This window comes from Mycobacterium sp. M26 (assembly GCF_001494595.1).
Classification (GTDB): domain Bacteria; phylum Actinomycetota; class Actinomycetes; order Mycobacteriales; family Mycobacteriaceae; genus Mycobacterium.
Window position 1 is genome coordinate 1,153,215 of the sequence record NZ_LN929908.1, and the last position, 111,620, is coordinate 1,264,834.

General features: G+C 67.4%; 116 protein-coding genes, 1 tRNA gene and 5 pseudogenes (2 of these 122 cut by a window edge). 69 read left to right on the top strand and 53 right to left on the bottom strand.

Annotated features, from left to right (window positions below):
* From BN3385_RS14800 to BN3385_RS14845, 10 genes are all read left to right on the top strand, one after another.
* Positions 1-503 carry the final stretch of a P1 family peptidase gene (locus tag BN3385_RS14800; protein ID WP_059017601.1) on the top strand. 538 nt of this gene lie to the left of the window's left edge, so 503 of the gene's 1,041 nt are visible here — the last part of the coding sequence; its start codon lies off the left edge, out of view; it ends in the stop codon at positions 501-503.
* Positions 504-528: 25 nt separating this feature from the next.
* A complete protein-coding gene (locus BN3385_RS14805; RefSeq protein WP_059017602.1) occupies positions 529-942 on the top strand; it encodes a M67 family metallopeptidase in 414 nt (137 codons plus the stop codon).
* A gap of 18 nt (positions 943-960) precedes the next feature.
* Entirely contained in the window at positions 961-1,248 is a 288-nt protein-coding gene (locus BN3385_RS14810; RefSeq protein WP_059017605.1) for a MoaD/ThiS family protein, read from the top strand.
* Complete coding sequence (locus tag BN3385_RS14815) at positions 1,245-2,216, top strand: PLP-dependent cysteine synthase family protein (protein ID WP_059017606.1); 972 nt, start codon at positions 1,245-1,247, stop codon at positions 2,214-2,216. The genes BN3385_RS14810 and BN3385_RS14815 overlap by 4 nt, the downstream gene beginning before the upstream one ends.
* Before the next feature lie 30 nt (positions 2,217-2,246).
* Positions 2,247-2,930 carry a rhomboid family intramembrane serine protease gene (locus BN3385_RS14820; protein WP_059017608.1) on the top strand — a complete coding sequence of 228 codons (684 nt, stop codon included), beginning with the start codon at positions 2,247-2,249 and terminating at the stop codon, positions 2,928-2,930.
* The gene (gene murI, locus BN3385_RS14825) at positions 2,927-3,748 is read left to right on the top strand and encodes a glutamate racemase (RefSeq protein WP_059017610.1); all 822 of its coding nucleotides are present in this window, start codon (positions 2,927-2,929) and stop codon (positions 3,746-3,748) included. The genes BN3385_RS14820 and murI overlap by 4 nt, the downstream gene beginning before the upstream one ends.
* Before the next feature lie 58 nt (positions 3,749-3,806).
* The gene (locus BN3385_RS14830) at positions 3,807-4,577 is read left to right on the top strand and encodes a cyclic nucleotide-degrading phosphodiesterase (RefSeq protein WP_059017612.1); all 771 of its coding nucleotides are present in this window, start codon (positions 3,807-3,809) and stop codon (positions 4,575-4,577) included.
* A 113-nt stretch (positions 4,578-4,690) separates the two neighbouring features.
* Positions 4,691-5,470: a ribonuclease PH gene (gene rph, locus BN3385_RS14835; protein WP_059017614.1), complete on the top strand. Its 780-nt coding sequence runs from the start codon at positions 4,691-4,693 to the stop codon at positions 5,468-5,470.
* Entirely contained in the window at positions 5,464-6,081 is a 618-nt protein-coding gene (gene rdgB / locus BN3385_RS14840; protein WP_231748859.1) for an RdgB/HAM1 family non-canonical purine NTP pyrophosphatase, read from the top strand. The genes rph and rdgB overlap by 7 nt, the downstream gene beginning before the upstream one ends.
* Before the next feature lie 51 nt (positions 6,082-6,132).
* Positions 6,133-7,575 carry an MFS transporter gene (locus tag BN3385_RS14845; RefSeq protein WP_231748739.1) on the top strand — a complete coding sequence of 481 codons (1,443 nt, stop codon included), beginning with the start codon at positions 6,133-6,135 and terminating at the stop codon, positions 7,573-7,575.
* Here BN3385_RS14845 and BN3385_RS14850 read toward each other — a convergent pair.
* Both BN3385_RS14850 and BN3385_RS14855 read right to left on the bottom strand, forming a co-directional pair.
* Entirely contained in the window at positions 7,539-7,886 is a 348-nt protein-coding gene (locus tag BN3385_RS14850; protein ID WP_059017621.1) for a DUF3817 domain-containing protein, read from the bottom strand. The two genes, BN3385_RS14845 and BN3385_RS14850, sit on opposite strands and share 37 nt — an antisense overlap.
* A complete protein-coding gene (locus BN3385_RS14855; RefSeq protein ID WP_059017623.1) occupies positions 7,883-8,269 on the bottom strand; it encodes a hypothetical protein in 387 nt (128 codons plus the stop codon). The genes BN3385_RS14850 and BN3385_RS14855 overlap by 4 nt, the downstream gene beginning before the upstream one ends.
* A 76-nt stretch (positions 8,270-8,345) precedes the next feature.
* On the opposite strand from BN3385_RS14855, the gene BN3385_RS14860 reads away from it, so the two are divergent.
* The 3 genes from BN3385_RS14860 to BN3385_RS14870 all read left to right on the top strand — a co-directional run bounded on the left by BN3385_RS14860 (position 8,346) and on the right by BN3385_RS14870 (position 9,154).
* Positions 8,346-8,777, top strand: a complete 432-nt coding sequence (locus BN3385_RS14860; protein ID WP_059021980.1) for a DUF4189 domain-containing protein — start codon at positions 8,346-8,348, stop codon at positions 8,775-8,777.
* A 15-nt stretch (positions 8,778-8,792) separates the two neighbouring features.
* Positions 8,793-9,026, top strand: coding sequence for a hypothetical protein (locus tag BN3385_RS14865; RefSeq protein WP_059017625.1), 234 nt, complete (start codon positions 8,793-8,795; stop codon positions 9,024-9,026).
* 45 nt (positions 9,027-9,071) lie between these two features.
* A tRNA-Leu gene (locus BN3385_RS14870) sits at positions 9,072-9,154 on the top strand.
* Position 9,155: 1 nt separating this feature from the next.
* Here the strand turns inward: BN3385_RS14870 and BN3385_RS14875 are convergent.
* A complete protein-coding gene (locus BN3385_RS14875) occupies positions 9,156-10,445 on the bottom strand; it encodes a PucR family transcriptional regulator (protein ID WP_059017626.1) in 1,290 nt (429 codons plus the stop codon).
* 152 nt (positions 10,446-10,597) lie between these two features.
* Between BN3385_RS14875 and BN3385_RS27695 the strand changes: the two genes are divergently transcribed.
* Positions 10,598-10,843, top strand: coding sequence for a helix-turn-helix domain-containing protein (locus BN3385_RS27695; RefSeq protein ID WP_197415219.1), 246 nt, complete (start codon positions 10,598-10,600; stop codon positions 10,841-10,843).
* 4 nt (positions 10,844-10,847) lie between these two features.
* Here BN3385_RS27695 and BN3385_RS14880 read toward each other — a convergent pair whose 3' ends face one another.
* From BN3385_RS14880 to BN3385_RS14920, 9 genes are all read right to left on the bottom strand, one after another.
* A complete protein-coding gene (locus BN3385_RS14880; RefSeq protein ID WP_059017628.1) occupies positions 10,848-11,612 on the bottom strand; it encodes an SDR family NAD(P)-dependent oxidoreductase in 765 nt (254 codons plus the stop codon).
* Between the two features lie 70 nt (positions 11,613-11,682).
* The gene (locus tag BN3385_RS14885; RefSeq protein WP_059017630.1) at positions 11,683-14,055 is read right to left on the bottom strand and encodes a lysylphosphatidylglycerol synthase transmembrane domain-containing protein; all 2,373 of its coding nucleotides are present in this window, start codon (positions 14,053-14,055) and stop codon (positions 11,683-11,685) included.
* Between the two features lie 70 nt (positions 14,056-14,125).
* A complete protein-coding gene (locus BN3385_RS14890) occupies positions 14,126-14,671 on the bottom strand; it encodes a chromate transporter (RefSeq protein ID WP_197415220.1) in 546 nt (181 codons plus the stop codon).
* Positions 14,668-15,243, bottom strand: a complete 576-nt coding sequence (locus BN3385_RS14895; protein ID WP_059017632.1) for a chromate transporter — start codon at positions 15,241-15,243, stop codon at positions 14,668-14,670. The genes BN3385_RS14890 and BN3385_RS14895 overlap by 4 nt, the downstream gene beginning before the upstream one ends.
* A complete protein-coding gene (locus tag BN3385_RS14900) occupies positions 15,236-16,225 on the bottom strand; it encodes a phospholipase D-like domain-containing protein (protein WP_059017634.1) in 990 nt (329 codons plus the stop codon). The genes BN3385_RS14895 and BN3385_RS14900 overlap by 8 nt, the downstream gene beginning before the upstream one ends.
* Before the next feature lie 62 nt (positions 16,226-16,287).
* Positions 16,288-16,887, bottom strand: a complete 600-nt coding sequence (locus BN3385_RS14905) for a hypothetical protein (RefSeq protein WP_059017636.1) — start codon at positions 16,885-16,887, stop codon at positions 16,288-16,290.
* Between the two features lie 46 nt (positions 16,888-16,933).
* Positions 16,934-17,425: a hypothetical protein gene (locus BN3385_RS14910; RefSeq protein ID WP_059017638.1), complete on the bottom strand. Its 492-nt coding sequence runs from the start codon at positions 17,423-17,425 to the stop codon at positions 16,934-16,936.
* Between the two features lie 48 nt (positions 17,426-17,473).
* A complete protein-coding gene (locus BN3385_RS14915) occupies positions 17,474-18,157 on the bottom strand; it encodes an MspA family porin (protein ID WP_059017640.1) in 684 nt (227 codons plus the stop codon).
* A 50-nt stretch (positions 18,158-18,207) separates the two neighbouring features.
* Entirely contained in the window at positions 18,208-18,915 is a 708-nt protein-coding gene (locus BN3385_RS14920; RefSeq protein ID WP_059017642.1) for an MspA family porin, read from the bottom strand.
* A 211-nt stretch (positions 18,916-19,126) separates the two neighbouring features.
* Between BN3385_RS14920 and BN3385_RS14925 the strand changes: the two genes are divergently transcribed.
* Positions 19,127-19,690, top strand: coding sequence for an Rv2240c family protein (locus BN3385_RS14925; protein WP_082690485.1), 564 nt, complete (start codon positions 19,127-19,129; stop codon positions 19,688-19,690).
* Between the two features lie 67 nt (positions 19,691-19,757).
* Here BN3385_RS14925 and BN3385_RS29430 read toward each other — a convergent pair.
* Both BN3385_RS29430 and BN3385_RS14935 read right to left on the bottom strand, forming a co-directional pair.
* Positions 19,758-20,944 (bottom strand): annotated as a pseudogene (locus tag BN3385_RS29430) (hypothetical protein).
* 582 nt (positions 20,945-21,526) lie between these two features.
* Entirely contained in the window at positions 21,527-22,048 is a 522-nt protein-coding gene (locus tag BN3385_RS14935; protein WP_059017646.1) for a hypothetical protein, read from the bottom strand.
* A gap of 74 nt (positions 22,049-22,122) precedes the next feature.
* Here BN3385_RS14935 and BN3385_RS14940 point away from each other — a divergent pair, with 74 nt between their 5' ends.
* Positions 22,123-22,383: a hypothetical protein gene (locus BN3385_RS14940; protein WP_156432766.1), complete on the top strand. Its 261-nt coding sequence runs from the start codon at positions 22,123-22,125 to the stop codon at positions 22,381-22,383.
* Here the strand turns inward: BN3385_RS14940 and BN3385_RS14945 are convergent.
* On the bottom strand, positions 22,380-23,165 hold the full coding sequence (locus BN3385_RS14945) for an SDR family oxidoreductase (protein ID WP_059017649.1): 786 nt from the start codon (positions 23,163-23,165) through the stop codon (positions 22,380-22,382). The genes BN3385_RS14940 and BN3385_RS14945 overlap by 4 nt on opposite strands.
* A gap of 1 nt (position 23,166) precedes the next feature.
* Positions 23,167-23,427: a hypothetical protein gene (locus BN3385_RS14950; RefSeq protein ID WP_082690486.1), complete on the bottom strand. Its 261-nt coding sequence runs from the start codon at positions 23,425-23,427 to the stop codon at positions 23,167-23,169.
* Between the two features lie 150 nt (positions 23,428-23,577).
* On the opposite strand from BN3385_RS14950, the gene BN3385_RS14955 reads away from it, so the two are divergent.
* Positions 23,578-23,862: a DUF1330 domain-containing protein gene (locus BN3385_RS14955; protein WP_059017651.1), complete on the top strand. Its 285-nt coding sequence runs from the start codon at positions 23,578-23,580 to the stop codon at positions 23,860-23,862.
* Positions 23,863-23,866: 4 nt separating this feature from the next.
* On the opposite strand, the gene BN3385_RS14960 is transcribed toward BN3385_RS14955, so the two are convergent.
* Positions 23,867-25,813, bottom strand: a complete 1,947-nt coding sequence (locus BN3385_RS14960) for an acetoacetate--CoA ligase (protein ID WP_231748740.1) — start codon at positions 25,811-25,813, stop codon at positions 23,867-23,869.
* A gap of 106 nt (positions 25,814-25,919) precedes the next feature.
* Between BN3385_RS14960 and BN3385_RS14965 the strand changes: the two genes are divergently transcribed.
* From BN3385_RS14965 to BN3385_RS14980, 4 genes are all read left to right on the top strand, one after another.
* Positions 25,920-27,497 (top strand): methylmalonyl-CoA mutase family protein, encoded by a 1,578-nt coding sequence (locus BN3385_RS14965; protein ID WP_059017653.1) that lies wholly within the window; start codon positions 25,920-25,922, stop codon positions 27,495-27,497.
* The gene (locus tag BN3385_RS14970) at positions 27,498-27,902 is read left to right on the top strand and encodes a cobalamin B12-binding domain-containing protein (RefSeq protein WP_059017655.1); all 405 of its coding nucleotides are present in this window, start codon (positions 27,498-27,500) and stop codon (positions 27,900-27,902) included.
* 107 nt (positions 27,903-28,009) lie between these two features.
* A complete protein-coding gene (locus BN3385_RS14975) occupies positions 28,010-28,966 on the top strand; it encodes an LLM class F420-dependent oxidoreductase (protein WP_059017657.1) in 957 nt (318 codons plus the stop codon).
* The gene (locus tag BN3385_RS14980; RefSeq protein WP_059017659.1) at positions 28,963-30,009 is read left to right on the top strand and encodes a CaiB/BaiF CoA transferase family protein; all 1,047 of its coding nucleotides are present in this window, start codon (positions 28,963-28,965) and stop codon (positions 30,007-30,009) included. The genes BN3385_RS14975 and BN3385_RS14980 overlap by 4 nt, the downstream gene beginning before the upstream one ends.
* Here BN3385_RS14980 and BN3385_RS14985 read toward each other — a convergent pair.
* Complete coding sequence (locus tag BN3385_RS14985) at positions 29,997-30,278, bottom strand: 2Fe-2S iron-sulfur cluster-binding protein (RefSeq protein ID WP_231748741.1); 282 nt, start codon at positions 30,276-30,278, stop codon at positions 29,997-29,999. The two genes, BN3385_RS14980 and BN3385_RS14985, sit on opposite strands and share 13 nt — an antisense overlap.
* 122 nt (positions 30,279-30,400) lie before the next feature.
* Here BN3385_RS14985 and BN3385_RS14990 point away from each other — a divergent pair, with 122 nt between their 5' ends.
* Genes BN3385_RS14990 through BN3385_RS15005 form a run of 4 tightly spaced genes read left to right on the top strand, consistent with a single transcriptional unit; the run spans position 30,401 to position 34,405 of the window.
* Positions 30,401-31,768, top strand: coding sequence for a class I adenylate-forming enzyme family protein (locus tag BN3385_RS14990; protein ID WP_059021990.1), 1,368 nt, complete (start codon positions 30,401-30,403; stop codon positions 31,766-31,768).
* Entirely contained in the window at positions 31,746-32,561 is an 816-nt protein-coding gene (locus BN3385_RS14995; protein ID WP_059017663.1) for an acyl-CoA dehydrogenase family protein, read from the top strand. The genes BN3385_RS14990 and BN3385_RS14995 overlap by 23 nt, the downstream gene beginning before the upstream one ends.
* Entirely contained in the window at positions 32,548-33,636 is a 1,089-nt protein-coding gene (locus tag BN3385_RS15000) for an acyl-CoA dehydrogenase family protein (protein WP_059017665.1), read from the top strand. Before BN3385_RS14995 ends, BN3385_RS15000 begins: the two co-directional genes overlap by 14 nt.
* A 4-nt stretch (positions 33,637-33,640) precedes the next feature.
* Positions 33,641-34,405, top strand: coding sequence for an enoyl-CoA hydratase/isomerase family protein (locus BN3385_RS15005; RefSeq protein WP_059017667.1), 765 nt, complete (start codon positions 33,641-33,643; stop codon positions 34,403-34,405).
* A 66-nt stretch (positions 34,406-34,471) separates the two neighbouring features.
* On the opposite strand, the gene BN3385_RS15010 is transcribed toward BN3385_RS15005, so the two are convergent.
* Entirely contained in the window at positions 34,472-35,236 is a 765-nt protein-coding gene (locus BN3385_RS15010) for an SDR family NAD(P)-dependent oxidoreductase (RefSeq protein WP_059021992.1), read from the bottom strand.
* Positions 35,237-35,325: 89 nt separating this feature from the next.
* On the opposite strand from BN3385_RS15010, the gene BN3385_RS15015 reads away from it, so the two are divergent.
* Complete coding sequence (locus BN3385_RS15015) at positions 35,326-36,585, top strand: thiolase family protein (RefSeq protein WP_059017668.1); 1,260 nt, start codon at positions 35,326-35,328, stop codon at positions 36,583-36,585.
* 16 nt (positions 36,586-36,601) lie between these two features.
* A complete protein-coding gene (meaB, locus tag BN3385_RS15020) occupies positions 36,602-37,462 on the top strand; it encodes a methylmalonyl Co-A mutase-associated GTPase MeaB (protein ID WP_059017670.1) in 861 nt (286 codons plus the stop codon).
* 42 nt (positions 37,463-37,504) lie between these two features.
* On the opposite strand, the gene BN3385_RS15025 is transcribed toward meaB, so the two are convergent.
* The 8 genes from BN3385_RS15025 to BN3385_RS15060 form a co-directional block, all read right to left on the bottom strand.
* Positions 37,505-38,161: a TetR/AcrR family transcriptional regulator gene (locus BN3385_RS15025; RefSeq protein WP_059017672.1), complete on the bottom strand. Its 657-nt coding sequence runs from the start codon at positions 38,159-38,161 to the stop codon at positions 37,505-37,507.
* 118 nt (positions 38,162-38,279) lie between these two features.
* Entirely contained in the window at positions 38,280-39,050 is a 771-nt protein-coding gene (locus BN3385_RS15030) for an acyl-CoA dehydrogenase family protein (protein WP_059021994.1), read from the bottom strand.
* A 24-nt stretch (positions 39,051-39,074) separates the two neighbouring features.
* Complete coding sequence (locus BN3385_RS15035; RefSeq protein ID WP_059017674.1) at positions 39,075-40,175, bottom strand: acyl-CoA dehydrogenase family protein; 1,101 nt, start codon at positions 40,173-40,175, stop codon at positions 39,075-39,077.
* Positions 40,172-40,606, bottom strand: a complete 435-nt coding sequence (locus BN3385_RS15040) for a nuclear transport factor 2 family protein (protein WP_059017676.1) — start codon at positions 40,604-40,606, stop codon at positions 40,172-40,174. Before BN3385_RS15040 ends, BN3385_RS15035 begins: the two co-directional genes overlap by 4 nt.
* Complete coding sequence (locus BN3385_RS15045) at positions 40,587-41,822, bottom strand: metal-dependent hydrolase family protein (RefSeq protein WP_059017679.1); 1,236 nt, start codon at positions 41,820-41,822, stop codon at positions 40,587-40,589. The genes BN3385_RS15040 and BN3385_RS15045 overlap by 20 nt, the downstream gene beginning before the upstream one ends.
* 2 nt (positions 41,823-41,824) lie before the next feature.
* Entirely contained in the window at positions 41,825-42,172 is a 348-nt protein-coding gene (locus BN3385_RS15050) for a hypothetical protein (RefSeq protein WP_059017681.1), read from the bottom strand.
* A complete protein-coding gene (locus BN3385_RS15055) occupies positions 42,165-43,481 on the bottom strand; it encodes an aromatic ring-hydroxylating oxygenase subunit alpha (protein ID WP_059017683.1) in 1,317 nt (438 codons plus the stop codon). Before BN3385_RS15055 ends, BN3385_RS15050 begins: the two co-directional genes overlap by 8 nt.
* A 5-nt stretch (positions 43,482-43,486) precedes the next feature.
* Positions 43,487-44,017 (bottom strand): carboxymuconolactone decarboxylase family protein, encoded by a 531-nt coding sequence (locus BN3385_RS15060; protein ID WP_059017685.1) that lies wholly within the window; start codon positions 44,015-44,017, stop codon positions 43,487-43,489.
* A gap of 236 nt (positions 44,018-44,253) precedes the next feature.
* On the opposite strand from BN3385_RS15060, the gene BN3385_RS15065 reads away from it, so the two are divergent.
* The 7 genes from BN3385_RS15065 (at position 44,254) to BN3385_RS15095 (ending at position 51,620) form a co-directional block, all read left to right on the top strand.
* The gene (locus BN3385_RS15065) at positions 44,254-45,543 is read left to right on the top strand and encodes an amidohydrolase family protein (RefSeq protein ID WP_059017687.1); all 1,290 of its coding nucleotides are present in this window, start codon (positions 44,254-44,256) and stop codon (positions 45,541-45,543) included.
* A 59-nt stretch (positions 45,544-45,602) separates the two neighbouring features.
* Positions 45,603-46,781, top strand: a complete 1,179-nt coding sequence (locus BN3385_RS15070; RefSeq protein WP_156432767.1) for an acyl-CoA dehydrogenase family protein — start codon at positions 45,603-45,605, stop codon at positions 46,779-46,781.
* 34 nt (positions 46,782-46,815) lie between these two features.
* The gene (locus BN3385_RS15075) at positions 46,816-48,021 is read left to right on the top strand and encodes a CaiB/BaiF CoA transferase family protein (RefSeq protein ID WP_059017689.1); all 1,206 of its coding nucleotides are present in this window, start codon (positions 46,816-46,818) and stop codon (positions 48,019-48,021) included.
* Between the two features lie 30 nt (positions 48,022-48,051).
* Positions 48,052-49,197, top strand: a complete 1,146-nt coding sequence (locus BN3385_RS15080) for a thiolase family protein (RefSeq protein ID WP_059017691.1) — start codon at positions 48,052-48,054, stop codon at positions 49,195-49,197.
* Between the two features lie 12 nt (positions 49,198-49,209).
* Entirely contained in the window at positions 49,210-50,358 is a 1,149-nt protein-coding gene (locus tag BN3385_RS15085; protein ID WP_059017693.1) for an acyl-CoA dehydrogenase family protein, read from the top strand.
* A gap of 150 nt (positions 50,359-50,508) precedes the next feature.
* Positions 50,509-51,117, top strand: coding sequence for a TetR/AcrR family transcriptional regulator (locus BN3385_RS15090; RefSeq protein ID WP_156432768.1), 609 nt, complete (start codon positions 50,509-50,511; stop codon positions 51,115-51,117).
* Positions 51,114-51,620 (top strand): hypothetical protein, encoded by a 507-nt coding sequence (locus BN3385_RS15095; protein WP_059017696.1) that lies wholly within the window; start codon positions 51,114-51,116, stop codon positions 51,618-51,620. The genes BN3385_RS15090 and BN3385_RS15095 overlap by 4 nt, the downstream gene beginning before the upstream one ends.
* A 3-nt stretch (positions 51,621-51,623) precedes the next feature.
* Here the strand turns inward: BN3385_RS15095 and BN3385_RS15100 are convergent, their stop codons facing one another.
* From BN3385_RS15100 to BN3385_RS15135, 8 genes are all read right to left on the bottom strand, one after another.
* Positions 51,624-51,815, bottom strand: coding sequence for a ferredoxin (locus BN3385_RS15100; RefSeq protein ID WP_059017698.1), 192 nt, complete (start codon positions 51,813-51,815; stop codon positions 51,624-51,626).
* Positions 51,812-53,014 carry a cytochrome P450 gene (locus BN3385_RS15105; RefSeq protein WP_059017700.1) on the bottom strand — a complete coding sequence of 401 codons (1,203 nt, stop codon included), beginning with the start codon at positions 53,012-53,014 and terminating at the stop codon, positions 51,812-51,814. Before BN3385_RS15105 ends, BN3385_RS15100 begins: the two co-directional genes overlap by 4 nt.
* Before the next feature lie 95 nt (positions 53,015-53,109).
* Positions 53,110-53,919 carry an NAD(P)-dependent oxidoreductase gene (locus BN3385_RS15110; protein WP_059017701.1) on the bottom strand — a complete coding sequence of 270 codons (810 nt, stop codon included), beginning with the start codon at positions 53,917-53,919 and terminating at the stop codon, positions 53,110-53,112.
* A complete protein-coding gene (locus tag BN3385_RS15115) occupies positions 53,916-54,734 on the bottom strand; it encodes an NAD(P)-dependent oxidoreductase (RefSeq protein WP_059017703.1) in 819 nt (272 codons plus the stop codon). The genes BN3385_RS15110 and BN3385_RS15115 overlap by 4 nt, the downstream gene beginning before the upstream one ends.
* Positions 54,734-55,612, bottom strand: a complete 879-nt coding sequence (locus BN3385_RS15120; protein WP_059017705.1) for an alpha/beta fold hydrolase — start codon at positions 55,610-55,612, stop codon at positions 54,734-54,736. The genes BN3385_RS15115 and BN3385_RS15120 overlap by 1 nt, the downstream gene beginning before the upstream one ends.
* Positions 55,609-57,267 (bottom strand): thiolase C-terminal domain-containing protein, encoded by a 1,659-nt coding sequence (locus BN3385_RS15125; protein ID WP_059017707.1) that lies wholly within the window; start codon positions 57,265-57,267, stop codon positions 55,609-55,611. The genes BN3385_RS15120 and BN3385_RS15125 overlap by 4 nt, the downstream gene beginning before the upstream one ends.
* Positions 57,264-57,548, bottom strand: a complete 285-nt coding sequence (locus tag BN3385_RS15130) for a ferredoxin (RefSeq protein WP_059021998.1) — start codon at positions 57,546-57,548, stop codon at positions 57,264-57,266. Before BN3385_RS15130 ends, BN3385_RS15125 begins: the two co-directional genes overlap by 4 nt.
* A gap of 15 nt (positions 57,549-57,563) precedes the next feature.
* Complete coding sequence (locus BN3385_RS15135; RefSeq protein WP_059017709.1) at positions 57,564-58,865, bottom strand: NADH-ubiquinone oxidoreductase-F iron-sulfur binding region domain-containing protein; 1,302 nt, start codon at positions 58,863-58,865, stop codon at positions 57,564-57,566.
* 53 nt (positions 58,866-58,918) lie between these two features.
* On the opposite strand from BN3385_RS15135, the gene BN3385_RS15140 reads away from it, so the two are divergent.
* A complete protein-coding gene (locus BN3385_RS15140) occupies positions 58,919-59,392 on the top strand; it encodes a hypothetical protein (protein WP_059022000.1) in 474 nt (157 codons plus the stop codon).
* Between the two features lie 14 nt (positions 59,393-59,406).
* Here BN3385_RS15140 and BN3385_RS15145 read toward each other — a convergent pair whose 3' ends face one another.
* The 4 genes from BN3385_RS15145 to BN3385_RS15160 are packed head-to-tail and all read right to left on the bottom strand — an operon-like array spanning position 59,407 to position 62,959.
* Entirely contained in the window at positions 59,407-60,300 is an 894-nt protein-coding gene (locus BN3385_RS15145) for an alpha/beta fold hydrolase (RefSeq protein ID WP_059017711.1), read from the bottom strand.
* On the bottom strand, positions 60,297-60,689 hold the full coding sequence (locus tag BN3385_RS15150; protein WP_059017713.1) for a Rieske (2Fe-2S) protein: 393 nt from the start codon (positions 60,687-60,689) through the stop codon (positions 60,297-60,299). The genes BN3385_RS15145 and BN3385_RS15150 overlap by 4 nt, the downstream gene beginning before the upstream one ends.
* A 4-nt stretch (positions 60,690-60,693) precedes the next feature.
* A complete protein-coding gene (locus tag BN3385_RS15155; protein WP_059017715.1) occupies positions 60,694-61,839 on the bottom strand; it encodes an amidohydrolase family protein in 1,146 nt (381 codons plus the stop codon).
* Positions 61,840-61,867: 28 nt separating this feature from the next.
* A complete protein-coding gene (locus BN3385_RS15160) occupies positions 61,868-62,959 on the bottom strand; it encodes an amidohydrolase family protein (protein ID WP_059017717.1) in 1,092 nt (363 codons plus the stop codon).
* 243 nt (positions 62,960-63,202) lie between these two features.
* Here BN3385_RS15160 and BN3385_RS15165 point away from each other — a divergent pair, with 243 nt between their 5' ends.
* Positions 63,203-64,195, top strand: coding sequence for an acyl-CoA dehydrogenase family protein (locus BN3385_RS15165; RefSeq protein WP_059017719.1), 993 nt, complete (start codon positions 63,203-63,205; stop codon positions 64,193-64,195).
* Positions 64,195-65,373, top strand: coding sequence for an acyl-CoA dehydrogenase family protein (locus BN3385_RS15170; RefSeq protein ID WP_059017721.1), 1,179 nt, complete (start codon positions 64,195-64,197; stop codon positions 65,371-65,373). Before BN3385_RS15165 ends, BN3385_RS15170 begins: the two co-directional genes overlap by 1 nt.
* A 72-nt stretch (positions 65,374-65,445) precedes the next feature.
* Here the strand turns inward: BN3385_RS15170 and BN3385_RS29435 are convergent.
* The 5 genes and pseudogenes from BN3385_RS29435 to BN3385_RS15190 form a co-directional block, all read right to left on the bottom strand.
* A pseudogene (locus tag BN3385_RS29435) lies at positions 65,446-65,763 on the bottom strand (cytochrome P450); the annotation flags it as partial.
* Positions 65,762-66,955, bottom strand: a pseudogene (locus tag BN3385_RS15175) (cytochrome P450); the annotation flags it as partial. The pseudogenes BN3385_RS15175 and BN3385_RS29435, both read right to left, overlap by 2 nt.
* A 43-nt stretch (positions 66,956-66,998) precedes the next feature.
* Positions 66,999-67,196: a ferredoxin gene (locus tag BN3385_RS15180; protein WP_059017723.1), complete on the bottom strand. Its 198-nt coding sequence runs from the start codon at positions 67,194-67,196 to the stop codon at positions 66,999-67,001.
* A 36-nt stretch (positions 67,197-67,232) separates the two neighbouring features.
* Positions 67,233-68,093, bottom strand: coding sequence for a mycofactocin-coupled SDR family oxidoreductase (locus BN3385_RS15185; RefSeq protein ID WP_059017725.1), 861 nt, complete (start codon positions 68,091-68,093; stop codon positions 67,233-67,235).
* 46 nt (positions 68,094-68,139) lie between these two features.
* Complete coding sequence (locus tag BN3385_RS15190; RefSeq protein WP_059017728.1) at positions 68,140-68,841, bottom strand: SDR family NAD(P)-dependent oxidoreductase; 702 nt, start codon at positions 68,839-68,841, stop codon at positions 68,140-68,142.
* 338 nt (positions 68,842-69,179) lie between these two features.
* On the opposite strand from BN3385_RS15190, the gene BN3385_RS15195 reads away from it, so the two are divergent.
* The 12 genes and pseudogenes from BN3385_RS15195 (at position 69,180) to BN3385_RS15250 (ending at position 82,328) form a co-directional block, all read left to right on the top strand.
* Complete coding sequence (locus BN3385_RS15195) at positions 69,180-70,607, top strand: aldehyde dehydrogenase family protein (RefSeq protein WP_082690717.1); 1,428 nt, start codon at positions 69,180-69,182, stop codon at positions 70,605-70,607.
* A complete protein-coding gene (locus BN3385_RS15200) occupies positions 70,604-71,812 on the top strand; it encodes a CaiB/BaiF CoA transferase family protein (protein ID WP_059017731.1) in 1,209 nt (402 codons plus the stop codon). Before BN3385_RS15195 ends, BN3385_RS15200 begins: the two co-directional genes overlap by 4 nt.
* Before the next feature lie 395 nt (positions 71,813-72,207).
* Positions 72,208-72,396 carry a thiolase C-terminal domain-containing protein gene (locus BN3385_RS28645; RefSeq protein WP_059017733.1) on the top strand — a complete coding sequence of 63 codons (189 nt, stop codon included), beginning with the start codon at positions 72,208-72,210 and terminating at the stop codon, positions 72,394-72,396.
* Positions 72,386-73,195 (top strand): MlaE family ABC transporter permease, encoded by an 810-nt coding sequence (locus tag BN3385_RS15210; protein WP_059017735.1) that lies wholly within the window; start codon positions 72,386-72,388, stop codon positions 73,193-73,195. The genes BN3385_RS28645 and BN3385_RS15210 overlap by 11 nt, the downstream gene beginning before the upstream one ends.
* 12 nt (positions 73,196-73,207) lie before the next feature.
* Positions 73,208-74,053 carry an MlaE family ABC transporter permease gene (locus BN3385_RS15215; RefSeq protein ID WP_059017737.1) on the top strand — a complete coding sequence of 282 codons (846 nt, stop codon included), beginning with the start codon at positions 73,208-73,210 and terminating at the stop codon, positions 74,051-74,053.
* 9 nt (positions 74,054-74,062) lie between these two features.
* Complete coding sequence (locus tag BN3385_RS15220; RefSeq protein WP_059017739.1) at positions 74,063-75,349, top strand: MCE family protein; 1,287 nt, start codon at positions 74,063-74,065, stop codon at positions 75,347-75,349.
* Positions 75,346-76,377: an MCE family protein gene (locus BN3385_RS15225; RefSeq protein ID WP_059017741.1), complete on the top strand. Its 1,032-nt coding sequence runs from the start codon at positions 75,346-75,348 to the stop codon at positions 76,375-76,377. The genes BN3385_RS15220 and BN3385_RS15225 overlap by 4 nt, the downstream gene beginning before the upstream one ends.
* Positions 76,370-77,467, top strand: a complete 1,098-nt coding sequence (locus tag BN3385_RS15230; protein ID WP_059017743.1) for an MCE family protein — start codon at positions 76,370-76,372, stop codon at positions 77,465-77,467. The genes BN3385_RS15225 and BN3385_RS15230 overlap by 8 nt, the downstream gene beginning before the upstream one ends.
* Positions 77,464-78,957, top strand: a complete 1,494-nt coding sequence (locus tag BN3385_RS15235; RefSeq protein ID WP_059017745.1) for an MCE family protein — start codon at positions 77,464-77,466, stop codon at positions 78,955-78,957. Before BN3385_RS15230 ends, BN3385_RS15235 begins: the two co-directional genes overlap by 4 nt.
* Before the next feature lie 21 nt (positions 78,958-78,978).
* Positions 78,979-80,133: pseudogene (locus BN3385_RS15240) on the top strand (MCE family protein); the annotation flags it as partial.
* A complete protein-coding gene (locus BN3385_RS15245; RefSeq protein WP_059017747.1) occupies positions 80,133-81,782 on the top strand; it encodes an MCE family protein in 1,650 nt (549 codons plus the stop codon). The pseudogene BN3385_RS15240 and the gene BN3385_RS15245, both read left to right, overlap by 1 nt.
* 27 nt (positions 81,783-81,809) lie before the next feature.
* Complete coding sequence (locus BN3385_RS15250; RefSeq protein ID WP_059017750.1) at positions 81,810-82,328, top strand: Rv2253/PknI dimerization domain-containing protein; 519 nt, start codon at positions 81,810-81,812, stop codon at positions 82,326-82,328.
* 12 nt (positions 82,329-82,340) lie between these two features.
* On the opposite strand, the gene BN3385_RS15255 is transcribed toward BN3385_RS15250, so the two are convergent.
* Positions 82,341-83,132 carry an Rv1363c family protein gene (locus BN3385_RS15255; protein WP_059017752.1) on the bottom strand — a complete coding sequence of 264 codons (792 nt, stop codon included), beginning with the start codon at positions 83,130-83,132 and terminating at the stop codon, positions 82,341-82,343.
* Between the two features lie 125 nt (positions 83,133-83,257).
* Between BN3385_RS15255 and BN3385_RS15260 the strand changes: the two genes are divergently transcribed.
* The gene (locus BN3385_RS15260) at positions 83,258-83,665 is read left to right on the top strand and encodes a hypothetical protein (RefSeq protein WP_059017754.1); all 408 of its coding nucleotides are present in this window, start codon (positions 83,258-83,260) and stop codon (positions 83,663-83,665) included.
* Here the strand turns inward: BN3385_RS15260 and BN3385_RS15265 are convergent, their stop codons facing one another.
* Positions 83,666-84,943 (bottom strand): cytochrome P450, encoded by a 1,278-nt coding sequence (locus BN3385_RS15265; RefSeq protein WP_059017756.1) that lies wholly within the window; start codon positions 84,941-84,943, stop codon positions 83,666-83,668.
* A 126-nt stretch (positions 84,944-85,069) separates the two neighbouring features.
* Between BN3385_RS15265 and BN3385_RS15270 the strand changes: the two genes are divergently transcribed.
* Positions 85,070-85,759 (top strand): TetR/AcrR family transcriptional regulator, encoded by a 690-nt coding sequence (locus BN3385_RS15270; RefSeq protein WP_059017758.1) that lies wholly within the window; start codon positions 85,070-85,072, stop codon positions 85,757-85,759.
* On the opposite strand, the gene BN3385_RS15275 is transcribed toward BN3385_RS15270, so the two are convergent.
* Positions 85,675-86,091, bottom strand: coding sequence for an Rv2576c family protein (locus BN3385_RS15275; RefSeq protein ID WP_059017759.1), 417 nt, complete (start codon positions 86,089-86,091; stop codon positions 85,675-85,677). The two genes, BN3385_RS15270 and BN3385_RS15275, sit on opposite strands and share 85 nt — an antisense overlap.
* A gap of 100 nt (positions 86,092-86,191) precedes the next feature.
* On the bottom strand, positions 86,192-86,908 hold the full coding sequence (locus BN3385_RS15280) for an enoyl-CoA hydratase/isomerase family protein (protein WP_059022004.1): 717 nt from the start codon (positions 86,906-86,908) through the stop codon (positions 86,192-86,194).
* 81 nt (positions 86,909-86,989) lie between these two features.
* Here BN3385_RS15280 and BN3385_RS15285 point away from each other — a divergent pair, with 81 nt between their 5' ends.
* Positions 86,990-88,531 carry an AMP-binding protein gene (locus BN3385_RS15285; protein WP_059017761.1) on the top strand — a complete coding sequence of 514 codons (1,542 nt, stop codon included), beginning with the start codon at positions 86,990-86,992 and terminating at the stop codon, positions 88,529-88,531.
* On the opposite strand, the gene BN3385_RS15290 is transcribed toward BN3385_RS15285, so the two are convergent.
* Together BN3385_RS15290 and BN3385_RS15295 are read right to left on the bottom strand one after the other, a co-directional pair.
* On the bottom strand, positions 88,522-90,159 hold the full coding sequence (locus tag BN3385_RS15290; RefSeq protein WP_059017763.1) for an FAD-dependent oxidoreductase: 1,638 nt from the start codon (positions 90,157-90,159) through the stop codon (positions 88,522-88,524). The two genes, BN3385_RS15285 and BN3385_RS15290, sit on opposite strands and share 10 nt — an antisense overlap.
* Positions 90,160-90,306: 147 nt before the next feature.
* Positions 90,307-91,008, bottom strand: a complete 702-nt coding sequence (locus BN3385_RS15295; RefSeq protein WP_059017765.1) for an IclR family transcriptional regulator — start codon at positions 91,006-91,008, stop codon at positions 90,307-90,309.
* 171 nt (positions 91,009-91,179) lie between these two features.
* Between BN3385_RS15295 and BN3385_RS15300 the strand changes: the two genes are divergently transcribed.
* From BN3385_RS15300 to BN3385_RS15340, 9 genes and pseudogenes are all read left to right on the top strand, one after another.
* The gene (locus BN3385_RS15300; protein ID WP_059017767.1) at positions 91,180-92,043 is read left to right on the top strand and encodes an alpha/beta fold hydrolase; all 864 of its coding nucleotides are present in this window, start codon (positions 91,180-91,182) and stop codon (positions 92,041-92,043) included.
* 2 nt (positions 92,044-92,045) lie between these two features.
* Positions 92,046-93,746 carry a bifunctional 3-(3-hydroxy-phenyl)propionate/3-hydroxycinnamic acid hydroxylase gene (locus BN3385_RS15305; RefSeq protein WP_059017769.1) on the top strand — a complete coding sequence of 567 codons (1,701 nt, stop codon included), beginning with the start codon at positions 92,046-92,048 and terminating at the stop codon, positions 93,744-93,746.
* Positions 93,673-94,623 carry a 3-carboxyethylcatechol 2,3-dioxygenase gene (locus tag BN3385_RS15310; RefSeq protein ID WP_082690490.1) on the top strand — a complete coding sequence of 317 codons (951 nt, stop codon included), beginning with the start codon at positions 93,673-93,675 and terminating at the stop codon, positions 94,621-94,623. The genes BN3385_RS15305 and BN3385_RS15310 overlap by 74 nt, the downstream gene beginning before the upstream one ends.
* Positions 94,620-96,374, top strand: a complete 1,755-nt coding sequence (locus tag BN3385_RS15315) for an FAD-binding protein (protein WP_059017773.1) — start codon at positions 94,620-94,622, stop codon at positions 96,372-96,374. The genes BN3385_RS15310 and BN3385_RS15315 overlap by 4 nt, the downstream gene beginning before the upstream one ends.
* Before the next feature lie 2 nt (positions 96,375-96,376).
* The gene (locus BN3385_RS15320) at positions 96,377-97,684 is read left to right on the top strand and encodes an LLM class flavin-dependent oxidoreductase (protein WP_059017775.1); all 1,308 of its coding nucleotides are present in this window, start codon (positions 96,377-96,379) and stop codon (positions 97,682-97,684) included.
* Between the two features lie 3 nt (positions 97,685-97,687).
* Positions 97,688-98,523, top strand: a pseudogene (locus BN3385_RS15325) (coniferyl-alcohol dehydrogenase).
* Complete coding sequence (locus tag BN3385_RS15330) at positions 98,520-99,500, top strand: cyclase family protein (protein WP_502688069.1); 981 nt, start codon at positions 98,520-98,522, stop codon at positions 99,498-99,500. Before BN3385_RS15325 ends, BN3385_RS15330 begins: the two are co-directional and overlap by 4 nt.
* A gap of 15 nt (positions 99,501-99,515) precedes the next feature.
* Positions 99,516-100,088 (top strand): NADPH-dependent FMN reductase, encoded by a 573-nt coding sequence (locus BN3385_RS15335; protein ID WP_059017779.1) that lies wholly within the window; start codon positions 99,516-99,518, stop codon positions 100,086-100,088.
* Entirely contained in the window at positions 100,085-100,912 is an 828-nt protein-coding gene (locus tag BN3385_RS15340) for an alpha/beta fold hydrolase (protein ID WP_059017781.1), read from the top strand. The genes BN3385_RS15335 and BN3385_RS15340 overlap by 4 nt, the downstream gene beginning before the upstream one ends.
* Here the strand turns inward: BN3385_RS15340 and BN3385_RS15345 are convergent.
* The 3 genes from BN3385_RS15345 to BN3385_RS15355 form a co-directional block, all read right to left on the bottom strand.
* Positions 100,895-102,286, bottom strand: coding sequence for a wax ester/triacylglycerol synthase family O-acyltransferase (locus BN3385_RS15345; RefSeq protein WP_059017783.1), 1,392 nt, complete (start codon positions 102,284-102,286; stop codon positions 100,895-100,897). The genes BN3385_RS15340 and BN3385_RS15345 overlap by 18 nt on opposite strands.
* A 107-nt stretch (positions 102,287-102,393) precedes the next feature.
* Positions 102,394-103,233: a mycofactocin-coupled SDR family oxidoreductase gene (locus BN3385_RS15350; protein WP_059017785.1), complete on the bottom strand. Its 840-nt coding sequence runs from the start codon at positions 103,231-103,233 to the stop codon at positions 102,394-102,396.
* A gap of 22 nt (positions 103,234-103,255) precedes the next feature.
* Positions 103,256-104,437: a cytochrome P450 gene (locus BN3385_RS15355; RefSeq protein ID WP_059017787.1), complete on the bottom strand. Its 1,182-nt coding sequence runs from the start codon at positions 104,435-104,437 to the stop codon at positions 103,256-103,258.
* A 213-nt stretch (positions 104,438-104,650) separates the two neighbouring features.
* Between BN3385_RS15355 and BN3385_RS15360 the strand changes: the two genes are divergently transcribed.
* The 8 genes in view from BN3385_RS15360 to BN3385_RS15395 are tightly spaced (at most 56 nt apart) and all read left to right on the top strand, a layout consistent with a single transcriptional unit that may run on beyond the window.
* Positions 104,651-105,460 (top strand): SDR family NAD(P)-dependent oxidoreductase, encoded by an 810-nt coding sequence (locus BN3385_RS15360; RefSeq protein WP_059017789.1) that lies wholly within the window; start codon positions 104,651-104,653, stop codon positions 105,458-105,460.
* Between the two features lie 56 nt (positions 105,461-105,516).
* A complete protein-coding gene (locus BN3385_RS15365) occupies positions 105,517-106,182 on the top strand; it encodes a TetR/AcrR family transcriptional regulator (RefSeq protein ID WP_059017792.1) in 666 nt (221 codons plus the stop codon).
* Between the two features lie 5 nt (positions 106,183-106,187).
* Positions 106,188-106,382: a ferredoxin gene (locus BN3385_RS15370; RefSeq protein WP_059017793.1), complete on the top strand. Its 195-nt coding sequence runs from the start codon at positions 106,188-106,190 to the stop codon at positions 106,380-106,382.
* A gap of 2 nt (positions 106,383-106,384) precedes the next feature.
* Positions 106,385-107,626: a cytochrome P450 gene (locus BN3385_RS15375; RefSeq protein WP_059017795.1), complete on the top strand. Its 1,242-nt coding sequence runs from the start codon at positions 106,385-106,387 to the stop codon at positions 107,624-107,626.
* A 36-nt stretch (positions 107,627-107,662) separates the two neighbouring features.
* Positions 107,663-108,829: an amidohydrolase family protein gene (locus tag BN3385_RS15380; protein WP_059017797.1), complete on the top strand. Its 1,167-nt coding sequence runs from the start codon at positions 107,663-107,665 to the stop codon at positions 108,827-108,829.
* The gene (locus BN3385_RS15385; RefSeq protein ID WP_059017799.1) at positions 108,829-110,067 is read left to right on the top strand and encodes a M24 family metallopeptidase; all 1,239 of its coding nucleotides are present in this window, start codon (positions 108,829-108,831) and stop codon (positions 110,065-110,067) included. Before BN3385_RS15380 ends, BN3385_RS15385 begins: the two co-directional genes overlap by 1 nt.
* Entirely contained in the window at positions 110,057-111,184 is a 1,128-nt protein-coding gene (locus BN3385_RS15390) for a M24 family metallopeptidase (protein WP_059017800.1), read from the top strand. Before BN3385_RS15385 ends, BN3385_RS15390 begins: the two co-directional genes overlap by 11 nt.
* Positions 111,177-111,620, top strand: partial view of an enoyl-CoA hydratase/isomerase family protein gene (locus BN3385_RS15395; protein ID WP_059017802.1) — the beginning only. Its footprint extends 531 nt past the window's final position; only the first 444 of its 975 coding nucleotides appear in the window; its start codon is at positions 111,177-111,179; its stop codon lies off the right edge, out of view. Before BN3385_RS15390 ends, BN3385_RS15395 begins: the two co-directional genes overlap by 8 nt.

Here is a 111,620-nt window from a genome sequence, read left to right on the forward strand (position 1 = left end):
TCGTCGCCGTCAACTGCGCCGGCAATGTCGTCGACCCCACCACCGGGCTGCCCTGGATGGCGCGCCTGATCGAGGAGTTCGGGCTGGTCGCGCCGCCCGCCGAGCAGATTGCCGCGTTCGCCGCCCTCGATCGCGAATCCAGCCCGCTCAACACCACCATCGCAGTGGTGGCCACCGACGCGGCGCTGACCCCGATGGCCTGCAACCGGTTCGCGGTCGCCGCCCACGACGGCCTGGCGCACTCCATCCACCCCGCGCACACCCCGCTGGACGGTGACACCGTGTTCGCGTTGGCCACCGGTGCGATCGAGGTGGAACCCGACCCCGACATCCCGGTGGCGATGTCCCCGGAGACCAAGCTGGTCGCGGCGTTGGGTGCCGCCGGGGCACACTGTTTGGCGCGCGCGGTGCTGGTCGGCGTACTGGCCGCTGAGACGGCGGCAGGAATACCGACCTACCGTGACATGTTGCCCGGTGCGTTCGGTGCGCCGAACGCTCGCTGACCGACTGCCGTAGGAGGAGCCCGCCGTGCTGGTGATCCGTGCCGACCTGGTCGACGCCATGGTCGCCCACGCCCGCGCCGATCACCCCGACGAGGCGTGCGGTGTGGTGGCCGGGCCGGAGGGTTCGGACCGCCCGGAGCGGCACATCGCGATGCTCAATGCGGAGCGGTCGCCGACGTTCTACCGCTTCGACTCCGGCGAGCAGCTCACGGTCTGGCGGGAGATGGACGACAACGACGAGGTCCCCGTCGTCATCTACCACTCCCACACCGCGACCGAGGCCTATCCGAGCCGCACCGACATCTCGTTCGCCTCCGAGCCCGACGCCCACTACGTTCTGGTCTCGACCCGCGACCCCGAACAGCACGAGCTGCGCAGCTACCGAATCCTCGACGGCGTCGTCACTGAAGAGCCCGTCACCATCGTCGAGCAGTACTAGCCCCCAGAAAGGCGCCCCATGAGTGTCACCGTGTCCATCCCGACGATCCTGCGCACCCACACCGGTGGTGAGAAGCGTGTCAGCGCCTCCGGTGACACGCTGCAGGCGGTGATCGCCGACCTGGAGGCCAACTACTCGGGCATTTCGGAGCGTCTTGTCGATGGCGGCAAGCTCAACCGCTTCGTCAACATCTACGTCAACGACGAGGACGTCCGGTTCTCCGGCGGGCTGGCCACCGAGATCGCCGACGGCGACTCGGTGACGATCCTGCCCGCCGTCGCCGGCGGCGCCGTGGGGATGCGTTGACCCGCTACGACTCCCTGCTGCAGGCGGTCGGGCACACGCCGCTGGTCGGCCTGCCGCGGCTGTCGCCGCGCTGGGACGACACCGACGAGGGCCCGCACGTGCGGTTGTGGGCCAAGCTCGAGGACCGCAACCCCACCGGCTCCATCAAGGATCGCCCCGCGCTGCGGATGATCGAGCAGGCCGAGCGGGACGGCCTGGTGAAACCGGGCACCACGATCCTGGAGCCCACCAGCGGCAACACCGGCATCTCGCTGGCGATGGCGGCCCGGCTCAAGGGCTACCAGTTGATCTGCGTGATGCCGGAGAACACCTCGATCGAGCGCCGCCAGATCCTCGAGCTCTACGGCGCGGAGATCATCTTCTCCCCGGCCGAGGGCGGCTCCAACACCGCGGTGGCCACCGCCAAGAAGCTGGCCGCCGAACACCCCGACTGGGTGATGCTCTACCAGTACGGCAACCAGGCCAACGCTGACGCGCACTACTACGGCACCGGGCCTGAGCTGCTCGCCGACTTGCCCGAGATCACCCACTTCGTGGCCGGGCTGGGTACTACCGGCACGCTGATGGGCACCGGCCGGTTCCTGCGCGAGCATGTGCCCGGCGTCCAGATCGTGGCTGCCGAGCCCCGCTACGGCGAGGGTGTCTACGCGCTGCGCAACATCGACGAGGGCTTCATCCCCGAGCTGTACGACCCCGATGTGCTGACCACCCGCTACTCGGTCGGCTCACACGACGCCCTGCGGCGCACCCGGGAACTGGTCCAGGTCGAGGGAATCTTCGCCGGTATCTCGACGGGGGCGATCCTGCACGCCGCGCTGGGCATGGCGGCCAAGGCGATCAAGGCCGGTGAGCGCGCCGACATCGCCTTCACCGTCTGCGACGCCGGATGGAAGTATCTGTCGACCGGTGCCTACGCCGGTAGCCTGGATGAAGCTGAGGACGCCCTCGAGGGCCAGCTCTGGGCATGACATCGGAGGCGTGATGGGATCGGGCAACGGATGAACCAGCCGCTGGGTTATCCGCTCACCCCGGCCCCCGAACCCAAGAAGCGGCCGGCCTGGGTGGTCGGCGGGGTCACCATCGTCACCTTCGTGGCACTGCTCTACCTCATCGAGGTGTGGGACTCGGTGTCCGGGCATTCGCTGGATCGCAACGGCATCAGGCCGCTGGAAGCCGACGGTCTGTGGGGCATCCTGTTCGCCCCGTTGCTGCACGCCGACTGGCAGCACCTGATCGCCAACACCGGTCCGGCCCTGGTCCTCGGATTCCTGATGACGCTGGCGGGCATGTCACGGTTCGTCGTGGCCACCGCCATCATCTGGATCCTCGGCGGGTTGGGCACCTGGCTCATCGGCAACATCGGCGCCCACTGCCCCTACGTCGGGATCCGCTGCGAGACCAACCACATCGGCGCCTCCGGTTTGATCTTCGGCTGGCTGGCATTCCTGATCGTGTTTGGGTTCTTCACCCGCAAGGTGTGGGAGATCGTCGTCGGCATCATCGTGCTGTTCGTCTACGGCGGTGTGCTGCTCGGCGTGCTCCCCGGCACGTTCGGGGTGTCCTGGCAGGGCCACCTGTGCGGGGCCATCGCCGGGGTGATCGCGGCCTATCTGCTGTCCGGACCGGAACGCAAAGCGCGGGAACGCAAGAAGGCCGGCCAGTTCCCCGGCCTGCCCTCATGAGTGACCGGTTCGCCCCGGTCGGCATCTTCGACTCCGGGGTGGGCGGGCTGACCGTGGCCCGCTCGATCATCGACCAGCTGCCCGACGAGGACATCCTCTATGTCGGGGATACCGCCAACGGGCCTTACGGTCCGCTGAGCATTCCCGAGGTCCGAGCGCATGCCCTGGCCGTCGCCGACGACCTGGTGGAGCGTGGCGTCAAGGCCCTCGTCATCGCCTGCAACACCGCGTCCTCGGCCTGCCTGCGTGATGCGCGCGAACGCTACGACGTCCCCGTCGTCGAGGTGATCCTGCCCGCGGTGCGGCGTGCAGTTGCGACCACTCGCAGCGGGCGCATCGGCGTCATCGGCACCCAGGCCACCATCGCCTCGGCCGCCTACCAGGACGCGTTCGCCGCCGCCCGCGACGTCGACGTTACCGCGGTGGCCTGCCCGCGCTTCGTCGACTTCGTCGAGCGGGGTGTCACCAGCGGCCGCCAGGTGCTCAACCTGGCCGAGGGCTACCTCGAGCCGCTGCAGCGCGCCCAGGTCGACACCCTGGTGCTCGGCTGCACGCACTACCCCCTGCTGTCCGGGCTGATCCAGCTGGCGATGGGTGATGAGGTGACGCTGGTGTCCAGCGCCGAGGAGACCGCCAAGGATCTGCTGCGGGTGCTCACCGAGGGTGATCTGCTGCGACCGCATGACGCGCCGGCCGCCACCCGGGTGTTCGAGGCCACCGGAGATCCGGAGTCGTTCCTGACGCTGGCGTCCCGGTTCCTGGGACCGGCGATCACGGGTGTGGGGTCTGCGGTGCGTCACGTCGGCGCCGAGAAGTGATTCTCGATATTCAAAGCGGTGATGTTTTCCTCCGCGGCCATCCGGGCATGGCAAGCTTGTGACTGTGCGAATCACCGTGCTCGGTTGCTCCGGCAGTGTTGTCGGACCTGATTCGCCGGCGTCTGGCTACCTGGTAACCGCGCCGGACACACCGCCGTTGGTGTTGGACTTCGGCGGCGGTGTGCTGGGCGCGCTGCAGCGCTACGCCGACCCCAACGATGTCCACGTGTTGCTGTCGCATCTGCACGCCGACCACTGCCTGGATCTGCCGGGTCTGTTCGTCTGGCGGCGCTATCACCCGACACCGGCCAAAGGCCGCGGCATCATGTACGGCCCGAGTGACACCTGGACGCGGCTGGCGGCCGCGTCGTCCCCGCTGGGCGGAGAGCTCGACGACTTCTCCGACATCTTCGAGATCCGGCACTGGGAGGACGGCAACCCGGTGAAGTTCGGGGCGTTGACGGTGCTGCCGCGGTTGGTCACCCATCCCACCGAGTCGTTCGGGATGCGCATCACCGACCCGTCCGGGGCGACGCTGGTCTACAGCGGCGATACCGGGGTGTGCGAGTCGTTGGTGGAGCTGGCCTCCGGTGCCGACGTGTTCCTGTGCGAGGCGTCCTGGACGCACGCCCCAGAGCGTCCGCCGCACCTGCATCTGTCCGGCACCGAGGCGGGCCGGATGGCCAAACGGGCCGGGGTCGGCGAACTGCTGTTGACCCACATCCCGCCGTGGACCTCGCGGGAGGACGTCATCAGCGAGGCCAAGGCCGAGTTCGACGGCCCGGTGCACGCCGTGGTGTGCGGCGAGACCATCGAGGTAACCCACTAGCTCATGGTCGGCGAGCGTGCGTGTCGGTACACCGACACGCCGACGGAGTGTGCAGTTCGTGCACGCTCGGCCTCCGACAGGGGTTGCCGACCTGCCCGCGCTAGGGTTGCCACGTGTCACGACGACAAGACGGCAGGCTTGACGACGAGCTGCGCCCGGTCACCATTACCCGCGGTTTCACTTCCCATCCCGCCGGATCGGTGCTCATCACGTTCGGCGAGACCCGGGTAATGTGCACCGCCAGCGTCACCGAAGGTGTGCCGCGCTGGCGCAAGGGCTCGGGGGAGGGCTGGCTGACCGCCGAGTACGCGATGTTGCCCGGTGCCACGCACACCCGCTCGGACCGGGAGTCGGTCAAGGGTCGCCTGGGCGGGCGCACCCAGGAGATCAGCCGGCTGATCGGTCGCTCGCTGCGCGCGTGCATCGACCTGAAAGCGTTGGGGGAGAACACCATCGCCATTGACTGCGATGTGCTGCAGGCTGACGGCGGCACCCGCACCGCGGCGATCACCGGTGCCTATGTCGCGCTGTCGGATGCCGTCACCTATCTGGCGGCCGCGGGCAAGCTGTCCGATCCGAAGCCGCTGTCGTGTGCGATCTCGGCGATCAGCGTCGGTGTGGTTGACGGCCGGGTGCGCGTCGACCTGCCCTACGAGGAGGACTCCCGGGCCGAGGTCGACATGAACGTCGTCGCCACCGACACCGGCACGCTCGTGGAAATCCAGGGCACCGGCGAGGGGGCGACGTTCCCGCGTTCGACGCTGGACAAGATGCTCGACGCCGCGCTGGCCGCCTGCGAGACGCTCTTCGCCGTGCAGCGCGAAGCCCTGGAGTTGCCTTACCCGGGGGTGCTGCCGGAAGGGCCGGCGCCGAAGAAGGCGTTCGGATCCTGACCACTCGTCTGCTGGTGGCCAGCCGCAACCGCAAGAAGCTGGCCGAACTGCACCGGGTGCTCGACGCCGCCGGCGTCTCGGGTCTGGAGCTGGTCTCCCTCGAGGATGTGCCCGCCTTCGACGAGGCCCCCGAGACCGGGGCGACGTTCGAGGAGAACGCGCTGGCGAAGGCGCGCGACGCCTTCGCCGCCACCGGGCTACCAACCGTCGCCGACGACTCGGGCCTGGAAGTGGCCGCCCTCAACGGGATGCCTGGCGTGCTCTCGGCGCGCTGGGCCGGGCGGCACGGTGCGGACGTCGCTAATTACGAACTGCTGTTGGCCCAGTTGCGCGACGTTCCCGACGAGCGGCGCGCGGCGGCGTTCGTCTCGGCCTGCGCCCTGGTCCACGGACCGGGTCCGGACGAGCAGACCGTGGTGCGCGGGCAGTGGCCCGGTGTCATCGCCCGCGAGCCGCGGGGCGAGGGTGGCTTCGGCTACGACCCGGTGTTCCTCCCGGAGGGCGGAGCCCGCAGTGCAGCCGAGCTCAGTCCCGCTGAGAAGGACGCGGTCTCCCATCGCGGCCGCGCGCTGACGTTGCTGTTGCCGGCGCTGCGGGCGCTGGCCGGCTGACGTCACCGTTCAGCAATTTGTGTAGCGCATCTAATGTGTCATGATGCTGCCGTGGGTCGTCACTCGGTCCGGGCGGCGCACCCCGGCGTTCTGATCGCCGTGCTGGCGGCCGCCGGTATCAGTGTCTCGCTGACCCAGACTCTGATGATCCCGCTCATCCCGGAGCTGCCTGCGCTGCTGAACACCAGCCCCGCCAACGCGTCGTGGACGATCACGGTGACTCTGCTGACCGCGGCGGTGGCGACGCCGGTGTTCGGGCGTCTCGGCGATATGCATGGCCCCAAGCCGATGCTGATGATCTGCGCGGGCATCATGGCGTTCGGCTCATTCCTGGCCGCGGTGAGCAGCTCACTGGTGCCGTTCATCATCGGCCGCGGCCTGCAGGGTATGAGCCTGCCGATCATTCCGCTGGCCATCAGCGTGCTGCGGTCAGCGCTGCCCGCCGACCGGGTCGGCCCCGCCATGGGATTGATCAGCTCGTCGCTGGGGGTCGGCGGTGCACTCGGGTTGCCGCTGTCGGCGGTGATCGCCCAGAAGGCGGACTGGCACGTGCTGTTCTGGAGTGCGGCGGTACTGGGCGTCGGGGCCCTGCTGCTGTTCCACTTTCTGGTGCCCGACGTCCCGCCGAGTTCGGCGGACCGGTTCGACCCGCTGGGGACCGTGCTGCTGGCGGTCGGATTGATCGCGCTGCTGTTGCCGATCACCAAGGGCTCGACATGGGGGTGGACGAGCGCGACCACGCTGTCGTTGTTCGCCGTGTCGATCGTGGTGTTCGCGGTGTTCGCCCGCTGGCAGTTCCGCACGCCTGCACCGATCGTCGACCTGCGGACCACGCTGCGCCGGCCGGTGCTGACCACGAACATCGCCGCGGTGCTGGTGTGCTTCTCGATGTTCGCGCTCTCGCTGGTCGCCCCGCAGATTCTCGAACTGCCCAAGGGCACCGGCTACGGGTTGGGCCAGTCCATGCTGCAGGCGGGGCTGTGGATGGCGCCGGGCGGTCTGGCGATGATGGCCGCGTCGCCGCTGGCGGCGCGGATGGCCGGACGTCGCGGGCCGAAGTTCACGTTGGTCTGCGGTTCGGCGATCATCGGTGTCGCCTACCTCGGGGCGGTGTGGCTGATCGGGAGTCCCGCCGCGGTGATGGTGGCCAACATCGCCATCAGCCTGGGGGTGGGGTTCGCGTACTCATCACTGCCCGCGCTCATCAACGCCGCGGTGCCGATGTCGGAGACGGCGGCCGCCAACGGGATCAACGCGCTGGCCCGGTCGCTCGGCACGTCGATATCCAGCGCCGTGATCGGTGCCGTGCTGGCGTCGATGACGATCACCTACGCCGGCCATACCATGCCGTCACTGGCCGGTCTGCGGACCGCGCTGTTGATCGCTGCGGGTGTCGCGGGGCTGGCCGCCCTGGTCGCGATGACGATCCCGACGGTCACCGACCCCGACGACGAGGCTCAGAGGTTGAAGCGGGACTTGATGTCGCGGGTCTGAACCTGCTCGACGATGATCCCGAGCAGCGGCACCGTGCCGGCCAGCAAAACCCCGATGGTCTTGGCGATCGGCCAGCGCACCTTGACCGCCAGATTCGCGGTGAACAGCAGGTAGACGAAGTACACCCAGCCGTGCACCACGCCGATCCAGGTCGGCGGGTTGTCCACCTTCACGATGTACTTCATCACCATCTCGTAGCAGAGCGCGATCAGCCAGATACCCGTGGTCCAGGCCATCACCTGGTAGCCCCGCAGCGCGCTGCGGATCTTCTCGGCCGGCACGACCGGCTGGGTGTGAGGGGCGTCGCTCATCGGGTGGTCCTGTTCTGGTCGGTGGCCTTGTCGGCTTCGGCGAGCTCGGCGAGATAAGCGTTGTATTCACGCATCACCGGATCATCGGATTCCGTTGTGGCCCTGGGACGTTCGGGCAACAGGCCGGCCGGGATCTCGGTGCGAGCGTCGGGTGACGACGGCTGCGCGGTGGGCGGGTCGTCTTCATACCGCACGAATTTGCGGTAGGCGTAGACGCAGAACCCCGCGAACATCGGCCACTGCAGCGCGTAGCCCAGGTTCTGGAAGGACCCCGACGTCGACTCATAGCGGGTCCACTGCCACCAGCCCAGCGCCAGGCAGCCGCACGCGGCGAGGATCACCAAAGCGATCAGCGCAAACCGGCGGCGACGGGTCGTGGACACACCACGACCGTACCGTGCCAGCGGTTATGGGACGTTGGCCGATACCATCGCGGGTGCCGTGACCGAGGAGGGCACAATGCCGCGAAAGTATCTGATGGCGCCACTTCTGGCCCTGACCGCGACTGCCCTGGGGCTCGCCGCGGGCCCGGCCTGGGCGGGTGGACCGGACGGCACCGTCGAGGATGCCGGCGACATCTCCGTGGCCGTCGGCACCGGCGCTTTCCTGGACCGGCTGGTGGGGTTCCGGGCCACCGGCGCCACCAACGAGGAAGCCTCGGCCCGGGTGATCGCGCAGTGTCAGAGCGCTGGTGGTCAGGACTGCACCAGCGACGAGGTGACCAACGACCGGCTGTGCATCGTCTCGGTGGCCGACGCCGGGAACGGCGTGGTGGCCGGCGGTGCCGGCGCGACGATCGACGCGGCCCGCGCCGACGCATTCGGGCGTGCGGCCGCCAACGGCACGCCCATCGGCCCGAGCGCCGAGACCGTCATATCGGACTGTCACTGACAGGGTGGAGGACAGATGACCACACGACGCGCGGCGGCGCTCCTGACGGTGATGCTGGCGACGTCGGCCGGCTTCTTCGCACCATCCGCCTCCGCACTACCGAGCTGCCAGGACTCCGGTACCACCTCGACATGCCAGACCAACGGCAGTGTGTCGATCAAGGCTCGCCCGGGGACGGTGGCGCCACCGGCGAATCAGGTCGGCATTCGATGGGGCGGCTCGGGGGTGTCGCTCAACTTCGGCCGGTGACTAAACCCGGGGCCGCTGGCGGCACGCGATAGGGTAGGAGCGCTTGCGGGCGTGGCGAAATGGCAGACGCGCCGGCTTTAGGTGCCGGTGCTCGAAAGAGCGTGTGGGTTCGAGTCCCTCCGCCCGCACTCACAACTCGGCGGTCAACCCCGGTAGCAGCGGCAGTAATGCCAGCGCCACCGAGACCTCGAGAGCATCAGCGTCGATATCGCGGCCCAGTATCGTCTCGGCCTGGTTGACCCGGTAGCTGACCGTGTTGGGGTGCACCGTCAGGCGCTGCGCAGCCCGCGCGGGGCTGCGGTTCTCCTGCAGGTAGACCGCCAGCGTCATCGCCACCCGGTAGGTCGCCTCGTCATCCTCGGCCAGCGGTCCCAGCACCCGGTGCGCGAACGCCACCGCCTGCTCGGCGTCGACACTGGCCAGCGCGGCCAGCGCAACATCGCGGTAGCGGGTTACTGCGGCGGCCCGCGATCGGCTCAGGGTCGCCACCCGACGGGCCTGGCTGGCTTCGCTGTGACTGCCGCGGAATCCCTTGAGCCCGAACCTGGGATCGCCTACCGCGACCCGCACCCCGGACGGCAGAGCAGCGGACCGCGCGATGGCGACCGGGTCGAGCAGGGCGGGGTCGAACGCCTCCCGGCGGCTCAGCCACGCCGAGATGGATAACGGCCCCACCGGCTGGGTGAGCGTGCTCTCCGCGGACACGGCCCGGCTCAGCGCGGTGCAGACCTCGGCGAGGATCTGCTGGGCATCGCTGTCTTCGGGTGTGGCGTCCAGCCACACCGCAACGCCGACGTGCTGGCGGTTGAGGTCGTAGCGCAGCTTCTTGGCGGCCCGCTGCGCATCGCGTTCCCGCTCGCTGAGCACGTCGTCGATCGCCGTGGTGCGCGCCGCGGCGGCGCTGCGCAGCCAGGCTTCTCGCTGGGTTTCGTAGATCTCCTCGGTGAGCGCCAGCGAGCTGTCGATGTAGGCGAACAGCCAGCTGGTGGTCAGTTGGAGTGCCGCGGCCTGCTGGCCGGCATCGGATGCCGAGGCGATGATCCGGCCGAACAACCACTCCCACAGGGTGTCCTGGCCCAGCCGGTAGGAGCGGATCAGGAAGGCGAGCGGTACCCGCTGCTGCACGCGGGCCCGGCCCAGCGCGATCGCCTCGGCAGGCAAGTCCAGCTCGCGTGGGTCGGCGCCGTCGGCCACAATCTGCGCGAATTGGCGAATACTCGACTCGATGCCAGCCGGTTGACCTTCGATGAACAGGCTGTCGGGCATCAGCTGCGGCTGCTCGGCCCGAATCCGGTCCAGCACGTCCTCGGCAAGCTGTTCGGACTGCTCGAGCAGGTCGGCGGCTATCGGTCTGAGCACCGTCTGCCATACCCGTTGAGCTGCGACGTCGTCGCGAATCGGGGCCCACTCGGGATCCATGACCGACCACGCTAAACGCGTTGTGCCCGCACCACAACGGAACGCCGATGTTTGGCGTTGACGCACGAGTGCCAGGGGTGCCCGCGGACCTACTTTTCGTGACGTGGCAAACAGCCACACCAACCGCGAGAGTCGAGAGGTGCGAGCCCAGCATGACCACGGTAGTGACAGCCGACCGAGGGGGATACAACTTTCTGGAGCGCGCTCAGCAGCGCAGTCCGGGTTCGATCCTGGGGCAGATGCTGACCGTGAAACAGGCCGCGCAGTACCTGGGGATCACCACCACCACATTGCAGCGGCGGATCAAGACCGGTAGCGGGCCGACCCACTACAAGTTCGGCAACCGCATGCTGTTCAAGCGCGACGATGTCGTCAGCTACAAGATGGCGGGGCAGTAGCTGCTCAGAAGACGGTGTAGCCGCCGTCGATGACCAGGGTCTGCCCGGTGAAATACGCCGAGCCGCGCCCGGCCAGCCACACCGCCACCGCTTCGTAGTCCTCCGGAGTGCCCCAGCGCCGCAACGGAACTCGCGGCAGGATCTTGGCCTGGGCTGTCGGCGATTCCAGCAGACCCTCGGTCATCGAGGCCAAGGTCCAGCCCGGCACCAGGGCGTTGACCCGGATGTCGTCGCGGGCCAGTTCGACGGCCAGCGCCCTGGCCATCGCCACCAGGGCGCTCTTGGCCGCCGCGTAGTGCGTCGAATACGCCATGCCGTCACTGATCGAGACGCTGCTGGTGACCACGATCGAACCGCCCGCCCCCAGGGTCTTCATGTGACCCGCGGCCGCCCGCACGGTGAAGAACACCCCGTCGAGGTTGACCGCCATCACCCGGCGCCACTCGTCGGTGGTCATCGTGTCGATGCTCGTCGGGTGCGGACCCACCCCGGCGTTGGCGAAACAGGAATCGAGTCGCCCGAACTGGTCGACGACAGCGTGCACGCCCGCCGTCACCGCCTCCTCGTCGCTGACGTCGACGACGAACGAGGCGACCGGTGCGCCACCGGACAGCTCGGCGACGGCAGCGTCGTTCTTGGCGGCGTTGGTTCCCCAGATGACGACGGTGGCCCCAGCGTCGTGCAGGCCACGGGCCATCCCGAGCCCGATCCCGCCGTTACCACCGGTCACCAGCGCGACGTGTCCGGTGAGGTCGTGCCAAGCAGCCACTGCGACAGTCCTTTCCGAGTCATGAGTCGACGCCGAGGGTAACCCGACGGATCGCCAGGTTCGTACCGAGCTAGATCATGTCCTTGGCGGTCAGCCAGCGCATGATCGGCCAGCCCGCGAACACCGGCAGCCAACACGTCAGCACCCGGTAGAGCAGCACCGAGGGCACGCCGACCGCGGCGGGCACCCCGAAGGCGGCCAGGCCACCGATCAGGGCGGCCTCGACCGCGCCGACACCACCGGGGGTGGGGGCGGCCGACGCCAGGGTGCCGCCCACCATCGTGACGATCGTGACGGTCACGAAGTTGGTGTCGCCGCCGAAGGCCTCGATGCTGGACCACAGCACCAGAGCCATCCCCAAAGTCGTTGTCGCACAGCCCAGGACGATGATCGCCAGTCTCTTCGGCTCGCGCATCAGGTCCAGCAGCTCGCCACTGACCTCCTGCAGCCTGGGCCGGATCGCGGTGTCCAGCCAGCGCCGGGCCTTGGGCACGAACAGGAATGTGCCCAGTACGCCGAGTGCGATGCCGCCGATCAGGTACAGCAGCGTGCTGCTCGGCACGAAGTGCGACAGGTCGGCGGTCGCACCGGCGGCCACGCTGAAGAAGACCAGCAGTGTCACGTGGGTGATCACCTGCACGGCCTGCTGCAGGGCCACCGCCGCGGTGGCACGCAGCGCGCCCAGGCCGGCCTTCTGCAAAAACCTTGTGCTCAAAGCCAATCCACCCACGCCAGCCGGAGTGGTGGTGGCAGCGAAAGTATTGGCGAACTGCATGATGACGAGATTGCGGAAGCTGACCACCCCGGATGCGCACGCCCACAACGCCGCTGCGGCCCCCACATAGGTCGAGGCCGACACCGCTAGGCCCAGCAGCGCCCACCACCAGTTCGCGTTGCGCAGCTCACTGAAGAAGGTCGGCACCGTGCTGATGAAGGGGTAGGCCACGTAGACCAGGGCCACCAACAGCACCAGCTGGATGACCTGTTTGCGGGTGAAGCGGGTGATCGTCTCGGTCTTGATCTCGTTCGCCCCGGTCTGCCGCTTCACCTCCTCGCGCGCCGCAGCCATCACGGCCTTGGGCTCGGTGACGGTCTTGCGCAGCCGGGCGGGCACCGCGGATTTGGTGAGCCGCCGCGACGCGTTGAGCACGGTGTCCTTACCCAGCGCCTCGACGGCAGCGCGCACCGCCGTCTCCGCGCCGAACCGGTCGCTGGTTGTCACCAGAAGCTGGGCGATATCGGACTGCAGCTGCTCGTCGGAGGCGCCGTACTCGGAGGCCCCGAAACCGCCGAACAGCGCCTTACCCCCGTCCACGGTGATCTCGCTGAACCGCAGATCGCCGTGCGAGATCTGATGGCGCTGAAGCACTCCCAGCGACCCCCAGACCGTGGTGGCCAGTCCCTCGTCGGGCGCGTCGGCCACCTGGGTGCCCCGCGGCGGGGTGTGCGCGTATAGCGTCCAGCCCCGGTCAAGGGCGGCGACGGCCATCGTGGTGGTATTGGCCACGCCGAGGTCACCGACCGCGATCGTCATCAGCGCCCGGTGCTCGACGGCCCGCCGCATGGAGGCCTGCAGCGGGGCGGTCTCGGCGTCGCGCAGGATCAGCCAGCGCCAGAACTGGCGCAGCGCACCGGCGCCGCGCTGGTTGGGGCCGTACATCTCGATGACGGCTTCGGTTCCGGCGTCGGTGCGCGCCGAGAGCTCCAGCGGGCCGTGCCCGGCCGGGCGGACGACGGTCAGCGCGTTGACCAGGAAGCCGCGTTTGGACAGCGTTCGCACCGCACCGTCCAGCGGCACTTCCAGGGCGGGGGTGCCCACCACCCAGACGACCAGGGCGCCGACGAACCAGCCGACTGCCAGACCGAGCAGTGAGCGGGCCGGGATGATCGCACTGACCACCAGGTGGATCGGCACGAAGGCCAGCAGCAGCGTCCACCACCACCGGCGCCACCGGGCGGGCAGCCACGGACCGGACACGGTCAGCACGGCGGCCAGCATGGCGATCCAGCGTGGGTCGTCGAGGAACTGGGACAGCGTGGTCGACAGCCGCTCGGTGAGGTCGAAATGCCAGCGGGGCGCGGCGATACCGTTGCCGGTGATCGACAGTGCCAGCACGGCGATGGTGCCGGCGGCGGCGTAGGCGCCGAGCAGCTTCCACTGCCGCGCGGCGATCAACCCCACCAGGATCATGAACGGCAGCGCCAGGATCGCGATGCCGTAGGCCAGGTAGACCAGGTTGGACTGGGTGGGGGTGAGCACCCCGACGATGCCCGAGACGGACTTCTCCAGCCCGACCCAGTCGTTGCGGGTGATCAGCGAGCTGGTGATGACGATCGCCAGGAACAGGGCGGCCAAAGCCAGCCGGACGATGTCGTTGGTGCGGCGGGTCAGCGGTTGCAGCAGCTCACCGGTAACGGTGATGTCGCGTCCGTCCACTCGCATCGCTGGTGACTTTCCTGCCCGGCTCGGCGCCGCCTCGTCGCGGCTGCGGCCAAACCTATCTGACTTCGCCTCAGACGAAGCCGATGTAGCCCAGCAGCGCGGCGGCCCCGACCACGACCAACGGGTTGGTGTTGGTGCGGACGAAGATCAGAGTCGCCACCCCGGTGATGAGGTAGGCCCGCCAGTCGTGGTCGGCGGCCTTGCTCATGACCAGCGACGTCGCCAGGATCAGGCCGACGGTCAGCGGGGCGAAACCCTTCTCCACCGCGATGCGCAGCTTCGACTTCTCGGCCTTCTGCCAGGACACGGTGATCAGGTACATCAGGGTGGCCGCCGGCACCACCATCGCCACGGTGGCCAGCACCCCGCCGACAATCCCGCCCACCACACCGGCCACCCCGAGCCCGGCGGCGTACCCGACCAGCGCGACGATCAGGATGCTCGGTCCCGGCGCGGCCTGCGAGATCGAGAAGATGTCGGCGAACTGCGAGTTCGTCAGCCAGTGGTGGCCGCTGACCGCACGCAGGTGCATTTCGGGTAGCACGGTGTTGCCGCCGCCGATCGACAGCAGCGACAGCGATCCGAACATGCCCATGAGGGCCAGGTAGGTTTTCACGCCTCGGCCGCCGCTGGCTGCTTGCGCGGCCAGGCCCAGATCAGGCTCAGCGGAGCCAGGATGGCCAGGGTTTCGAGCAGCGGCCAGCGCAGCACGCCATTGAGGATGAAGGCAGCCAGGAACAATGCCACCGGCATGACTGACGTGAGGCACTTCTTGCCGGTCTTGATCACCATCGCCAGGGTGAGTGCGACGGCGGCGGCCGACGCGCCGTGCAGGGCACCCTTGACCGCCGGCACTTCCTTGAAGGTGAAGTAGACGAAACCCAGCGTCAAGATGATCGCGACCGGGACCAGGCACAGGCCGATCAGGGCGGCCGCCGCCCCGGCGATGCCCTTGAGTTTGGTGCCCACGAACACCGCCAGGTTCACCTGGTTGGCGCCCGGGACGATGCGGCACATCGTCATCGCGGACAGGAATTCCTCTTCGCTCATCCACTGCTTCTGGACCACGACCACCTCGCGCGACCAGGCCGACAGCCCGCCGCCGAAAGAGGCCAGCGCGATATGGTTGAACGACAACGCGATTTCCCACAACGAGGTCTTGGGCAGGGCGGCGCCGGGTTCACTCATGGACTAGGTCCTCGTCGTGCGGGAAGTCCTCTTCGGTATGCGTGGTGGTGTCCAGCGGGTCGGGCGGCTCGTACTGGTGGGCGGCCTTCCAGTCGCTGGTGAACACCTCGCCGAGGCGGTCTACCACCGCCGGGTCGTCGATGATGACGCCGAGTTCGCGGCGCAAGTCGAATGCGCTGCGGTCGATGTTCATCGAACCGACCAGCACCCGTTCGTCATCCACGAGCAGCAGCTTGGCGTGCACGCGGAGGTTCTTCTGCTTGCGCACCTTCACCCCGAACCGGCGCAGCGTGCGCAGTGAGGCGAAGGTGTCGAGGATGTCCCAGTCGCTGATGCCGTGTTTGCCGCCGCACAGCACCTTGACTTTCACGCCACGGTCGGCAGCGGCGGCGATGTGGTCGAGGATCACGGCGTCGACGTATTTGGGGTGCTGGATGTAGAGCGACCGCTGGGCGGTGTCGATGAATCGGGCCATGTGGTAACGCGAATTCGAGTTGCTCCACAGCAGGCCCTCGTACCGGGGCGGGGTGAAATCGCGATGCTCCCAGTCGGCGTCGAACACCTCGACGATCTGCGCCACATGTTGCGGGTCGTGGGTGATGATCCCGTAGTCGCGGGTCAGCGTGAAGTACTTGACCATCAGGTTGTAGGTGGCGACCATCGCAGCCGTCTTGTCGACGACAATCGATTTCTCGTGTGTCACATAGAATTTCGGGTTCGACCACTGCACCTCGACGCCGGCGTCCTTGAGCTGGTCGTAGGTTTCGTCGTTCGCCCGGTCGCCGCCGGAGCGCTGGGGGTTGAGCATCACCCGCACATCCACGCCGGCGCTGCGCCGGCCGATCACCGCGTCGATCAGGCTGGGCTCGGTGAAAGTGAATTGCTTTATCAACAAGGAGGTTTGCGCGGTCTCGATGAACTCGCGGACCGGCTCGAGGCCGTCGTCTGGCTCGACGATCAAGCGGGGCGGGTTGGCAGGCATAGGTTTCGGATGCTAGCACCAGAACTTTGCTGGTTGATGAACCTTCTGCTACCCGCGCGGCCTCAGGCCGGCGGCGTGGGCGCGGCCGGTTCGGGCGTTGTCAGACCCAGCCCGGGCGGGAGGTAGATGCCGGCGGCGGGGGCGGTGCCCGGCAGGGGTTGGCCGAGTTGCTCGTCGGGCATTTGGCCGAGCAGTGCCCCATCCAGATCACCGTCGGAGTACATGGCGTGCAGGCGGCGCAGAAACGCCAGCCGTCCCGTACTCGGGTCCTCGGGCGTGGGGCCGATGCCCGCGGCGGGCACGCCCTCGCCCGGCGCGGCGGGGGCGACGTTCTGGGGGAGCAGATACTCACTGTTGAATGCGCGCAGGTCGGGTGCTGCGACGGGGGCCGCAGCGCCCGGTGCCGAGGGCACCGCGTTCTGGCCGAGGATCAGCCCCGGGGCGTAGGCCGACAGATCAGGCAGGCCCAGCGGCCCGGCCGGTGCGGCATCGCTTTGTGCCAGCACGCTGCCGATGCCGGCGCGGGGTGGGACGTAGGCCGGCGGTGCGGCGGCCGGGTCGACGACGGCCGGATCCGGTGCCGGGGGATCGGCCGACGCCGGGACCGACGAAATCAGTGCCGCCACGCCAAGTCCCAGACCGGCAAGCAGTGCACCCTTCATCGCTCACACGGTAACGGATGAGGTGAGGTCGATCAGCAGATCCTGGTCAGCCGGCCGGCGGCACCGGAGTCACCGGCGGCGCGACGTCGGGCGGTGGCGGCAAGAACTGCTCCGGTCCGGCGGGCAGCGCCACCCCAGGAGCAGGCGCGGTGCCGGGCAGCGCATCACCGAGCTGGTCGGCGGGCATCCGGCCCAGCGCGCCGTGCAGCAGCGCATGCACGCCCTTGAAGGCGTCGACCCGGGCGAACGGACCCGGGGGTGCGTTCTCGGTCAGCAGATACGGCGAGTTCATGTCCGGTGTCGGCATCCGGTAGTACTGCGGGAACAGCGTGGCCGCCGGTGCCAGCGGATCGGCACCTGAGGGTGAGGGAGCCAGATTCATCACCGTTGACGTCGGTGCCCCGAGCAGATCGGCCATCGCGTTCACCGGGTTCTGCCGGGTTTCGGTGGCCGCGGTGTACAGCGGATCCGGCGGTGGCGGCGGGGCCGCCTCGCCACCGGGGACCGGAATCGGCAACGCCGGATCGGGTGCCGGCACGGAGCCCAGCCGCCACCGTGATGGCGATCAGCAACCGGGCCATACCGATCAGAACACCTGGGTGATGCCGTAGTACGCGACGATGTCGTCGTTGTCGGTGCTGGAGCTGGTCAGCACCGCGTAGGAACGCAGCGACGATGCACCGACGCAGTTGTCCACCTTGATGTGGACGTCACGGATCGTCACACGCGCCGAGGTGCCCTTGAACGACTTCTTGTCGACCACCACGTTGGTGATAGTGCCGGGGCGGGGCTCGACCTCGATCTGGCCCTGGATGGGGAACGAGATGGTGCCCGGGGCGGTGAAACCGCCGGTGCCCAGGCTGGCGTTGCCGAGGCTGGCACCGACCGAGCCGTTCAGCTTGACCTTGTCCATTTCGACGCTGCAGCCGATCTGGTAACCCACTTCGAGCGTTCCGCCGGCGGTGTCACCGGTGGTGTTACCGGTGAAGGTGGCGCCGACCACCCAGTCGCGCGAGGACAGGGAGGTGGTCAGCGGGGCGACCGGCAGCTGCGTCTCATCCTTGGCCACGACAGTCAGAGTCCGACCGTCGGCGGTCTTGGCGATGCCCGGCACCGACGACGCCACGACGCCGGTGTTGACCGGGGGCGGCGCGGCAGCGGCGGCCGGGTCAGCGGGAGGTGACGCCGGGTCGGGATCGGCGTAGGCCGGCGCGGCCGTGCCGACGGCGACAAGGACGCTTGCCGTCACTGTGGCGAATCGAAGCAGCATGTCGTCGTGGCGCCTTCCTCGAGATGTCCTGGTGGTTTCGGGTCGATGCATCAGACGGCCCTCGTGACGCCCAGGTAGGTCACGACGTCGTCGGTGTTGTCGGTGGAGCTGGTGAAGGTCGCGTACGAGCGGATGAAGGACTGACCGGCGCACCCGTCGACCTTGATCCGGAATCCGGTGATCGAGACCCGGGATTTGGTGCCCTTGAACGACTTCTTGCCGACCGGCACGATGTTGACGGTGCCCGGCTTGAGGTCGATCTTGATCTGCTCCGATGCCGACAGGCCGAGGGTGATCGGCAGCAGATTGCCCGAGACGAACGGGATTCCGACGCCCGGCGTGATACCGCCCGTCGTGATCGACTCGATGTCGTCCTGGATGATGCCGCAACCGATCTGGTAGCCGGCTTCCAGGGTGCCACCGGCGAGCTTGGTCTTACCCGAACCGGTGACCGCACCCTCGAACACACCGTCGACGAGGTACTCCCGTGACCACGGTGAGTTCGTCAGCGACGCAACGGGTTCCAGCGACTCGTTCTTGGCGCCGATCGAGAGCACCCAGCCGTCCGGGGTGGTCAGGGTGCCCGGTGCACCCGAGGCGATCGGGGCAGCGCCCGGGCCGCCGGGGGCCGGCGGCGTAGATCCCGCGGCAACGGGAGCCACGTTCGGGTCGGCCGGCGGATCGGCCAGCCCATGGGGTGCCGTCGCAATGGCGGTGACAAGGCAGGCGCTGAGCAGCGCGGTGAATCGGTGCAACATGTCGCGATGGGGCCTCTCGATTGAGATCTGATCGTGTCGCTCGCGCGATATGTTTCGGCCCGAAAGTGTCTGATTGGGAAACGGATAGCGAAGCTTGGGTTCCCTGTTGCGGTCCAACACGCTTCGTCTCCTGACGGCCGTGATCGGGGCGATTTTCCCGCGGTAGTCTCTGCCGCGTCGGTTGGGAATCAACTGATTTCGAGAGGAACCCATGACATCAGCACACCGGGTGCCGCGAGCCATCGGCGCGACTGCGCTCGTGCTCCTTCCCGCCCTTATCGCTGCGCCGGTCGCGTTCGCCGATCCGGCGCCCGTCGATCCCGCGCCGGGTGACGTCACCCCGCCGCCCGTCCAGCAGGTGGTCTCGCAGACCGCACCGATCTCGCCGGATGCCATGGATGCCGTGTCCTCGGCGTGCCGCCAATTCGGCGGCGCTCTGGACCTGGCGGCGTCCAACTATGAGGACTTCGCCTACAACTCGGCCGGGGGCGGAAACAGCGTGGACTACCAGGATCCGAATGTGGCCAATGCGAACGTCGTCGGGCGTACCGCGTTGCGCGCGGCCGCGTCGGAGGCCATGTCTGCGGCGTCGACTCCGGGACTACCCAACGACGTCGCCGCGCCGATGCGGTCATGGTCACTGCGCGCCGCAAAGCTCCTGCTGATCATGGGACTTCGGGGCGGCGGCGACACGCTGAACTCGACTGCGAACGACATGAACACCGATGCCGGCAACGCCCAGATGGCGTGCGCGATCAACGGGGCGCGCGCCTAGCCCCACGAACCCAAACGCATCGGCCCCCCTTCCGCGGAAGGGGGGCCGATGTCGTGATGTGGTGCTATCAGGGGGCCGGAGTTCCGGCAGCGCCGCCGGTGCCGCCCTTGCCCGGCTGCGGGCCGAGGCCCGAGGTGCCCTGCGTGCCGGCCTTGCCGGTGGTCACACCGCTCTTGCCGCCGGTGCCGCCGTTGCCGCCCTTGCCGCCGCCGATCGCGCTGGCTCCGCCGTCGGCGCCGTCGCCACCCTTGCCGCCGGTGGTGGTGCCGTTGCCGCCGCTTCCGCCGCTGCCACCTGCACCGCCGCTGATCAGGCCGAATCCACCGGTCGCACCGTTGCCGCCGGTGCCGCCGGTGACCCCTGTGGCGCCCTTGCCGCCGGCGCCACCCGCGCCGCCGTTGTTGCCACCAAGACCACCGGTACCGCCCGTGCCGCCGTTGCCGCCGGTCGTCGATCCGGCTGCGCCGTCGCCGCCGGCACCGCCTGCGCCACCGTTGGCGGTCAGGCCGCCGGTGCCGCCGTTGCCGCCGCTGCCGCCGCTGCCACCGGTGCCGCCGGAGCTCGCGCCGCCTGCGCCTCCGGCGCCACCGGCGCCGCCGTTACCCGCGGCGAGTGCACCCTGGCCGCCGTCGCCGCCGTCGCCGCCGCCGCCCCCTGCCCCGGTCCCCCGCCGCCGTTCCCCGCGGCGAGTGCACCCTGGCCGCCGTCGCCGCCGTCGCCGCCGCTGCCGCCTGCCGCGGTGCCCGCTCCACCGGTTCCGCCGGCTCCGCCCGCGCCACCTGCGGCGCCGCCCCAGGTGCCACCGTTACCGCCGGCGCCACCGGCACCGCCGGCTGTACCTGTGGCCCCGCCGCCGTAGCCGGCGCCGCCGGTTCCACCCGCGCCGCCGGTGCCGCCGCCGACGATCGGCAGGCTCGCGGCGTTGCCGCCGTTGCCGCCGTTACCGCCCGCGGTCTCGCTGTCGGTGCTGGCGCCGCCATCGCCGCCCTTACCACCGCTGCCGGAGAAGGCGCCGGCGTTGCCGCCGTTGCCGCCGTTGCCGCCGGCGATACCCTTGCCGCCGTTGCCGCCACCGCCGCCGAACAGCGCGCCGGAGCTGGAGCTGCCGGCGAACAATCCGCCGTTGCCGCCGTCGCCCCCGTTACCGCCGTTGATCTCGGCGCTCAGTGCGTCGCCGCCGTTGCCGCCGTTGCCGTACAGCCCAGCGCTGCCGCCGTTTCCGCCGTTGTAGCCGTTGCCGCCGTTGCCGAACAGGAAGCCGCCCTTGCCGCCGGTGCAGGCCGCCGAGGCGCACTGGGTGTCCGAGCCGCTATAGCTATAGCCGTTGCCGATCAGCAGGCCGGCGTCCGGGTGTTCGGCCGTCCCGTTGCTGATGAAGATCGCAATGACATCACCGGCGGTGGCCGACGCCGTCGCGGAGGCCGTCAGACCGGCCGAGGTGGCCGAGCCGGACCCCGACACCAGGCCGAGGTCGGTGCAGAACGCCGAGCCCAGCGTGCACTGGCTGGTCGTGAGCGTGACGGCGGGTGCGGCCGCCACCGGGGTTGAGGTGTCGGTGGTGGCGAGCAGGAAGCCCGCGCCCACCATCGCCGCACCGGCTACGCCGGTGGTGACGAATGCGGGTGCAACCACGCCGCGATCCGACTTCTTACGGTGTTTGGCCAATTTCGTGATCCCCTTCGAGGAAGTACTGCCGGTAGGTGCGGCGAGTGCGCGAGGGAAATCCAAGAAGACCCGGCTTACCCGGGACTTGCTGCTTTCCGGCGCACCGCCGAACATCGGGCAAACGCGAAGCGAACTCGAGTTTTCGCCTAGGCGCGAAGGGGTGTCGGCGCGCTACTTGCAGAGAGCGGCGATCTTGGCGTTGGTGGCCTCGGCGTCGCGCAGCCTGGCGGCCTGCGCCGGGTTGTCGTTGGTCACCCCGGCCAGTGCGTTGATCGCGATGTCCTGCAGGCTGCCTGCGAACGATCGCATCGCGTCGGCCAGCTCGGGCGGTGTGCCCGGACCGGTCTTGGCGAGCAGGTAGGTGCCGCCGCCGGCCATCGCGAGCCGGGCATTGGCGGCGACGGCCTGGATGGCCGCCGGTTCGGTGCCCGCGTTGGCGTGGGTCTGCAACGCCACCGCGTTCGTGACCACCTGAAAAGCGCTGCAGGCGTTGGCTTTAGCCTCGGCCGACGGCGCTTCGGCGGCAGGCTTGTCCGCAGCAGGCGGTGGACGCAGAGCCGCCCAGCCGGCCGTGCCGGCGGCGATCAGTGCGATCACCAATGCGGCGGGGGCCACCCAGCGTGACGTGGACCGCGGCGCGGCGGGCTCGTTACGGGCGGCGGGGGCGTCGTCGTCGACGGTCGGCTCGGGCATGGCCGCGATCCTAGCCACACCTGCCAGCACAGTGTTGCAGCGTAGGATTTCCGCTGAGAGAAGGTGTGCTGACAGTGACGACCCGGTTCTGGCGACTGACCGCCCACGCTGCGGTGGGTGTGGCCCTGGCGAGCGGACTCATGGTGGTCGCACCGGCCACCGCCAGCGCCTGCCCGCCCGGACACGTCAACAACCAGCACACCAACCAGTGCTATCTGCAGGGCAGTGCCCCCACCATCAACGGGGTACCTTGTGTGGCAAGCAATCTCGGCCTGTGCAGCTCGTTCCGGCAGAACCAGCAGCCGCCGCGTAAGCCGTATACCTCGGTGGACTAGCTGCGGGTCAGCGTCTTGGTCATCAGGCGTTGCGTCCAGTTGGGCGACACCTGCGACATGGTCGCCAGGACCTTGGTCTGCCGGCCCACCGGATAGTGCACCTTCGGCAGCCACTTGCGCCGGCTGCGGGTCACTGAATACACCGCCTTGGCGACATCGGCGGGTTTGAGGTTGACGCCCAGCGACTTGGTGCTGCCGGTGTGGACTCCATCGGTCATCGCCGATTGCACGAACAACGGCCACAACGCCACCACCCGGATACCGTGTGGCCGCCATTCCAGTTCCAGGGCTTCGGTGAGCGCCCGCAGCGCGAACTTGGTGGCCGAGTAGGTCGCCAGTTCCGGCTGCCCGTACAGCGCCGAGGCCGAGCACATGTTGACGACCTGGGCGCCGGGGGTGTTGCGCAGATAGGGGAACGCTTGGTGCAACCCGGCCAGCGCGCCGTAGACATTGATGTCGATCATCCGCCGGTGGGTCGACAGCGGCACGTCGGCGAAGGCGCCGTCGGCCAGCACGCCGGCGTTGTTCACCAGGATGTCGAGCCGGCCCGACGGGCCGGTGAACGCTGCGAGTTGCTCGGACCACTGGTCGGCGTCGGTGACGTCGAGTCGTTCGGTGACCACCTCACCACCGGCCGCGGTGATCTCCTCACGCAGGCTCTCCAGCCCGGCCAGGTCGATGTCGTAGGCGCCGATCCGATAACCGTTGCGGGCGAAGAGCAGTGCGGTGGCGCGGCCGATCCCCGCGGCCGCCCCGGTGATGAACACCGATTGGTCGGCCACCTCAGACCACTTTCAGGGTGGGTGTCTCGGACGGGGTCTCGGGCGCGATCCTGTTGCTGGCCGCGGTCATCGCGGTATCGACGCGGGTAGCGGCGGTCTGGCAGGCCGCGCTGGCCCGCCGGCCCAGGCCGTCGGCCTCGTCGGCGGCGTTGCGGAGATAACCGGTCACGGCCAGCCGGAGCCGATCGCCGGCGCGGGCCATCCGGTTACGAACACGGTCGTCGACCATGATGGTGACGTAGGGCAGTTCGAGTTTGATCACGGTGCACCTCCCAAGCCGGTGTCTCGAATCTAGTCGAATCTTCCGGATGCCGAGTCCGCGATCTCCCGCCACCGCCGGCGCCGCCCGGAAACGACACACTCCCAAACTGAGAATATTATTCTCAGTCGACTGCGACAGAGAGGGAGTGTCATGCCGAAGGGCTACGTCATCTTGACCGAGGAGATCCGGGATCCGGAGGGGATGAAGGCCTACGGCCGGGCCGCCGGGGCGGCGATGGGCGAGGTGAAAGTCCTGGCCGTCGACGCCAGTCCGCAGCTGCTGGAGGGCACGTGGCACGGACATCAGACCGTGGTGCTGGAGTTCGAGTCGGTGCAGGCCGCCCAGGACTGGTACGACTCGGACGCCTATCGCGCGGCGCGGGAACTGCGGCATGCCGCTGCCTACACCAACGCGGTGATTCTCGCCGGCTTCTGACGTCTCACTCGGCGGCCCAGCGGTGCGCCCGGCCCTGTTCGGCGTACCAGTCGATCAGGTCGGGGTTGTCGACGGAGCGAGGGTCCAGCGACACCTCGCTGTGCCCGGCCATGATGGCGGTGACGGGCACCTCGAGCTTCTTGCCGGTACGGGTGTGCGGGATCCCCGGTGCCGCGATGACATCGTCGGGGACGTGACGCGGCGAGAGCTTGGTGCGGATCGCCGAGCGGATCGTCCCCACCAGGTCGTCGTCGAGTTCCCGGCCCTCGGCCACCGTGACGAACAGCGGCATCCAGTAGGCGCCGTCGGGGCCGTCGATGCCGAGCACGAAAGCCTCGGTGATCGCGTCGATGGCTTCGACCACCTCGTAGATGTCCGCCGAGCCCATCCGGATACCGTGCCGGTTCAGGGTGGCGTCGCTGCGGCCGTGGATGATCAGCGAGCCGCGCTCGGTGACAGTCACCCAGTCACCGTGCCGCCACACGTGCGGGGCCGGACCGTCAGCCCAGTGGTGGTCGAAATAGGCGGCGCGATAACGCGATTGGTCGTCGTCGTTCCAGAATCCGACGGGCATCGACGGCATCGGTGTGGTGATCACCATCTCGCCCACCTCGCCGATGAGGGGTTGGCGGGTGGGGGACCAGCTGTGCAGGCCGACGCCCAGGTAGCGGACCGTCAGTTCGCCGGCGATCACCGGCAGGCCCGCCGTGCCGCCGGCGAACGCGGTCACCACATCGGTTCCGCCGCTGATGGACGACACGGCGACGTGCGCACCGACTTCGTCATGAACCCACTCGAAAAGCTCTGCGGGCAGCGGTGATCCGGTGCTGCCGATGGTGGTGAGCCGGCTCAGGTCGTGGGTGACACCGGGGTGCAGGCCGGCTTTGCGGCAGGCCAGCAGATGGCCCGGGCTGGTACCGAAGTAGGTGACGGCCTCGTCCTCGACGATCTGCCACAGCCGGTCGGCGTCGGGGTAGAGCGGATGGCCGCTGTAGCAGACTATCGTCGACCCGCACAGCAGACCGGCGATGCGGAAATTCCACATCATCCAGCTCAGGGCCGTCTGCCAGAAGAAGACGTCACCGGGTCCCAGATCGGCATGCAGCGCCGCGGCTTTCAGGTGCTCGAGGATCACCCCGCCGTGGCCGTGGACGATACCTTTGGGCCGGCCGGTGGTCCCGGAGCTGAACAGTACCCACAGCGGGTGGTCGAACGGTACCGGTGTCACCACAGGCGCCACCGGGGTGGCGACCAGGTCTCGATAGGCCTGCCCGTCCAGTAGCACCAGCGCTACGCCATCGAGCAGTGTCACCAATTCGGCAGTGTCGGAACGCTTGTCGATCCAGCGGTCGTTGAGCCGGTATCCGTCGGCGCTGAACAGCACCTTCGGCTTCAACTGGGCCAGCCGCGCGGCGGCGCCCTGCGGCGCGTAGTCCTGGCCGCAGGCCGACCACACCGCGCCGATCGCCGCCGTCGCCAGGAACGCGATCATCGCCTCGGCGATATCGGGCAGGTAGCCCGCGACGGTGTCACCGCGGCCGACACCGAGGCGGCGCAATTCGGCGGTCACCGCGCCGACCCGTCCGGCGAGGGCTTCCCAGGTGATCTCGGTACGGGTGCCGTCCTCGTCGATACCGACGATCGCCGCTCCGGTGCGTTCGGTGGTGTGCCGCAGGATCTGGTCGACGTAGTTGAGGGTGACGCCGGGAAACCAGTGCGCGCCGGGCATGGTGGCATCGGCGAGCACGCCGGCCTCACCGGGTGCCGGCTGTTCGGTCGCGCGAACATCGAAGTGCTCCCAGACCGCGCGCCAGAACTGGGCCGGGTGATCGACCGACCACTGCCACAGCTCGGGGTAGTCCCCGGCGGGCGCGCCGTGGCGCTTGGCGGTGGTGGCGGCGAATCCTCTCCACTGCGGTTCGGTACCCGTGGTCCCGTCGGTACGCGACACTGTGCTCCTCTCTCGTGCCTCTACCAGCGGGGATCGCCGAAACTGCACACGGCTTGCCCAAAATGGTATTGGCATTCTCCTAATCTGCAAGTACGGTATCCAGACGATGGACTACCAATCTGAGACGTCGTCCGGGATCCCGCTGCGGCCGGTGTACGGACCGGCCGACCGCACCTGCGATCCTCCCGTGCCCGGCGAGTTCCCCTTCACCCGGGGCAACTTCTCGAGCGGCTATCGCGGTCGGCTGTGGACATTCCGCCAGTATTCCGGCTTCGGCACTGCCGAGGAGTCCAACCGGCGCTACCGCTATCTGCTCGACCAGGGCGGCACCGGCCTGTCGGTGGCACTGGATCTGCCGACCCAATGCGGCTATGACTCCGATGACCCGGAATACGGCGAAGAGGTGGGTCGGGTCGGTGTCGCGGTGGACACGCTGGCCGATGCCGAGATCCTGTTCGACGGTATTCCGCTGGACAAGATCAGCACGAGTTTCACCATCAACGGCACCGCGGCGATCCTGCTGGCCTTCTACGTCGCCGCGGCCGAGAAGAAGGGCGTGCCCCGGGAGAAGCTGACCGGCACGATCCAGAACGACATCCTCAAGGAGTACGCCTCCCGGGGCACCTGGATCTGGCCGCCGGAGCCGTCGCTTCGCCTGATCGCCGACACCATCGAGTTCTGCGCCGCCGAAGTGCCGCGGTTCAACGCGATTTCGGTGGCCGGCGCGCACTTCCGCGACGCCGGGGCCAACGCCGTGCAGGAGATGTCGTTCACCCTGGCCGACGGGGTGACCTACTGCGACACCGTGGTGCAGCGCGGCCGGATGACCATCGACCAGTTCGCCCCGCAGATCTCGTTCTTCTTCTACACCCATGGCGACTTCTTCGAAGAGATCGCCAAATACCGTGCGGGACGGCGCCGTTGGGCGACCATCGTGCGCGAGCGCTACGGCGCCAAGACCGACAAGGCGGCGATGTTCCGCTTCGGTTGTGTTTCCGGTGGTGCGTCGTTGTACGCCCCGCAGGCGCAGAACAATCTGGTCCGGGTTGCCTACGAGGCGCTGGCCTCGGTCCTCGGCGGGGTGCAGTCGATGTTCACCGCGGCCTGGGACGAGCCGTTCGCGCTGCCCAGCGAGGAGTCGGCCACGCTGGCGCTGCGGACGCAGCAGATTCTGGCCTACGAGACGGGCGTGACCCGGGTGGCCGACCCGCTCGGCGGTTCCTACTTCGTCGAGGCGCTCACCGACGCCACCGAGGAACGCATCATCGAGATCATGGCCGACCTCGAGCAGCACGGCGGCATGGTGCGGGCCATCGAAGACGGCTACCTGCAAGGTCTGATCGCCGACGAGGCCTACAAGATTCACCAGCAGGTCGAGTCCGGCGAACGTCCGGTGGTCGGGGTCAACAAGTTCGTCACCGACGAAGCGCCACCGGACATCGACACCTACGAACTCGACGCCGAGGGGCGTGACCTGCAACTCAAGCGGCTCTCGCAGGTCAAGGCCGAGCGTGACCCCGCTGCCGTGCAGGCCGCCCTGGCCGCGCTGTCCAGGGGCGCCGAGGGTGACGAGAACCTGATGCACCGGCTGATCGATTGTGCGAACGCGTATTGCACGGTGGGGGAGATGGTGTCGGCACTCAAGGCCGTATGGGGCGAATTCCAGCAACCGGTGGTGTTCTAAATGACTGCACGTATTCTCGTCGCCAAGCCCGGTCTTGACGGTCACGACCGTGGCGCCAAGATCGTCGCCCGTGCCCTGCGGGACGCCGGATTCGAGGTGATCTACACCGGGATCCGGCAGCGGATCGAGGACATCGTCTCGATCGCGCTGCAGGAGGACGTGGCCGTCGTCGGTTTGTCCATCCTGTCGGGTGCGCACGTCGCACTGACCAAGCGGACCGTCGATGCGCTGCGCGAGGCCGACGCCGGTGACATTTCCGTCATCGTCGGCGGGACGATTCCGCAGGGCGATGTGGCCAAGCTGACCGAAGTCGGTGCGGCTGCGGTCTTTCCGACCGGAACCTCGCTCGACGATCTGGTCCGCGACGTGCGGGCGCTCACCGAGAAGGCAGGCACGTCGGCATGACGTTCGCCCTGACTTTCGCGTCGAACGTGCAGTCACTGCGAACTTCGGGCCAGTTTTTAGCAGTGGACGCACGCTCGCCGCTGCATACCGCGACAGGAGGGTAGACGATGCGCCTTGGCGTGATGATCGGCGCCGAGCGTGGCGACATGGCCCGCAAGGTCAGCAAGTTCCTCGACGATATCGAGTGGGCCGAGTCGGCGGGCTTCGACACCGCGTGGATGCCCCAGGTGCCCAACGACTTCGACGCGCTGACCATGGTGTCGTTGATGGGCAACCGCACCAGTCGCATCGAACTGGGGACCGCGGTCGTCCCGCTTCAGGCTCAGCACCCGGTCGCGCTGGCCCGCCAGGCCCTGTCGGTGCACGCCGGCAGCGGCGGCCGGCTGGCGCTCGGTGTCGGGCCCTCGCACCACTGGATCGTGCGCGACATGCTGGGCATCCCCTACGAGAAGCCCGCCGCCTACACCCGGGACTATCTCGAGGTGCTCAACACCGCACTGGCCGGCCCGGGTGACGTCGACGTCGAGAACGACACCTTCACCGTGCATAATCCCACTGTGCTGGGCGCTGATTCACCGCTGCCGGTGCTGGTCGCCGCGCTCGGCCCGGTGATGTTGCAGATCGCCGGTGAGCTCACCGACGGCACTGTGCTCTGGATGGCCGACGAGCGGGCCATCGGGGACCACATCGCCCCGAAGATCACCAAGGCCGCCGAGAACGCCGGCCGCAAGGCTCCGCGCATCGTCGCCGGGATCCCGGTATGCCTGTGCGCCAACTCCGAGATCGACGCCGCCAAGGCGCGGGCCAACCGCATCCTGGCCGAGGCGGAGACCTCCCCGAACTACCAGCGGCTACTGGATCGTGGTGACGCCCGCGATGTCGGAGACCTCACCGCGGCCGGTGACGAGGACGCCATCCTGGCCCGGTTCCGGTCCTTCGCCGACGCCGGCGTCACCGACCTGTCGGTGCGGCTGCTGCCGATCGGGGAGACCCGCGACGAACTCATTGCCTCGAAATACCGCACCCGCGAGGTGATTTCGCAGCTGGCCGCCGAGATCCAATGAGGGGGCCCCTCGACGGCATCCGGATCATCGAAGTCGGCAGCATGCTGGCCGGGCCGTACGCCACCATGATGCTCGCCGACCTCGGCGCCGAGATCATCAAGGTCGAGGCACCCGGCGGGGAGATCTCCCGGCAGGTGGGGGACAGCTACTTCGCCAGCCTGAACCGCAACAAGCGCAGCATCAGGCTGGACCTCGGTTCCGAGGCGGGCCAGCAGACACTCGGTGAACTGGCCGCCGACTCCCATGCGCTGCTGGTCAACATGAAGCCCTCGGTCATCAAGAAGCTCGGCCTGACCTACGAGGCCCTGCGCCGGCACAACGAGCGCATCGTCTGCGTCGCGATCACCGGGTTCGGTCTCGACGGTGGCGACTATCCGGCGTTCGACTACGTCATCCAGGCCGCCACCGGGGTGGCCGCGATGACCGGTGATCCGGACGGCCCACCCGTGCTACCGGGATACTCGTCGGTCGACAACTCGACCGCGCTGACTGCGGCACTGGGGCTGCTGGCCATGATCGTCTCCGGTGCCGGCGGGCAGGTCGAGGTGTCGCTGCGCGACGTCATGCTCTCGCAGCTGAACTACAAGGCGTCGGCCTACCTCAACGACGGGGTTCATCCGCACCGGCATCCCTACGGCGCACACTCGTTCTACGTTCCGGCACAACTGTTTCCGACCGCCGAGGGCTATCTCGCGCTGTTCATCACCCATGACGGCTTCTGGCGAACCTTCGCCGCCGAGGCGGTCGTCGAGGGGTTCGCAACGATGGCCGAGCGTTCGGCGCGCCGCGACGAGGTGCTGGCTGCGGTCACCACGGCACTGGCGGCTGACACCGCCGCCGGCTGGGAGGCGCGGTTGCGCCCGCTGGGCATCCCGGCGGCCGCAGTGCGGTCGTTGCCCGAAGCATTGGAGGCCACCCCGGAGATGGTGGTCAGCGCCGGTGATTACCGGCTGGTGGCCAGCCCCGTGAAGGTCGCCGGCTATGAACCCGACTACCGGCCGCCACCCACGCTCGACGAATACCGCCGCGATCAGTCGTCGTAGTCGACGACCACCGACGTCTCGGGAATGCCCTGGCAGGTCAGCACCAACCCCTCGGCGATCTCACCGGCGTCGAGCACCTCGTTCACCCGCATCGTCACCGTTCCCTCGGTGACGGTGGCGATACAGGTGCCGCAGTTGCCGGCCTCGCAGCTGTACGGGGGGACCAGGCCGCCGCGGCGCGCGCACTCCAGCAGCGTCTCGCCCGCCGTCAACGGCAGCGTCACCGTGGTGCCGTTCAGCGTGATGGTCGCGGTGGTGCCGTTTTCCACGTGTCTCCCTCCAAGGCGCATTGTCATTCTACCCAGACGAGAATACAGTTCTCTACTGGCGATAGCATGTTCTCGTTTCCGATCGATGGAGTAGCGCTGACCATGTGCGAGTGGACCGCACCATGACCGATGCGACGGTTCTTGCGTTCGACGACCGCACGTACACACGATCCGAGCTTGATGCCGCGTCCGCCGGATTCGCCGAAACCCTGACCGGGCGTGGCGTGCGCGCCGGGCAGCGGGTGGCCGTGATGTCGTCGAACCGGCCCGAGTTCGTGGTCGCGGTGCTGGCGATCTGGCGGCTCGGGGCCGCCGCGGTGCTGATCAGCCCGGCCTGGAAGGCCGCCGAAGTCAGCCACGCGCTGGCTCTCACCGGTGCCCACCACGCCGTCGGCGACCACCCGGTCCTCGCGGACCTGATGCCGATGCTCGATCTCGACGAGCCGATCGTCCCCGCCGACGCCCCACCGGTGCCGCTCGATCCCGACGCCGATGCGGTGCTGGTGTTCAGTTCGGGCACCACGGGAATGCCCAAGGCGGTCCGCCACACCCACCGCTCGCTGGGAGCCGGTGTCCGGCACTGGCGCACCGCGCTCGGGATGACCGCGGCCGACCGCATGCAGATCGTCACTCCGCCCTCCCACATCCTCGGTCTGCTCAACATCCTCACGGTGCTCGATGCCGGTGCCTGGATGCGCCTGCACCGCCGCTTCGACATCGACGCGATGCTGCGCCACATCGCGCAGGACCGCATCACCATCGAGATGGCCGTCGCCCCGATCGCGCTGGCGATCGCCTCGCACCCCAATCTGGACACCTACGATCTGTCCTCGCTGCGCTACATCATGTGGTGCGCCACCCCCGTCACCCGGAGCGTGGCTGATGAGGTCACCGCCCGCACCGGCGTCGGCTGGATATCGGCCTACGGCACCAGCGAGGTGCCGGTCATCGCGTGCTGCCCGCTCGGCGAGTCCCGGTTGGACACCGTCGGCAGACCCGTCCCCGGCGTCGACGTGCGCATCGCGCCGAGCGGTGAGATCCAGGTCCGCTCGGAATCGGCGATGGCGGGCTATCTTCCCGACACCGAGACCGCGGCGGCACTGAGCGACGGGTGGTACCGCACCGGTGACATCGGCAACCTCGAGGACGGCTGGCTGCGGATCACCGACCGGCTCAAGGAGATGGTCAAGGTCCGCGGCTTCCAGGTGGCGCCCGCCGAGGTCGAAGCGGTCCTGCACGGTCATCGCGCGGTACGGGACTGTGCGGTGTTCGGCATCCCGGACGATCAGGACGGCGAAGCGGTAGTCGCCGCGGTGGCCACCACCGAGCCGGTGACTGCCGACGAACTCATCGAGCTGGTGGCCGATCGGCTGGCCTCCTACAAGCGCCCGCGCGACATCGTGTTCGTGCCCGACATCCCGCGCCTGCCCTCCGGTAAGGCGTTGCGGCGAATCCTGAAGGAGCAGTATGGACGTACGTCTCACCGATGAGCAGCAGCAGCTGCGCGATGCCGCGGCCAAGCTGGCCGACGACCTGGGACCCGGGTCGGTCGCCGACCTCGACGACCAGGCCCGCCGGACCCGGCTGGAGAAGACGATCGACGCCACGGGCTGGCGGTCGCTGCGCAGCGACGGGGCCTCCGGCGTCGAGGTGGCCATCGTGGCCGAGGAGTTCGCCCGCGGCCTGGTCGACGTCCCCTTCACCGGCCCGGTCCTGACCGACGACCTGCACCGGCTGCTCGGCCGCGCGCTACAACCGACCGAAACATCCTGTGGTCGTGTCGATCTGACCGCAAGTCTGGCCGGCGTCGTCGAATCACCGCCGGAGCTGGCCGAACTCAGCGACACCGACGCCGGCCGCTGGTACGCGCTGGCGCTGACGGTCACGGCCGCTGAACTGGTGGGCGCTTCGCGGGGTGCGCTCACCCTGGCCACCGAGTACGCCAAGGTGCGCGAGCAGTACGGCGCGACCATCGGGTCCTATCAGGCGGTCGCGCATCTGCTCGCCGAGGGGCTGGCCCTCATCGAAGGCTCGATCAGCGTGCTGCGCCACGCGGCCTGGGCCGTTGACGAGCTGCCCGCTGCCGAGGCCGTCGAGGCGGCCCGGGTCGCCAAGATCTATTGCGCGCGAGCCGCTCTCACGGTCTGCGAGACCTCGATCCAGGTGCATGGCGGCATCGGCAATACCTGGGAATGCCTGGCGCACATCTACTTGCGCCGGGCGCTGGCCGCCACCGAGACCTGGCCCGTCACGTTGAAGGAGCTGACCATTGGACTTTCGTGACTCACCCGACGAGGCCGCGTTCCGGGAACGGCTGCGCGGCTGGCTGCTTGAGCAGAAGGGGAAGTTCCCCACCTCAGGCGACGAGTACTGGGCGAAAGCGGGGGAGTGGCACCAGGCCCTCTATGCCGCCGGATTCTTCGGCACCTCATGGCCGGCGAAGTATGGCGGGCATGATCTTCCGCCGGTATTCGACGTGATCGTCGACGAGGAGATCGCCAAGGCCGGTGCGCCGGCCCGGCCCAGCCTGGGCTATCTGGTGGTCGGACTCAGCGCACACGGCAGCGAGGACCTGCGGCAGCGGTTCCTGCCCGGCATGATCAACGGCACGCAGCGGTGGTGTCAGGGCTTCTCCGAGCCGGGTGCCGGCTCGGATCTGGCATCGCTGACCACCACCGCGACAAGGGACGGCGATGAGTACGTCATCAACGGCCACAAGATCTGGACCAGCTACTCCGATTGCGCCGACTGGTGTCTGGTCCTGGCCCGCACCGACAAGGACGTCCCCAAACACAAGGGCATCTCGGCGTTCATCGTCTCGATGCACCAGCCGGGGATCGTGCAACGGCCGCTGAAGATGATCAGCGGTGTTACCAAGGAGTTCGGGCAGGTCGAGTTCGACGGCGCCCGGGTGCCGGCCGAGAACATGGTCGGCGCCCCCGGCGACGGCTGGAAGCTGGCGATGACCGTCGTCAGCCACGAGCGTGAGCCCTCGACCCTGGGATTCTCGGCGCGCTACGGAAAACTGGTGCGCCAGTTGGCCGCCCGCGTTGACGGCGATACCCCCGACGAGCTCGCCTGGGCCTGGGTGCAGACCGAGATGCTGCGCCTGCATGTGCGCAGGCGGCTCTCCGAACAGCTCGACGGGCTCAAGCACGGCCCGGACGGCTCGCTGGACAAGCTGCTGATGACATGGACCGAACAGGCCGTCGGCCATGCCGCACTGGCCACTGTCGGCACCGGGGACGAGGAACTCTTCGGTGCCTACCTGTACAGCCGCGCCCAGAGTGTCATGGGCGGCACCTCGCAGATTCAGAAGAACATCATCGCCGGACGCATCCTGGGATTGGGAGGCTAGACCTATGTACGACATGCCCGCCGAAATCGACGTGCAGGCCGACGGCCCGCTGCGCATCATCACCCTCAACCGGCCCGATGAACTCAACGCCGTCAACGACCCGTTGCATGTGGGCCTGGCCAAGGTGTGGGAGGCGCTCAACGAGGACGCTTCGGCGCGCGCGGCCGTCATCACCGGTGCGGGCCGGGCCTTCTCGGCCGGCGGTGATTTCACCTATCTCGACGAGCTGCGCCGCGATGAAGCGTTGCGGCGCAAGACCATCAAGCACGGCCGCGATCTGGTCATCGGCATGGTGCGCTGCCGCATTCCGGTGGTCGCGGCCGTCAACGGACCGGCCGTCGGACTGGGCTGCAGCCTGGCGGCGCTGTCCGACATCGTCTACATCGCCGAGAACGCGTTCTTCGCCGACCCGCACGTGTCGATCGGGTTGGTGGCTGCCGATGGCGGCCCGCTGGTGTGGGGATCGCAGATCAGCCTGCTGCAGGCCAAGGAGTTCGCCCTGACCGGTGTGCGCATCAAGGCGCAGCGGGCGGTGGAACTCGGCCTGGCCAATCATGTGGTGGCCGATCCGCTGGCCGAGGCGATCGCCTGCGCCAAGAAGCTGCTGGAGCTGCCGCAGCAGGCGGTCGAAGCCACCAAGCGCCTGATGAACATCCAGTTGGAGACGTCGGTGATGGCCTCGCTGGACTACGCCAACCTCGCCGAGTACGTCTCGTTCGGGACCGCCGACTTCAACCGGATCGTCGACGGGCTGACCGCCAACAAGTAGCTCGCGACAGTAACGCCACGGCGGCGAATCCCCCGGGATTCCGCCGTGGCGTTACTGTCGGCGGGCTTACTTCGGCGGGAAGCGCAGCGCGCCGTCGAGACGGATCGTCTCGCCGTTGAGGTAGTCGTTCTCGGCGATGGACAACGCCAGTCGGCCGTACTCGTCGGAGCGGCCCATCCGCTTGGGGAACGGCACCTGCGGACCCCAGTAGGCCTCCAGCTGGTCGGCGGCCTTGCCGTAGGCGGGAGTGTTGATGGTGCCGGGCGCGATCGACATCACCCGGATGCCCAGCGGCGAAAGATCGCGTGCGGCAACCAGAGTCATGCCGACCACGCCGCCCTTGGCCGCCGAGTAGGGCAACTGGCCGACCTGGCCTTCGAACGCCGCGATCGAGGCGGTGTTGATGATCACGCCGCGGCCGCCGTTCTCATCGGGCTCCTGGCGGGCCAGGGCCGCCGCCGCGTGGCGCATCACGTTGAAGACCGCCGTCAGATAGAAGGTGATGGTCTTGGTGAACGCCTCCATCTCCATCGGGGAGCCGTCCTTGCCCACCAGGCGCCCGCCGCCGGCCGGACCACCGTGGGTGTCCACCGAGATGCGGAAAGGGCCGAGTTCCTCGGCTGCGGCGATGGCGGCCAGCACGTCGTCGTCGTTGGTGACGTCGGTGCGCACGTAGGGAATTCCGAGTTCGGCGGCCAGTTCCTTGCCCTTCTCGTCGGCGAGGTCGGCGATCACGACCTTGGCACCGGCCCCGTGCAGTCGGCGCACGGTGGCCTCGCCGAGGCCGCCCGCTCCGCCGAAGACGACCGCGGAACTCCCACTGATCTGCATATCCATTACCCTTCTTGCAACTGACACTCTCAACTTGAGAGAATAATATTCTCATGAGGCCTGCATAGGTCAACTAACTAGGAGATGCCGTGCCAGAAGCCGTTATCGTCACCGCACTGCGTACGCCGATCGGCACCGCCATGAAGGGCACGCTGCGCGATACCGACGCCTACCAGCTGGCCGATCACATCGTGGGGGCCACCGCTGCCGAACTCGACGGCTCCGTCGACCGGGCCGACATCGACGACCTGATCCTGGGCGAGGGCCTCTACGGCGGCGGCGTCGTGGCCCGCCATGCCGCGATCACGGCCGGTCCCACGGGCGACGGCTCCGTCGACCGGGCCGACATCGACGACCTGATCCTGGGCGAGGGCCTCTACGGCGGCGGCGTCGTGGCCCGCCATGCCGCGATCACGGCCGGTCTCACGGGCGTGCCCGGGCTGGCGGCCAATCGGCACTGCGCGGCGGGTCTGGCTGCCGTGCAGGCGGCCGCGGGAAGCATCCGTGCCGGGATGGACCGGCTGGTGATCGCCGGCGGAGTCAACTCGGCGTCCACCTCGCCGCGGTTCACCCGCCGCGCGGGGGAGGAGATGGTGCCGTGGTTCCCGCCGACACATCCTGATCGTCCGGACGCCCCGAATATGGACATGTCAATCACCGTCGGCTGGAACGCTGCGGTGGAGGCCGGCGTCACCCGCGAGGAGATGGACGCCTGGGCGCTGCGGTCGCACCGCAACGCCATCGCCGCCATCGACGAGGGGCGGTTCAAAGAGGAGATCGTGCCGATCCAGACCCCGCACGGCTTGTTCGACACCGACGAGCATCCCCGCCGCGACACCACCATGGAGAAGCTGGCCGGGCTCAAGCCGCTGCACCCTGAGATCGAGGGGTTCTCGATCACTGCAGGCAACGCGTGCGGCGGCAATGACGCCGCCGCCGCACTGGCCATCGCCAGCGACGCTCTGGGCCTGCCCGCGCTCGGCACCGTCCGCTCCTGGGCATCCGTGGGGGTCGATCCGGCCAGGACCGGGCTGGCGCCCGTCGAAGCCATCCCGAAAGCGCTTGCCCGCGCCGGACTTTCACTCGATCAGGTGGACCTGTTCGAGATCAACGAGGCCTTCGCCGCGATGTGCGTGGCCACCATCAAGCTGCTCGACATCGACCCGGACCGGGTCAACGTCAGCGGTAGCGGATGCTCGCTGGGGCACCCGGTGGCCGCGACCGGCGCCCGGATGCTGGTGACGCTGACCCACGAGCTGCGCCGCCGCGGCGGCGGTATCGGGGTCGCTGCGATGTGCGCGGGCGGCGGAATGGGTTCGGCAACCGTGATCGAGGTTCCGGCTCCCTGACGTAGCGTTGCCGAACATGGAGGTCGCCGAACTCATCGCCGCTGCGCGCGCCGGGAACACCCGCGCCGCGGGCCGGCTGCTGAGCCTGGTGGAAAGCGAGCGCCGCGACGAGGTGCTGGCCGCGCTCGATCCGGTGAGCATCCCGGTGGTCGGAGTGACCGGCCCGCCCGGTGCCGGTAAGTCGACGACCATCGCGGTGCTCGTTGCCGCGTATCGCGAACGGGGACAACGGGTTGCGGTGCTCGCCGTGGACCCCTCGTCGCCGTACAGCGGCGGTGCGCTGTTGGGCGACCGGATCCGGATGGCGGCTCACATCAACGATCCCGACGTGCTGATCCGGTCGGTGGCGACCCGGGGCCACCTGGGCGGACTGGCTGCCGCCGTACCGGCGGCCATTCGGCTGGTCGGTGCGCTGAACTACGACGTGGTGCTCGTCGAGACCGTGGGCGTCGGCCAATCCGAGATCGAGGTCGCCGCATTGGCCGACCCGACCGTCGTGATCCTCAACCCTGGCGCCGGTGACGCCGTCCAGGCGGCCAAAGCCGGGCTGCTCGAGGTCGCGGATCTGGTGGTGGTCAACAAGGCCGACCGCGACGGCGCGGCGCAGACCGTGCGTGACCTGAAGTTCGAAACCCACGTGCCGGTGCTGACGCTCGTCGCCGCGCGCGCCGAGGGGGTGCCGGAGTTGGTCGAAGCCATCGAGGCGCACCGCCGTGCCGACACTCCTGCGCGCCGAGCGGCGCGGGCCAGGGCCCAGGTGCTGTCGCTGGCGCAGAGCAGGCTGCACGCCCACCCGGCGCTCGATGAGCTGGCCTGGGCGGTGGCCGAGGGCCGCTGCGATCCGTACAGCGCCGCGGAATCCCTGATCGCGAATTAGTTCGGAAATCGGCTATCCCGCGGGGCGAACCGCGTTCTCGGTTCAGTGTTTGGCGAACCCCTGCGAGCAGAAAGCCCACACCTCTTCTCCGGAGATCGGGCTGTGTGAGGTGTCGTCATCGGGCGCGCCGCTGGACTGCGCGATGAACATGATGGTCTGCATCGTCATCGCCGCCAGGCGCTTGGGATTGGCGTCGGAGCGCAACTCACCGGCCGCGGAGGCTTCGTCCATGAGTTCGGCGAACAAGGCGACCAGCGGCGCGTGCGCCACCTTGACCTCGTTGGGATGCGAGATCAGCAGCTGGGGGGCGAAGTCGGTGAACAGCGGCCGGCGCGCCGTCGGGTCGGGCCGGGACAGCTCGTAGAGCAGCGTCACCGCCACCTTGAGGCGCTCCAGCGGATCCTTCTGCGCCGACGTGGCGGCACGAATCTGGTCGGCAGCGCGGCTCAGCGCGTCCTCGAACAGGGCCAGCAGCAACTCATGCTTACCGTCGAACTGGAGGTAGAAGCTGCGCAGCGACTGCCGGGAGCGGTCCACCACTTCCTGAACCGTGAAGTCGGTGCTGCCCTTCTCGGTGATGATGGCCTGCGCGGCGTCCAGGAACCGCTGAACGCGCTGGCCGGCGCGCACCTTGGCGGTTCGGATCGACCGCTCGACCGCGCGCTGCTTCCAGGCGGGTTCTTCGCTCGGGCTGTTCACCCCCTGAGAGTACTACTCTCAGGGGCGAGAATTATATTCTCAGTCCCATACCTGGCGAAATTTTTTACGGCGTGTCGAAGTCTAACGGCCAATGGCAGACCTCAGGTCATGACATGCGTCACAGATTTACCACCCGCGGTGCGTAACCGGCAGCCCGGACCGCGGCGCCCGCCGCCCTGGTCAGGTCGCGGGTGGAACCCAGCAGGCCGTCGATCACCATCACCCGCTTCACGTGCCGGTGCAGGTCATGCTCCTCGGTGAAGCCGATGCCACCCATCACCTGCTGACAATGCTTGGCCGCTGTCAGCGCGGCCTGACCGGCGGCCGCCTTGGCCAGCAGGCAACCCAGGTCGTCGTCGGCGGCACGCAGCGTCGCCTCGGCTCCTTCGACGGCCACGAGGGTCTCGGCGAGCCGGTGCCGGACGGCTTGGAACGACGCGATCGGCTTGCCGAACTGGACTCGGTCGACCGCATGCTGGCGCGCCAGCGTCAGCATCGCGCGGGCCGAGCCCACCAGCCACCACCCCAGTGCCCGCCGCCCGGCGGCCAGCGCAATCGGTTCCCCGGCGGCCACGGTGTGGATCGGAAGCTCGCTGTCCAGGCTCGAGCCGGCCTCACCAGACCGCTCCCAGCGCACCCAGCGGCCGCCGGTGTAGGGCAGCTCGACCGTCCCGCCGCCCGGCCGTCCCGCGGCATGCAGCACGACATCGTTGAGCACCCCGGCATGGGTGCCGGTCTCGCCGAGCAGACCGAACACCAGCGCGGTTGCCTGGACGGGAATCTCGGCCAGCATCTCCAACCAGCCCAGCTCGGTCAGCTCTTGCTCGACGTTCGGGCGGTCGGCAGCGGCCGCGGCGGCCAGGCTCTTGCCCACGGTGTCGGCCAGCATGCCGAGGTCGTCGTCGTCCACCGCTCACTCCTTCCCGAGGTCGAGCAGTCGGCGCGCGATGATGTTGCGCTGGATCTCCGCCGTGCCGCCGTAGATGGTGGCCGCCCGGGAGTAGAGGAACTCCGGCCGCCAGGGCGTGTCATCCAGTTCCAGAGCACCGGGCAGCAGGTCGCGGGCCGTGTCGTAGAGGCGTTGCTCGGCGGCGGCCAGCAGCACCTTGTCGACGGAGGTCTCCGCGCCCAGCTTGGCCCCGGCGGCGAACCGCTGCTGAGTCTGCGCCGATGTGCAGCGCACGGTGTGCAGGGCTAGATAGGCCGCGCCGATCTCGGCGTCGGAGGCGTCGGGCGCCTGCTCCACGAGTCGGTCCAGCCGGGTGTACAGGTAGGCGATCCGCTGCCAGAAGCAGGTGGAGCGTTCGAATGGCAGCAGGTCGCCGGCCAGTCGCCAGCCGTCGCCCGGTGCACCCAGCATGCGTGCGCCCGGGACCACGACATCGTCGAAGTAGACCTCGCAGAATTCGTCGACACCGTGCATCGTGCGCAGCGGGCGCACGGTGACCCCGGGGGAGTCCATGTCGACGAAGAACGCGGTGATGCCCTGATGCTTGGGCGTCTCCGGGGAACCGGTGCGGGTGAGCAGCACGCAACGCTTGGAGAACTGCGCGAAGCTGGTCCACACCTTCTGGCCGCTGATCACCCAGTCGTCGCCGCGCGGGATGGCCCTGGTGGTCAGCGATGCCAGGTCGCTGCCCGAACCCGGCTCGGAGAACCCCTGGCACCAGTGTTCGTCGCCGCGCAGGTAGCGCGGCACCATCTCGGCGGCCAGCTCGGGTCGGGCGTACGAGATCATGGTCGGCACAAGCACTTCCATCATCGAGTACGGGCCGGGTTCGGCGAGGTTGCGGCCGAGGATCTCCTCCGCCACCACCAGCCGCATCACCGCTGTGCCACCGAGGCCCCCGACCTCGGTGGGCCAGCCGTACCGCATCCAGCCCGCGTCATAGAGCTCGCGGCGCACCCGGCTCATCTGATCGATGTGGCCGGCCAGTGAGTGGTCGGGCCCCGGGGTGAGGTCGTGCTCGGCGAGCCAATCCTGCAGTCCGGCCCGGAATTCGTCCACCGTCATCCGCCGGCAGGCCGTCCGATCGCGTGCGGGCGTCCGGAGTCGTGCTCGCCGCTGCGCCGGATGAACGTCATCGCCCTGGTGCGTAGCCGCCAGCCGTCGGCGGTCCGCAGATAGGTATCGCGGTAGTAGCCGATCCGCATGTCATGGGCGGAATGCTCGACGAAGCACAGCGGCTGGGTGCCGGTGGCCGCGTCGGGGTCGTTCGCGTCGAACTCCACGAGAGCCTCGCCGGTCATGAACAACCCCTTCGGGGCGGCGTCCACCAGCACCGGAAAGCGGGACAGCGAATAGGTTTCGCCGAAGGCGCTGTAGGTACCGTCCTCGGTGAAGACGGTGATCAGCCCGTCGACGTCGCCCTGGGTGATGGTCACCGCGTACTTGGCCAGCAGCTGCTGGATCTCGACGATGTCGTCAGTCCGTCTGGTGGACATAGACTTTCCCGCCTTTCATCACGAAACTGACGTTCTTGGTCACGGTGATGTCGGCGAGCGGATCGCCGGGCACCGCGATGATGTCGGCCAGCAGCCCCGCGGCCAGCCGGCCGCGGTCGGTGGAGTTGATCAGCTCGGCCGCGGTCACGGTGGCCGCCTTGAGCACGGCCGCCGGTGGCATTCCCCAGTCGACCAGCGTCACCAGTTCATCGGCGTTGCGACCGTGCGGAATTGCCGGTGCATCGGTGCCGACGGCGATCTTCACCCCGGCCTCGTAGGCCGCCTTGATCGAGGTGCGCGCCTTCGGGAACATCTCGGCGGCCTTGGCCTGCAGCACCGCCGGGGCCTTCGAGACATCCATCCCCTCGGCCAGCCGCCGGGTACTCACCAGGAAGGTGCCGTTCTCGACCATCAGCGCGATGGCCTCGTCGTCGATCAGGAACCCGTGCTCGATGCAGTCGATACCGACGCCCACCGCGTGTTTGACGGCACTGGCGCCGTGCGTGTGTGCGGCCACCCGCAAGCCGCGGCGGTGTGCCTCGTCGACGATCGCGGCCAGCTCCTCGTCGGAATAGTGTTGCGCGCCAGCCTCACCGGTCAGCGACATCACCCCGCCCGAACAACAGACCTTGATCACCTCGGCGCCGTGCTTGATCTGGTAGCGCACCGCCTTGCGGATCTCGTCGACACCGTTGGCGATGCCCTCTTCGATGGTCAGTTCCAGCACACCGGGCATGAACGCCGCGAACATCGTCGGGTCCAGGTGTCCGCCGGTGGGCGTGATGGCATGGCCAGCAGGCACGATCCTCGGGCCGTCGATCCAGCCCGCGTCGATCGCCTTGCCCAGTGCGACGTCGAGCAGGTAACCGCCGGTCTTGACGAACAGCCCGAGGTTGCGCACGGTGGTGAACCCGGCACGCAGGGTGCGCCGGGCGTTGCCCACCGCGCGCAGTACCCGGGTCGGCGGGTCGTCCTGAACCTGGGAGAGGCCGGGGTTTTCACCCCGGCCGCCCATCAGGAGATTGACCTCCATGTCCATCAGTCCGGGAAGCAGGATGTGGTTCCCCAGATCGATGATCTGGCCTTCGGGTTCGCCCCCGACGGCGACGATGCGGTCGCCGTCCACCTTGACGATGCCGGGGCGGACGAGTTCGCCCGCCTCGACGTCGACATAGCCGGCGGCCTTGAGCGTGATGACTGATGAGCCCTCGGGCACGCTCAGACCACCGGCTCCCGGGTGATCTCCACCCAGGCGGCGCCACTGTCGAGCACCCTGGGCTGCTTCCAGACCTCCACCGGGAACGACACCATCACCACAGACTGCATCAGATGCATCAGTCGCTTGGCGTCTTCGGGCATGTCGTGCAGTGGAAATCGTGCGTCGAGGTAGACCATCACGTCCTCCAGGCGCGCGGTGCCGGCGTCGTACAGCGCCTGCATTTCCTCCATCGTCGAGGCGAGCCGTTTGGCGTACCGCTCCGGCTCGGTGGCCAGAATCCAGTCACTGAACCGCTCGAGGTCGGCGAACTCCGCCGGCAGCAATCCGGTGGTCGTTGACTCAGACATGTGCCACGCTCCCGTTGGTCTTCTCGTTCGACGTTGCTGTGCTCTGCTTGTACTCATCGACGTACTTGCGCGCCGTGTGGTGGAGGTGCCGAAGCAGTATCTCCTGGTCGCACAACGGGAAGTCGGTGACCGCCCGGGTGCCGATCTGGGTTTGGGTGGCCTCCAACGTGTTCGCGTCCTGTAGCGCGTACTCCTTGAATGTCACCGCCGCGAGTTCCTGGGACAGCCGTTGCCGGGTGTTCTTCGGCGGCACGAAGTACAGGTTCGCCTCGAAGATATGGCTATCCACACCGGTGGGCCAGTAGTTGTAGGTGAGATACCAGCCGGGAGCCCACAGCAGCAGCGTGAAGTTCGGGAAGAACTCGAAGGAATCCTGTCCCCAGGTGGGCTGCCGGGCCGGATTGACGGCCGGGGGCAGCTCGTCGGGCAGGATGCCCTTGATGTCGGGGCGGTCCCAGGGCCCGAACAGCCCGCTGTGCAGGATGCGCTCAATCGGCTTGACCATGTTGAGATCCTTGGGCGGGCTCATCCCGCCCCACGACGAGATCATCGAGTGCTGGCCCTTGATGTCGTAATGCAGGGCCTCGAAGCCCACCTTGGCCAGCTTGGCGGCCTCTTCGGCGGTTGCCTGCTTCATGTGCAGCACCGGCGCGTGGTAGAACTCGGTGAACGCGTCGATGAACAGCTTCCAGTTCGCGTTGATGGGTGCACGGTAGCTGTAGACCTCGGTCATTTCGTGAAAGGGATACCCCTCCAAGCCCTTCGCGAAGTCACCCAGGTAATCGCGCAGCGGCGCGGCGTCGTCGTCGAAGTTAACGAAGATGAAGCCTTCCCATACCTCGCACCGCACCGGCTTGAGCGGATAGTCGGCCTTGTCGAGGTCGAAGAACTCATCCTCCTGCTGAACAAAGGTCAGTTCGCCGTCCAGCGCATAACGCCATGCGTGGTACTTGCAGGTGAACTGGCGGCAGGAGCCGGAGACCTCTTCACCGGGAAAGTCGTTCCACACCAACTTGTTTCCGCGGTGCCGGCACAGGTTGTAGAAGGCCCGCACCGTGCCGTCCTTGTCCTTGACCACGATGATCGAGGTCCCCGTGCCAACGGACGGCATCTCCCTGGTGAAGTAACTGCCGGTCTTGGGGAGCCGTTCTACCCGCCCGACCTGAAGCCAGGTCTTGCGGAAGATCGCCTGCTGCTCCAGTTTCCACTGTTCTGGGTCTATCGAGTCGGTGTAGTCGACGGGCGCGGTGCCCAGTTCTGGCCAGTTCTCTGTCCAACTGCCGACTGCCGGCTTCGGGAAGTGTGCCAACGTACTTACCTTTCCTGTTCGAGCTGAACGCCAAAAGTGTTGAACGCCATGGCCAACATGCCGTAGGCGCCGACGATGAAGACGAAGTCCATCCGCTGGCGGTCGCTGAGGTACTCGCCCAGCGCCTCCCATGTCTGATCCGTCAGGTTGGATGTCGAGTCCAGTTCGTCGACCGCGGTGAGGATCACCCGGTCGGCGTCGTCGTGGGCCTCGCCACGGCGGATGGCCTCGACGTCGGCCTCGGTGAGTCCCTCGGCCGTTGCGAGGTCGACGTGGTGCGCCCACTCGTAGGCGCAGTTGCGCCGGTGCGCGACGCGCAGGATCGCCACCTCCCGCAGCCGGGCCGGTACGGAGGAACGGAAGAGGAGGTAGACGTTGAAGCCGAGGAAGGCCTTGGTCAGGTCCGGGTGTCGCACCAGTGTGGACAGCGCGGAGCCCGCCCCGTCGGGGTTCTGCCGATCCCGCGGCAGCATGCCCTTGAAGGCGGCGCGGACCTCGTCGTCCCACTGATCCGCAGGCAGCGGCGTCAGGCGCACCCGAAACCTCCTCTCACCGGAGAGAATCACATTCTCAATTCCGGATAACAGATTTCCATGAAGTCGGCCCGAGGTCAATCCCCGAGGGTGATCGGGGTGGTCGCGCCGAGCTGGGCGCCTCGTCGCGAGAGCTGGTCAGCAGCGGTGGCGCGCACGGTAAGATGGTTACCGCCAGTTGATTCTCCCTCCAGGAGAAGCTAGTTTCCATTGAGGGCTCCGCGACGAGAGGAACGGCCATGCGCAAAGAGGACATGATCCTGATCAGCGTCGACGACCACATCGTCGAGCCGCCCGACATGTTCAAGAACCACCTGCCCGCCAAGTACATCGACGACGCGCCGCGCCTGGTGCACAACCCCGACGGGTCGGACATGTGGCGCTTCCGCGACGTGGTCATCCCCAACGTCGCCCTGAACGCGGTGGCGGGCCGGCCCAAGGAGGAGTACGGCCTGGAACCCCAGGGCCTCGACGAGATCCGGCCCGGCTGCTACAACGTCGACGAGCGTGTCAAGGATATGAACGCCGGCGGCATCCTCGGCTCGATCTGCTTCCCGTCCTTCCCCGGTTTCGCCGGGCGGCTGTTCGCCACCGAGGACGAGGAGTTCTCCCTGGCACTGGTGCAGGCCTACAACGACTGGCACATCGACGAGTGGTGCGGCGCCTATCCGGCCCGCTTCATTCCGATGGCGCTGCCGGTGATCTGGAACGCCGAACTGTGCGCCCAGGAAGTGCGCCGGGTGGCCAAGAAGGGCGTGCATGCCATCACCTTCAGCGAGAACCCGGCGGCCATGGGATACCCCAGCTTCCACGACGAGTACTGGAACCCGCTCTGGAAAGCGTTGTGCGACACCAACACCGTGCTCAATGTCCACATCGGCTCCTCGGGCAAGCTGGCCATCACCGCGCCCGACGCCCCGATGGACGTGATGATCACCCTGCAGCCGATGAACATCGTGCAGGCTGCCGCCGACCTGCTGTGGTCGCGGCCGGTCAAGGAGTACCCGGACCTCAAGATCGCGCTGTCCGAGGGCGGCACCGGCTGGATTCCCTACTTCCTGGAGCGTGCCGACCGCACCTACGAGATGCATTCGACCTGGACCGGCCAGAACTTCGGCGACAAGGTGCCCTCGGATGTGTTCCGCGAGCACTTCCTGACCTGCTTCATCAGCGATCCGGTCGGGGTGAAGCTGCGCCACGACATCGGCATCGACAACATCGCCTGGGAAGCCGACTACCCGCACAGCGATTCGATGTGGCCGGGGGCGCCCGAGGAGCTGTGGGACGTGTTGAGCGCCAACGATGTTCCCGACAGTGACATCAACAAGATGACCTACGAGAACGCCATGCGCTGGTACTCGTTCGACCCGTTCAAGCACATCGCACGCGAGCAGGCCACCGTCGGCGCGCTGCGCGAAGCGGCGGCGGGCCACGACGTGTCGATCCAGGCGCTGAGCCATCACAAGAAGGGCGAGCGGGGCGGCAGCGCTCTGTTCGAAGCGGCGCAGGCCAACAGCGGCACCGAGTAGCTGCGCAGAGATCGCATACTCCCGTGGTCGGCGACCACAGGAGGGAATGGAGGACGGCCATGTCCGGCGGCATGAGCTTCGAGCTCACCGAAGATCAGGAACTCATCCGGAAATCGGTGCGGGAGTTGGCGGCCCGCTTCGACGACCAGTACTGGATGGAGAAGGACCAGGCGCACGAATTCCCGCAGGAGTTCTACGACGCCATCGCCTCAGGCGGCTGGCTGGGCATGACCATCCCCGAGGAGTACGGCGGGCACGGGCTGGGCATCACCGAGGCCACCATCCTCGCCGAGGAGGTGGCGCGGTCGGGAGGCGGAATGAATGCCGCCAGCGCCATCCACATGTCTATCTTCGGGATGCAGCCGGTGGTGGTGTACGGCTCCGAGGAGCTCAAGGCCCGTACCCTGCCGCGGATCGTCAACGGTGACCTGCACGTGTGTTTCGGTGTCACCGAACCCGGGGCCGGCCTGGACACCTCGCGGATCACCACCTTCGCCCGCCGCGATGGCGACAGCTATGTGGTCACCGGCCGAAAGGTGTGGATCTCCAAGGCACTCGAGTCCGAGAAGATCCTGCTGCTGACCCGCACCACCCCGTACGACGAGGTGCAGAAGAAGACCGACGGCATGACGCTGTTCATGACCGACCTCGACCGCAACCACGTCGACATCCGCCCCATCCCGAAGATGGGCCGCAACGCCGTGTCGTCCAACGAACTGTTCATCGACGAACTCCGGATTCCTGTCGAGGACCGGGTCGGCGAGGAAGGCAACGGCTTCTCCTACATCCTGCACGGGCTGAACCCGGAGCGGATGCTCATCGCGGCCGAGGCGCTCGGCATCGGCCGGGCCGCCCTGGACCGGGCGGTCAAGTACGCCACCGAGCGAGTGGTGTTCGACCGCCCGATCGGGATGAACCAGGGCATCCAGTTCCCGCTGGCGGACTCACTGGCCCGGCTGGATGCCGCCGAGCTGATCCTGCGCAAGGCGACCTGGCTCTACGACAACGGCAAGTCCTGCGGCCGGGAGGCCAACACCGCGAAGTATCTGTGCGCTGATGCCGGTTTCGCCGCGGCCGACCGCGCCCTGCAGACCCACGGCGGTATGGGTTATGCCGAGGAGTACCACGTTTCGCGGTTCTTCCGAGAGTCGCGGCTGATGAAGATCGCCCCGGTCAGCCAGGAGATGATCCTGAACTTCCTCGGCTCGCACGTGCTGGGACTGCCGAGGAGCTACTAGTGGCCGCTGCTGTGGCCCTCCGTATGGTGATGTGATGTCTTCTGCTGACCAGCCGGCCGCCCCACTGGCCGGCGTCACCGTCGTGGCCCTTGAACAGGCCGTCTCCGCGCCGATGTGCACCCGGGTACTCGCCGACTTCGGCGCCCGGGTGATCAAGATCGAGAATCCGGCCGGCGGCGATTTCGCCCGGCACTACGACGACGTGGTGAACGGCCTGGCCGCCCATTTCGTCTGGGCCAATCGCAACAAGGAGTCGGTGGCGCTGGACCTGAAATCGGCTGCCGGACTTGATGTCCTGCATCGCCTGCTGGATCGTGCCGACGCGCTGGTGTCCAACCTCGCGCCGGGCTCCACCGCCCGCCTGGGCATCTCGGCGCAGCAGCTGCGCGAACGTCACCCCGATGTGATCGCCGTCGAGATCGACGGCTACGGCGCCGGTGGCCCCTTGTCGGCGAAGCGGGCCTACGATCTGCTGGCCCAGGCCGAGTCCGGATCCTGCGCGGTCACCGGCTATCCCGGGATGCCGGCCAAACCCGGCCCGCCGATCGCCGACATCTCCACGGGCCTGTACTCGGCGCTGTCGATCATGGCGCTGCTGTACTCCCGCACCCAGGGGGACCGCCGCGGCGGGGCGGTCAACGTCAGCCTCTTCGACACCATGATGGACCTGATGGGCTACCCCCTGACCTACACCCAGCATTCCGGTGTCGACCAGCAGCCCCTGGGCATGAGCTCACCGGCGGTGGCGCCGTACGGGGCCTACCAGACCGCCGACGGCCAGACGGTGGTGCTCGGCACCACCAACGACCGCGAATGGCAGCGGCTGGCCCGCGAGATCATCGACCGCCCCGATCTCGCCGAGGATCCGCGCTTCGCGTCGAACTCCGATCGCGTGGCCAATCGCAACGTCCTCGACGAGGCCATCCAAACCTGGTGTGCCGGGCACGATCTCGACCACATCCAGAAGACGGCCGACACGGCGGGGATCGGCAATGCCCGGTACAACCTGCCCAGCGAGGTGCTCGGCCATCCGCAGCTGCGTGACCGCGATCGCTGGCGTTCCGTCTCGACCACCGGCGGCCCCATCCAGGCCATTCTGCCGCCGCCGATCATCGAGGGTTACGAACAACCGATGGGCCCGGTGCCCGGCCTCGGCGAGCACACCGATGCGGTGCTGACCGAGCTGGGGCTGTCGGGCGAGGAGATCAGCCGCCTGCGTGACCAGGGGGCCGTCGCGTGAACAGAGTTGGATGAACAGAGAGGAAAAGCCATGAGGGACGCGGTGATCGTCGAGGCGGTCCGTACCCCGGTTGGCAAGCGCAACGGCGGACTGTCCGGGGTGCACGCCGCGGATCTGTCGGCCGTGGTGCTGGGCGCGCTGGTGGACCGGACCGGCCTGGACCCGTCGACCGTCGACGACGTGGTGTGGGGCTGTGTCTCCCAGGTGGGTGACCAGTCGAGCAACATCGGCCGGTTCGCGGTCCTGGCTGCAGGCTGGCCGGAATCCATCCCCGGGACCACGGTCAACCGGGCCTGCGGATCCAGCCAACAGGCGCTGGATTTCGCGGCCCAGGCCGTGATGAGCGGCCAGCAGGACGTCGTGGTGGCCGGCGGCGTGGAGGTGATGAGTCGTGTCCCGCTCGGGTCGGCCCGGGCCACCGGTATGCCGTACGGCCCGAAAGTACTTGCCCGGTATGACGATTTCTCGTTCAACCAGGGCATCTCGGCGGAGCTGATCGCGCAGAAGTGGGGCTTTTCCCGCACCGATCTCGACGAGTACTCGGCGCGCTCCCATGAATTGGCCGCCGCCGCCCAGGATCGCGGTGCCTTCACCGACCAGATCGTGCCGGTTCCCACCGACGGCGGAACCGTCACCGCCGACGAGGGCATCCGGCGGGGTACCACCGCCGAGAAGCTGGCCGCCCTCAAGCCCGCCTTCACCGACGACGGCGTGATCCACGCCGGGAATTCATCGCAGATCTCCGACGGCGCGGCCGCTCTGCTGGTGACCACGTCCGAACATGCTGCGGCCCAGGGCTGGACACCGCTGGCCCGCTACGTCGCGGGTGCGGTGGCCGGTGCCGATCCGGTGCTGATGCTCACCGGGCCGATCCCCGCCACCCAGAAGGTGCTGGCCAAGACCGGGCTGAGCGTCGAGGACATCGGCGTGTTCGAGGTCAACGAGGCCTTCGCCCCGGTTCCGCTGGCATGGCTGGCCGACACCGGCGCCGATGCGCAGCGGCTCAATCCCCTCGGCGGGGCGATCGCGCTTGGTCATCCGCTGGGCGGATCGGGAGCGGTGCTGATGACCCGGATGCTGCATCACATGCGCGACAACAACATTCGCTACGGCCTGCAGACGATGTGCGAGGGCGGCGGCACCGCCAACGCCACCGTCGTCGAGCTCATCGGCTGATCAGGGGGAGTCATGCGCCGCGATCTCTTCACCGAAGACCACGAGGCATTCCGCCAGCTCGCCCGCGACTTCGTCGAGAAGGAGGTGGTGCCGCACTATCCCGAGTGGGAGAAGGGCGGCCGGATGCCTCGCGACGTCTTCAAACAGATGGGCGCCCTGGGCATGCTCGGCATGGCCATCCCCGAGGAGCATGGCGGGGCCGGGATGCCCGACTACCGCTACAACGTGGTGCTGCAGGAGGAGGCGGCCCGCGCGCTGGTCACCCTGTCGACGGTGCGCACCCAGCTCGAGGTGATCCTGCCGTACTTCCTGCACTACGCGAATGCCGAACAGCGGCAACGCTGGTTCCCCGGGCTGGCCGACGGCACCCTGCTCACCGCGGTGGCGATGACCGAGCCGGGGACCGGTTCGGATCTGGCCGGGGTGCGCACCACCGCGGTGCGCGACGGCGACCATTACGTAATCAACGGCGCCAAGACCTTCATCACCGGCGGCATGCAGGCCGATCTGGTGATCGTCGTGGCCCGCACGTCGACCGACCCGGACAACCGGCGCAAGGGTCTGACGCTGCTGGTCGTCGAGGACGGAATGGCGGGCTTCACCCGCGGCCGCGAGCTGGAGAAGATGGGCTGCAAGGTGCAGGACACCGCCGAGCTGTCGTTCGTCGATGTCCGGGTGCCGGCGACCAATGTGCTGGGGGAGGAAGGCGAGGCGTTCTCCTACCTCGGCCACAATCTCCCGCAGGAACGGCTGACCGTCGCTGTCGGCTCGGTGGCCCAGGCTCGGTCGGCGATCGCCGCGGCCATTGACTACACCCGCGACCGCAAGGCCTTCGGCACCCCTGTCGCCTCGTTTCAGAACACCAAGTTCGAACTCGCCGCCTGCTCGACGGAGGTCGAGGCCGCCCAGGCGATGCTCGACCGGGCGGTGGCACTGCACGTCGAGGGCGAGCTCAGCGGCGCCGATGCGGCGCGGGTCAAGCTGTTCTGCACCGAGATGCAGCAGCGGGTGGTGGACCGTTGCCTGCAGCTCTTCGGCGGCTACGGCTACATGATGGAGTACCCCATCGCCCGGCTGTACACGGATGCTCGAGTGGCCCGGATATACGCCGGTACCAGTGAGGTCATGAAGGTCATCATCGCCAAATCGCTGGGGCTCTGAGGCAGCGAGATCGACCTCAGCATCGTCGTTCCGTCCTGCTCACCACCCTGGCGTAGATCTGTCGCTGACTTTCTGCGCTGAGACCCTTGTCACATCGCCCAAACCAACCTACTGTGTGTTCACTAGGTTGGTTTGTGCGAAAGGAGCCCGGTGACCTCGACCCGCCCCTACGCCACCCTTCTCGCGAAGGGGGAGGACCGTAAGCAGCGGATCCTCGAGGTCGCGCAACGACTCCTGGCCCGCAACGGCTGGCGCAACACCACCTTGGCCCAGATCGCCAAGGAAGCCGGGGTCACCCCGGCTGGCCTGCTGCACCACTTCGAGTCCAAAGAACAGCTGTTGCACGCGGTGCTCGACGCCCGCGATGCCGATGACGTCGAGCACGCCGATCTGCATACCGGCGACCTCGCCGAGGCCATCGCCAGTGCGGCCGAGCGCTTCGAACGGTCCCCTGAGCTGGTCGGCACATTCGCGGTGCTGATGGCCGAGAACATCGCGCCCGACGCCCCGCTGCACGACCGCCTGGTGAGTCGCTACCGCGACGCGGTGAAGATCATCGCCAACCGGATCAGCGTCGGTCAGGCCGAGGGCCGCTACCGACAAGACCTGAACCCGGCCATCAAGGCCGTGGAAATCCTGGCATTTGTGAACGGAATGGAGACCTCATGGCTACTCGATCCCTCGATACCGCTGACCGATGTGTTCCGGGAGTATTCCCGATCTCTGGCGAAGCAACTGGCACCGGTCGCCGAATCATGAGGTACCGGCTCGACGTCGTCGCGCCGTCGGTGGCCGAGGCGGTCCGGTATGCCGGTGGCTGGATGTTCGACCGGGTGATGGCCGGGTGGGACGTCAACGTTCTGGTGCCGCACCCCGAGGACATCCGGCCGCTGTCGATCCTCGGGGCGCAGACCGTCGACTACGAATCGGTGATCGCCGCCGGTGACGACCAGCCGCACCCGCAGGCGCTGGCGGTGGCGGCCGATCTCATCGAGCGCGACGCCCGGGTGCGCGAGGGCGTGCGCCGGGCGCTGGACCACGGCATGACCGAGGTGGCGCTCTGGGGCGATACCCAACCCGAAACCCTGGGCCGCGGAGTCGATTCCGTACAGCACCGCCTCAGCGCGGCGGCTCGGGTCTTCAAGGCTCAGGCACTGGCCGCGGCCGAGGTGGCCGATCTCGCGGTCGCCCCGGTCGAGACCTTCCACAGTGGGGCGATGACCTGCCCGCCGATCGGCGCCGACCTGGTTCCGGCCGGCTAAGCCTCACTCCCGGATCGAGATCGCCTGCCGCGGGCACTGCCGGACGGCGTCGCGGATCTGTGCCTCGTTCTCCGGGGTGACCTCGTCGGTGAGCACGTGTAGGTAGTCCTGCTCGTCGACCTGGAACACCTCCGGGATGATGCCCATACAGATCGCATTGGCCTCACACAGGCCGAAATCCACTTCGATCTTCATCGCAGCACCTTGACCGGAACGCTGTGCCAGCCCGCGACATTCTGCATGTGAACCCGCGAGAGGCGGTCCCACTGGACCTCGTAGCGCGGCATGAAATCGAGTAGCCGCTCGAGTGCCAGCGCGCTCTCCATCCGTGCCAGCGCCGCACCCAAACAGCTGTGGATGCCGTAGCCAAGGCCGAGGTTCTGCGCCTCGGTGCGGTCCCGGTCGATGTCGAACCTGTCGGCGTCGGTGAATGCCCGCGGGTCCCGGTTGGCCGCCGCGCCGATCAGGAACACCGGTTTGCCCGCCGGGATCGTGACACCGTGCAGCGTCTTCTCCTTCAGCGAGTAGCGCACGTTGTACTGCACCGGGCCCTCGTAGCGCAGCAGCTCCTCGACCGCGGCGGGGATCTTGCTGCGGTCGTCGAGCAGCATCTGCCACTGCTCGGGGAACCGGGCAAAGATCACCGCGGCGTTGCCCATCAGCTTGGTCACCGTCTCGGCGCCGGCGCCACCGAGAAGCGTTGCGAATCCGCAGATTTCGATGTCGTCGAGCTTGCGCATGTTGCCGTCGTCATCGGGGATCTCGGCCGCGATCAGCTTGCTGATCATGTCGTCCTGCGGGTTCTGCCGGCGTTCCTGGACCAGGGCGTAGTAGTACATGGCTGTCTCGATGTTGGCCTGCATACCGGCTTCGCTGACCCCGATCTGGCCGGGTTCCCGGTGCAGGGAGGTGTCGATCCAGACCCGCACCTGCTGGCGGTACTCCTCGGGCACACCCGCCATGCGGGTGATGACCTCCACGGGGAAGGGTCCCGAGAAATCCTGGACGACGTCGAAGTCGTCGGGGTTGGCTGCCGACAGGAACCGGTCGATCTGCTCGATCACGGTCTCCCGCTGCGCCTCGACGGCACGCGGGGTGAAGGCCTTGTTGAGCAGGCTGCGCATGTGCCGGTGCTCAGGGGGGTCCATGAAGATGATCGATTTCGGCGGCGGCTCCGGTGACTGGACCATGGCGAGGTCGCAGCCACGCGCCGAGGAGAAGGTCTCGTGGTCCTTCATCGCGTCGGCCACGTCCTCGTGCCGGGTCAGCGCGTAGAAATCCATCCCGGGGTGGTAGTAGACAGGAGCTTCGTCCTGCATCCGCCGATAGATGTCGAACGGGTTGTTGAAGAACTCTTCCGAGAAGGGGTCGAAGACGAGTTCGGCCTGTGTCATTGCGTTCTCCTGCGAGGCGGGGCAGAGACGTTACGGATCGTCGGTTGATCGTAACGCTAACAGTGTGCGCAGCGGGAGAGCTGAAGACCGCTGAATCAGGACTTTTTCCGACCGTGCAACCCGGCGTCGACGACCTCGCCGAGCAGGCCGAGATCGCCACCAAGTTGTGCCACGGTGGAGCGGACGACGGCGACATCCTTGCCGATGAACTCACCGACAGCCGCGATGAAACCCTCTGCCGACCCGGCGGCGGCGATGCTGGTCAGGGCGCGGCTGGTCGCGCTGCCATGCGGCAGGGCGGACAGCAGGGTGGACTCGTCGACGCCGAACCGGCCGGCCAGCCGGACACCCTCGGCGACGATTCCGATCTGGGCGGCGAACATCGTGTTGTTGACGAGTTTGACCAGCTGCCCGCTGCCCAGTGGCCCGACGTGCAGCACCGGGTCGCCGTAGCCGGCCAGCACCGGGCGAACCCTGTCGAGGACTTCGGCGTCGCCGCCGACGAACAGGGTCACCGTCCCGGCGGCGATATCGTGCGGGCCGCCGCTGACCGGGGCATCGACCACGTCGACTCCGCGCTCGCGGCCGCGTTCGGCCAGTGCCTGCACGGTGCGCGGGCTGCCGGTGGTGTGCACGACGAGCACCGAACCGGGCGGCATCGCCGCGATCAGGCCGTCGTCGAGGCAGATCTGGCGGACCTGTTCGTCGGTGAACACACACACCACCACCGCATCGGCACCGTCGGCGACGGCGCCGAGGTTGTCGACCGGACGGGCTCCCAATTCGGCCACCGCCGAACGCTTTTCCGCGCTGCGTCCAAAAACGGTCACGTCGTGGCCGGCGGCGACCAGGCGGGCCACCATCGGGGCGCCCATCCGCCCGGCGCCCACGAAGCCGACCTTCATCGCGGGTTGTCCAGCAACACCAGCGCAGCGTCCGCGGTGGCCAGGACCGCACCTGGCTGCACACCGGCCTGGTCGGCGATGTCGGCGATCAGGCTGACGTCCTTGTGCAACAGCCCGCCGGCCACCTGCTTGAGCATGTCCAGACTGCCGCCGAAGCGCGCCACGCTGCTCAGCGCAAAGCTGTTGCCTGAACCGCGGCCGATCACCTCGGCCAGCTTCTCCACCGACACTCCCAGTGACTGGCCCAGATCCAGGGTGGTCTTGGCGGTCGCCAGATGCGCGGTGAACAAGAGGTTGTTCAGCAGCTTGGTCACCTGCCCCGAGCCCACGCCACCCAGGTGGACGATCGGGTCGGCATAGGTGGCGAACACCGGGCGCACCCGCTCGACCACGTCGTCGTCGCCACCGACCATCACCAGCAGCGTGCCGGCTTCGGCGGCCGGGCCGCCGCCGCTGACCGGGGCGTCGATCACCGAGACACCCTGGGCGGCAGCCCGCTTGGCCAGTTCGCGGCAGGTGTCCGGGTGCACCGTGGCATGCACGGCGATGATGCCGCCGGGCGCCAGGCCGGCCAGCACACCGTCGGCGCGGGTCGCCACATCCATCACATCGGCGTCACCCACCACGCACAGACACACCAGATCGCTCTCCGCAGCAAGGTCTTTCGGCGATGCTGCGACGGCCGCCGCGGTGTCGGCGAACGGCTCGAGTGACTCCGCTCGACGCGCCCACAGCGTGGTGGCGTAGCCGCCCTCGACGATGCGCCGCGCCATCGGCGCGCCCTGGCTGCCCAGCCCGATGAATCCCACCCGCATTAGCCGGCCTCCTCGTTGACATCGACGTTGATGCATTGCTGCACCCAGGACAGGACACCCGAGTGGTACTGCGCCGCAGCCACTCCGAGACTCAGGTTGTGCCCGCAGCCGCTCTGCTGGTTGATCTCGACCCGCGGCGCGGCGCAGAACAACGCGGCGATATCGGCCAGCGCTTCGGGCCCCGAATCCCAGACCCGTTCGTGTTCGGCGGCGGTGAAGCGGACCGGCGCGCGCACCCGGGCCGCCAATTCCGGGAAGTCGCGGCCTGCCCAGTTGGTCGACACCTCCGCTTCCTGCGGAGGCGACCCGGTAGCGCCGACGGCGTTGACGACATCGTCGGGATACAGGTCGGCGGGCGCCCAGATCAGCTCACGCAGGCCGGCCGGCCGGTGGGTCGGGGTGGCCTGCTTGAGGATCTCGCGCGCTGACGGGTATTGCCGCACAGCGGTTCCGGCGATCTCGAGGCCTAGGACGTCGGAGCCACGGTCGGCGACGGCCATCCGCAGCGCGAGCTCGCAGCCATTGGAGTGCGCCATCAGGAACAGCCCGGCCCCGCGCGGCCGCTGACCCAGGACGGCATCGGCTGCGGCATAGGCCAGTTCGACCCGGCGGGCCGGATCCCACATCTGATCGGCGTACGACGCGCTGGTGCCGTAGCCCGGGCGGTCCAGGGCGATCGCGGTGAAACCCGCTGCGGCGGCGGCCCGCAGCAGCGACAACTCGGGGTGGCCGGGGCAGTCGAAGTACGCCGCGGACGAGGCGCCGCCGTGCAGCGCGATGATCACCGCCCGGGGGTCGGTGGCCTCGGCGAACAGACCCGACATCGGGATACCGTCCACGGGGACCACCCGGCGCACAGGTGCGGCCGGTTCGGTCACGAGTCCACCCGCATCAGCAGCACACCGCTGGGGGTCAGCCCGCCGCTGCTGGCGACGGCGACCGTGGCGTCGCGGACCTGACGCTCGCCGGCTTCACCGCGCAACTGGGTGACGGCCTCGTGGATCAGGCCCATGCCATGGGTGCGACCGTGGGAGAGCTGACCGCCGTGGGTGTTGAGCGGCAGTATCCCGTCGCGGGCGATGTTCGTGCCGCCGGCCAGGAAGTCCTTGGCCTCGCCGATCCCGCAGAACCCCAGGGCCTCGATCCAGGACAGGCAGTTGAAGGTGAACCCGTCGTAGAGTTCGGCGACGTCGACATCGCTGGGCCGCAACGAGGTTCGCGACCACAGATGCGCCGACTGGCCCAGCACCTGGGGTTCGTGCGTCATCGTGGTCTGATCCCAGTCGGTGCGTTCGATGATCTGGGTGCCCACGGCCTCGAACAGCACCGGCGGTTTGGGCAGATCGCGGGCCGTCTCGACGGCCGAGACGATCACCGCCACCGCACCGTCACACGGGACGTCGCAGTCGTAGAGGCCGAACGGTGTGGTGATGGGCCGGGCGGACAGATAGTCGTCCATGGTCATCGGGTCACGGTAGATTGCGGTCGGATTCAGCGCGGCGTTGGCCCGCTGGTTCAGGGCGATCCAGCCCAACGTTTCCCGGGTGGTGCCGTAGCGCTGAAAGTGGCGCTGGGCGTTGAGTGCCAGCGTGTGTGCCGCCGAGGTCGCCCCGAACGGCATCTGCCAGCTGGTGGTCCGCAGGCCGCCGGGCGGGGCCATCCTGCCCTGCTTGAGCAGCTCTTGGAAGGTGGCCTCCCACAAGGTGCGGAAGCACAGCACGTGCCGGGCCATTCCGGTCGCCACGGCCATCATCGCCGCGATCACCGAACCGCCGGGCCCGAAGGTGTCCATCCCGCCGTTGATCCAGGTCGGGCGCAGGCCCAACGCACCCTCGAGTGCGGTCACCCCGCCCTCACCCATCCCGGCGACGTCCAGGCCGGGGTAGGTCGACAGCCCGTCGATATCGGCGAAGGTCAGACCGGCGTCGGCGACGGCGGCCGCACACGCCTCGACAGTCAGCGCCAGCGGGTTCACCATCAGCCGCCGACCCAGCCGGGATGCGCCGATCCCGGTGATGGCCGAGCGCTCCTCGAACTTGGCCGCACCGAGTGAGGGCCGGACGTGCCGGGCGAAGTCTTGCGGTGCGATCTCGTCGGCCGGCTGCTCACCGAACTGCACCGGCGTCACCGGCCGGAATAGCGGCAGGTATACGTCGTCGTTCTTCTCGAACACCACCTCGACCAGCTGGCCCGGCACGAGGTCGTCGGGGTCGGCGTCGATGATGTTGGTGGTCAACCGAACTCGCGGATCTTCCTGGATCGCCACCTGCGCCACCACGTAGGGCGCGGGCAGTCCGGGAATGGCGAACCGGTGGTTGACGGTGAAGGCCGACAGCACCCCGACGCCGCTGACCTCGCGCACTCCCATCGCGGTGCTGCGGCAGTACCGGCACACCGGCTGCGGCGGATGAATCAGCGCCTGGCAGCTGGTGCATTCCTGGATGCGGAGCGTGCCGTCAGCCCCCGATGTCCAGAAGAACTCGTTCTCCGCGGTGAGCTGTGGCAGCGGAGCGCGGGTTCCTCCCGCACTCACTGGGCGAAGCCCCAGCGCGCCTCGAACACCGGTTCTTCGTCGGCGGCCGGTGCGGCGGCGGGCCGCTTCTCACCGGTGAACTCGTCCTGGCTCATCTCGATGATCGCGTGCACCGGGCAGTCGAACAGCGCGCGCAGCACGTCGTCGCGGTCCTCCTCGGCCACGGTGCCGTCACCGATGAGCGAGGCATATCCCCACTCGTCCAGCGAGAAGTAGCCGGGGGCGTGCTTTCCGCAGATGCCGAAACCGTCACACAGCGTACGGTCGAGCCGGATTCGCATGTTCTCACTCATGTTTCAGGCCACCGTCTCCACCTCAAAGGGCCGCTGGGCGTCGAATGCGCCCGTCCGGCAGATCGCACAGTCACCCGCGAGGTGCTGCTCGACGAGATCAGGGAATCCACTGAGCACGCTCTCGGCGATGTTGGCCGCCCCGTCGAGGGTTGCGCACGCGCCACGGCCGCGTAGCACCTGCGACCACCGCTCCAGGCGCGCGACGTCTTCTCGGCTGGCGACGCCGTCGCGCAGCGCCCCGGCGGCCGCAGCCATCGCCGCGGTGCCGTTGAAGCAGGACCCGCACTGGCCGGCGTTCTCCCGGTCGAAGTAGGCCAGCACCGCGGCGGCGACCGCTACCGGGCACTCCTCGGTCAGCAGGGCCACCGCCCCGCAGCCCAGACCGCTGCCGACCGCGCGCAGAGTTTCGTGATCCAGCGTGGTGTCCAGCACCGAACGGCCGAGCAGGCCGGCGAAGTAGCCGCCCATCAGCGCTCCGCGCAGGGATTCTGGGGAAACACCATGCAGGGCAAGCAGTTCGGTGAAGGGCAGGCCGTGCGGAATCTCATAGAGCGCGGGGACGCGGCCGGCGCCGGTCACGGTCACCAGGAACGTGCCGGGGGAGGCCGGTGTCCCGGCCCCGCGGAATCCGGCGGCGCCGTGCGTCAGCAGGTAGGGCAGGTTGGCCAGTGTCTCGACATTGCTGACCAGGGTCGGGTGACCGTCGACGCCGTGCTGAAACGGCCGCGGCGGCTTGTCGGTGGGTTTGGCCGGGCCGCCATTGATGACACGGACGGCGGCGGTCTCCTCACCGGCCACGTAGGCCGGGGCCACGGTGACCACCGAGATCTCCAGCCCGCCCAGGGTGTCGAAGCCCACCTCCGCCAGCGCCGCCTCGACCGCGGCGGCCGCAGCGGCATCGGAGACATAGATGTAGGCCCGTTGGGCGCCGACCGCGCGGGCGGCCAGTCGCACCCCGTCGATGATGAGGTGCGGGCGGTGGCGCAGCAGCCAGCGGTCCTTCACCGACGCGGGCTCGCCCTCCTCACCGTTGGCCACCACCACAGTCTGGTGGCCGTTCAGGTGCGCACTGCGCACGGTGCGCAGCTTGACCGAGAGCGGGAAGGCGGCCCCACCGCGGCCGAGCAGACCGGACTGATCGACCTCGGCCAGCAGCGTCTCGACGTTGTCCAGCAACGCATATCCACCGCCGGCCAGATACGCGCTGTGCGATTCGACCGCGGCGGGCAGTCGCACCAACCGCGGCGTGATGCCGGGGGCGGCGGCCACCGTCACGGCCGTGCCCGCCTGGGCAGTCGCGTTCATCGGTCACCTCTTCTGATTCGGGCGCCCAGCGGGGGATCGCTAGGCTGATGGCCATGAGAACGGCTGTTGTCCGCGTCGACGTCGACCCGACGGGTGAGCTGTCGCCGCAGCAGCTCACCGAGGGCATGGCGACCCTGCGGGCGTTGGCCGCTCAGTCCGGTATCGAGGTGGTGGACAACAACCTCGCCGTGATGCCGCGTGGGCGCCGTGAGGCCGAGATGCTGATCGTCGGCGCCGACCCACAGGAGCTGCAGCAGACGGCGATCACGATGTGCGCCAACGCCTTCGGCACACAGCCCCGGGCGGGGACGCTGACCTACGTGAGCCGCGGCACGGACGAGGACGCCCGCGGTGTGCTGGCCGGATTCGGCCTGACCGGTGAGATCGAGCGCACCGCCGGGGACGACGGCTACGACATCATCTCCGTCACGCTGCGCAAGGCCGACATGGCGCGGATCCCGGAGAGCCGGGTGCACACCGCACTGGAGGCGTCGACCAACTGCGAGGTGCACATCCGCCTGGTGTGAGCTGGCCATCGTGCTCACCGATCCAGGAATTCCAGGATGGCCGGAGCCGCCTGCACCCAGGTGTCGAACATGTTGAAATGCTTGACCCTCCCGGACGCACGGTCCTCGCCGGCCCGCTCCCAGGCGTCTTCCGGCCACGGCGGGTCGATCAGTGTCGAACCCTTGATCAGGCAGTTCACCTCCAGCGACGTGCGCTTGGGGTGGTCCCAGTCGTTCTCGCCGCCGCGGATGATCAGCGTGGGCACCTTGATGTCACCGAACAGCTCGTCGTCCACACCCGGGATCGCCTGGCCCGGCTTGGGCACGAACGCGTTGAGCCAGCGCAGCATGACGCGCAGGAACTCGTCGGTGTCCATCGCCAGGATGCGCTCGGAGTTCGCCGGGTTCTCGGCGATCCGTTCCTTCCACTCGTCCACGTGCAGAAGGCCTTTGATACCCAGTCCGCGGACAGCCAGGATACTGGGCACCAGATAGTAGGAGCCCAGCACGAACGAGCCGTAGACGCCGCCCACGATGTTCCAGGTGACGAGCTTGGTGGCGATCTCCGGGTAGAGGATCGTGGTGAGAATCGAATCCCTGGCCCCGCCGGAGCCGCCGGCGATGACGCACGGGCCGATACCCAGGCCGGTGATCAGCCCGTGCAACGTCTCGGCGCGCATATGGGATTCACTCTGGCCGTAGAACTGCAGGTCGGACTTGCCACAGTTGGGCCGGTCCCACAGCAGCACCCGGTACCCGCCGGAGACCAGTTCCTCGGCCAGCGGCCGAAGACCCTCGATGTCCTTGCTGTACCGGCCACCGGGCGTCAGGGCGATGAAGTCGCCCGTGTCGCCGAGGATTTCGTAGACGACGTTGCCACCGTTGATCTCGATGACCTCTTCGCCATCGCGCAGCACCGGCCCGCTCATGCCATCACGAGCACATCGTTGCCGACCACCCGCACGGGGTAGGTCCGGATGCTCCACTCGGGTTTGACCGCGGTGGTGCCGGTGGCGAGTTCGAAACCCCACTGGTGCCAGGGGCAGTAGATGAACTCCATGTCGCGCACCATCACCGCGTCACCGGGAACGCTCTCGTCGACGACGTTGCGACCGCGGGGGCGTCCGGAACATAGCGGGCCGCCTTCGTGCGGACAGTAGTTGGCGATCGCATAAAAGGTGCCGTTGACGTTGTAGACGCCGACACCGTGGCGGCCGATCGGCACCAGTTTGTGTGTGCCGGGCGGGATCTCGTCGACGGTGGCCACCACGTGCTCCCGGCCCTGGGCGAGTCGGGGTTGCTTGTCAGAAGTCGTCATGTGCTCAGAAGACCCGCATCTGGCCTTCGACGGCGGGCACGGTGTCGGGCAGCTTGTAGGTCTCGATGCCGTTGCGGAACATCACGGCCTCCCTGGCGTGTTCGGGCAGGTGCTTGACCAGCCAGCGCGGATCATCGTAGGTCCAGTGCGGGTAGTCCGAGGAGAACAGCAGGATCTTCTCGCATTCCATCCATTCGAAGGCGCGCAGCAGTTCGGTCTTGTCCTCGGGGTAGTCCAGCGGCTGGGTGGTGAACTTGATGTGGTCCTTGACGTACTCGCTGGGCTTGCGCTTGATGTCCAGCCAGGATTTGCGGGCTTCGTAGATGGCGTCCATCCGCCACATCAGCGGCAGGATCCAGTTGAAGGCGTGCTCCACGAACACAATTCGCAAGGTGGGGTAGCGGTCGAACACGCCGTCGAAGATCAGGCTCATCACCTGGTTGGCCGCGGTCAGCGAATAGCTGACCATGAAGTCATGGTTGTAGCTCGGGAACCCCACCGGCGGGATCGGCAGCGTTTCGTATACTCCGCGCGAGAGATGGCAGCTGACCACGATGTCGTGTTTGGTGGCGGCCTGCCAGATCGGGTCGTACTGGGGATGACCCCACGACGGGCGGGGCTCGGCCTTGATCAGTGCTTGGACCATGAACGGGTGGCCGGCCCACTTCTCGATCTCGCGGGCGGCACCCTCGGGGTCCTCGATGGCCACGCAGATCGATCCGCGCCAGCGCTCGTGCCAGTTGTTCTTGCTGTCCAGCCAGTTCTCGGCCTGCCAGGCGTTGTGCGCGTAGGACAGCGCGGCCGTGGCCTCCGGCAGCCGGCACGTCCCGTGCGTCGGCTCCAGCACCGCGATGTCGGCGCCGGCCTCCATGATCGCCTGCCGGAACGCCAGATCCGGATCGGTGCAGGCGAATTCGCCGTCGTCGGGAAAGGTGTCGACGCGCATGGCGTAGGCGTGCGCGTAATCGGGTGCGTCGTAGTAGATCAGCTCGCCGACCCGGTGGTTCATGAAGTACTTGCTGCGCAGTGGCTCGGGGATGTACTCCGCCAGCACGCCGCGGCGCGGCACCGGATGCACGTCGGAGTCCACACAGCGCACCGCAACGCGCTCGGTGGGGGTGACCCGGTCCTGGGTGTGAATAACAGTCATCGTGGTCTCCTTGTCCCTACTGCGCGACTCAATGTGTTCCGACGGCGGCCGGGATGTCGATGCCGTACAGTCCGGCGGCGTTGCGCCAGCACACCTTTGCCCGTTGCTCGGCCGTCCACGCCGCCGGCAGTGAGCGGGCGTCACCGCAGTGCCAGTGCGGATAGCTCGAGCCGAACATCAGCATGTCGTCCTTGCCGGTGAACGACAGCCACTCGTCGGCGAAGTCGGCGTCACCGGGCCCGTCGAGGCTGTTGTGAATGAAGTAGACGTGGCCCGGCAGGTAGTCGCTGGGCATCTTCGGGGCCCACGGTGTCTGCTCCAGATGCGGCCGGCCGAAGCAGTCCATCCGCCAGATGAACGGGGTGATCATGTCGGCGGCGCCGTCGGCCCAGACGAACTTCAGCTCCGGCATCCGCTCGAACACGCCCTCGGCGATCATGTTGAGCAGGTGGTAGACGTAGTTGAGCGACATGAAGCCCAGATACTGCTCAAAGGTCCGGGTGTGGCCTGACGGTGTCGGCGGGAACGCGATGCCCTCGCCGGGCTCGATATGGGTGGCCACCGGCAGGCCCGCATCCACCGCCGCCTCCCACAGCTCCCAGAACTGTGGCTTGCCGTAGAGCTCCCGGGACTGCAGCGGGATACCGATCTGCACCACCCGGGGATGGCTCTTGTACTTGTCGATCTCGCGTAGCGCGCCGGTGATGTCGTCGGGGTTGACGCGGATGGTGCCGCGGAACCGCTCGCCGTACTCGGGATGCTCCAGCCAGCGCGACACCATCATCTCGTTGTGCGCGGCCAGGATGGCGGTGCCCAGATGGCGGTCGGGCATGATGCCGCGGCCCATCGGATGCAGCACCGCGACGTCGACGCCGCGATCGGTGAACAGATGCCGGGCGACGACCTCGGGGTCGGAGCCGGGGTACTGGCCGTCGGGGCCGCGGGAACCCTTGACGTACTCCCCGCCCGGGGCGCCGTACCAGTCCATCTCGTAGTCGGGAAAGCCGCGGCTCTTGAACGGCTCGCGCATCACCGTCCGCAGCTCAGGCGTCGACCCGAAGAAGATGTGCACGCTCGCGTCGATGAGGGGCGTTGTCGTCCCGTCCCGGTTCTCGATCACCAATCCGCCTTCCCGCTGCCCGGCGTGCCTGACCGGATACCTCGTAGTGTAAATCCAAGTTCTTTCAATGCAAGAATAGTGTTCTCGCTGTGGAGAGTAGAACCTCGTTACCACTCTGCCTCACCTGACGGTAGGCAGCAAGGAAATTGGCCGGTAGAGTGCGATACCGAATTGAGAGAACCAACAACTCAATAATGGAGAATCAGGTTTCCAAAGGTTGGGTAGCTGGACAGGAGAAGTTGGGTGCTACTGGAATTCGACGCTGATCAGCGTTTGTGGCAGGACACCGTGCGCGACGCCGTCGCCAAGCAGTGTCCGGTCTCGTTGATCCGCGGTATCGCCGAGAACGGAGTGGATCCCGCCCCGCTGTGGGGTTCCTACGTCGAGCAGGGCTGGACGGAGCTCGCCGACCCCGAGAACGCGGTCGAGTTGGCGATCGTCTGCGAGGAACTGGGCCGGGCCACCGATCCCACCCCGTTCCTGGCCACCGCCACGCAGTTCGCTCCGCTGGCCGGCGATCGCTACGACCCGCAACTGGCCGGCGCCGCCGTCTACGACGGGGTCACCTCGCGCCGGGACGCCGACGGCTGGGTGCTCAACGGGACCGCCCGCCACGTGCTCGACGGTGATCGCGCCGAGAAGCTCGCGGTGGTCACCGATGGGGGCGTCTTCCTGGTGGACTGGTCGGCGATCACCGTCAGCCGCAACCCGGTCTTCGACCCGGTGCTGCACGTAGCCGACGTGACCTTCGCCGACGTGCGCGTCGCCGATGGCGACCGGTTGCCGGCCGACCCGGAGCGGGCGCGCCACGTCGCGTTGATGGGGATCGCCATCACCACCGTCGGGGCGTGCCAGCGGGTGCTGGACCTGGCTCTGCAGCATGTCCGGGACCGCCACCAGTTCGGGGTGCCGATCGGGTCCTTCCAGGCCGTTCAGCACAAGGCCGTCGACATGCACGTCGCGATCGAACGGGCCCGCGCGCTGGCCTATTTCGCGGCGCTGACGATCAGCGCCGACGACCGGCGCCGCCGGCTGGCCGCCGCGATGGCCAAGGCTGCCGCGGGGGACTGCCAGTCGGTGGTGTTCCGGCACGGCCTGCAGTTGTTCGGTGCCATGGGATTCACCTGGGAGAACGATGTCCAGTTCGCGCTCAAGCGGGCCAAGGTCGGCGAGCTGATGCTCGGCGGCGCCGCCGAACACCGCGCGATGATCGCCGAGGAATACGAGGACTTCTGATGCAGCTCACTTTTGATCCCGACGTCGAAGAGTTCCGTGCGGAATTCAGCGAGTTCCTCGACAAGCACCTGCCCTCGGAGGCTGAGACGCTCGAGCGGCCCCGCTCGGTGTCCCATATGCCGGCCTGGGCACGGCGCTGGCAGCGGCTGTTGTTCGACAACGGCTGGCTGCTGCCCGGCCAGCCGCCCGAGTTCGGCGGCCGCAACGCGACGATCCTGCAGCAGTTCGTCCACCTCGAGGAGCTGTGCCGTCGCCGCATCTACCACAGCTTCAATCCGCAGGGTGTCAATATCGTTGCGGCATCACTGATTTCGTTCGGCTCCGATGAACAGAAGCACCGCTGGGCGGTGCCGGTTCTCAAGGGGGAGAAGACGGCGTCACTGGGGATGAGCGAGCCCAGCGCCGGGTCGGACCTGGCCTCGCTGCGCACCCGTGCCGTGCTGGACGGCGATCACTTCGTGGTCAACGGCCAGAAGGTCTGGACCTCCGGAGCGCACGACGCCGACTTCCTGCTGACGTTCGTGCGCACCGATCCCGATGCCCCCAAACACAAGGGCATCAGCGTGCTGATCATCCCCACCGATGTGCCGGGTGTGGTCTGCCGGCCGTTCCCGTCGATCTGCGGGATTGACGACAAGGACTTCAACGAGGTCTTCTTCACCGATGTGCGGGTGCCTGCCGAGAACCTCGTCGGCCCGCTCAACGGCGGCTGGGGCGTCGCCAACGGATCACTGGGTCACGAGCGCACGATGATGTGGCTCGGTTTCGCCGACCGGATCGCCAACATGATCGGCGACTTCACCCCGCACACACCGCTGGAGAAAGACCAGTACGCCTCGATGATCATGGACTATCAGGCGCTTCGGCTGATGGGCTCGGCCGGGCTGGCGAAGGCCGCGCGTGGCGAGACCGATGTTGCCTCGGTCTCGGTGGTCAAGCTGTTCGGGTCCGAAGCCGAGCTGCGCGCTTCCGAAACTGCGCTCACCGCAGCGGGTTCGGAGGGTCTGATTCACCCGTCGACTACCGGCCCCTACGCGCATATGAATCTCGACCACTACTTCGCCAGCTGGTTCGAGCGCCATGCCCGCAGCTTCTCGGGCACCATCGCCGGCGGTACCTCAGAGATCCAGCGCAACATCATCGCCCAGCAAGTGCTGGGTCTGCCGCGCGGCAAGTAAACGTTGATCCAGACCTCACGCACAGGTCTACCCGTACTTCTTGTGCGTGAGGTCTGATTCAACGCAGCGCGGTCAGTCGATGACCGCGGCCTCCTTGCGTTCGGTGATCGGGCGGGCGAGCTCCTGCTCGTCGCAGATGCGCTGCAGCTTCTCCAGCGTCTCGTCCAGACCGGGGCCCAGCGGCTTGCCGGGGGTGAACGTCGCGGGCAGCTTGCGCATGCCCTGGATGACGCCGATGGTGTCGTAGTGCACCGTGCCTTCGGGATCGCACCGGAAGTCCGGCATCCGGTCGAGCACGCTGGTCAGCATGTCCTTGAACACCGTACGGGCCACATTCGAGCCGATGCAGCGATGCACGCCGATGCCGAAGCTGAAGTGGCGGTTGCCCCTCCCGGTGCACCGTGCCTGCGGGATCGCACCGGAAGTCCGGCACCCGGTCGAGCACGCGGGTCAGCATGTCCTTGAACACCGTACGGGCCACATTCGAGCCGATGCAGCGATGCACGCCGATGCCGAAGCTGAAGTGGCGGTTGCCCTTCCGGTCGAGGACCACCTCGTTGGGGTCGTGGAACACCGCGGGATCGCGGTTGGCCATCGCCCACGAGATCCAGACCCGCTCACCCTCCTTGAACTGGTGGCCTTCCAGTTCGACGTCATCGGAGAAGGTGCGGCCGTCGCCCGGGGCCGGGGTGTAGAACCGCAGGAACTCCTCGGTGGCCGGGTCGAGCAGGGTGTCCCGCTCGCGACTGAGCCGCTCGCGCTCGGCGGGGTGCTCGGACAGCCATTCCAGGGCATGGGCGGTCAGCGCGGTGGTGGTGTCGAAGCCACCGCCGATGATCAGCCCCAGCATGCCCAGGATCTCCATATCGGGTGCCGGCTCGCCGTCGATCCGCAGATTGATCAGTGCGTTGAGCAGTCCCGGGCGCGGATTCACCTTGGCATCGTTGAGCCGGGTGATGAGGTCGATCCCCATCTCCCGGTGCTGCTGGGCGACCCGCTCGGCGTCCGGTGAATGCTCGGGGGTGTAGATCGCGGCGTGGGTGGGCTCGCAGTAGACGGTCCACATCTTCAGCGGGATGCCCAGCAGCGCCATCGTCAGCACGGCGGGAACGACATTGGCCAGGTCGTCGATGAAGTCGATCCGTCCGGATTCGATCTTCTCGTCGATACTGGCCCGCACGATCTCGTGGACGAACGGCTCCCAGCGTGCGACCGCCGCCGGCGACAGGTACGGGTTGAGCACGTTGCGATAGATGCGGTGCTCGGGATCGTCCATCTCCAGCATGCCGCCGCGGGTCACCACGCGGCGGCTGGTGGGGATCGAAATCCCCTTGTAGCCGCGGCGTTCCCCGTTGATGTCGTGATCATTGGAGATGTGCGGGCAGCGGGCCAGCTCGAAGACCGCATTGCTGCCGGCCGCCACCCAGTGGCCGCCGTAGGTGTCCGACCACGCGATCGGGCACTTCTCGTGCATCTCCTCGGTGATCTTCTCGAACTGCACCCGGTACTCCGGGGTGTGCCGGTCGAAGTGGTACCGAGGTTGCTTGCGCTCGTCCGGCGCGGTGATGTCGTCGACGCTCAAGGCGTTGTCTCCCTTGACTTCTGGTGGGACGGTGAGTTCTCGGTCAGTCCTCGTCGATGAGGATCGCCTGTTCTGGGCAGGACTGCGCGGCCTCGCGCACGGCGTCCTCCTGGTCAACCGGGACGACCTCGGTGACTGCCGATGAGCTGCCGTCAATGTCGCTGAGCACGAACATCTCCGGTGCGATCATGGCGCACAGGGTGTGCCCCTGGCAGCGGTCCTGATCTACCCGAACCTTCACGGTGTGTCCTTCCGTTCTTCGCTGTCGAGTCGCGTGTCAGACGTGGTAGTCGTACCACTTGAGGTAGCCGCCGGCGTCGACCCGCAGCTGCATACCGGTGACATAGCGGGCCTCCTCGGAGGCCAGCCACAGCACCGCGTTGCTGATGTCGAGCGGCTCGACGAAATTGACCTTCATCGCCTGCTGCACACCGAAAACCGGCTCGGCATCGGCACGGGTCGGGTGTTCGAGATCGGGACGGAACGAGCGGTACATCGGCTCGCTCTGCAGCATGTCGGTGTTGCAGTTCGTCGGGTGCACCACGTTGGCCCGGATACCGCGGACGGCCAGTTCGGTGGCCAGGTCGTGGACATAGTTGGACAGCAGCCGCTTGGCCACCATGTAGGACATGCCGCCCGGGTCGCCACCGGGGTTGGGCTTGTTGTGGGCGTCCATCAGCGCCGCGGTGGAGCCGGTGGCGATGATCGACGCGCCCTCCTGCAGATGGGGAAGTGCCACCTGGATCGCGTTGATGGTGCCGATGAGGTTGGTGTTGATCACATCGCACCACGCCTGCAGCGGCGGCTCGCCCTTCATCCCGGCGATACCGGCCTGGGCGACAACGATATCGACCTTGCCGAATTCGGCCAGGCCCTGCTCGAGTGCGTCCTTGAGCTGGGCGGCTTCCCGGACATCGGCCTGCGCGGTCACGATGCCGCGGCCGGTCTTCTTGACCAGCTCGGCGGTCTCCTCCAGGTCCTCCGGGGTAGCCATCGGGTATCCGATGGTCTCGATGTCCTTGCACAGGTCGACGGCGATGATGTCGGCGCCCTCTTCGGCAAGCCGCAGCGCGTGGCTGCGTCCCTGCCCGCGCGCGGCACCGGTGATGAAGGCGACCTTGCCTTGGACTCGTCCCACAGTTGTTCCTTTCAGTGACGTTGGTAGATCGGTGTTTCCAGCCTGCTCAGGTGTTCCGGCCGCCGTTGACGCCCAGAATCTGGCCGGTGATGTAGCCGGCCTCCTCGGAGATGAAGAAGGCGCACGCCGCGGCGATATCCTCCGGTTTGCCCATCCGGCCCACCGGGGTCCGCTTGATCGCCTCCTCGATCGAGCCGAGGTTGCCCTTTTCTGCCGATGCGCGCAGCATCGGGGTGTCGATGAAGCCCGGGGGGACGGCGTTGACCGTGATGCCGGCCGGTCCGTATTCCAGCGCAAGGCTTTTCGTCAGTCCGTTGACACCCGATTTGGCGGCCACATAGGCCGACATGAACGGTGCCCCGGAGTGGGTGGACGACGAGGAGATGTTGACGATACGTCCCCAGCCCGCCTCGACCATGTCGGGCAGCACGGCCTGGATGGTGTGGAACACCCCGTGCAGGTTGATGTCGACGATCGTCTTCCACTCGTCGAAGCTGATGTTGGCGAAGCGCCGGAAGACCTCCTTGCCGGCTGCGTTGACCAGAATGGTCACCGGACCCAGGCTGGCGTGGATCTCCGTGACGGCGGCGTCGATCTGGGCGCGGTCGGTCACGTCGGCGATATAGGAGTGCGGAGTTTCCGATCCAGCGATGTCCAGGGTGGCCACCGTGTAGCCGTCCGAGCACAACCGACTGGCCACCGCTGCACCAATACCGGAACTACCGCCAGTCACCAGTGCCGTCTTCACCGACGGTCTCCGTCTCGGTTGAGCCAATCGATCTCGGTCGTCAAGAATCTCCCTTTCTGGAATGAGAACGCTACTCTCGCTGTGACGCATTTCGCAAGACACATTGACGCGAAGTGTCTAACTGCGGGAATGCTTCGCCAGGTGGCACTCCCGCGGGGCGGTGCAGGTCGTGACGGTATACGCGAAGGCGGCTTGAGTTCTCGTTGCCCGAATGTATGATTCGCCGAAGATGAGAACCGAGTTATCCGAACTCCGGGAGAGGCTGGTTTCCAGTGGACACAACGGCGACGATTGCCGGCGGCACCCACCAGCAGGAAGGCCAGGCGTCTGACCGGCACATGCTGATCGACGGCGAGCTGGTCGCAGCCGCCCGGAGCTACCCCTCGCTCAACCCGGCCACCGGTGAGGTCGTCGGATACGCCCCCGACGCCGACATCGCCGACGCGCAGCGGGCCATCGCCGCTGCCCGCACCGCATTCGACACCACCGACTGGCCGACCAACGTCGAGCTCCGGATCCGCTGTATGGACCAGCTCCACAAGGCCCTGCTCGACCACAGCGACGAGCTGCGTGCCATCACCATCGCCGAGGTCGGTGCCACGCGTGCGCTCACCGAAAGCGCTCAGCTCGACGACCCGATCAGGATCGTCGGCTACTACGCCGACCTGTTGAAGACCTATCCGATGACCGAGGACCTCGGGGAGATCGAGAGCCGCGGGCAGCGCCACCACCGCTGGGTGGAGAAGGAAGCCGCCGGCGTGGTCGCGGCGATCATCGCCTACAACTATCCCAACCAGCTGGCCCTGGCCAAGCTGGCGCCGGCGCTGGCCGCGGGCTGCACCGTGGTACTCAAGGCCGCTCCCGATACCCCGCTGACCACGCTGGCGCTTGGTGAGGTCATCGCCAAGTACACCGATATCCCCGCCGGTGTGGTCAACGTGATCAGCTCGACCGACGCGGCGGTCGGCGCGGCACTGACGGCCAGCTCCGATGTGGACGTCGTGACCTTCACCGGGTCGACGGCCACGGGTCGCAAGATCATGGCGGCCGCCGCCGAGACCATCAAGAAGGTCTTCCTGGAACTGGGCGGCAAGTCGGCCATGATCGTGCTCGACGACGCCGACTTCAACACCTGCGCGATGATGGCGGCGTTCATGATCTGCTCACACGCCGGGCAGGGGTGCGCCATCACCACCCGGCTGCTGGTGCCGCGCAGCCATCACGACGAGATCGTCGAACTGGTCAAGAACTTCATGGGCATGATCAAGTACGGCGACCCCGCCGACCCGGCCACCTATATGGGACCGCTGATCAGCGAGACCCAGCGCGAGAAGGTCGACGGCATCGTCAAGCGGGCCGTGGCAGCCGGCGCCACCCTGGTCACCGGCGGCAACAAGGTCGAGGGCCCCGGCTACTTCTACGAGCCGACCTTGCTGACCGACGTGGACCCGGACAGTGAGATCGCCCAGGAGGAGATCTTCGGACCGGTGCTGGCCGTGCTGGCCTACTCCGATGACGACGACGCCGTGCGGATCGCCAACAACTCCATCTACGGACTGTCCGGCGGTGTCTTCGGCGGGCAGGAGCGGGCCCGCGCCATCGCGCGGCGCATCCGCACCGGAACCATGGGCATCAACGGCGGCAACTACTTCGGGCCCGACACCCCGTTCGGCGGTTACAAGCAGTCCGGCGTCGGCCGTGAGATGGGCGTGGCCGGCCTCGAGGAGTTCCTGGAAGGCAAGACGCTCGCCGAGGTGGTCGGATGAGCAAGCCCCTGGAGGGTGTGCGCGTTCTCGAGGTCGCCATGTACGGCTTCGTGCCGTCCTGCGGTGCGGTACTCGGGGAGTGGGGTGCCGAGGTCATCAAAGTCGAGCACGCGGTGACCGGTGACCCGCAGCGCGGGCTGCGGCAGACCGGTCCGCTGCGCGTCGAAGGCGAACCGAATCCCAATGTGGAACATGCCAATCGGGGTAAGCGCAGCATCGGGCTGGACATGTCGGTGCCCGGCGGCAAAGAGGTACTGCTGGAACTCGTCCGGCGTTCGGACGTCTTCCTGACCAGCTTCCTGCCCGGTCATCGCCGCAAGTTCGGCATCGACGTCGAGGACATCCGCGCGGTCAACCCGGCGATCATCTACGCCCGCGGCAGCGCTTTCGGGCCGCGTGGCCTGGAATCGGAGAAAGGCGGTTACGACATGACCGCCTTCTGGTGCCGCGCCGGAACCGCGGCCACCATCACCCCACCCGGCATCGAAGGCATGATCGGACCGCCCGGGCCGGCCTACGGCGACACCATCTCCGGCACGAACCTGGCCGGCGGGATCGCGGCGGCGTTGTTCAAACGTGAACGCACCGGCGAACCTTCGGTCGTCGATGTCTCGCTGCTGGGCAGTGGGCTGTGGGCGATGGGGCACACCATCGCACTCACCCAGCATCTGGGGGAGCGGTTGGTGGCACCGGTGCCCGGCGTGCACGGTTCGCCGATCAATCCGCTGGTGGGCCTCTACGAGACCGCCGACGGACGCTACATCTCCTTCGTGATGATGCAGCCCACCAAGTTCTGGGCCGACGTGTGCCGGCACATGGAGATCACCGAATACATCGACGATCCGCGGTTCGGCTCTGCCGAGCAGATCGCGGCGCACACCGCCGACGCGGTGGAAATCCTGGGCAAGGCGATGGCCACCCGCACGCTGGCCGAGTGGTCCACGCGGTTCGCCACACTGGCCGGGCCGTGGGCGCCAGTGCAGGACACCTTGCAGGCTGCCGCCGATGCCCAGGTGCGGGCCAACGAGTATCTGGTCCAGGCCGGTGAACTGGAACTGGTGTCCAATCCGGTGCAGTTCGATGTGGCCGCTCCGCAGAGCGGCCCGGCCCCGGGTTTCGCCGAGCAGACCGACGAGATCCTCGAGGAGATCGGCCTGGACTGGGACCGCATCATCGAGCTCAAGACCGCCGGCGCGGTCACCTAGGCAACGCCGGAGAACTCATGTCCTGCCGCACCGAACTGGGTACCTTCCTTACCTTGAGGGCCTGTGACCTGGATCTCACTGGATCACGTAGCCCGGGTGAGATCACACAGGGTCGATACGCGTCCAATTCTTTGCCAGCTGGGCGCTATTTGCACACAAAAGCAATTGCGGATAGCGATGTGCCAATAACGCACGGCGTTAATACTCGGCCGTTCTCAGTTAAATCGATAGCGCAGCTATTCTTACCTGCCGATGGCAGTGGGGCACTCCGCGGCGGCACGCCAGTGGCGTCCAAAAGATGCACCTCAGACCGCATTTTTTCGGGTCGCGACGACGGACTGAGGGCCCGCGGGGATAGCACTGGCAGAGCCATCTCTGCGCCGCGAGCCAAGCGCATGAAGAATCGCGCGGACGCCGACGCGTTCGCCTACCGGACTTACAGGATGGCACGGTTGGCATCAGCTGATATTGATGTTGCTGAAGTTCACGATTCCCTCACCGTGACCCACCCGATCGGCTATGAAGATGTCGACTTCGCCGCAACCTCCACCACCCCGGAAGGACCGGTCGCCGATGGCAAGTAAGGGACCCGATCGTTGGTCGCCGGGTATTGCCCTGCGTAGTGGGGTGTCGGGGCCGATGCAGGCGATCGGTGGGTTGTTTGCGATGTCGGCTGATGCGGTGCGTTATGTGTTCCATAAGCCGTTTCAGTGGCGGGAGTTTTTGGAGCAGTCGTGGTTTGTGGCGCGGGTGTCGTTGGCGCCGACGTTGTTGGTGGCGATTCCGTTCACGGTGTTGGTGAGCTTCACGTTGAACATCCTGTTGCGGGAGTTGGGCGCGGCGGATCTCTCGGGTGCCGGTGCCGCGTTTGGTGCGGTGACGCAGGTGGGCCCTCTGGTGACGGTGTTGATCGTGGCCGGTGCGGGGGCGACGGCGATGTGTGCGGATTTGGGGTCGCGCACGATTCGTGAAGAGATCGACGCGATGGAGGTGTTGGGGATCAACCCGGTGCAGCGGTTGGTGACGCCGCGGATGTTGGCTTCGGGTCTGGTTGCGCTGTTGCTCAATTCGTTGGTGGTGATCATCGGCATTTTGGGTGGCTATGTGTTTTCGGTGTTTGTTCAGGATGTGAATCCGGGGGCGTTCGCGGCGGGGATCACGTTGTTGACCGGGGTGCCGGAGGTGATCATCTCGTGTGTCAAGGCGGCGTTGTTCGGGTTGATCGCGGGGTTGGTGGCTTGTTATCGGGGGTTGACGATTTCCGGTGGTGGTGCCAAGGCGGTGGGTAATGCGGTCAACGAGACGGTGGTGTACGCCTTCATGGCGTTGTTCGTGGTCAATGTGGTCGTGACGGCCATCGGCATCCGCATGACCACCCGGTAGAGGAACGCACCCATGGCACTCCCAGCGGTCTACCCGCGATTGACCCGGCAGCTCAAGCGACCCATCGGGACGCTGGGCCGCATTGGTGATCACACGCTGTTCTATGCCCGTGCGATTGGTGGGACGCCGCATGCGGCGGTGCATTTCCGTAAGGAGATCATTCGGTTGATTGCCGAGATCTCCATGGGGGCGGGCACGTTGGCGATGATCGGTGGCACGGTGGTCATCGTCGGGTTCTTGACCCTGGCCGCCGGTGGCACGCTGGCGGTGCAGGGCTATAGCTCGTTGGGCAATATCGGCATCGAGGCGCTGACCGGCTTTTTGGCGGCGTTCATCAACGTGCGCATCAGTGCGCCGGTAGTCGCCGGGATCGGGCTGGCCGCCACCTTCGGCGCCGGGGTGACCGCCCAGCTGGGCGCGATGCGGATCAACGAGGAGATCGACGCCCTGGAGTCGATGGGCATCCGCCCGGTCGAATACCTGGTGAGCACCCGGATCGTGGCCGGCATGGTGGCGATCACCCCGCTGTACTCGATCGCGGTGATCCTGTCCTTCGTGGCCAGCCAGTTCACCACCGTGGTGTTGTTCGGTCAGTCCGGTGGCCTCTATGACCACTACTTCAATACCTTCCTCAACCCGATCGATCTGCTGTGGTCGTTTCTGCAGGCGGTGTTGATGGCGATCACGATCCTGTTGATCCACACCTACTTCGGCTACTTCGCCACCGGCGGACCCTCGGGAGTCGGGGTCGCGGTGGGCAACGCGGTACGCACATCCCTGATCGTGGTGGTCTCGGTGACCCTGCTGGTCTCCCTGGCCATCTACGGCTCCAACGGCAACTTCAACCTGTCCGGATAGGGAGAAGACGTGACGCGAAACCTCGGTCCGGGCCCGGCTGACCGATCCGAAACCGAAACCGCCGCCGCGCCTATCGCGGCGCGGCCCGGCCAGAGCTTCGGCGCCCGCAGTTCCGCGCGCCCGCTCGCGGGTCTGGCGACGGTGCTCGCCATCATCGCCATCGTGGCCGTCTCGGTCGGGTTGTTCCGTGGTTCCTTCACCAAAACCGTTCCGGTGACGGTGATCTCCGATCGCGCCGGCCTGGTGATGAACCCCGATGCCCGGGTCAAGATGCGCGGGGTCCAGGTGGGCAAGGTGGCCTCGATCGAGGCCCGCTCGGACGGGACCGCGGCCCTGCACCTGGCGATGGATCCCGACCAGCTGCGCCACATTCCCGAGAACGTTCTGGTCGACATCGCCTCCACCACCGTATTCGGATCGAAGTTCGTCGAACTGGTACCGCCGGCGGATCCGTCGACGAGCCGGATGAAGCCCGGACAGGTGGTCACCGCCGGGCATGTGACCGTCGAGATCAATACTGTTTTCCAGCAACTGGTTTCAGTGCTCAACAAGCTGGACCCGGCCAAACTCAACGAGACCCTCGGCGCCATCTCGAAGGCGTTCAGTGGCCGTGGGGAGAAGATCGGGCAGACGCTGACCGACTTCGACCGGCTGTTGGCCAAGCTCGACCCCAGCCTGCCAAACCTGCGGCACGACATCGAGGTCTTCCCCGCAGTGGCCGATACCTACGCCGAGGCTTCCGACGATCTGATCCGCACCGCCGACAACGCCGCCCAGCTCAGTCGGTCGATCGTCGAGGAGCAGCAGAACCTCGACGCGGTGCTGATGAGTGCTGCCGGGTTCGCCGATCTGGGCAATGAAGTCCTCAGCGACAACCGGCAGGGGCTCACCGACGCGGTTCACGTGCTGCTGCCGACGACGGCCCTGCTGGCCAAGTACCACGAGAACATCTCCTGCGGCCTGGGCGGCATCGTTCCGTTCGCCACCTCGCCGCCGCTGCCGGTCCCCGGCGTCCTGGTCTCGGTCAGCTTCCTGCTCGGTATCGAGCGCTACCGCTGGCCGCAGGACCTGCCGAAGGTCAACGCCAAACTCGACCGCCCGATCTGCAAAGAGATGGGATTGCCCAACGTGCCCTACGAGTACGTGCCGCCGATGCTCGTCGGTGACGTGGGCGCCAACCCGTGGCGCTACGGCAACCAGGGCATCCTGCTCAACTCCGACGGCCTCAAGCAGGCGCTGTTCGGCCCGATCGACGGCCCGCCGCGTAACACCACCCAGATGGGGATGCCGGGATGATGCGCCGACACCGGACACTGATCAAGTTCGTCATCTTCGGGATCGTGATGTCGATCCTGACGGCCTCGCTGTTCTTCATCTTCGGGCAGTACCGCACCGGCGCCACCAACTCGTACTCGGCGGTGTTTAACGACGCCTCGCGGCTGAAGACCGGAGACACCGTGCGGGTGGCCGGAATTCGGGTCGGCACGGTCAACGATCTCGAGCTGCGCCCGGACAAGTCGGTGCTGGTGACGTTCGACGCGGACCGCGACGTGGTGCTGACCACGGGAACCAAGGCCGCCGTGCGCTACCTCAACCTCGTCGGCGACCGTTACCTGGAACTGGTGGACGGACCCGGCTCGACCCGGGTGATGCCGGCCGGATCGCAGATCCCGGCTGACCGTACGGCCGGAGCGCTGGACCTCGATCTGCTGCTGGGCGGCCTCAAACCTGTTATCCAGGGCCTCAATCCGCAGGATGTCAACGCGCTGACGACGTCGCTGATCCAGGCCTTCCAGGGCCAGGGCGGCACCTTGCAGTCGCTGTTTTCCAAGACCTCCTCGTTCTCCAATGCGCTGGCCGATAACAACCAGACCATCGAGCAGCTCATCGAGAACCTCAACACCGTTGTCGGGGTGCTGGCCAAGGACGGCGACAAGTTCGACGCGTCGATCGACAAGCTCGAGCAGCTGATCTCGGGACTGTCGGGGGACCGCGATCCGATCGGTACCGCCATCACCTCGCTGGACAACGGCACTGCCTCGCTGGCCAGCCTGCTCGGCGAAGCCCGCTCGCCGCTGGCCAAGTCGGTCGAGCAGATGAATCGCCTTGCGCCGCTGCTCTACGACAGCAAGGACGGACTGGAGGCCGGGATCAAGCGGATGCCCGGCAACTACCGCAAGCTCGTGCGACTGGGCGCCTACGGCAGCTTCATCCAGTACTACATCTGCGGCCTGTCGATCCGGGCGACCGATCTACAGGGCCGGACGGTGGTCTTCCCGTGGATCAAGCAAGAGACCGGAAGGTGCACGGAACCCGATGCTTAAGTACCGCGGAGCGAATCTGGCCAGGGCGGGTTTCCTTGGCGCGACCCTGATCATCCTGGTGATCCTGGTGGGCCTGCAGCCCGAGAAGCTGCTGTCGATGGCGACCAACGTCAAGTATCAGGCGGTGTTCAGCGAGGCCGGCGGCATCATGCCGGGTAACGACGTCACGGTGTCGGGTATGAAAGTCGGCAGCGTCCAGGATGTTTCGCTGGTCGACGGCGATGCCCTGGTCACCTTCCTGGTCAAGGGTGCGGTGCCACTGGGGTCGGATACGACCGCCCACATCCGCACCGGCACGCTGCTCGGCGAACGGGTGCTGACCCTGGAGTCGGCGGGCAGCGGCACGATGCCGCCGCGCACCCAGATCCCGATCACGAGAACGTCTTCGCCCTACTCGCTGACCGAGGCGGTCAGTGACCTGACCGCCAACACGGCGGGAACCGACACCGCCTCGCTCAACCAGTCGCTGGACACCCTGTCGGACACCCTCGATCAGCTTGCTCCGCAACTGGGTCCCACTTTCGACGGGGTGACGCGACTGTCCAAGTCGCTCAACGCCCGTAACGACTCGCTGGCCTCACTGCTCAAGAACGCTGCCGATGTCAGCGTCGTCCTCGGCAAGCGCAGCGAGAAGCTGAACACCCTGTTGCTCAACGGAAACGACCTGCTCGGTGTCCTCAACGACCGCCGGCTGGCGATCTCCAACCTGCTGGCCAACACCTCGGCGGTCGCCCAGCAGATCACCGGATTGGTCAATGACAACGAGGCCAAGCTGGCGCCGACGCTCAAGCGGCTGAACTCGGTGCTGGCGATGCTGGAGAACCAGCGTGACAACATCGCAAAGGCCCTGCCTGGGCTGGCGAAGTTCCAGCTGACCCAGGGCGAAACGGTGTCCAGCGGGTTCTATTACAACGCCTTCGTGCCTAACGTCCAGCCCGCCCAGCTATTGCAGCCGTTCTTCGACTATGCGTTCGGCTTCCGCCGCGGTATCGACGCCGGCCAGCCGCCGGACAACGCCGGACCGCGTGCCGAGATTCCGTTCCCCTACAACGGCATACCGCAGCCCAACGAACGGTGGGGTCAGCCATGAGACGGAATCGACTGGTCCTGGCGGCAGTGGCCCTGCTGGCTGTGCTGCTGCTCGCCGGTGCGGCGTTCCTGGTGCGCAAGATATATTTCGCCCCCACCACGATCACCGCCTACTTCCCGAGCGCCACCGGCATCTACCCCGGTGACGAGGTGCGGGTGTCGGGGGTGAAGGTCGGCAAGATCAGCTCGATCGAGCCGGACGGCACCCAGGCCAAGATCACCATGAACGTCGACCACGACGTCCCGGTGCCGGCCGACGCCAAGGCCGTCATCGTGGCCCAGAACCTGGTGGCCGCGCGCTACGTCCAGTTGACGCCGGCCTACCGCAAGAACAGCGGCCCGAAGATGGCCAGCGGCGCGGTGATTCCCGTCGATCGCACCGCGGTCCCGGTCGAGTGGGACGAGGTCAAGAATCAGGTCACCCGGCTGGCCACCGACCTGGGCCCGCAAGGCAACGTCTCGACCACCTCGGTGAGCAAGTTCATCGACAGCGCCGCCAACGCACTGGACGGCAACGGTGAGAAGCTGCGGCAGACCATCGCCGAGTTGTCCGGTGTCAGCCGGGTGCTCGCCGAGGGCAGCGGCAACATCGTCGACATCATCAAGAACCTGCAGGCCGTGGTGACGACGTTGCGGGACAGCAATGTTCAGATCGTCCAGTTCCAGGATCGGCTGGCCACGCTGACCAGCGTGATCAACGACAGCAGTTCGGATCTCGACGGCGCGATCACCAACCTGTCGGTGGCGATCGGCGAGGTGCAGCGGTTCATCGCCGAAACCCGTGACCCGACCTCCGAGCAGATCCAGCGCCTGGGCAATGTCACCCAGATCCTGGTGGACAACAAGACCGCGCTGGAGAACAACCTGCACATCGCGCCGACCGCATTCGCCAACGGCTACAACATCTACAACCCGGACACCGGCGATTTCGGCGGTGGCTTCACCCTGCCTAACTTCTCCAGTCCGGTCGGGTTCATCTGTGGCTCCATCGGTGCGCTGGAGAACACCACCGCGCCCGAGACCGCCAAGCTGTGTGCGCAGTACCTCGGCCCGGCCCTGCGGTTGTTGAACTTCAACTACATTCCGATTCCGACCAACCCGTACCTGATGAAGTCGGCGAACCCGAACAACATCGTCTACACCGACCCGTCACTGGCACCGGGTGGTCCGGGACCGCAGCGCGGTCCGGAGGATGCGCCGGCGATCTCGGCCTACACCGGGCTCAACAACGACGTCGGTGCGCCGCCCAATTACGGTCAGCCCCCGGCCATCGCGCCCGGACCGACCGCGCCTGATGTGCCGCACGCCCCGGTCTACCCGTCGCCGGCGCTGTTGCCGGGACAGTCGGTGCCGACGGTGTCCAACCTGCCGGGCATGTTGATGCCGGGCACCACCGGACCGATTCCCGACCCGTCGTATGTGCCGCCGGACGCCCCGCCCGCGCCGGCCGCCCCGCCTGGTCCGCCCATGCCGGCCGAAGGGACACCGTGATGAGTAGAACGACGATTCGGCACGCTGGAATCGAATTCGCCGGTGCTGATGAACGACGTCGTGATCGGCAGCGTCGGCAAGATGTCGCTGAAGGGCTGGCATGCGGATGTCGAGATCTCGGTCAAGCCTGAGATCGAGATCCCGGCCAATGCCGTGGCGACGGTGGGGCAGACCAGCCTGCTGGGCTCGATGCATGTGGCGCTCAACGCTCCGCTGGGGGACAAGCCCAGTGGACGTCTGGTTCCCGGCGCCACGATTCCGCTGAGCCAGACCTCCAAGTATCCGTCGACCGAGCAGACGCTCTCGGCGGTGGCGGCAGTGGTCAACGGTGGCGGGCTCGGGCAGATCTCCGACATCATCCACAACTTCAGCACCGCGCTGTCCGGGCGAGAGGACGACGTCCGGGATCTGCTGACCCGGCTGGACAACTTCGTCGGTGTGCTCGACGAGCAGCGCGACAGCATCATCGCCTCGATCAAGTCCCTCAACCGGCTGTCGGGCACCTTCGCCGGACAGACCGAGGCGATCGACCGGGTGCTCACCGAATTGCCACCCGCCCTCGACGTTCTCATCAAGGAACGGCCCGCACTGACCACCGCGCTGCAGAAGCTCGGCACCTTCAGCGACACCGCCAGCGGGGTGGTCAACAACGTCCAGGCCGACCTGGTGCAGAACCTGAAGAACCTGGAGCCCGCCCTCAAAGGTCTTGCCGATATCGGTCCCGACATCGGCAAGGCGCTGGCCTATGCGACGACGTTCCCCTACAGCCAGGGTCTGATCGACCGCGCCGTGCGTGGTGACTACATGAACCTCTACGCGGTGCTGGACTTCACCATCCCGCGCCTCAAACGAGGTCTGTTCCTCGGTACCCGCTGGGGTGAGGAGCACGCGAAACTCGTTCCCGCGCCCGGTGATCCGTGGTACCTGAACTACACCTACGAACCGCTGTCCGCCGGTGTCGCGCCGCCGCCGCAGGGTGACGACGGTGCGCCGATCAGTGCGGCCTCCGGGCCGATGCCACCGGTCAACGGGCCGGTCCTGCCGGTCGTACCGCCGGAATTCGGCGGGCTGCTGTCGGTGCCGAACCAGGAGGAGATCGACAAGATCTTCGCCGGCCCCTACGCCGCGCCACCGGGACCGCCGCCGGCCCCTGCTGCACCCACCGGAGGAAACTGATGCTGACGCGTTTCGTCCGAAACCAGCTGATCATCTTCACGATCGCCTCGATCATCGGTGTGGCGGTGATGGTGTTCACCTACATGCAGGTGCCCACGCTGCTGGGGCTGGGAAAGATCACCGTGAAGTTGGAGCTGCCGGCCAGCGGCGGGCTCTACCGGTTCTCCAATGTCACCTACCGCGGTGTTCAGATCGGCAAGGTCACCTCGGTGGACCTGACCGACACCGGCGCGGTCGCCACGATGTCGCTGGACACCTCGCCGAAGATCCCCGCCGATCTGCAGGCCAACGTCCGCAGCATCTCGGCGGTGGGCGAGCAGTTCGTGGATCTGGTGCCGCGCACCAAGTCCGGGCCGTATCTGGAGGACGGCTCGGTGATCCCGGTGAAGGCGGCCTCGATTCCCCAGCCGGTGGGCCCGATGCTCGATCAGGTGAGCAAACTGCTCGACACCATCCCGCAGGACAAGATGGCTCAACTGCTCGACGAGTCGTTCAAGGCCTTCAATGGTGCGGGTTTCGACATCCAGTCACTGCTGGATTCCGCGTCCAAACTGTCCGGTGACATCAACGGCATCTCGGATCAGACCCGGGCGCTGGTCGACGACACCGGGCCGCTGCTGGATGGCCAGGCGCAATCCTCGGACTCCATCAAGATCTGGTCGCGTAGCTTCGCCGGGATCAGCGACACGCTCAACAACAGAGATCCGCAGATTCGCACTATCCTCAAGACCGCGCCCGGTGCGATCTCGGAGGTCTCGGCGCTGCTGAACCAGGTCAAGCCGACGCTGCCGGTGCTGCTGGCCAACTTGAACACGGTGGGCCAGGTTCTGGTCACCTACAACCCGGGTATCGAGCAGCTGCTGGTGATCCTGCCGGCCTACATCGCCGCCCAGCAGTCCTTCGGTCTGCCGAAGAACAACCCGACCGGCCTGCCGCTGGGCGAGTTCTCGGCGATGTTCGGCGACCCGCCGCCGTGCACCGTGGGATTCTTGCCGCCGTCCCAGTGGCGTTCGCCCGCTGACCTGTCCGATATCGACACGCCGGACGGCCTGTACTGCAAACTGCCTCAGGATTCACCGATTTCGGTGCGCGGCGCCCGCAACTACCCCTGCATGGACAAGCCGGGTAAGCGGGCACCCACGGTGGAGATCTGCAAGAGCGACAAGCCCTTTGAGCCGCTGGCGATGCGCCAGCACGCGACGGGACCCTACCCATTCGACCCGAATCTGGTGTCGCAGGGCATCCCGCCGGATGACCGGGTGACCTTCCAGGATCAGATCTACGGTCCGCTGGAAGGCACCCCCCGCCCGCCGGGGCCGGTGCCGGCCGCGCCCGGGCCTACCGAGGCTCCGTTGGCTCCGGCCGCGGCCCAGGTGCCGCCCGCGCCGGAAGCTGTTGCGCCCCAGGCTGATCCGGCGGGTCCGCTGCCCGGTCCGGCTCCCGCGGAGGCGCCTGCCCCCGACGGCGGTGCGGTGCCCGTCGCGCCCAGTGGGTACGGGGCCGACGGCAGTGCCACCCCGAAGGTGGCGGTGGCCTACTACGACCCGCAGAACGGCCGCTATCTGACCCCGGACGGCCAGTATCGGCAGCAGTCGACGGTGGTTGCCGGCGGTACGCCCAAGTCGTGGAAGGACCTGCTGCCGACCTAGGCGGTGGTCCGGATTGGAGAGACCGTGATGCGTGCAGTCAACGTGACCCTCGGTGCGTGCGCTGTAACCCTCGTCGCCGCAACAGGTGTCGCGGCCCCGGCGCAGGCCAGTGGTCCCTATGGGATCGAGCTCAACGGGCGCTACCTGGTCACCTCGATCGGCAGCATGTCGAAGACCAACGAGGTGTTCCACGACGAGCAGAGCGTGCAGCAGGTGTGGACCACCACCTCGACGTGCGAGAGCCCGACATCGTGCACCGGTCACATGAGCAGCAGCCTGGGCTGGGAGGCCGACATGGTCTACACCGAGGACCGCTGGGTGGTGCGGCGCACGATCCCGAACTGGGAGCCGTGCTACGACGGCTCGGCCTCACCGGGCAAGCAGGAATTCCGGTTCTGGGTGGTCGATTCCAACGGTCAGCGCTACCCGTCGGACGGGTCGCTGTTCGGCGGGTACGACGAGACCTACGGCCTCAGCGGTGCCTGCGGGCGAAACCTGCCGTTGGTCATCAAGATGCCGGTGCGGGTGCAGCGCATCGTCGGCTGATCGTCAAGGCCATCAGGAGAATTCGACGTCGGACATCTTGATCTGTCCACCGTCGCGCTGCAGGCTGACCACCACCCGCCAGACCCGCGGCTGCTGATCCTCCTTGGGGGCGTTGGGCCCCTCGCGATGCGAGGTAGCCGCCACCAGGACCACAGCTGTCTCGTCGTCCATCTGCTCGACCGCGGCGTCATTGACGGTCACCTTGGTGATCATCTTCGAATCCTGCAGCGCCTTGATCAGATCCTCGGAGCTGTCCTTGAAGTTGTTCTGGAACTTGCCCACCGAGTCGTCGATGACCCGCTGCACGCTTTCCTTGGCCTGGTTGTAGTCCATCGACATCAGGTTGACCACACCCTGGCGGGCGGCCGCCGCGTACTCGGCGGTGCGGTGCCGCTCGTCGGCGGCCTTCTTGTGCTCCCAGAGCATGTAGCCGGTCGCGCCGAGCAGGCCGGCGATGACGAGCACCACCACGCTGGCCGCCACCGCCTTCACCGACGGCAGCCGAAGCCGGCGCTTGCGGGCGGGTGCCGGCTCGTCGGCGGTCTCGTCCTCGAGGTCGGCGTCGGCATCGAGGTCGGCGTCGGCATCGCTATCGGCGTCGGTGTCGGTCGCGTCCTGCGACGCGGTGTCGGTCTCAGTCTCGGTGCCGCCGGCCGCCTCCAGCTTGCGGCGCAGCTCCTCTGCGCGGGCCCGGGCCGCCTCGGCACGCGCCTCGGCCTCGGCGGCAGCGGCCTCGGCGGCAGCAGCGGACCCGAGGGTGTCGTCGGCGTCGGGCGTCTCGGACTCACGCTTGCCGGGCGGCATCGGACCTCCTCGTCCTTCGCGGTCGATTGCGGACCGTGACGTTAGCAGTGCCACCTAGCATTTCACAGTCCCATTTTCTGGTCAGAGGGGGAGAATTCGCTTACCGAATATGGGAAAGTGTGAGGGTGCGAAAGACCGTCGTAGCTCTGGCCGCGCCCCTGGTTGCTGGACTGCTGATGCCGGCCACGGCGTTGGCGGATCCGGACACCACACCGATCAATGCCAGCGAGTGCAATGACGCGTTCTGCACCCCTGGCATCACCGCCGGTGTGGAACTCGGTGCGCCGTGCAGCGACACCGGCTACTACGTCTTCGGCGTCGACACCCGCAACAACTGGGGCCGCCTGGTGTTCTGCGGTTCGCCGCGGCGCTACGAGCCGCGCTACTTCCGGTCACCGCCCATGGTCGGTGTCAAGGAGTTCAACACCAACTGCAGCGGGTACGAGAACGCTGTCGCCCAAGCGCCCGACGGCCTGTTCCTGACGTGCGGGATCCAGAACAACGAGTCGATCTGGGTTCGCGGCGACGCCTAGTCAGCCCGCCGCGGCGAAGCGGACGTTGATCTCGGTGAGCCCACGCAGGATGTAGGTGGGCTCGTAGCTGTAGCGCCGGTCTGCCGACGGCCCGTGTGCGTCCTCGTCGATGGTGATCTCACCCATCCGGTCCAGCATCCGCTCCAGGGATACGCGGCCCTCGACGCGGGCCAGCGGTGCCCCCGGGCAGGAGTGCACCCCGCGACCGAACGCGATGTGCTCGCGAACATTGGGCCGGCTCAACTGGAATTCGTGCGGATCGGTGAACCGGCGCGGGTCCCGGTTGGCCGCACCCGGCAACACCATGACGACGGTGCCGGCGGGGATCTCGAGATCGCCCAGCGTCGTCGACCGTCGCGCCAGCCGGGAGTCGCTCTTGACCGGACTTTCCAGCCGCAGCGACTCCTCGATGAAGGCGGGGATGAGGCTGCGATCGGTCCGCAGCGCCTGCTGAACGTCGGGCCGCTCGCCGAGCACCTTGATGGCCGCCGACAGCAGTTTCGCGGTGGTCTCCTGACCGGCGGCGAACAGGAACGTCGCGGTGCGCACCACGTCGATGATCTCCGGGGTGGAGCCGTCCGGGTACTTGGCGGTGGCCAGATCCGTGAGCACGTCGTCGCGCGGACGGCTGCGCCGGTCCTCGAGGTACCCGCTGAACTTCTCGTCGAGGAACTCCAGCGGATTGCGGCCCACTGATTCGTGGTCCAGGGAACCGACCCGGGCGCCGGGACGCTCGGCACCGAGAACCACCCGGAACTCCCGGTGATCCTCCTCGGGCACGCCCAGCAGGTCGGCGATCACCAGCAGCGAGAACGGCTTTGCGTACTCGGCGAGAAACTCCGCGCGGCCCTGGTCGAGGAACTCGTCGAGCTGCTGGTCGGCCAGCCGCCACATGAAGTCCTCGTTCTCCTTGAGCCGCTTGGGGGTCAGCAACCGGCTCAGCAGCGAGCGGGCCCGGGTGTGATCGGGCGGGTCCATCGTGACCATGTGCTCATACATCGGGAACTCGGTCCGGTGCGCGTCGATCTGCGCGTTGAGGTCGTGGCCCGCCGGGGTGAACGGAAGCGGGGGGAAGGGTCCACCGAGGGCGACGATCGAGGAGAAGTCCTCGACGTTCTTGTACACCGCGAGCGCTTCGTCGTAGCCGGTGACCGCGACGTACCCGTGCGGTGCGAGCCGCAGCACCGGGTTCTGCGCCCGCAGGTAGTCGTAGTACGGATACGGGTCGCCGACCAGTGACTGGTCGGTGAGGAAGTCGAGCCCGGCGAAGTCGGTCATGTATGAGTTCCTCCTCGATCGGCCACAGTGCTGAGCACTTGCTTAGCACGGGGTAAAGTGCGGGGTCAAGGTTGACCGCCGCAGCCCACGTACGATCGGCGTGTTCGATCGAGAGACGGAGGGGCCATGGCATCGGCGCGGCGGATCGGGGCGCCGGACGCAAAGAACCGCATGGCTCTGGTCGATGCCGCCGAACAGCTGATGCTCGACGAGGGCTACGCGGCGGTGACTTCCCGGCGGGTCGCCGAGAAGGCCGGCCTCAAGCCGCAGTTGGTGCACTACTACTTCCGCTCCATGGACGATCTGTTCCTGGAGGTGTTTCGCCGGTATGCGGATCTGGGCATGGCCGCCCACGAACGCGCGCTGGCCTCTCCGCAGCCGCTGTGGGCGCTGTGGCGGCACGGACTGAACCCGGCGGCCAGCCGGCTCACGATGGAGATGGCCGCACTGGCCAACCATCGCAAGGTGCTGCGCACCGAAATCTCGCAGTACGCCGAGCGGTTCCGGGAGCAGCAGCGGGCAGCCTTCGTGACTGCCCTGGAGCGCCATCAGGTACTGCCCGACGAGGTGCCTGCGGTGGTCTGGTCGGTGCTGATGACCGGGCTGTCCACCGTGCTGGTGATGGGGGAGGCGCTCGGCGTCACCGCCGGGCACCGCGAAACGCTGGAACTCGTCGAGCGCTACCTCACGCTGATGGAGGGGGAGCCGATGCCGGCCGAGGCCGAGTCAGCTCACCAGTGGCGCAACGAGCAGAGTGCGCCCTTGGCGCCGGAGTTCTCGGCAACCACGACGCCGTCGACTGCCAGCACGCAGTGAAAGTTGGGCGGGTTCGGTGACCTGCCGCTGGTGGCCATCACCATCGCCCACTCGTTGGGGTTGGCGAGCTGGACGTTGAGCACCCACTTCTGCGAGGGCCCGAGGTCGGCCTCGACGTTGGGGCTGAACAGGTAGGGGTCGTGGCTGTAGTCGGCCCAGTTCGGCGGATCGGTGTCGCGGTAGTAGATCTCCGCGCCGCGGAACGGCATCTCGGTGAACACGCTGTAGGTGACTTGGTGCATCACCGGGTCTTCGGCGTTCGCCGTCGCCTCGGCGGCAGCAACTCCGGCAGTGGCCAGAATGAGCGCTGAACCGACCCGGACGAACCTCATGGCGCAGCCTCGCACACCGCCTCCTTCACCAAAACCAGTTACCGGATTGTAGGGCCTGAAAGGGTCGGCTAACCGGCGAACCCGGGATATCGGGACTTGCTCACTTGGACCGGTTCATCACGCGGTCGGCGGCGTCCCAGTGTTCGTCGGAGACCCAAAACGCGGCAAACGCATCAATGGCCTGCTCGGCGGTACCGCCCGCGATCACGCGTTTGATGACACCGGCCGGCCGGTTGGCCAAAGACACTGCAAGTGAACGCCATTCGTCGGCGAACGACGACCGCGGCACCACCTTGTCGATCAGACCGAAATGGTGCGCCTCGGCGGCACCCAGAATCGTGCCGGAACCGGCCAGCATCAGAGCGCGGCCCTTGCCTACCAGTGCAGCCAGTCGCTCGGCGCCGCCCCAGGCGGGCATGATCTCCAGTGACACCTGATTGAAGCCGATCCGGATGTCGTCGGCGGCCACCCGGATGTCGGCAGCCACCGCCACTTCAGCCCCGCCGCCCAGCGCATGCCCATTGAGCGCGGCGATGACCGGTGCCGGGAAGTTCGCGATGCGGTCGCAGATGGTCCGCATCCGTCTGGCCATCGCGGCCGCCTCCTCGACGGTGCGCAGCGCGCTGAGTTCCTTGAGATCACCGCCCGAGACGAAGGCGCGGTCACCGCCACCGGTAATCACCAGGGCCCGAGCCCCGGCGGCGGCATCGAGCGCCTCTTCGAGTTCACCCATCGTGGACAGCGCGATGGCGTTGCGGGCATGCGGCCGGTCGATCGTGAGAACCGCCAGCCTGTCACTCCACTCGAGGTCCACCATTTTGGGTTCTCCGATTCCGGTATTGGCATTCTCGGCTTCGGAGAATAGCATCGCCAGCGACGTGGGAGGTGCAGGGAGGTCATGCGGAACATCCCGGTTGAGCTCAGAGAACACTACGAGGATCAGGGCTGGTGGACCCAGGAAACCCTGGGCGAGCTGCTCGCCCGTGGTTTGGCGGACAGTCCCGATACCGGGTTCTGCGTGCACTCCGACCTGCGGCCCTTCACCGGGACGTTCGGCGATGTGGAGATGATGGCCCGGCGGCTGGCCGCGGGGCTGCGGGCCCGCGGCGTCGGCCCCGGCGACGTGGTTGCCTTCCAGTTGCCGAATTGGGTCGAGGCGGCGGCCACCTTCTGGGCGTCGGCGTTCCTCGGGGCGGTGGTGGTGCCGATCGTGCACTTCTACGGCCGCAAGGAGCTGGGCTACATCCTGCAGACCGCCAAACCCACGGTGTTCATCACCACCGAGCGGTTCCGGCACATGGAGTTCCAGCCCGATCTGTGTCAGGACATCCCGATCGTGGGACTCGTCGGCACCGATTTCGACCAGTTGCTGGCCGACGAGCCGATGGCCGGTGAACTGCACACCGATCCCGCGTCGCCGACGCTTATCGCGTTCACCTCGGGCACCACCCGGGACCCCAAAGGCGTGATCCACAGTCACCAGACGCTGAGCTTCGAGACCCGGCAGCTGCTGGCCAACTACGCGACCGACCGGGGCCGTCAGATCACCGCTACCCCGGTCGGCCATTTCATCGGAATGGTGGGTGCCTTCCTGATCCCGGTGATCGAGGGCGCGCCGGTGGACCTGTGCGACGTCTTCGACCCGGGTCGCGTCCTGGAATTGATGGAGTCGCATGGCATGTCGATGGGCGGTGGGCCGCCGTACTTCGTGACCAGCCTGCTCGACCATCCCGATTTCACCGATGCCCATCTGAGCCGGATCAAGACCGTCGGCCTCGGCGGATCCACGGTGCCGGCCGCGGTGACCCGCCGGCTGGCCGATCTGGGCATCCATGTGTTCCGCTCCTACGGCAGTACCGAGCACCCGTCGATCACCGGCTCGGCGCAGGACGCCCCGGAGGACAAGCGCTTGCTGACCGACGGCAATGTGCGACCGGGGGTGGAGATCCGGCTGACCGAGGACGGCGAAATACTCTCGCGTGGACCGGATCTGTGTCTGGGCTACACCGATGACGAGTTGACCACGAAGGCCTTCGACGACGACGGCTGGTACCACACCGGTGACATCGGAATCCTCGATGAGGACGGCTATCTGACCATCACCGATCGCAAGGCGGACTTCATCATTCGCGGCGGCGAGAACATCAGCGCCCTGGAGGTCGAGGAGGTGCTGCTGACCATGCCCGCGGTGGCCGAGGCGGTGGTGGTCGCCGCGCCGGAGCCCAGACTCGGCGAGCATGCCGCCGCCGTCCTGCGGATCCGTGACGGGTACACCATGCCGACCCTTGACGAGGTGCGCGCCCACTTCCAGGAAGCGGGCGCGGCCCGGCAGAAGTGGCCAGAGGAGCTGTACCAGGTCGACGACTACCCGCGGACCGCCAGCGGCAAGGTGCAGAAGTACCTGGTGCGCAAGAGTATTCGTGAAGGATTTCAGCCCTGAATCGGGACGGACTCGCCGGTGGCGGCGCGGTAGCCGGCCCGGTAGCCGAACACCATGCCGGGGCCGATGGTCCCGCCGGCGCCACCGTAAGCCCGGCCCGTCACGCCCGCCATCGCATTGCCCGCGGCGAACAGTCCGGGGATCGGCGCGCCGCTGACATGCAACACCCGCCCGTCGGCGTCGGTGCGGGGGCCGCCCTTGGTGCCCATCGACCCGACTGAGATCGGGACGGCGTAGTACGGTGCGGTATCGATGGGGCCCAACGTCTTTCCCGCCGTCGTGGCCGCCGTGGCGTCGCCCCAGTAACCGTCGTACGCGCTGGAACCACGGCCGAAGTCCGGGTCCACCTCGTCAGCCACATTGGTGTTCCACCGGTCCAGCGTCTGCGCCAGGCCCTCGGGATCGATCCCGGTCTTCTCGCCCAGTTCGGCCAGATCCGAGGACTGGTTGAACCACTCCGGCGCCGGGCCGTCCGGTTCGACGCCCAGGAATCCGTAGTGCTTGAGATGCAGTGAGTCGAACACCATCCAGGCGGGATCGTTCACGTAGCCACTGCGCGGGTCCAAGTAGTGGAACGCCCCGGCCATCGAGTTGTAGTCACACGCCTCGTTGACGAATCGCTTCCCGGCGCGGTTGACGATGATGCTGCGCGGGCGGGTGCGTTCCAGACGCACGCTGCGGCTGCGCGGTTTGCCCTCGATGGTGTCACCGGGGATCCGCACGATCGGCACCCACCAGGCCTCGCCCATATTGCCCAGATCGGCCCCCTGGGCCATCGCCATCCGCAGGCCGTCGCCGGTGTTGTTCGGCGGGGAAACTGCGCCGCGCATCGGGCCGCGCAGGAATGCCCCGACGAGGCTCTCGTCCCACTCGAAGCCGCCCGTCGCCAGGACCACCCCGCGGCGGGCCCGGACCGTAATCTCGCTGTCGGGCAGACTGATTCGCACGCCCACCACTGCGCCACCCTCGACCACCAGGTCGGTCGCCCTGGCCTGGGTCACCGGGACGATGCCGCGATCCAGCAGGCCCTTGAGCAGTCCGGCGATCAGCGCACCGCCAGCCACCACGATCTGTCCGCCCTGGTCGTCGACGTCGGCGTTGAGTCGGGCTCGGGTTTCGGCGTCGAAACCGACGTTGCTCCAGTCCGCAGGGAACGTGGTGATCCGGTCGGCCCAGTCGCCCAGTCGTGTCACCTGGTAGGGCAGCGGGCTCAGTGATCGGCCGCCGACGGTCTTGCCGCCCGGTAGCTCGGGCTTGTAATCCATGTAGCCCGGCGCGATTTCGAATCGCGCGTCGCTGTGGTTCTCGACGAAGTCGATCATCGGTGCGCCGGTGCGCACGAACGTCTCCACCAACTCCTCGTCCATCGCGCCGAGGGCCTGGGCCCGCAGATAGGCCATGGCGTCCTCGACGGGGAGGTCCACATCAGCGGAGCGGTTGTGCGCGGGCGTCCACACGATTCCGCCGGAGACGGCGGTGGTGCCACCCACCGTCGCGGCCTTCTCATAGATCGCCACCGAGGCACCGTTTGCTGCCGCGGTGAGCGCCGCGGTTAGCCCGGCTCCGCCGGTGCCGAGCACGACGACATCGGCCTCATGATCCCAGTGCTGCGAATCCGCGTCCGCCATGATCGGCTCCGTTCCTGACTGCAATTGCGGCGCAACGTGTTTCGTGTGTGCAGATAGCGCACCAAACCGTTCGTTCTTTACACGCTAACGACGCAATTCTCTGGCTGTCAAGCGAAGCGACGGCATTTCCGCAGTTCAGCGGGGTGCTTAACTGAGAACCGTCGAGAGCCGTTGCGCCGCTTCGATCATCGCGTCCTTGCCGCGCCGCACCACATCCTCGCGGTGCGAGATCAGATTGATGCACGTGTGCGGCGAGTTCGGCGGCCGGTGCACCGGAACCGCAAGACCGTAGGTGTTCGGTTCGATCTCGCCATGGGTAATCACCCAGCCCTGAGTGCGCGCCTGGGTCACGAGTTCGCGCTCCCCGGGTGTCGGCGGCATGCCGGCCAGCAGCGCGATCCCGGCCGCGCCGCGATCGAGCGGGTAGCGACTGCCTTCGTGGAAGGACAGTTGGTAGGAGACATGGGTCGGCACGATCACCGCGATGGCGACCTGTTGATCGCCCTCGGCCACCAGGAGCGAGACCGTGGTGCCGAGCTGGTCGGCCAGGTCGCGCAGGATCGGCAGGCTCAGTTCGCGGACGTTGTTGTCGAAGGTCGCCCCCAGGGCGGCCAGGCCCGCCGCCACCCGGAACCGGCCGTCCTCGCCCTTGGCGACCAGCCGGTACTGGGCCAGCGTGGTGAGCAGCCGGTAGGCGATGGTGCGGTGCACACCAATGCTGTCGGCGACCTGCTGGATGGTCAGGCCGTTGCGCGCGCCCGCGACCAATTGCAGGGCGTTGAGCCCGCGGGCCAATGTCTGCGATCCCGGTGCCGTGCTGACCGGCCGGTCGATCTTCATCTGCGTCATGCCGTCTCCGTGTCGGAGGTGCCAAAGATGAGCCGAACACCATCGCAGCTCCTTGACAGACGGCACTGCGAGAGTGATGCTTTCAATCTATAGCACACCATAGTTCAATAATTACACATACCGCTTACAAAAAGCGAGAATGTCATTATCACACTAGACAGGGGCAACTGGGTGTCGGAGTTCGAAAGCGTCTGGGGCGATCTGCAGGGCGTGGCGTTCTCGCAGGGATATCTGGACGTCAACGGGGTGCGCACCCGCTATCTGCACGCCGGTGAGCAGGACAAACCGGTGCTGGTGCTGTTGCACGGTTCCGGTGGCCACGCGGAGGCCTACGTCCGCAATCTCGAGGCACACGCCGAGCACTTCTCCACCTGGTCGATCGACATGCTCGGGCACGGCTACACCGACAAGCCCGGTCATCCGCTGGAGATTCCGCACTACGTCGACCACCTCGCGGCCTTCCTCGACACCATCGGCGCCGAGCGTGCCCACCTCTCCGGGGAGTCTCTCGGCGGCTGGGTGGTCTCCCGGTTTGCCGTCGACCACCCCGACCGCCTCGACCGGCTGGTGCTGAACACCGCGGGCGGCTCGCAGGCCGATCCGGAGGTGATGAAGCGGATCATCACCCTGTCGATGGCCGCGGCGGAGAACCCCAGCTGGGAGACGGTGCAGGCCCGGATCAAGTGGCTGATGGCCGACAAGACCAGGGATTACGACGACATCGTGGCGAGCCGCCAGCGGGTCTACCGGCAGCCCGGCTTCGTCAATGCGATGCGCGACATCATGGCCCTGCAGGATCCCGAGATCCGCCAGCGCAACCTGATGCGGCCGCAGGACTACGGCGCCATCAGCGCACCCACGTTGGTGCTGTGGACCAGCGACGACCCGACCGCCGATGTCAGCGAGGGCCGGCGGATCTCGGAGATGATCCCGGGTGCGCGCTTCGAGGTGATGGCCGGCTGCGGACATTGGCCGCAGTACGAGGATCCCAAGACGTTCGACCGGCTGCACATCGACTTTCTGCTGGGGCGGTGACGGTGGGCGCATCCGGGAATGGCAACGGCGCGGCACACGATGTCGACGTCGTCATCGTCGGTGCTGGGCCGGTGGGGTTGACGCTGGCCAATTCGCTTGGCCTGCAGGGTGTTCGTACGCTGATCGTCGAGGAGCGCGACGCGCTCATCGACTACCCCCGCGGCGTCGGCTTGGACGACGAGGCGCTGCGGACGTTCCAGGGCATCGGCGTGGTCGAGGCGGTCCTGCCGCATACCGTGCCCAACCAGATCCTGCGATTCTTCGACGGCAAACGGCGGCTGCTGGCCGAGATGGCGCCGCCCGACGCACGGTTCGGCTGGCCCAAGCGCAACGGCTTCGTCCAGCCGTTGGTCGACGCCGAACTGCTCAGGGGCCTGGACCGGTTCGACCATGTCGAGGTCGCGTGGGCTCACCCGATGAGCACCATCATCGAGTCCGACCACGGGGTCACCGTCGAATTGGCACCCTCGTCGGGTACCCGTCGGGTGCGCGCCCGTTATGTCGTCGGCTGCGACGGCGGCCGAAGTGCCACAAGGCATCTCATGGGGGTGTCGTTCGACGGCACCACCTCCTCGACCCGCTGGCTGGTGGTCGACGTCGCCAACGACCCGCTCGGCCATCCCAACAGCGAGGTCGGCGCCGACCCGGCCCGGCCCTATGTGTCGATCTCGATCGCCCACGGTATTCGGCGCTTCGAGTTCATGATCCACGCGCACGAATCCGACGAACTCGCCGAGGATCCGGCCTTCGTTGCCAGAATGCTCGGCCAGCTGATCCCGTACCCGGAGAAGGCCGACATCATCCGCAGGCGGGTCTACACCCACCATTCGCGGATCGCCGGATCGTTCCGGGCGGGCCGGCTGCTGATCGCCGGGGATGCCGCGCATCTGATGCCGGTATGGCAGGGCCAGGGCTACAACAGCGGGATCCGGGATGCCGGCAACCTGGGCTGGAAGCTGGCCGCGGTGGTCAAGGGCCAGGCCCGCGACGAACTGCTGGACACCTACGACGTCGAGCGCCGTAAGCACGCCAGGGCGATGATCGACCTGTCGACCACGGTGGGCCGGGTGATCTCGCCGACGAACCGCCGGGTGGCGGGGCTGCGCGACGTGGTGATCCGCGGCGCATCGCTGGTTCCGACCCTGAAGCGCTACGTGCTCGAGATGCGGTTCAAGCCGATGCCGTTCTACGACCACGGCGCGGTGGTGCACAACAACCCGCCCTCGCCCGGGGTGGGCACATTGTTCATCCAGCCGCGGGTGGATACCCGCCAAGCACAGAACGTCCTGCTCGACGACGTGCTGGGCCCCTGGTTCGCAGTGCTGTGCTGGAACAACAATCCGCGAAAGATCCTGGGGGAGGACGGCTTTGCGGCGTGGAAGTCGCTCGGTGCGGTGTTCGTCGCACTGCGGCCGCTGACCCAGCTGTCCTGGCCGGACCAGGATGACCCCGACGTCATCGTGGTGGGCGATCGCACTGGGGCGCTCAAGGCCTGGTTCGACGCCCGCGAGGAATCGGTGATGTTCCTGCGCCCCGACCGCTGCATCGCCGGCGCGTGCATCGCTCAGCGTGCACCGGAATTGAGCGCGGCCCTCCTCGACACCCTGACCCTGATCCCGGGAGGCACCAATGACACTGGCCCTCTGCTGCATGTCGCACAGCCCGCTGCTGAACCTTCCGGGTCCGTCGGCGGAACTGCTTGAGGACGTGGAGGGCGCACTGACCACCGCACGCGACTTCGTCAGCGAGTACGACCCGGAACTGGTCGTCATCTTCTCACCGGACCACTACAACGGTTTCTTCTACAAGTTGATGCCGGCCTTCTGCATCGGCACCGCCGCGACCGGGGTGGGTGACTACGGCACCCAGACCGGGTCCCTGACGGTGCCGGCCGAGCTGGCCACCCAGCTCGCCGAACATGTCCTGGATTCCGGAGTGGACGTGGCGATCTCGGCGGGCATGGATGTCGACCACGGCACCGTGCAGCCGCTGGAAAGGCTGTTCGGTGACGCGACCGCGGTACCGGTCATTCCGATCTTCATCAACTCGGTGGCCACCCCGCTGGGCCCGCTGCACCGGGCCAGGGCGTTGGGTGCAGCGGTGGGCGCGTTCCTGACAACGCTGGACACCCGCGTGCTCGTGGTGGGATCTGGTGGCCTGTCCCATGATCCGCCGGTGCCGACCTTGGCGACGGCGCCGCCCGCCGCGCTGGACCGCATCGTGCATGGTGCCCCCATGACGCCCGAACAGCGGCTTGCCCGTCAGGATGCCGTCGCGGCCGCGGCCCGGCAGTTCGCCGCGGGCGAGGGCTCCTGCCAGCCGCTCAACCCCGACTGGGACCGGTCCTTCCTGGACCTCATGGACAGCGCCCGGTTCGCCGAACTAGACGGCTGGACCAACACCTGGATCGCCGGTGAGGCCGGTAACTCCGCCCATGAGGTGCGGACCTGGGTGGCCGCGTTCGCCGCGCTCGCCGCGCTGGGGCCGTACCGGACGGTGGACCACTACTATCGGGCCGCGCCGGACCTCATCGCCGGCTTCGCTATGCGCACCGCTGTTCCGGTGGGAGCAGGCCGATGAGCGGGTATTCCTTCGACAGCTCTGTCGACGTCCTCGTCATCGGGTCCGGCGGCGGCGGGATGACCGCGGCCCTGGCCGCCCACGCCGCCGGCTTGGACACCCTCGTCGTCGAAAAGTCCGCGCAGTTCGGCGGTTCCACCGCGTTGTCCGGCGGTGGTATCTGGGTGCCCGGGGCACCCTCGCAGAAGCGCGAGGGCTATGCCCCCGATCCCGAGGATGTCAAGACCTACCTCCGCCAGATCACCGGCGGTCTGGTCAGCGACGAACGCATCGCCGCCTACGTCGACTACGCGCCGCAGATGATGGAGTTCCTCGAGCAGACCAGCAGTTGGTGCGAATTCGTCTGGAAGCCGGGCTACGCCGACTACTACCCGGAGGTGCCCGGAGGTTCCGAACTGGGCAGCACGATCAACGTCCCGCCGATCGACCTGCGCAAGCTCGGCGAGGAAGAGGAGAACCTGCTCAAGCCGCTTGCGCTGGCACCCAAGGGAATCTGGCTGGGCCCCAAAGACCTTCGGCTGTTCTACCAGGTGCGGCAGAACTGGCGCGGCAAAGTCGTCCTGCTCAAGCTGCTCTGGCGTAAGTTCCGTGCGCACGCGTTCGGGGAGCGGATCGCCGCCATCGGGCAGTCGCTGTCGGCGCGGCTTCGGTTGGCGATGAAGGAGCAGGGCATCCCGCTGTGGCTGGACTCGCCGATGACCGAACTGATCACCGACCTCGACGGTGCCGTCATCGGAGCCGTCGTCGAACGCGACGGCGTAGCGCGGCGGATCGGTGCGCGGCGCGGGGTCATCCTGGCCTCCGGCGGCTTCGACCACGACATGGCCTGGCGCCGTGAACATCTGCCCGAGCTCACCGACGACTGGAGTTTCGGCAATCCGGCCGCCATGGGGGACGGGATCCGGGCGGCCGAGAAGGTCGGCGCTGGAACGGATCTGCTCGACGAGGCCTGGTGGTTCCCCGCGATCTGCTGGCCCGACGGTCGTCTGCAGTTCATGCTCAACGAACGGATGATGCCGTCGCAGTTCGTCGTCAACGGCGCCGGGCGGCGGTTCATCAATGAGGCCGCCCCCTACATGGACTTCGCGCACGCGATGATCGAAGGTCAGCGCAGCGGGGTCAGCCACATCCCGTGCTGGCTGATCACCGACACCCGCTCGTTCCACCGCTACGTCGTGGCCGGCCACCTGCCGCTGCCGAAAGTTCCGGGCGCCCCGGTACCCACCGGCCGCAAGGTTCCCCGGGCCTGGCTGGACTCCGGTGTGGTCCGGCAGGCGGCCACCCTCGACGAACTGGCCGTCGCGATAGGCGTCCCGCCCGGCGAATTGCGTCGCACCGCAGAGCGGTTCAACGATCTGGCCCGCAGCGGCCACGACGACGACTTCAACCGGGGTGACAGCGCCTACGACAACTACTACGGCGACCCCACGCTGCCCAACCCAAACCTGTATCCGCTCACCACGCCGCCGTATCTGGCCTTCCAGATCATCCTCGGCGACCTCGGCACCTCGGGAGGTCTGCGCACCGACGAACATGCCCGCGTCCTGCGGTCCGACGACACGGTGATCGACGGCCTGTACGCCGTCGGCAACACCTCGGCCGCGGTCATGGGCCGCAGCTACGCCGGAGCGGGCGCCACCATCGGCCCGGCCATGACATTCGGATACATCGCCGCCAACCACATCGCCGGTCGCACCGGCGACCGCTCTGCCAGCCAACAGGATTCGACACATTCCATCGGAGGTAAGTAGTCATGAAGATTTCGCTGTTCTACGAGTTCCCGCTGCCGCGGCCGTGGGGGGAGGACGACGAACACCAGCTCTTCCAGCACGGGCTGACCGAGGTGGAGGCCGCTGACAAGGCCGGCTTCTCCACGGTGTGGCTCACCGAGCACCACTTCCTGGAGGAGTACTGCCACTCGACGGCTCCCGAGATGTTCCTGGCCGCGGCCAGCCAGCGCACCAAGAACATCCGGCTCGGGTTCGGCGTGATGCATCTGCCGCCGGCGATCAACCACCCCGCCCGCATCGCCGAACGGGTCGCCACCCTGGACCACCTGTCCAACGGCCGGGTGGAGTACGGCACCGGGGAGGGCTCGTCGGTAGCCGAGCTCGGCGGCTTCGATATCGATCCGGCCGACAAGCGCACCATGTGGGAAGAGGCCCTTGAGGTGTCGATCCGCTGCATGGTGGAGACCCCGTTCAGCGGGTTCAAGGGTGAACATGTCGAGATGCCGGCCCGCAACGTCATCCCCAAGCCGCTGCAGTCGCCGCACCCGCCGGTCTGGGTGGCCTGCACCCGGCCGTCCTCGGTCCAGATGGCCGCCCAGAAGGCCATCGGCGCACTGAGTTTCGCCTACACCGGCCCGGAGGCCCTCAAGGACCGGGTGGACGGGTACTACCAGGAGTTCGCCGAAAAGGGTGTCCCCGTGACGCCGGCGATCAACCCGAACATCCTGGCCATCGGTGGTGACCTGTCGATGATGGTGGCCAAGACCGACGAGGAGGCGCTGGCGCGTCTCGGCATCGGCGGCGGCTTCTTCTCGTTCGGCATCATGCACTACTACCTGACCGGTATGCACACCCCGGGCCGCACCAAGGTCTGGGAGAGCTACGAGGCGGCGGTCAAGGAGGATCCGACACTGGCCTACGGGCCCGGTCGCGGCGCGATCGGCTCCCCGGAGACCGTGCGGGAGTTCCTGCGCGGCTACGAGGCCAGCGGCGTTGATGAGATCATCCTGCTGCTCAACCCGCGCAGCCATGAGGGCACCATGGAGTCCATCGAGATCATGGGCTCGCAGATCCTGCCCGAGTTCATCGAGCGCGACGAGAAGGCCGTGGCGGAGAAGGCCAAGCGGCTGGCCCCGGTCATCGAGCAGGTGGAAAGCCGCCGGCAGCCCTCGGACGCACCGCTGTTCGACGAGACCTACTCCTTCGGTGGACTGCCGACCGGCCGGGGCGGGAAGTTCACCGCCGGTGAGATTCCCGAGGCCATGGCCGAGATCAACGAAGGCCGCGTGAAAGCCGCGCAGCTGGAGAAGGAGAAGCGGGAAGCCCGCTAGAGCGTGGCCCACATCGAGGATCTGCTGCGCTACGACGGGCGCCGTGTCGCGGTGACCGGCGCCGCATCCGGGATCGGTGCGCAGCTGTGCAGCCAGCTGGCCGACCTGGGCGCCGAGGTGACCGGTCTGGACCTGCGCCCGCCGGCTACCGGGACGGGGCTGGCGGAGTTCGTCGAGATCGACCTCGCCGACGAGGCATCGGTCCGGCGCGCCGCGCACGCCGTTGGCGGACAGCTGCATTCGCTGTTCAACGTCGCAGGCGTGTCCTCCGGAATCGGTGACCCGCTGAAGGTCGTGCGGATCAACTTCCTGGGCACCCGGCTGTTCACCGAGGCGCTGCTGCCGTCGCTTGCACCGGGCGGGTCGGTGGTGTGCGTGTCGTCGCTGGCGGCCGCTCACTACCGCGACCACCTGGCGGAGGTGGCCGGACTGCTGGCCACCGGATCGGTGGCCGAGGGGATCGACTGGTGCAGCCGGCACCCCGAGGCCCTGGCCGACGGGGGATACCGGCTGTCCAAGGAGGCCATCATCGGCTACACCGTGCGCAACGCGGTGCCGCTGGGCGCCAGGGGAATCCGGATCAACTGCACCGCACCGGGCGTCACCGAGACGCCCATCCTCGATCAGCTCCGCACGGCCTACGGCTCGGACTATCTCGACTCCATCCCCAAACCACTGGGGCGGGTGTCGGACCCGGCGGAGCAGGCCGCGGTGCTGGCCTTCCTGGGCAGTGCGGCCGCTGGATACATCACCGGGCAGGTGATCTGGGTGGACGGCGGTAACGTCGCAGCCCGACAGGCTGTCGATTTCGAGGAAGGTGGGCACCGTGGCCAGCATGAGTGATTTCCGGCGGGTCTCCGATGACGTCCGCAACTGGGGCCGCTGGGGTGCGGACGACGAGCTGGGCACGCTGAACTTCATCACCGCCGGGAAGGTGGCCCAGGCCGCGTCCCTGGTGTCCCGCGGTGCGATCTTCCCGCTCGGTGTCGAGTTCGGCTCGTCCGGGCCGCAGGGCGCGTTCAAGTACCGGCAGAACCCGACCCACGTCATGACGATCGACGGTGGCGACGCCGACACCCTGCTGAAGTACGGGCCGTCCTGGCTGCAGAACCCGGGCGCGGTGCAGCTGAGCAGCTACAGCAAGAACGGTCCGATGCGGTTCAACGACGACATGATCATCATGCCGTTGCAGGCCGCCACCCAATGGGATGCGCTGTCCCACGTCTACTACGAGGACAAGCTGTACAACGACTTCCCCGCCGACTCGGTGACCAGCCTGGGCGCCTACTACCTGGGCATTGACAAGGTTGTCAGCAAGGGCATCACGTCGCGCGGCGTGCTGCTCGACATCGTCAAGTTGCGCGGTGTGCCCACCTTCTGCGAGCTCGGTGAGCCCATCACCCCCGCTGACCTCGACGAGGCCGCCAGGACCCAGGGAGTGACTGTCGAACCCGGTGACATCGTCCTGATCAAAACGGGTTGGTGGGCACGGTTTCTCGAGACAGGTAACGGCGCTGAACCCGGTGCCGGGCTGGACTGGACTTGCGCGTCGTGGCTGGCCGATTACCAGGTGGCGGCCGTGGCCGCCGACAACCTGATGGTGGAGAACCCGGTCTCCGGCGTGGATGACGCCATCCTGCCCATGCACATGCTCTGTCTGCGCGATATGGGGCTGATGCTGGGCGAGTACTGGAACCTCAACGAGCTCGCCGCCGACTGTGCCGCCGACGGCCGCTACGACTTCCAGCTCGTGGCGCCGCCGCTGTCCGTCACCGGTGCGGTGGGCTCACCGGTGAATCCGATCGCCATCAAGTAACGAAACAGAGGGCTGATGACTGATACCCCCCTGGTCGTCGGGTTGGGGGGCACCCTGCGTGCCAACTCGTCGACCGAACGTGCCCTGCGGCATTGTCTGCAGGCTGTCGAGGCGCGCGGTGGCCACACCGAATTGTTCTGCGGCGCAGACCTTGACCTGCCGATGTACAACCCGCACGATCCCGCCCGCACCGACAAGGCCATCGGCCTGATCGACGGCCTGCGCCGCGCCGACGCCGTCGTGGTCGCCTCGCCGGGTTACCACGGGGCGGTGTCGGGTCTGGTCAAGAACGCGCTGGACTACATCGAGGACATGCGAGCCGATTCCACCGTCTACCTGGACAACAAACCCTGGGGGGTGATCAGCTGCGCCTACGGCTGGCAGGCCGCGGTCGGCACACTCGGCCAGCTGCGGGTGGTCGGGCATGCCCTTCGCGCCTGGCCCACCCCGCTGGGGGTGGCCATCAACTCCGCCGAACCGGTGTGGAACACCGACGGCGAACTGGTCGACACCGGTGTGCGCAGCCAGTTGGAGCTGCTGGCCACTCAGCTGGTGACCTTCGCGCGGTCGACGGCCGCCCCGGCATGACGGCGCACCGCAGCATCCTCGTCGACGGGCTGAGCACGCACTTCCTGGAGGCCGGCGAGGGCGATCCGGTGGTGCTGCTGCACGGTGGCGAGTTCGGTGCCAGTGCTGAAATCGGTTGGGAGCGGATCATTCCGGAGTTGGCCACCCGCTACCGGGTCCTGGCACCGGACATGCTGGGCTTCGGTGAGTCGGCGAAGGTGGTCGACTTCACCGACGGCCGCGGGATGCGGATCCGCCACATCGCGCGGTTCTGCGAGGTGCTGGGGATCGACTCCGCGCACTTCGTCGGCAACTCGATGGGGGCGATCAATCTGCTCACCGATCTGACGTCTGAAAGCCCGGTGCTGCCGGTGCGCAGCGCCGCCGCGATCTGCGGAGGTGGTGAGATCCAGAAGAACCCGCACACCGCCGCCCTCTACGACTACGACGCCACCTTCGAGGCCATGCGCGCCATCGTGGCGGCGCTGTTCTTCGACCCGGCCTATCCCGCCGATGAAGACTATGTGCGGCGCCGGTACGAATCGAGTATCGCTCCGGGCGCCTGGGAATCGTTGGCGGCGGCCCGTTTTCGCCGTCCGGGACTTGAGGCGCCAGCGACGCCGTCGAGTGCGCGTGCCTACCAGCGCATCGCCGTGCCGGTTCTCGTCGTCGAGGGAGCGGGGGACAAGCTGTTGGCGCCGGGCTGGGCGGCCGAGATTGCCGGGCAGATCGCCGGAGCCACCTCCGCGGTGATCGATGCCGCCGGACATTGCCCGCAGATCGAGCAGCCGCAGGCGCTGTGCCGGGTGGTGCTCGACTTCCTCGACTCAGGCGCTCTGGGCTGAGGCGGCAGCCTTCTTCAATTCCCGGTAGGCCTGCAGGGTGTGCTCGGCAAGTGCCGAAACATCCTCGATCGCCGCGGTATTGGCGACGAAACCGAAGTCCATATGGTCGTGGTAGGAGCTCAGCGTGACGTTGAGCCCGATCGAGGCGGCCAGGGCGGAGATGGGGTAGATGCCCTGCAGCTGTGCACCATTGAGATAGCGGGGCTCTTTGATGCCGGGCACATTGGAGATCACCAGGTTGCAGGCCGGCGGCGTGACGTGGTCGACGTGGGTCTGGGCACCGAGGACCGCCAACCCGAGCAGCCCCGCGCCGTAGGTCATCGCGGTGTCCGACGACCAGCCGTCGAGATCCTGCTTGGCGGCCTGGACCGACTCCACGATCTGCTGGATGCGTTGTGCCACCGGCACCTGCGGCTCGCCCAGGCGGGGGAACAGCGCACTGACCCGGGTTCCGGTGGTGGTATCGCCCTCGGTGCGCAACGACACCGGGATCATCGCGACCAGCCGGTGCGGAAAGTGGTCGCCGGCATCCGCGAGGTAGGCGTGCACCCCCGCGTCGACGATGGTGGCGGCGACGTCGTTGAGCGTGCCGCCGAAGCGGTGCCCGATCTGGTGCATTTCCTCCAGCGGCAGGGACAGCGTGGCGAAGCTCCGGCCCTGCTTGAGGGGTCGGTTGGTGGGGGCGTGGTGGGCGAGGAACGGCACACTGCCCTTGGGGTCACCGCCGACGGCCGCGGAGATGGCTTTGCGCAGCATCTCCAGGGAGATCTGGTTGACCGCACCGGCTTGGGAGACCACCGAGCGGATCGAGTCGGTGATCTTGTGCAGCAGCGGGGTCGGCGAGTGCGGCTCCTCGGCCGGTGCCGTGGCGGGTAGCGCGAAGGCCGGCTCGGGGACGCGGCGTTCGTCGGTGCTGGACAGTCCCTGATAGAGCATCCGCAGCCCGGACACTCCGTCGACGATGCTGTGGTGGGTCTTGGTGTAGATCGCGAACCGGCCACCGGGGACGTTGTCGATGATCCAGCACCGGAACAGCAATCGGTCGCGATCGAGCATCGGTTCGTGCAGGTCGGCCACCAGCCGCAACAGGTCCTGGTAGGAGCTGCCGGACGGCAGCGTCAGGTGTCCGACGTGGTAGTAGGGGTCCCAGGTGTCCGTCTCGCGAAAGTGCGGCGTGCCGCGACTGACCAGTTCCGGCACCAGGGTGAACGGCGGGGTCGGGCGACACTGCCGGTAGGCGTCGACGATTTCCCGCACCACCGCCGACCCGCCCCGCGGCTTCTTGAACAACAGCATCGCACCGACGTGGGTGGTGCCGGCCGGGGTTTCGAACAACAGCCAGGACAGGTCCAGTGGCGCGATGGGCTGATTCATGTCGGACCTCCGGTCGCCTCGTGACCGAGATGCTTCTCGGTACGAGACACGGCCGCGAGGGCATTTGGACCCTGCCGCAGGCGACGGAGGTCCTGTGTACGCTCGTCCTACTTCAGGCAGCTGCCTGCGTCGATGGGCAGCGTGACCCCGGTGATGAAGCGGGCTTCGTCGGAGGCCAGGAACAGCACCGCGTTGCTGATGTCCACCGGCTCGACCCAGCCCACCGGCAGGGTGTGCATCAGCTGACCGATCGGCAGCAGGTCGTCGGGTCCCGGGTTCTCCAGATCGGGCCGGAACAGCTTCATCGTGGCCTCGTTCATGAACAGCGGTGTGTTCACGTTGGTCGGATGGACCGAGTTCACCCGGATGTTGTGCTGGCCGAGTTCCACGGCGAAGGTCCGCATCAAGCCCACCACACCGTGTTTGGCCGCGACGTAGTGGCCGGTGTGCGGGTAGGCCTTGAGGCCGCCGACCGAGCTGGTCAAGATGATCGATCCGCCCTTGCCACCGGAGAGGATACGCGGCACAGCGGCTTTCACGGTCTTCCAGACCCCGCCGAGGTTGATGTCGATCATGGCGGTCCAGTCTTCTTCGCTGGTCTTGTCCAGCGTGTTGCCGCCGTTGCCGATGCCGGCGTTGGCCACCACGATGTCCAAGCCGCCGAGTTGTTCGACGCCGCTGTCAACGGCGGCCTTCAACGCGTCGTAGTCCCGGACGTCGACTTCGGCGGTGACGATGCGTCGGTCGAAACCCTTGACCAGATCGGCGGTTTCGGCCAGATCCTCGGGAGTGGTCGCCGGGATGCGGTCGACGGTGTCGATCGGGCCGCAGATGTCCACGGCGATGATGTCGGCGCCCTCCTGCGCCAGTCGCACCGCGTGGCTGCGGCCCTGACCGCGAGCGGCTCCGGTGATGAATGCGACCTTGCCTGCTACACGTCCGGCCATAGGGTTCTCTCCTTCGTCAGTGTCAGGGGATGAGCGTCGGCATGGCTTCCCAGCCGCGGACCGCCGTGGTGGGGGATTTCACCGCATGGGCCCAGTCGACCTCCCAGGTGGGGAAGCGCGTGAGGATTTCCTCCAGCGCGATCCGGCCCTCCATCCGAGCCAGGGCGTTGCCCAGGCAGAAGTGGGTGCCGGCCCCGAACGTCATGTGCGACTTCTGTTCCCGGTGGATGTCGAACACGTCGCCGTCGGGGGCGAACCGGCGATGGTCGCGGTTGGCGGCACCAACGAGCATCAGCATGGCCGACCCGGCGGGCACTGTCTGGCCGTAGTACTCCACGTCACGGGTGACGTAGCGGGCGATCTGCAGCGCGGGCGGCTCCCAACGCAGAATCTCCTCGATCGCCTGCGGGATCAGTGCCGGGTTCTCGGCGAGTTCGCGGCGCTGATCGGGATGCTCCGCAAGGGTTTTGCCGGCCCACCCGATCAATCGGGTGGTGGTCTCGGCGCCGGCGGTGGCGATCACCGTCAGATACATCAGTAGCTCGTCACGCTGCAACCGGCGCACGGTGCCCGTCTCGTCTTCGAACTCGGCGTTGAGCAGGTCGGTCATGATGTCGTCGGACGGGTGCTGGACCCGGTAGTCGACGAACTCGGCGAACACCTCGCCGGTGGCCAGCAGGTCGATCTTGTCGGACTGCAGGGTGGCCTCGCCGTGGTCGGTGACCTGACGCTGGCGGTCTTCAGGGATGCCCAGCAGCATGCCGATCACCCGCATCGGCATCTGCTCACCGAGGTCGTTGACGAAGTCGAAACGCCCGGTTCCGATCAGCGGATCCAGGCAGCGCCGGGTGAACTCGCGGATCTGTGGTTCCAGGGCGGCGACCTTGCGGGGGGTGAACACCCGCGACAGCAGGTTGCGGTGAATGTTGTGAATCGGCGGATCTTCGAAAATCAATGTCCCGGGCGGGATTTCCATCCCGGACTTGATGATCTCGAGCAGAGCGCCGCGGCCGGAGATGAACGTCTCGTGGTCGATGAGCGCCTTGTTGACGTCGTCGTAGCGGCTGACGGCGTAGAAGTCGTGCTCGGGGTTGTAGTAGAGCGGAGCTTCCTCGCGCAGCCGGGCGAACATCGGGTAGGGGTTGATGTTCAGCTCGACGTCGTAGGGGTCGTAGTGCAGATCGCTGTCGGCGCTGACGGTCACGCGGGCAACTCTGGCAGCTGGTTCTCAATCATGTCAATGACGTGCGCAAAGTGAGAGAATCGGCTTCTCTATTCGCTCGGTTCAGCTCCGTTGAGTGTGCCGCCAGGGCGGGAATCGGCGCGATTTTCCGCCCTGGACGCACAGTCAACCCAACCCCGAGCGATTAAGTCAGCCGCTTGACTCAGGGTGGCCCGGCGAGTTGACTGCGCCGACATGGGCAATGAATTGGCAGGCAAGGTCGCGGTGGTCACCGGCGGCGCATCCGGACTCGGTGCCGGCATCGTCGAGCGCTTCGTCGCCGAAGGGTCGCACGTCGCCTTCGGCGATATCGACGTCGAGCGCGGAAGTGCCTTGGCTGAACGGTTCGGCGATGCGGTGGTCTTCGTGCCCACCGATGTCGCGGACAGCGAGCAGATCACCACACTCGTCGACACCGCGGTCAGCCGCTTCGGCGGGCTGCACGTGATGGTGAACAACGCCGGGATCTCCGGCACGATGCACCGCGGCTTCTTGCGCGACGACCTTTCGGATTTCGAGAAGGTGATGGCCATCAACGTCAAGGCCGTGATGACCGGAACGCGAGATGCCGCCCGGCACATGGCCGAAACCGGCGGCGGATCGATCATCAACCTGACGTCGATCGGCGGAATTCAGGCCGGTGGCGGGGTGATGACTTACCGCGCCTCCAAGGCCGCGGTCATCCACTTCACCAAGTGCGCGGCCATCGAACTGGCCCGCTACGAGATCCGGGTGAACTGCCTGGCGCCCGGCCACATCCGCACCGCGATCGTCGCCTCTTCGGCCCACGGTATGGATGCCGAGGACGTCGTGACGTTCGAAGCGGGCATTCGCGCCCAGATGCGAGCCGACCGGCCGTTGGAGCGCGAGGGGACCGCTGAGGACGTCGCCGAGGCGGTGCTGTTCCTGGCCGGTGACCGCTCGCCGTACATCACCGGCACCGTGCTGCCCGTCGACGGCGGAACCGCGGCCGGCAAGCCGCTGGCGAGGAAGACCAAGCCCTAGAATTCATAAATCAATCGCTTGACTTAAATGTGGAAGCTGGGGTTCACTGGGTGGCGATGACCACCGTGACCACCTCCGCCAGGAGCTCCCGTACCGAGCGGGCCAGTCTGACGCGGGAAGCGATCCTCACCGCCGCCGAGCGACTGTTCGCCGAACACGGCGTCTTCGCCGTCTCCAACCGTCAGGTCAGCGAAGCCGCCGGGCAGGGCAACAACGCCGCCGTCGGCTACCACTTCGGCACCAAGACCGACCTGGTCCGGGCGATCGAACACAAGCACGCCATCCCGGTGGAGCGACTGCGCGAACAGCGAGTGGCCGAGTTGGGGGATTCCGCCGAACTGCGGGACTGGGTCGAGTGCCTGGTACTGCCGCTGACCGATCACCTCACCGCCCTCGGTAACCCCACCTGGTACGCCCGGTTCGCCGCGCAGGTGATGGCCGATCCGGCCTACCACAAGACCGTCACCCGGGACGCGCTCGCGCTGCCAGCTCTGGTCACCGTGCTCGAAGGGATCAACCGCTGCCTGCCCGATGTGTCCTCGGACGTGCGCGTGGAGCGAAACATGATGGGGCGCAACCTGCTGATCCACACCTGCGCCGAGTACGAACGAGCCCTCGCCGAGGGTTCGCCGCTGCCGATCACCAGCTGGAGCCGGGCCGCCACCGGACTCGTCGACGCCATCGTCGGCCTGTGGCTGGCCCCCGTAACACGACAGGTCTAGCAACGATGAAGGTCACCGTCGACCAGAACAAATGTGTGTCCTCGGGTCAGTGCGTGCTCAACGCCTCCGACGTCTTCGATCAGCGCGACGAAGACGGTGTGGTGATCCTGTTGACCGACAACCCATCTGATGACCAGGCCGACAGTGTGCGCCGCGCTGCCGCGGCATGCCCGGCCCAGGCGATCGAAGTCGAGGAGTAGCGATGTCCGACACACTGACCGACGCACCGGAAGCGACTGCTGCTGCACCGGATTATCCGATGGAACGGTCCGGCCGCTGCCCGTTCGCTCCGCCGCCGGAAGTCATGGAGCTCGCCGCTGCCGCGCCGATGAGCAGGGTCCGCATCTGGAACGGTGAAACCCCCTGGCTGATCACCGGTTACGAGGAGGCCCGTGCGCTGTTCGCCGACTCCCGGGTCAGCGTCGATGACCGCAAGTCGGGCTTCCCGCACTGGAACGAGCACATGCTCGCCACGGTCGACAAGCGGCCTCGGTCGGTGTTCACCGCCGATGCCGAGGAGCACACCTTCTATCGACGGATGCTCTCCAAGCCGTTCACCTTCAAACGCGTGGAGGGCCTGCGCCCAGCCATCCAGAAAATCACCGACGACGCCATCGACAGGATTCTGGCGGGCCCCAAGCCCGCTGAATTGGTCAGCGCGCTGGCGCTGCCCGTGCCGACCGAAGTGATCTGCGAAATGCTCGGCGTCCCTTACGAAGACCACGGCTTCTTCCAGGAACACGCCAACGTCGGGTTGGCCCGGTATGCCAAGCCCGAAGACGGCATGAAGGGCGCGATGAGCCTGGCGAAGTACCTGTCCAATCTCGTCGAGGCCAAGATTGCCGAACCTGCCGAGGACGCGGTGTCGGATCTGGCCGAGCGGGTCAGTGCCGGCGAGATCAGCGTCAAGGAGGCGTCGCAGCTGGCCAGCGGTCTGCTGATCGCCGGCCACGAGACCACCGCCAACATGATCGGCATCGGGGTGCTCGCTCTGCTGGAGAATCCCGATCAGCTTGCGCTGCTGCGGGATACCGAGGATCCGAAGCTGATCGCCAACGCCGTCGAGGAACTGCTGCGCTACCTGTCGATCATCCAGAACGGCCAGCGCCGCGTCGCCACCGAGGACATCGAGATCTCCGGGCACACCATCAAGGCCGGGGAGGGCATCATCATCGACCTGTCCCCGGCGAACTGGGACTCGGCGATGTTCCCGCACCCCGACCAGGTCGACCTGCGTCGTGCCGACGCCGACAAGAACCTGGCGTTCGGCTACGGCCGGCATCAGTGCGTGGGCCAGCAGTTGGCTCGCGCGGAGCTGCAGATCGTGTTCAGCACCCTGCTACGCCGGATTCCGACGCTGCGCCTGGCGGTGCCGCTGGAGGAGATCCCCTTCAAGAACGACAAGCTCGCGTACGGCGTGTACGAACTGCCCGTCACGTGGTGAAAACCCCTCATTATCAGCCCGATTGGAGTGTCAACGATGTCAGCACCCACTAGCACGCTCTATCCCGCCGGCGGCCTCGGTGCACCCAAGGACCGGCACACCCACGCCGAGGAGGACAACGGCCTGCCCGCGGGCACCGTGGTGTTCTCCGCCGACAACCACATCTCGTTGTCCGAGGACATCTTCTACGAGAAGTTCCCCGCCGAACTCAAGGAGAAGGCGCCCCGGATCTGGTACGAGGACGGCGCCTACATGGTCGGCAAGACCAAGGGGCAGACCTTCCTGCCGCCGGACTTCAGCCGGGTCCTGATGCAGTACGACGACCTGGCCGGTGCGGCGACCACCAACATCGAGGCCCGCATCGCCGAACTGCACTCCGACGGCGTCGACAAGGAACTGGCATTCCCCAATGCCGTTCTGGCCCTGTTCCACTACCCGGACATGGCGCTGCGCGAGCGGGTCTTCCGCATCTACAACGAGCACATCGCGGCGCTGCAGGAGCGCAGCAACGGTCACTTCTACGGTGTCGGCCTCATCAACTGGTGGGACCCCGACGGTGCCCGGCGCACTCTCGACGAGGTGAAAGCCCTGGGGCTCAAGACCTTCCTGCTGCCGCTGAACCCCGGCAAGGGCGTTGACGGTGAGATCATCGACTACGGCAGCACCGCGTTCAGCCCGGTGTGGGATGAGATCGAGGCCGCAGGTCTGCCGGTGACCCACCACATCGGCGAGACTCCGCCGAAGACGCCGTGCGAGGTCAACAGCGTCGTGGTCGGCATGATGATCAACGTCGACGGCTTCCGCGAGACGTTCTCCAAGTACTTGTTCTCCGGGATTCTGGACCGTCACCCGTCGCTGAAGGTCGGCTGGTTCGAAGGCGGGATCGCCTGGGTGGCCACCGCCCTGCAGGACGCCGAGCATCTGCTGGCCTCCTACCAGCACATGTTCAACCGCAAGGTGGAACACGACATCCGCTATTACTGGAACAACCACATGAGCGCCTCGTTCATGGTCGACCCGCTTGGGCTGAAGCTGCTCGACGAGATCGGTGTCGACAACGTGATGTGGTCCTCGGACTACCCGCACAACGAGAGCACGTTCGGCTACTCGCAGAAGTCGATCAAGTCGGTCGTCGACGCCGTCGGCCAGGAGGCCGCGGTCAAGATCTGCAGCACCAACATCACCAAGTTCCTGGGAGTCTGATGACCACGTCCTTGACGGGGCCGGTGCGGTCGCTGGCCGACATCCCCGAGCAGCCGGACCGCACCCGGATGCGGGCCGAGACCGGGGCCCGCCTGCGCGCGGCGATGACCGAGCGCGGTGTTGGTGCTTTGGTGTTGTTGGGCAACAACGCCGTCACGTATGCGACCGGCACCAGCTGGCCGCTCGGCGATGCCGGGCTGTCCCATGTCGAACGTCCGGTGGCCCTGGTGCTCGCCGACGATCCCGCACCGCACTTGTTCCTGCCGTTCCGGGAGGGGGCGGCCGAGGAGACCGAGCTGCCCGCCGATCACCTGCACGGCCCGGTCTACCTCGAATTCACCGAAGGCGTCGAACATTTCGCGCGCACACTGAGTGAGCTCGTACCACGCGGAACGACCATCGCGGTCGACGAACTCACCGGGGCGATGCGCCGGTCGCAGAGCCTGCTGTTCCCCGACGGTGCCCCGGGAGACGCCGCGCTGATCGTCGGCGCGGCCAAGACCGTCAAGACCGCCGACGAGATCGCTTGTATCTACAAGGCCGTTCGCATCACCGACACCGCGATGGTCGACGTGCAGCAGGCACTGGCACCGGGCATCCGGCAGATCGACCTGTCGGCCGAATTCCTGCGCCGAGCCTTCGAACTCGGCGCGGTGGCCAGCATGCTGGAGCCGATCTGGCAGGTCATGCCCGACACCAAGGCCAACGGGGTATGGACCACGCACGGTGATCTGGCGTTGCCGCTGCTGTCCACCGAGCGCGAACTGCGCGCCGGTGACGTGCTGTGGACCGACGTCTCGATCACCTACGGCGGCTACTGCTCGGACTTCGGCCGCACCTGGACCGTCGGTGTGGACCCGGACGCCCGCCAGCAGGCACAGTTCCGCCGGTGGCGCGACATCATGACCGCGGTACTGGACGTCACCCGGGCCGGAGCCACCGCCGCCGATCTGGGACGCGCCGCGATCGCGGCCAACGACGGGGTCAAGCCCTGGCTGCCGCACTTCTACCTGGGGCACGGCATCGGCGTCAACGCCGCTGAAATGCCCATGATCGGAACCGATCTCGGTGACGAGTTCGACGAAAACTACGTCCTGCAGGCAGGCATGGTGCTGGTGCTCGAACCGGTGGTGTGGGAGGACGGCACCGGCGGCTACCGCAGTGAGGAGATCATCGTCATCACCGAGGAAGGCTGGATCAAGTTGACCGACTACCCGTACTCGCCCTATGGCGACTGAGGTCCTGGGTGACGATCGCGTTCTCCGCACCGGGCGGCGGGAACGCGCACTGGCCCAGATGGAAGCCCACGACCTCGACGCGCTCATCCTGGGCCGGCAGGCCAACATCCGCTATGTCAGTGGCGCCCAGCAACTCTGGGTGGCCGGAACCCGGCCGTTCGCCCCGTCATGCGTGTTGCTGCGCAACGGCGCGGTGCATCTGCTGAGCACCTGGGACGAGGGCGTGCCCGAGGACATCCCGCACGAGAACCTCTACGGCATCGCCTGGAACCCGGTCAACACCATCGAGAATCTCAAGAAGATTCCCGGTGCCGCTACCGCTCGCCGGGTGGGCTCGGACGCCTTGTCGCCGGGTTTCGCCCAACTGCTGCCGCTGGCCTTCCCCAACGCCGAACTGGTGGACGGCGAAGCGGCCATGCGGGAAGCCCGCAAGGTCAAGACAGCCGAGGAGATCGACGCGCTGCGCGAGGCGATCAGAATCGCTGAGGTCGGCCTGGATGCCGCCCTGGACACCCTGCACGACGGGGCATCTGTTCAGGATGTGACCGCCGTCCTGCTCGAGGCGATGACCGCAGGCGGGGTGAGCACCCCGGCGCATCAGGATGCCGTCTGGGTGACCGCCAAGGACCACCCGTGGCGCCGGGTCGTCGGTGACGGCCGGGTCCACGATGGCGACCTGGTGGCCGTGGCCTCCGGAGTTCTGGACCGTGGCTATATCGGCGAGGTCGGTCGTACCGTGCCGGTCGGGGAGCCCAGCGCGGGTTCACTCGACCTGTTCGCCCGGTCGCGCCGGTTGCAGACCGCACTGCTGGCTGCCTGCCGCCCGGGGGCGCCCAACGCCGGTCTGCTGGCCGCCTATCACGAAGCGGGTGAACCACTTCCGGTGGTGCCGGTGGCCCATGGTCTCGGGGTCGGCTTCGACTCGCCGGTGGTCTCGCCGCAACTGGCGGCCACCGCCGCCGCCGAGCGACTGGAGGCGGGGATGGTGCTGGCGGTGACCGGGTACGTGTTCGAGCCCGGTGTCGGGGCGGTGTTCCACCGCGACGCGGTGCTGATCACCGACGACGGGGCCGAGGTTCTGACATCGAGCCCCGGTTGGGGAGACGCCGATGGGTGAGACCCCCCGGCCGTCGGCGGAGGAGATCATCCGCTACGAGAAGAACCCGAAGACCAAGATCGCGACGATCACCTTCGACCGGCCCGAGTATCTCAACGCCCCGACGGCGGCCGCCCGGCTGCGCTATTCGGATCTGCTCTACCAGGCCGGTGTCGACGACCAGGTCAAGGTTCTGGTGATTCGCGGTGCCGGGGAGGATCTGGGCAGCGGCGCGGATCTGCCGGAGTTCATGGAGATGCAGGAGGCCGAGGACGAAGGTCCGCGGCTGTCGGAGTTCCGGATCGCGCCGGGTGAGGTCAGTTACCCGCCGAAGGGGTCTTTCCGCCGTGGTGCCACCATCAGCGCCTGGTATGCCAGCCCGCAGTCCGGTATTCGGACCCTGCAGGACTTCAAAAAGATCTCCATCCTGGAGGTCAAGGGGTATTGCTACGGCTGG

Coding starts and splice junctions, on each gene's coding strand:
- BN3385_RS15230 (WP_059017743.1), top strand. CDS start 76,370: ATGCTTAAGTACCGCGGAGCGAATCTGGCCAGGGCGGGTTTCCTTGGC.
- BN3385_RS14980 (WP_059017659.1), top strand. CDS start 28,963: ATGAGGGGGCCCCTCGACGGCATCCGGATCATCGAAGTCGGCAGCATG.
- BN3385_RS14970 (WP_059017655.1), top strand. CDS start 27,498: ATGACTGCACGTATTCTCGTCGCCAAGCCCGGTCTTGACGGTCACGAC.
- BN3385_RS14990 (WP_059021990.1), top strand. CDS start 30,401: ATGACCGATGCGACGGTTCTTGCGTTCGACGACCGCACGTACACACGA.
- BN3385_RS14915 (WP_059017640.1), bottom strand. CDS start 18,157: ATGCTGCTTCGATTCGCCACAGTGACGGCAAGCGTCCTTGTCGCCGTC.
- BN3385_RS15085 (WP_059017693.1), top strand. CDS start 49,210: ATGCGCCGCGATCTCTTCACCGAAGACCACGAGGCATTCCGCCAGCTC.
- BN3385_RS14905 (WP_059017636.1), bottom strand. CDS start 16,887: ATGAAGGGTGCACTGCTTGCCGGTCTGGGACTTGGCGTGGCGGCACTG.
- BN3385_RS15315 (WP_059017773.1), top strand. CDS start 94,620: ATGAGCGGGTATTCCTTCGACAGCTCTGTCGACGTCCTCGTCATCGGG.
- BN3385_RS15110 (WP_059017701.1), bottom strand. CDS start 53,919: ATGAAGGTCGGCTTCGTGGGCGCCGGGCGGATGGGCGCCCCGATGGTG.
- BN3385_RS15370 (WP_059017793.1), top strand. CDS start 106,188: ATGAAGGTCACCGTCGACCAGAACAAATGTGTGTCCTCGGGTCAGTGC.
- BN3385_RS15040 (WP_059017676.1), bottom strand. CDS start 40,606: ATGTCCACCAGACGGACTGACGACATCGTCGAGATCCAGCAGCTGCTG.
- meaB (WP_059017670.1), top strand. CDS start 36,602: ATGGAGGTCGCCGAACTCATCGCCGCTGCGCGCGCCGGGAACACCCGC.
- BN3385_RS15390 (WP_059017800.1), top strand. CDS start 110,057: ATGGCGACTGAGGTCCTGGGTGACGATCGCGTTCTCCGCACCGGGCGG.
- BN3385_RS15335 (WP_059017779.1), top strand. CDS start 99,516: ATGACTGATACCCCCCTGGTCGTCGGGTTGGGGGGCACCCTGCGTGCC.
- BN3385_RS15065 (WP_059017687.1), top strand. CDS start 44,254: ATGCGCAAAGAGGACATGATCCTGATCAGCGTCGACGACCACATCGTC.
- BN3385_RS15280 (WP_059022004.1), bottom strand. CDS start 86,908: ATGGTGGACCTCGAGTGGAGTGACAGGCTGGCGGTTCTCACGATCGAC.
- BN3385_RS15225 (WP_059017741.1), top strand. CDS start 75,346: ATGATGCGCCGACACCGGACACTGATCAAGTTCGTCATCTTCGGGATC.
- BN3385_RS14875 (WP_059017626.1), bottom strand. CDS start 10,445: ATGGATCCCGAGTGGGCCCCGATTCGCGACGACGTCGCAGCTCAACGG.
- BN3385_RS15330 (WP_502688069.1), top strand. CDS start 98,520: ATGAGTGATTTCCGGCGGGTCTCCGATGACGTCCGCAACTGGGGCCGC.
- BN3385_RS15140 (WP_059022000.1), top strand. CDS start 58,919: ATGAGAACGGCTGTTGTCCGCGTCGACGTCGACCCGACGGGTGAGCTG.
- BN3385_RS15075 (WP_059017689.1), top strand. CDS start 46,816: ATGTCTTCTGCTGACCAGCCGGCCGCCCCACTGGCCGGCGTCACCGTC.
- BN3385_RS15030 (WP_059021994.1), bottom strand. CDS start 39,050: ATGCTGGCCGACACCGTGGGCAAGAGCCTGGCCGCCGCGGCCGCTGCC.
- BN3385_RS14975 (WP_059017657.1), top strand. CDS start 28,010: ATGCGCCTTGGCGTGATGATCGGCGCCGAGCGTGGCGACATGGCCCGC.
- BN3385_RS15345 (WP_059017783.1), bottom strand. CDS start 102,286: ATGAATCAGCCCATCGCGCCACTGGACCTGTCCTGGCTGTTGTTCGAA.
- BN3385_RS15235 (WP_059017745.1), top strand. CDS start 77,464: ATGAGACGGAATCGACTGGTCCTGGCGGCAGTGGCCCTGCTGGCTGTG.
- BN3385_RS15005 (WP_059017667.1), top strand. CDS start 33,641: ATGTACGACATGCCCGCCGAAATCGACGTGCAGGCCGACGGCCCGCTG.
- BN3385_RS15130 (WP_059021998.1), bottom strand. CDS start 57,548: ATGCGAATCCGGCTCGACCGTACGCTGTGTGACGGTTTCGGCATCTGC.
- BN3385_RS28645 (WP_059017733.1), top strand. CDS start 72,208: ATGAAGAATCGCGCGGACGCCGACGCGTTCGCCTACCGGACTTACAGG.
- BN3385_RS14820 (WP_059017608.1), top strand. CDS start 2,247: ATGAACCAGCCGCTGGGTTATCCGCTCACCCCGGCCCCCGAACCCAAG.
- BN3385_RS15135 (WP_059017709.1), bottom strand. CDS start 58,865: ATGAACGCGACTGCCCAGGCGGGCACGGCCGTGACGGTGGCCGCCGCC.
- BN3385_RS15295 (WP_059017765.1), bottom strand. CDS start 91,008: ATGACGCAGATGAAGATCGACCGGCCGGTCAGCACGGCACCGGGATCG.
- BN3385_RS14865 (WP_059017625.1), top strand. CDS start 8,793: ATGACCACACGACGCGCGGCGGCGCTCCTGACGGTGATGCTGGCGACG.
- BN3385_RS14810 (WP_059017605.1), top strand. CDS start 961: ATGAGTGTCACCGTGTCCATCCCGACGATCCTGCGCACCCACACCGGT.
- BN3385_RS15350 (WP_059017785.1), bottom strand. CDS start 103,233: ATGGCCGGACGTGTAGCAGGCAAGGTCGCATTCATCACCGGAGCCGCT.
- BN3385_RS14860 (WP_059021980.1), top strand. CDS start 8,346: ATGCCGCGAAAGTATCTGATGGCGCCACTTCTGGCCCTGACCGCGACT.
- BN3385_RS14900 (WP_059017634.1), bottom strand. CDS start 16,225: ATGCCTGCCAACCCGCCCCGCTTGATCGTCGAGCCAGACGACGGCCTC.
- BN3385_RS15215 (WP_059017737.1), top strand. CDS start 73,208: ATGGCACTCCCAGCGGTCTACCCGCGATTGACCCGGCAGCTCAAGCGA.
- BN3385_RS15375 (WP_059017795.1), top strand. CDS start 106,385: ATGTCCGACACACTGACCGACGCACCGGAAGCGACTGCTGCTGCACCG.
- BN3385_RS15095 (WP_059017696.1), top strand. CDS start 51,114: ATGAGGTACCGGCTCGACGTCGTCGCGCCGTCGGTGGCCGAGGCGGTC.
- BN3385_RS15145 (WP_059017711.1), bottom strand. CDS start 60,300: ATGAGCGGGCCGGTGCTGCGCGATGGCGAAGAGGTCATCGAGATCAAC.
- BN3385_RS15275 (WP_059017759.1), bottom strand. CDS start 86,091: ATGAGGTTCGTCCGGGTCGGTTCAGCGCTCATTCTGGCCACTGCCGGA.
- BN3385_RS15360 (WP_059017789.1), top strand. CDS start 104,651: ATGGGCAATGAATTGGCAGGCAAGGTCGCGGTGGTCACCGGCGGCGCA.
- BN3385_RS14920 (WP_059017642.1), bottom strand. CDS start 18,915: ATGTTGCACCGATTCACCGCGCTGCTCAGCGCCTGCCTTGTCACCGCC.
- BN3385_RS15150 (WP_059017713.1), bottom strand. CDS start 60,689: ATGACGACTTCTGACAAGCAACCCCGACTCGCCCAGGGCCGGGAGCAC.
- BN3385_RS15195 (WP_082690717.1), top strand. CDS start 69,180: ATGCTGATCGACGGCGAGCTGGTCGCAGCCGCCCGGAGCTACCCCTCG.
- BN3385_RS15380 (WP_059017797.1), top strand. CDS start 107,663: ATGTCAGCACCCACTAGCACGCTCTATCCCGCCGGCGGCCTCGGTGCA.
- BN3385_RS15310 (WP_082690490.1), top strand. CDS start 93,673: ATGACACTGGCCCTCTGCTGCATGTCGCACAGCCCGCTGCTGAACCTT.
- BN3385_RS15270 (WP_059017758.1), top strand. CDS start 85,070: ATGGCATCGGCGCGGCGGATCGGGGCGCCGGACGCAAAGAACCGCATG.
- BN3385_RS15155 (WP_059017715.1), bottom strand. CDS start 61,839: ATGACTGTTATTCACACCCAGGACCGGGTCACCCCCACCGAGCGCGTT.
- BN3385_RS15010 (WP_059021992.1), bottom strand. CDS start 35,236: ATGCAGATCAGTGGGAGTTCCGCGGTCGTCTTCGGCGGAGCGGGCGGC.
- BN3385_RS15035 (WP_059017674.1), bottom strand. CDS start 40,175: ATGACGGTGGACGAATTCCGGGCCGGACTGCAGGATTGGCTCGCCGAG.
- BN3385_RS15250 (WP_059017750.1), top strand. CDS start 81,810: ATGCGTGCAGTCAACGTGACCCTCGGTGCGTGCGCTGTAACCCTCGTC.
- BN3385_RS15070 (WP_156432767.1), top strand. CDS start 45,603: ATGTCCGGCGGCATGAGCTTCGAGCTCACCGAAGATCAGGAACTCATC.
- BN3385_RS15105 (WP_059017700.1), bottom strand. CDS start 53,014: ATGACACAGGCCGAACTCGTCTTCGACCCCTTCTCGGAAGAGTTCTTC.
- BN3385_RS15245 (WP_059017747.1), top strand. CDS start 80,133: ATGCTGACGCGTTTCGTCCGAAACCAGCTGATCATCTTCACGATCGCC.
- BN3385_RS15100 (WP_059017698.1), bottom strand. CDS start 51,815: ATGAAGATCGAAGTGGATTTCGGCCTGTGTGAGGCCAATGCGATCTGT.
- BN3385_RS27695 (WP_197415219.1), top strand. CDS start 10,598: ATGACCACGGTAGTGACAGCCGACCGAGGGGGATACAACTTTCTGGAG.
- BN3385_RS15265 (WP_059017756.1), bottom strand. CDS start 84,943: ATGACCGACTTCGCCGGGCTCGACTTCCTCACCGACCAGTCACTGGTC.
- BN3385_RS15200 (WP_059017731.1), top strand. CDS start 70,604: ATGAGCAAGCCCCTGGAGGGTGTGCGCGTTCTCGAGGTCGCCATGTAC.
- BN3385_RS15290 (WP_059017763.1), bottom strand. CDS start 90,159: ATGGCGGACGCGGATTCGCAGCACTGGGATCATGAGGCCGATGTCGTC.
- BN3385_RS15340 (WP_059017781.1), top strand. CDS start 100,085: ATGACGGCGCACCGCAGCATCCTCGTCGACGGGCTGAGCACGCACTTC.
- BN3385_RS15050 (WP_059017681.1), bottom strand. CDS start 42,172: ATGTCTGAGTCAACGACCACCGGATTGCTGCCGGCGGAGTTCGCCGAC.
- BN3385_RS15255 (WP_059017752.1), bottom strand. CDS start 83,132: ATGCCGCCCGGCAAGCGTGAGTCCGAGACGCCCGACGCCGACGACACC.
- BN3385_RS14885 (WP_059017630.1), bottom strand. CDS start 14,055: ATGCGAGTGGACGGACGCGACATCACCGTTACCGGTGAGCTGCTGCAA.
- BN3385_RS14850 (WP_059017621.1), bottom strand. CDS start 7,886: ATGAGCGACGCCCCTCACACCCAGCCGGTCGTGCCGGCCGAGAAGATC.
- BN3385_RS14955 (WP_059017651.1), top strand. CDS start 23,578: ATGCCGAAGGGCTACGTCATCTTGACCGAGGAGATCCGGGATCCGGAG.
- BN3385_RS14965 (WP_059017653.1), top strand. CDS start 25,920: ATGGACTACCAATCTGAGACGTCGTCCGGGATCCCGCTGCGGCCGGTG.
- BN3385_RS15115 (WP_059017703.1), bottom strand. CDS start 54,734: ATGCGGGTGGGATTCATCGGGCTGGGCAGCCAGGGCGCGCCGATGGCG.
- BN3385_RS14935 (WP_059017646.1), bottom strand. CDS start 22,048: ATGCCCGAGCCGACCGTCGACGACGACGCCCCCGCCGCCCGTAACGAG.
- BN3385_RS15385 (WP_059017799.1), top strand. CDS start 108,829: ATGACCACGTCCTTGACGGGGCCGGTGCGGTCGCTGGCCGACATCCCC.
- BN3385_RS14895 (WP_059017632.1), bottom strand. CDS start 15,243: ATGAGTGAACCCGGCGCCGCCCTGCCCAAGACCTCGTTGTGGGAAATC.
- murI (WP_059017610.1), top strand. CDS start 2,927: ATGAGTGACCGGTTCGCCCCGGTCGGCATCTTCGACTCCGGGGTGGGC.
- BN3385_RS15210 (WP_059017735.1), top strand. CDS start 72,386: ATGGCAAGTAAGGGACCCGATCGTTGGTCGCCGGGTATTGCCCTGCGT.
- BN3385_RS15285 (WP_059017761.1), top strand. CDS start 86,990: ATGCGGAACATCCCGGTTGAGCTCAGAGAACACTACGAGGATCAGGGC.
- BN3385_RS15365 (WP_059017792.1), top strand. CDS start 105,517: ATGACCACCGTGACCACCTCCGCCAGGAGCTCCCGTACCGAGCGGGCC.
- BN3385_RS15320 (WP_059017775.1), top strand. CDS start 96,377: ATGAAGATTTCGCTGTTCTACGAGTTCCCGCTGCCGCGGCCGTGGGGG.
- BN3385_RS15170 (WP_059017721.1), top strand. CDS start 64,195: ATGCAGCTCACTTTTGATCCCGACGTCGAAGAGTTCCGTGCGGAATTC.
- BN3385_RS14925 (WP_082690485.1), top strand. CDS start 19,127: ATGACATCAGCACACCGGGTGCCGCGAGCCATCGGCGCGACTGCGCTC.
- BN3385_RS15080 (WP_059017691.1), top strand. CDS start 48,052: ATGAGGGACGCGGTGATCGTCGAGGCGGTCCGTACCCCGGTTGGCAAG.
- BN3385_RS14995 (WP_059017663.1), top strand. CDS start 31,746: ATGGACGTACGTCTCACCGATGAGCAGCAGCAGCTGCGCGATGCCGCG.